Annotated in this window: 101 protein-coding genes and 2 pseudogenes (2 of these 103 only partly in view); 47 read left to right on the top strand and 56 right to left on the bottom strand. The window is 69.7% G+C overall.

Annotation, left to right across the window (positions count from 1 at the left end; genetic code table 11):
- The 4 genes from ACIPSA_RS27475 to ACIPSA_RS27460 form a co-directional block, all read left to right on the top strand.
- On the top strand, positions 1 to 360 hold the 3' portion of the coding sequence (locus ACIPSA_RS27475; protein ID WP_402639015.1) for a PP2C family protein-serine/threonine phosphatase. 882 nt of this gene lie to the left of the window's left edge; 360 of the gene's 1,242 nt are visible here — the last part of the coding sequence; the start codon falls outside the window, past its left edge; the stop codon is at positions 358 to 360.
- Between the two features lie 34 nt (positions 361 to 394).
- Positions 395 to 775: an STAS domain-containing protein gene (locus ACIPSA_RS27470; RefSeq protein ID WP_402639012.1), complete on the top strand. Its 381-nt coding sequence runs from the start codon at positions 395 to 397 to the stop codon at positions 773 to 775.
- A 215-nt stretch (positions 776 to 990) separates the two neighbouring features.
- The gene (locus tag ACIPSA_RS27465; RefSeq protein WP_402639010.1) at positions 991 to 1,434 is read left to right on the top strand and encodes an Lrp/AsnC family transcriptional regulator; all 444 of its coding nucleotides are present in this window, start codon (positions 991 to 993) and stop codon (positions 1,432 to 1,434) included.
- 88 nt (positions 1,435 to 1,522) lie between these two features.
- On the top strand, positions 1,523 to 1,918 hold the full coding sequence (locus ACIPSA_RS27460) for a CPCC family cysteine-rich protein (RefSeq protein ID WP_402639007.1): 396 nt from the start codon (positions 1,523 to 1,525) through the stop codon (positions 1,916 to 1,918).
- A gap of 605 nt (positions 1,919 to 2,523) precedes the next feature.
- Here ACIPSA_RS27460 and ACIPSA_RS27455 read toward each other — a convergent pair.
- The gene (locus ACIPSA_RS27455; RefSeq protein WP_402639004.1) at positions 2,524 to 3,822 is read right to left on the bottom strand and encodes a phosphatase PAP2 family protein; all 1,299 of its coding nucleotides are present in this window, start codon (positions 3,820 to 3,822) and stop codon (positions 2,524 to 2,526) included.
- Positions 3,823 to 4,641: 819 nt separating this feature from the next.
- Positions 4,642 to 5,145: a hypothetical protein gene (locus ACIPSA_RS27450; RefSeq protein WP_402639002.1), complete on the bottom strand. Its 504-nt coding sequence runs from the start codon at positions 5,143 to 5,145 to the stop codon at positions 4,642 to 4,644.
- Positions 5,146 to 5,324: 179 nt separating this feature from the next.
- Here ACIPSA_RS27450 and ACIPSA_RS27445 point away from each other — a divergent pair, with 179 nt between their 5' ends.
- Both ACIPSA_RS27445 and ACIPSA_RS27440 read left to right on the top strand, forming a co-directional pair.
- Complete coding sequence (locus ACIPSA_RS27445) at positions 5,325 to 5,975, top strand: Dabb family protein (protein WP_402639000.1); 651 nt, start codon at positions 5,325 to 5,327, stop codon at positions 5,973 to 5,975.
- Positions 5,976 to 6,036: 61 nt separating this feature from the next.
- Positions 6,037 to 6,213, top strand: coding sequence for a hypothetical protein (locus ACIPSA_RS27440; RefSeq protein WP_402638998.1), 177 nt, complete (start codon positions 6,037 to 6,039; stop codon positions 6,211 to 6,213).
- 168 nt (positions 6,214 to 6,381) lie between these two features.
- On the opposite strand, the pseudogene ACIPSA_RS27435 reads toward ACIPSA_RS27440, so the two are convergent.
- The 5 genes and pseudogenes from ACIPSA_RS27435 to ACIPSA_RS27415 form a co-directional block, all read right to left on the bottom strand.
- Positions 6,382 to 6,540, bottom strand: a pseudogene (locus ACIPSA_RS27435) (thiamine pyrophosphate-binding protein); the annotation flags it as partial.
- Positions 6,541 to 6,692: 152 nt separating this feature from the next.
- The gene (locus ACIPSA_RS27430; RefSeq protein ID WP_402638996.1) at positions 6,693 to 7,970 is read right to left on the bottom strand and encodes a cation:proton antiporter; all 1,278 of its coding nucleotides are present in this window, start codon (positions 7,968 to 7,970) and stop codon (positions 6,693 to 6,695) included.
- Between the two features lie 13 nt (positions 7,971 to 7,983).
- Positions 7,984 to 9,384, bottom strand: coding sequence for a cytochrome P450 (locus ACIPSA_RS27425; protein ID WP_402638994.1), 1,401 nt, complete (start codon positions 9,382 to 9,384; stop codon positions 7,984 to 7,986).
- Positions 9,381 to 10,520 carry an alpha-hydroxy acid oxidase gene (locus ACIPSA_RS27420; RefSeq protein ID WP_402639310.1) on the bottom strand — a complete coding sequence of 380 codons (1,140 nt, stop codon included), beginning with the start codon at positions 10,518 to 10,520 and terminating at the stop codon, positions 9,381 to 9,383. Before ACIPSA_RS27420 ends, ACIPSA_RS27425 begins: the two co-directional genes overlap by 4 nt.
- Positions 10,521 to 10,525: 5 nt before the next feature.
- Positions 10,526 to 12,121 (bottom strand): NAD(P)-binding domain-containing protein, encoded by a 1,596-nt coding sequence (locus ACIPSA_RS27415; RefSeq protein WP_402638992.1) that lies wholly within the window; start codon positions 12,119 to 12,121, stop codon positions 10,526 to 10,528.
- A gap of 590 nt (positions 12,122 to 12,711) precedes the next feature.
- Here ACIPSA_RS27415 and ACIPSA_RS27410 point away from each other — a divergent pair.
- Complete coding sequence (locus ACIPSA_RS27410) at positions 12,712 to 13,539, top strand: SDR family oxidoreductase (protein WP_402638990.1); 828 nt, start codon at positions 12,712 to 12,714, stop codon at positions 13,537 to 13,539.
- Positions 13,540 to 13,647: 108 nt separating this feature from the next.
- Here the strand turns inward: ACIPSA_RS27410 and ACIPSA_RS27405 are convergent, their stop codons facing one another.
- Complete coding sequence (locus ACIPSA_RS27405) at positions 13,648 to 14,409, bottom strand: SDR family oxidoreductase (protein ID WP_402638988.1); 762 nt, start codon at positions 14,407 to 14,409, stop codon at positions 13,648 to 13,650.
- Positions 14,410 to 14,578: 169 nt separating this feature from the next.
- Between ACIPSA_RS27405 and ACIPSA_RS27400 the strand changes: the two genes are divergently transcribed.
- On the top strand, positions 14,579 to 15,415 hold the full coding sequence (locus ACIPSA_RS27400) for a helix-turn-helix transcriptional regulator (protein WP_402638986.1): 837 nt from the start codon (positions 14,579 to 14,581) through the stop codon (positions 15,413 to 15,415).
- Between the two features lie 224 nt (positions 15,416 to 15,639).
- On the opposite strand, the gene ACIPSA_RS27395 is transcribed toward ACIPSA_RS27400, so the two are convergent.
- The 3 genes from ACIPSA_RS27395 to ACIPSA_RS27385 all read right to left on the bottom strand — a co-directional run bounded on the left by ACIPSA_RS27395 (position 15,640) and on the right by ACIPSA_RS27385 (position 18,964).
- Positions 15,640 to 16,305 carry an NAD(P)H-binding protein gene (locus ACIPSA_RS27395; RefSeq protein WP_402638984.1) on the bottom strand — a complete coding sequence of 222 codons (666 nt, stop codon included), beginning with the start codon at positions 16,303 to 16,305 and terminating at the stop codon, positions 15,640 to 15,642.
- Positions 16,306 to 16,861: 556 nt separating this feature from the next.
- Complete coding sequence (locus ACIPSA_RS27390) at positions 16,862 to 18,124, bottom strand: serine hydrolase domain-containing protein (RefSeq protein ID WP_402638982.1); 1,263 nt, start codon at positions 18,122 to 18,124, stop codon at positions 16,862 to 16,864.
- Positions 18,125 to 18,337: 213 nt separating this feature from the next.
- Entirely contained in the window at positions 18,338 to 18,964 is a 627-nt protein-coding gene (locus tag ACIPSA_RS27385; RefSeq protein WP_402638980.1) for an isochorismatase family protein, read from the bottom strand.
- 125 nt (positions 18,965 to 19,089) lie between these two features.
- Here ACIPSA_RS27385 and ACIPSA_RS27380 point away from each other — a divergent pair, with 125 nt between their 5' ends.
- Both ACIPSA_RS27380 and ACIPSA_RS27375 read left to right on the top strand, forming a co-directional pair.
- The gene (locus tag ACIPSA_RS27380) at positions 19,090 to 19,611 is read left to right on the top strand and encodes a MarR family winged helix-turn-helix transcriptional regulator (protein ID WP_402638978.1); all 522 of its coding nucleotides are present in this window, start codon (positions 19,090 to 19,092) and stop codon (positions 19,609 to 19,611) included.
- A gap of 67 nt (positions 19,612 to 19,678) precedes the next feature.
- Complete coding sequence (locus tag ACIPSA_RS27375; RefSeq protein WP_402638976.1) at positions 19,679 to 21,403, top strand: ATP-binding cassette domain-containing protein; 1,725 nt, start codon at positions 19,679 to 19,681, stop codon at positions 21,401 to 21,403.
- 39 nt (positions 21,404 to 21,442) lie between these two features.
- Here the strand turns inward: ACIPSA_RS27375 and ACIPSA_RS27370 are convergent, their stop codons facing one another.
- Positions 21,443 to 22,909, bottom strand: coding sequence for an aminotransferase class V-fold PLP-dependent enzyme (locus ACIPSA_RS27370; protein ID WP_402638974.1), 1,467 nt, complete (start codon positions 22,907 to 22,909; stop codon positions 21,443 to 21,445).
- Positions 22,910 to 23,180: 271 nt separating this feature from the next.
- Here ACIPSA_RS27370 and ACIPSA_RS27365 point away from each other — a divergent pair, with 271 nt between their 5' ends.
- Entirely contained in the window at positions 23,181 to 24,215 is a 1,035-nt protein-coding gene (locus ACIPSA_RS27365) for a sulfotransferase family protein (protein WP_402638972.1), read from the top strand.
- A gap of 104 nt (positions 24,216 to 24,319) precedes the next feature.
- On the opposite strand, the gene ACIPSA_RS27360 is transcribed toward ACIPSA_RS27365, so the two are convergent.
- The 13 genes from ACIPSA_RS27360 to ACIPSA_RS27300 all read right to left on the bottom strand — a co-directional run bounded on the left by ACIPSA_RS27360 (position 24,320) and on the right by ACIPSA_RS27300 (position 38,816).
- Entirely contained in the window at positions 24,320 to 25,303 is a 984-nt protein-coding gene (locus ACIPSA_RS27360; protein WP_402638970.1) for a sugar kinase, read from the bottom strand.
- Positions 25,304 to 25,314: 11 nt separating this feature from the next.
- A complete protein-coding gene (locus ACIPSA_RS27355) occupies positions 25,315 to 26,220 on the bottom strand; it encodes an SMP-30/gluconolactonase/LRE family protein (RefSeq protein ID WP_402638967.1) in 906 nt (301 codons plus the stop codon).
- The gene (locus tag ACIPSA_RS27350) at positions 26,217 to 26,852 is read right to left on the bottom strand and encodes a bifunctional 4-hydroxy-2-oxoglutarate aldolase/2-dehydro-3-deoxy-phosphogluconate aldolase (RefSeq protein ID WP_402638966.1); all 636 of its coding nucleotides are present in this window, start codon (positions 26,850 to 26,852) and stop codon (positions 26,217 to 26,219) included. Before ACIPSA_RS27350 ends, ACIPSA_RS27355 begins: the two co-directional genes overlap by 4 nt.
- Before the next feature lie 26 nt (positions 26,853 to 26,878).
- The gene (locus ACIPSA_RS27345) at positions 26,879 to 27,664 is read right to left on the bottom strand and encodes a hypothetical protein (protein WP_402638964.1); all 786 of its coding nucleotides are present in this window, start codon (positions 27,662 to 27,664) and stop codon (positions 26,879 to 26,881) included.
- A 5-nt stretch (positions 27,665 to 27,669) separates the two neighbouring features.
- Positions 27,670 to 28,815 (bottom strand): galactonate dehydratase, encoded by a 1,146-nt coding sequence (gene dgoD / locus ACIPSA_RS27340; protein WP_402638963.1) that lies wholly within the window; start codon positions 28,813 to 28,815, stop codon positions 27,670 to 27,672.
- Positions 28,812 to 29,573 carry a FadR/GntR family transcriptional regulator gene (locus tag ACIPSA_RS27335; protein ID WP_402638960.1) on the bottom strand — a complete coding sequence of 254 codons (762 nt, stop codon included), beginning with the start codon at positions 29,571 to 29,573 and terminating at the stop codon, positions 28,812 to 28,814. Before ACIPSA_RS27335 ends, dgoD begins: the two co-directional genes overlap by 4 nt.
- A gap of 49 nt (positions 29,574 to 29,622) precedes the next feature.
- Entirely contained in the window at positions 29,623 to 30,381 is a 759-nt protein-coding gene (locus ACIPSA_RS27330) for an SDR family NAD(P)-dependent oxidoreductase (RefSeq protein WP_402638957.1), read from the bottom strand.
- Positions 30,382 to 30,433: 52 nt separating this feature from the next.
- Positions 30,434 to 32,545 (bottom strand): alpha-galactosidase, encoded by a 2,112-nt coding sequence (locus ACIPSA_RS27325; protein ID WP_402638955.1) that lies wholly within the window; start codon positions 32,543 to 32,545, stop codon positions 30,434 to 30,436.
- Positions 32,542 to 33,465 carry a carbohydrate ABC transporter permease gene (locus ACIPSA_RS27320; RefSeq protein ID WP_402638953.1) on the bottom strand — a complete coding sequence of 308 codons (924 nt, stop codon included), beginning with the start codon at positions 33,463 to 33,465 and terminating at the stop codon, positions 32,542 to 32,544. The genes ACIPSA_RS27325 and ACIPSA_RS27320 overlap by 4 nt, the downstream gene beginning before the upstream one ends.
- Complete coding sequence (locus ACIPSA_RS27315; protein WP_402639308.1) at positions 33,465 to 34,361, bottom strand: carbohydrate ABC transporter permease; 897 nt, start codon at positions 34,359 to 34,361, stop codon at positions 33,465 to 33,467. The genes ACIPSA_RS27320 and ACIPSA_RS27315 overlap by 1 nt, the downstream gene beginning before the upstream one ends.
- A gap of 2 nt (positions 34,362 to 34,363) precedes the next feature.
- Positions 34,364 to 35,656, bottom strand: a complete 1,293-nt coding sequence (locus ACIPSA_RS27310; RefSeq protein ID WP_402638951.1) for an ABC transporter substrate-binding protein — start codon at positions 35,654 to 35,656, stop codon at positions 34,364 to 34,366.
- Positions 35,657 to 35,920: 264 nt separating this feature from the next.
- A complete protein-coding gene (locus tag ACIPSA_RS27305; RefSeq protein WP_402638949.1) occupies positions 35,921 to 38,038 on the bottom strand; it encodes a glycoside hydrolase family 27 protein in 2,118 nt (705 codons plus the stop codon).
- A gap of 196 nt (positions 38,039 to 38,234) precedes the next feature.
- The gene (locus tag ACIPSA_RS27300; RefSeq protein WP_402638947.1) at positions 38,235 to 38,816 is read right to left on the bottom strand and encodes a hypothetical protein; all 582 of its coding nucleotides are present in this window, start codon (positions 38,814 to 38,816) and stop codon (positions 38,235 to 38,237) included.
- 272 nt (positions 38,817 to 39,088) lie between these two features.
- Between ACIPSA_RS27300 and ACIPSA_RS27295 the strand changes: the two genes are divergently transcribed.
- The gene (locus tag ACIPSA_RS27295) at positions 39,089 to 41,155 is read left to right on the top strand and encodes a SpoIIE family protein phosphatase (protein WP_402638945.1); all 2,067 of its coding nucleotides are present in this window, start codon (positions 39,089 to 39,091) and stop codon (positions 41,153 to 41,155) included.
- 30 nt (positions 41,156 to 41,185) lie between these two features.
- Here the strand turns inward: ACIPSA_RS27295 and ACIPSA_RS27290 are convergent, their stop codons facing one another.
- Positions 41,186 to 41,911 carry a GNAT family N-acetyltransferase gene (locus tag ACIPSA_RS27290; protein ID WP_402638943.1) on the bottom strand — a complete coding sequence of 242 codons (726 nt, stop codon included), beginning with the start codon at positions 41,909 to 41,911 and terminating at the stop codon, positions 41,186 to 41,188.
- 465 nt (positions 41,912 to 42,376) lie between these two features.
- Here ACIPSA_RS27290 and ACIPSA_RS27285 point away from each other — a divergent pair, with 465 nt between their 5' ends.
- The gene (locus ACIPSA_RS27285; protein ID WP_402638941.1) at positions 42,377 to 43,510 is read left to right on the top strand and encodes an amidohydrolase family protein; all 1,134 of its coding nucleotides are present in this window, start codon (positions 42,377 to 42,379) and stop codon (positions 43,508 to 43,510) included.
- Complete coding sequence (locus ACIPSA_RS27280; protein ID WP_402638939.1) at positions 43,507 to 43,629, top strand: hypothetical protein; 123 nt, start codon at positions 43,507 to 43,509, stop codon at positions 43,627 to 43,629. Before ACIPSA_RS27285 ends, ACIPSA_RS27280 begins: the two co-directional genes overlap by 4 nt.
- 120 nt (positions 43,630 to 43,749) lie before the next feature.
- Here ACIPSA_RS27280 and ACIPSA_RS27275 read toward each other — a convergent pair whose 3' ends face one another.
- Positions 43,750 to 45,822, bottom strand: a complete 2,073-nt coding sequence (locus tag ACIPSA_RS27275; protein WP_402638936.1) for a protein kinase — start codon at positions 45,820 to 45,822, stop codon at positions 43,750 to 43,752.
- Positions 45,823 to 46,126: 304 nt separating this feature from the next.
- Between ACIPSA_RS27275 and ACIPSA_RS27270 the strand changes: the two genes are divergently transcribed.
- Positions 46,127 to 46,603: a hemerythrin domain-containing protein gene (locus ACIPSA_RS27270; protein ID WP_402638933.1), complete on the top strand. Its 477-nt coding sequence runs from the start codon at positions 46,127 to 46,129 to the stop codon at positions 46,601 to 46,603.
- A gap of 43 nt (positions 46,604 to 46,646) precedes the next feature.
- Here the strand turns inward: ACIPSA_RS27270 and ACIPSA_RS27265 are convergent, their stop codons facing one another.
- A complete protein-coding gene (locus ACIPSA_RS27265; RefSeq protein ID WP_402638931.1) occupies positions 46,647 to 47,390 on the bottom strand; it encodes a dienelactone hydrolase family protein in 744 nt (247 codons plus the stop codon).
- Positions 47,391 to 47,560: 170 nt separating this feature from the next.
- The gene (locus tag ACIPSA_RS27260) at positions 47,561 to 48,595 is read right to left on the bottom strand and encodes a helix-turn-helix domain-containing protein (protein ID WP_402638929.1); all 1,035 of its coding nucleotides are present in this window, start codon (positions 48,593 to 48,595) and stop codon (positions 47,561 to 47,563) included.
- A 107-nt stretch (positions 48,596 to 48,702) separates the two neighbouring features.
- Between ACIPSA_RS27260 and ACIPSA_RS27255 the strand changes: the two genes are divergently transcribed.
- Together ACIPSA_RS27255 and ACIPSA_RS27250 are read left to right on the top strand one after the other, a co-directional pair.
- Positions 48,703 to 49,599, top strand: a complete 897-nt coding sequence (locus ACIPSA_RS27255) for an alpha/beta hydrolase (RefSeq protein ID WP_402638927.1) — start codon at positions 48,703 to 48,705, stop codon at positions 49,597 to 49,599.
- A 248-nt stretch (positions 49,600 to 49,847) separates the two neighbouring features.
- A complete protein-coding gene (locus ACIPSA_RS27250) occupies positions 49,848 to 50,972 on the top strand; it encodes a serine hydrolase domain-containing protein (protein ID WP_402639306.1) in 1,125 nt (374 codons plus the stop codon).
- 62 nt (positions 50,973 to 51,034) lie between these two features.
- On the opposite strand, the gene ACIPSA_RS27245 is transcribed toward ACIPSA_RS27250, so the two are convergent.
- Positions 51,035 to 53,236 carry a TIGR03767 family metallophosphoesterase gene (locus ACIPSA_RS27245; RefSeq protein WP_402638925.1) on the bottom strand — a complete coding sequence of 734 codons (2,202 nt, stop codon included), beginning with the start codon at positions 53,234 to 53,236 and terminating at the stop codon, positions 51,035 to 51,037.
- 391 nt (positions 53,237 to 53,627) lie between these two features.
- On the opposite strand from ACIPSA_RS27245, the gene ACIPSA_RS27240 reads away from it, so the two are divergent.
- The 12 genes from ACIPSA_RS27240 to ACIPSA_RS27185 all read left to right on the top strand — a co-directional run bounded on the left by ACIPSA_RS27240 (position 53,628) and on the right by ACIPSA_RS27185 (position 66,232).
- Positions 53,628 to 54,713: a glucose-1-phosphate thymidylyltransferase gene (locus tag ACIPSA_RS27240; protein ID WP_402638922.1), complete on the top strand. Its 1,086-nt coding sequence runs from the start codon at positions 53,628 to 53,630 to the stop codon at positions 54,711 to 54,713.
- Positions 54,714 to 54,900: 187 nt separating this feature from the next.
- Entirely contained in the window at positions 54,901 to 55,500 is a 600-nt protein-coding gene (locus ACIPSA_RS27235; protein WP_402638920.1) for an acyltransferase, read from the top strand.
- Between the two features lie 365 nt (positions 55,501 to 55,865).
- Complete coding sequence (locus ACIPSA_RS27230) at positions 55,866 to 56,939, top strand: hypothetical protein (protein ID WP_402638918.1); 1,074 nt, start codon at positions 55,866 to 55,868, stop codon at positions 56,937 to 56,939.
- Positions 56,936 to 57,706, top strand: a complete 771-nt coding sequence (locus ACIPSA_RS27225; RefSeq protein ID WP_402638916.1) for a WecB/TagA/CpsF family glycosyltransferase — start codon at positions 56,936 to 56,938, stop codon at positions 57,704 to 57,706. The genes ACIPSA_RS27230 and ACIPSA_RS27225 overlap by 4 nt, the downstream gene beginning before the upstream one ends.
- The gene (locus ACIPSA_RS27220; RefSeq protein ID WP_402638915.1) at positions 57,706 to 58,965 is read left to right on the top strand and encodes a nucleotide sugar dehydrogenase; all 1,260 of its coding nucleotides are present in this window, start codon (positions 57,706 to 57,708) and stop codon (positions 58,963 to 58,965) included. Before ACIPSA_RS27225 ends, ACIPSA_RS27220 begins: the two co-directional genes overlap by 1 nt.
- Positions 58,966 to 58,968: 3 nt before the next feature.
- On the top strand, positions 58,969 to 60,138 hold the full coding sequence (gene wecB / locus ACIPSA_RS27215) for a non-hydrolyzing UDP-N-acetylglucosamine 2-epimerase (RefSeq protein WP_402638913.1): 1,170 nt from the start codon (positions 58,969 to 58,971) through the stop codon (positions 60,136 to 60,138).
- Positions 60,139 to 60,189: 51 nt separating this feature from the next.
- Positions 60,190 to 61,050: a chain length determinant protein gene (locus ACIPSA_RS27210; protein WP_402638910.1), complete on the top strand. Its 861-nt coding sequence runs from the start codon at positions 60,190 to 60,192 to the stop codon at positions 61,048 to 61,050.
- Entirely contained in the window at positions 61,013 to 62,605 is a 1,593-nt protein-coding gene (locus ACIPSA_RS27205) for a lipopolysaccharide biosynthesis protein (RefSeq protein ID WP_402638908.1), read from the top strand. Before ACIPSA_RS27210 ends, ACIPSA_RS27205 begins: the two co-directional genes overlap by 38 nt.
- A 242-nt stretch (positions 62,606 to 62,847) precedes the next feature.
- Complete coding sequence (locus ACIPSA_RS27200) at positions 62,848 to 63,717, top strand: hypothetical protein (RefSeq protein WP_402638906.1); 870 nt, start codon at positions 62,848 to 62,850, stop codon at positions 63,715 to 63,717.
- A gap of 8 nt (positions 63,718 to 63,725) precedes the next feature.
- Positions 63,726 to 64,526 (top strand): glycosyltransferase family 2 protein, encoded by an 801-nt coding sequence (locus ACIPSA_RS27195; protein WP_402638903.1) that lies wholly within the window; start codon positions 63,726 to 63,728, stop codon positions 64,524 to 64,526.
- Positions 64,527 to 64,568: 42 nt separating this feature from the next.
- The gene (locus ACIPSA_RS27190; protein ID WP_402638902.1) at positions 64,569 to 65,246 is read left to right on the top strand and encodes a class I SAM-dependent methyltransferase; all 678 of its coding nucleotides are present in this window, start codon (positions 64,569 to 64,571) and stop codon (positions 65,244 to 65,246) included.
- Positions 65,240 to 66,232, top strand: a complete 993-nt coding sequence (locus ACIPSA_RS27185) for a class I SAM-dependent methyltransferase (RefSeq protein ID WP_402638899.1) — start codon at positions 65,240 to 65,242, stop codon at positions 66,230 to 66,232. Before ACIPSA_RS27190 ends, ACIPSA_RS27185 begins: the two co-directional genes overlap by 7 nt.
- A 35-nt stretch (positions 66,233 to 66,267) precedes the next feature.
- Here the strand turns inward: ACIPSA_RS27185 and ACIPSA_RS27180 are convergent, their stop codons facing one another.
- From ACIPSA_RS27180 to ACIPSA_RS27170, 3 genes are read right to left on the bottom strand one after another with little or no spacing between them, the layout of a single operon-like run.
- The gene (locus tag ACIPSA_RS27180) at positions 66,268 to 67,383 is read right to left on the bottom strand and encodes an acyltransferase family protein (protein ID WP_402638897.1); all 1,116 of its coding nucleotides are present in this window, start codon (positions 67,381 to 67,383) and stop codon (positions 66,268 to 66,270) included.
- A 30-nt stretch (positions 67,384 to 67,413) separates the two neighbouring features.
- On the bottom strand, positions 67,414 to 68,319 hold the full coding sequence (locus tag ACIPSA_RS27175; protein WP_402638896.1) for a glycosyltransferase family 2 protein: 906 nt from the start codon (positions 68,317 to 68,319) through the stop codon (positions 67,414 to 67,416).
- Complete coding sequence (locus ACIPSA_RS27170) at positions 68,316 to 70,340, bottom strand: O-antigen ligase family protein (RefSeq protein WP_402638895.1); 2,025 nt, start codon at positions 70,338 to 70,340, stop codon at positions 68,316 to 68,318. The genes ACIPSA_RS27175 and ACIPSA_RS27170 overlap by 4 nt, the downstream gene beginning before the upstream one ends.
- Positions 70,341 to 70,408: 68 nt before the next feature.
- Between ACIPSA_RS27170 and ACIPSA_RS27165 the strand changes: the two genes are divergently transcribed.
- On the top strand, positions 70,409 to 71,089 hold the full coding sequence (locus ACIPSA_RS27165) for a hypothetical protein (protein WP_402638893.1): 681 nt from the start codon (positions 70,409 to 70,411) through the stop codon (positions 71,087 to 71,089).
- A 20-nt stretch (positions 71,090 to 71,109) separates the two neighbouring features.
- Here the strand turns inward: ACIPSA_RS27165 and ACIPSA_RS27160 are convergent, their stop codons facing one another.
- The 8 genes from ACIPSA_RS27160 to ACIPSA_RS27125 form a co-directional block, all read right to left on the bottom strand.
- The gene (locus tag ACIPSA_RS27160) at positions 71,110 to 72,156 is read right to left on the bottom strand and encodes a glycosyltransferase family 2 protein (RefSeq protein WP_402638892.1); all 1,047 of its coding nucleotides are present in this window, start codon (positions 72,154 to 72,156) and stop codon (positions 71,110 to 71,112) included.
- Positions 72,157 to 72,248: 92 nt separating this feature from the next.
- On the bottom strand, positions 72,249 to 75,800 hold the full coding sequence (locus ACIPSA_RS27155; protein ID WP_402638889.1) for a DUF4082 domain-containing protein: 3,552 nt from the start codon (positions 75,798 to 75,800) through the stop codon (positions 72,249 to 72,251).
- 134 nt (positions 75,801 to 75,934) lie between these two features.
- Positions 75,935 to 77,053 carry a DegT/DnrJ/EryC1/StrS family aminotransferase gene (locus ACIPSA_RS27150; protein ID WP_402638886.1) on the bottom strand — a complete coding sequence of 373 codons (1,119 nt, stop codon included), beginning with the start codon at positions 77,051 to 77,053 and terminating at the stop codon, positions 75,935 to 75,937.
- Positions 77,050 to 77,775 (bottom strand): acetyltransferase, encoded by a 726-nt coding sequence (locus ACIPSA_RS27145; RefSeq protein WP_402638884.1) that lies wholly within the window; start codon positions 77,773 to 77,775, stop codon positions 77,050 to 77,052. Before ACIPSA_RS27145 ends, ACIPSA_RS27150 begins: the two co-directional genes overlap by 4 nt.
- Complete coding sequence (locus ACIPSA_RS27140) at positions 77,772 to 78,911, bottom strand: DegT/DnrJ/EryC1/StrS family aminotransferase (protein WP_402638881.1); 1,140 nt, start codon at positions 78,909 to 78,911, stop codon at positions 77,772 to 77,774. The genes ACIPSA_RS27145 and ACIPSA_RS27140 overlap by 4 nt, the downstream gene beginning before the upstream one ends.
- Positions 78,908 to 79,906, bottom strand: coding sequence for an NAD-dependent epimerase/dehydratase family protein (locus ACIPSA_RS27135; protein ID WP_402638878.1), 999 nt, complete (start codon positions 79,904 to 79,906; stop codon positions 78,908 to 78,910). The genes ACIPSA_RS27140 and ACIPSA_RS27135 overlap by 4 nt, the downstream gene beginning before the upstream one ends.
- 30 nt (positions 79,907 to 79,936) lie before the next feature.
- A complete protein-coding gene (locus tag ACIPSA_RS27130; RefSeq protein ID WP_402638877.1) occupies positions 79,937 to 80,992 on the bottom strand; it encodes a Gfo/Idh/MocA family protein in 1,056 nt (351 codons plus the stop codon).
- Between the two features lie 23 nt (positions 80,993 to 81,015).
- The gene (locus tag ACIPSA_RS27125) at positions 81,016 to 82,359 is read right to left on the bottom strand and encodes a sugar transferase (RefSeq protein ID WP_402638874.1); all 1,344 of its coding nucleotides are present in this window, start codon (positions 82,357 to 82,359) and stop codon (positions 81,016 to 81,018) included.
- A 380-nt stretch (positions 82,360 to 82,739) separates the two neighbouring features.
- Here ACIPSA_RS27125 and ACIPSA_RS27120 point away from each other — a divergent pair, with 380 nt between their 5' ends.
- The 3 genes from ACIPSA_RS27120 to ACIPSA_RS27110 are packed head-to-tail and all read left to right on the top strand — an operon-like array spanning position 82,740 to position 85,977.
- Positions 82,740 to 83,588, top strand: a complete 849-nt coding sequence (locus ACIPSA_RS27120; RefSeq protein WP_402638871.1) for a glycosyltransferase — start codon at positions 82,740 to 82,742, stop codon at positions 83,586 to 83,588.
- Positions 83,589 to 83,614: 26 nt separating this feature from the next.
- Entirely contained in the window at positions 83,615 to 84,931 is a 1,317-nt protein-coding gene (locus ACIPSA_RS27115; protein WP_402638869.1) for an MFS transporter, read from the top strand.
- Entirely contained in the window at positions 84,928 to 85,977 is a 1,050-nt protein-coding gene (locus ACIPSA_RS27110) for a TolB-like translocation protein (RefSeq protein ID WP_402638867.1), read from the top strand. Before ACIPSA_RS27115 ends, ACIPSA_RS27110 begins: the two co-directional genes overlap by 4 nt.
- Positions 85,978 to 85,996: 19 nt before the next feature.
- Here ACIPSA_RS27110 and ACIPSA_RS27105 read toward each other — a convergent pair whose 3' ends face one another.
- On the bottom strand, positions 85,997 to 87,019 hold the full coding sequence (locus ACIPSA_RS27105) for a glycoside hydrolase family 3 N-terminal domain-containing protein (protein WP_402638864.1): 1,023 nt from the start codon (positions 87,017 to 87,019) through the stop codon (positions 85,997 to 85,999).
- A 673-nt stretch (positions 87,020 to 87,692) separates the two neighbouring features.
- Between ACIPSA_RS27105 and ACIPSA_RS27100 the strand changes: the two genes are divergently transcribed.
- Positions 87,693 to 88,058, top strand: a complete 366-nt coding sequence (locus ACIPSA_RS27100; RefSeq protein WP_402638861.1) for a DUF6083 domain-containing protein — start codon at positions 87,693 to 87,695, stop codon at positions 88,056 to 88,058.
- A gap of 13 nt (positions 88,059 to 88,071) precedes the next feature.
- On the opposite strand, the gene ACIPSA_RS27095 is transcribed toward ACIPSA_RS27100, so the two are convergent.
- The 3 genes from ACIPSA_RS27095 to ACIPSA_RS27085 all read right to left on the bottom strand — a co-directional run bounded on the left by ACIPSA_RS27095 (position 88,072) and on the right by ACIPSA_RS27085 (position 89,846).
- Positions 88,072 to 88,284, bottom strand: a complete 213-nt coding sequence (locus ACIPSA_RS27095; protein WP_402638858.1) for a hypothetical protein — start codon at positions 88,282 to 88,284, stop codon at positions 88,072 to 88,074.
- A gap of 67 nt (positions 88,285 to 88,351) precedes the next feature.
- Positions 88,352 to 89,152 (bottom strand): thioesterase family protein, encoded by an 801-nt coding sequence (locus ACIPSA_RS27090; RefSeq protein ID WP_402638856.1) that lies wholly within the window; start codon positions 89,150 to 89,152, stop codon positions 88,352 to 88,354.
- A gap of 193 nt (positions 89,153 to 89,345) precedes the next feature.
- Entirely contained in the window at positions 89,346 to 89,846 is a 501-nt protein-coding gene (locus tag ACIPSA_RS27085; protein ID WP_402638853.1) for a MarR family winged helix-turn-helix transcriptional regulator, read from the bottom strand.
- 95 nt (positions 89,847 to 89,941) lie between these two features.
- Here ACIPSA_RS27085 and ACIPSA_RS27080 point away from each other — a divergent pair, with 95 nt between their 5' ends.
- Complete coding sequence (locus ACIPSA_RS27080; RefSeq protein ID WP_402638851.1) at positions 89,942 to 90,412, top strand: SgcJ/EcaC family oxidoreductase; 471 nt, start codon at positions 89,942 to 89,944, stop codon at positions 90,410 to 90,412.
- Between the two features lie 192 nt (positions 90,413 to 90,604).
- Here ACIPSA_RS27080 and ACIPSA_RS27075 read toward each other — a convergent pair whose 3' ends face one another.
- Together ACIPSA_RS27075 and ACIPSA_RS27070 are read right to left on the bottom strand one after the other, a co-directional pair.
- Positions 90,605 to 91,228 (bottom strand): TetR/AcrR family transcriptional regulator, encoded by a 624-nt coding sequence (locus ACIPSA_RS27075; RefSeq protein ID WP_402638849.1) that lies wholly within the window; start codon positions 91,226 to 91,228, stop codon positions 90,605 to 90,607.
- Between the two features lie 351 nt (positions 91,229 to 91,579).
- Positions 91,580 to 91,993, bottom strand: coding sequence for a nuclear transport factor 2 family protein (locus tag ACIPSA_RS27070; protein ID WP_402638847.1), 414 nt, complete (start codon positions 91,991 to 91,993; stop codon positions 91,580 to 91,582).
- Positions 91,994 to 92,276: 283 nt separating this feature from the next.
- Here ACIPSA_RS27070 and ACIPSA_RS27065 point away from each other — a divergent pair, with 283 nt between their 5' ends.
- Positions 92,277 to 93,002, top strand: a complete 726-nt coding sequence (locus tag ACIPSA_RS27065; protein WP_402638844.1) for a hypothetical protein — start codon at positions 92,277 to 92,279, stop codon at positions 93,000 to 93,002.
- Between the two features lie 148 nt (positions 93,003 to 93,150).
- Here the strand turns inward: ACIPSA_RS27065 and ACIPSA_RS27060 are convergent, their stop codons facing one another.
- Entirely contained in the window at positions 93,151 to 93,702 is a 552-nt protein-coding gene (locus tag ACIPSA_RS27060) for a TetR/AcrR family transcriptional regulator (protein WP_402638842.1), read from the bottom strand.
- Between the two features lie 268 nt (positions 93,703 to 93,970).
- Here ACIPSA_RS27060 and ACIPSA_RS27055 point away from each other — a divergent pair, with 268 nt between their 5' ends.
- Entirely contained in the window at positions 93,971 to 94,915 is a 945-nt protein-coding gene (locus ACIPSA_RS27055; RefSeq protein ID WP_402638841.1) for an LLM class F420-dependent oxidoreductase, read from the top strand.
- A gap of 106 nt (positions 94,916 to 95,021) precedes the next feature.
- On the top strand, positions 95,022 to 95,441 hold the full coding sequence (locus ACIPSA_RS27050) for a winged helix-turn-helix transcriptional regulator (protein ID WP_402638838.1): 420 nt from the start codon (positions 95,022 to 95,024) through the stop codon (positions 95,439 to 95,441).
- Between the two features lie 318 nt (positions 95,442 to 95,759).
- On the opposite strand, the gene ACIPSA_RS27045 is transcribed toward ACIPSA_RS27050, so the two are convergent.
- Together ACIPSA_RS27045 and ACIPSA_RS27040 are read right to left on the bottom strand one after the other, a co-directional pair.
- Complete coding sequence (locus ACIPSA_RS27045; protein ID WP_402638837.1) at positions 95,760 to 96,368, bottom strand: TIGR03086 family metal-binding protein; 609 nt, start codon at positions 96,366 to 96,368, stop codon at positions 95,760 to 95,762.
- A gap of 204 nt (positions 96,369 to 96,572) precedes the next feature.
- Positions 96,573 to 97,793: a Cmx/CmrA family chloramphenicol efflux MFS transporter gene (locus ACIPSA_RS27040; protein WP_402638835.1), complete on the bottom strand. Its 1,221-nt coding sequence runs from the start codon at positions 97,791 to 97,793 to the stop codon at positions 96,573 to 96,575.
- 257 nt (positions 97,794 to 98,050) lie between these two features.
- On the opposite strand from ACIPSA_RS27040, the gene ACIPSA_RS27035 reads away from it, so the two are divergent.
- Positions 98,051 to 98,947, top strand: coding sequence for a helix-turn-helix transcriptional regulator (locus tag ACIPSA_RS27035; protein WP_402638834.1), 897 nt, complete (start codon positions 98,051 to 98,053; stop codon positions 98,945 to 98,947).
- Positions 98,948 to 99,049: 102 nt separating this feature from the next.
- Here the strand turns inward: ACIPSA_RS27035 and ACIPSA_RS27030 are convergent, their stop codons facing one another.
- Together ACIPSA_RS27030 and ACIPSA_RS27025 are read right to left on the bottom strand one after the other, a co-directional pair.
- The gene (locus ACIPSA_RS27030) at positions 99,050 to 99,613 is read right to left on the bottom strand and encodes a hypothetical protein (protein ID WP_402638832.1); all 564 of its coding nucleotides are present in this window, start codon (positions 99,611 to 99,613) and stop codon (positions 99,050 to 99,052) included.
- Between the two features lie 605 nt (positions 99,614 to 100,218).
- The gene (locus ACIPSA_RS27025; RefSeq protein ID WP_402638830.1) at positions 100,219 to 100,671 is read right to left on the bottom strand and encodes a YbhB/YbcL family Raf kinase inhibitor-like protein; all 453 of its coding nucleotides are present in this window, start codon (positions 100,669 to 100,671) and stop codon (positions 100,219 to 100,221) included.
- A gap of 123 nt (positions 100,672 to 100,794) precedes the next feature.
- On the opposite strand from ACIPSA_RS27025, the gene ACIPSA_RS27020 reads away from it, so the two are divergent.
- Both ACIPSA_RS27020 and ACIPSA_RS27015 read left to right on the top strand, forming a co-directional pair.
- Positions 100,795 to 101,328, top strand: coding sequence for an NTPase (locus tag ACIPSA_RS27020; protein WP_402638828.1), 534 nt, complete (start codon positions 100,795 to 100,797; stop codon positions 101,326 to 101,328).
- A gap of 302 nt (positions 101,329 to 101,630) precedes the next feature.
- Complete coding sequence (locus tag ACIPSA_RS27015; protein WP_402639304.1) at positions 101,631 to 102,182, top strand: YciI family protein; 552 nt, start codon at positions 101,631 to 101,633, stop codon at positions 102,180 to 102,182.
- 281 nt (positions 102,183 to 102,463) lie between these two features.
- Here ACIPSA_RS27015 and ACIPSA_RS27010 read toward each other — a convergent pair whose 3' ends face one another.
- Together ACIPSA_RS27010 and ACIPSA_RS27005 are read right to left on the bottom strand one after the other, a co-directional pair.
- A complete protein-coding gene (locus ACIPSA_RS27010; RefSeq protein WP_402638826.1) occupies positions 102,464 to 103,087 on the bottom strand; it encodes a nucleotidyltransferase family protein in 624 nt (207 codons plus the stop codon).
- Between the two features lie 71 nt (positions 103,088 to 103,158).
- Positions 103,159 to 104,157, bottom strand: coding sequence for an Acg family FMN-binding oxidoreductase (locus ACIPSA_RS27005; protein ID WP_402638824.1), 999 nt, complete (start codon positions 104,155 to 104,157; stop codon positions 103,159 to 103,161).
- A gap of 415 nt (positions 104,158 to 104,572) precedes the next feature.
- On the opposite strand from ACIPSA_RS27005, the gene ACIPSA_RS27000 reads away from it, so the two are divergent.
- Positions 104,573 to 104,971 (top strand): hypothetical protein, encoded by a 399-nt coding sequence (locus ACIPSA_RS27000; protein WP_402638823.1) that lies wholly within the window; start codon positions 104,573 to 104,575, stop codon positions 104,969 to 104,971.
- A gap of 403 nt (positions 104,972 to 105,374) precedes the next feature.
- Complete coding sequence (adhE, locus tag ACIPSA_RS26995; RefSeq protein ID WP_402638821.1) at positions 105,375 to 108,035, top strand: bifunctional acetaldehyde-CoA/alcohol dehydrogenase; 2,661 nt, start codon at positions 105,375 to 105,377, stop codon at positions 108,033 to 108,035.
- Between the two features lie 147 nt (positions 108,036 to 108,182).
- Here the strand turns inward: adhE and ACIPSA_RS26990 are convergent, their stop codons facing one another.
- Positions 108,183 to 109,085, bottom strand: a complete 903-nt coding sequence (locus ACIPSA_RS26990; RefSeq protein WP_402638819.1) for a universal stress protein — start codon at positions 109,083 to 109,085, stop codon at positions 108,183 to 108,185.
- A 312-nt stretch (positions 109,086 to 109,397) separates the two neighbouring features.
- Here ACIPSA_RS26990 and ACIPSA_RS26985 point away from each other — a divergent pair, with 312 nt between their 5' ends.
- The 4 genes and pseudogenes from ACIPSA_RS26985 to ACIPSA_RS26970 form a co-directional block, all read left to right on the top strand.
- On the top strand, positions 109,398 to 110,126 hold the full coding sequence (locus ACIPSA_RS26985; protein ID WP_402638817.1) for a CBS domain-containing protein: 729 nt from the start codon (positions 109,398 to 109,400) through the stop codon (positions 110,124 to 110,126).
- Positions 110,127 to 110,160: 34 nt separating this feature from the next.
- Positions 110,161 to 110,820 (top strand): DUF4389 domain-containing protein, encoded by a 660-nt coding sequence (locus ACIPSA_RS26980; RefSeq protein WP_402638815.1) that lies wholly within the window; start codon positions 110,161 to 110,163, stop codon positions 110,818 to 110,820.
- Positions 110,821 to 111,210: 390 nt separating this feature from the next.
- On the top strand, positions 111,211 to 111,792 hold the full coding sequence (locus ACIPSA_RS26975) for a hypothetical protein (RefSeq protein ID WP_402638812.1): 582 nt from the start codon (positions 111,211 to 111,213) through the stop codon (positions 111,790 to 111,792).
- A gap of 208 nt (positions 111,793 to 112,000) precedes the next feature.
- Positions 112,001 to 112,108, top strand: a pseudogene (locus tag ACIPSA_RS26970) (hypothetical protein); the annotation flags it as partial.
- 117 nt (positions 112,109 to 112,225) lie between these two features.
- Here the strand turns inward: ACIPSA_RS26970 and ACIPSA_RS26965 are convergent.
- Positions 112,226 to 112,351, bottom strand: partial view of a pyridoxamine 5'-phosphate oxidase family protein gene (locus ACIPSA_RS26965; protein ID WP_402638810.1) — the 3' end only. 750 nt of this gene lie beyond the right edge of the window; 126 of the gene's 876 nt are visible here — the last part of the coding sequence; the start codon falls outside the window, past its right edge; it ends in the stop codon at positions 112,226 to 112,228.

The following is a 112,351-nucleotide window of genomic DNA, read 5'->3' as shown; positions in this document are numbered from 1 at the left end:
CATCACCAGCACATCACCTACAGCAGCGCCGGCCACCCCCCACCGGTCCTGGTCCACCCTGACGGCACCTACGTCCTGCTCGACCAGGCCACCGACCCGCCCCTGGGAACCCGACCGCGTCACGTCCCACGTCCCCAGGCCGCCCTGCCCTACACCCCCGGCGACACCCTCGTCCTCTACACCGACGGGCTCATCGAACGCCGCGACGAAGACATCGACACCGGCCTGGAGCGCCTCACCGAAACCCTCGCCGACAACCCCCGGCTCAGCCCCGACCACCTGGCCGACGTCCTGCTGTCGCGCCTCGGCGTCAGCAGCGGCGGACACGACGACATCGCGCTGATCGTCGCCCGCCTGTAGTCCCTCTCACGGCGGACCGGACCATACTGAGCACATGAGCCACACTGGCGGAAACGGCGAAGTCCCCTCCCAAGCCGGTGGGAACGGACCGCAGCACTCCGAGTTGGTTCAGTACGAGTACAACAACGCCTGGGTCATCCTCGTCTCCGGCGCCTGGGACATGAACTCGATCACCCCACTGGCAGAAGCGATGGAAAGCGCCGCCAGGAAATACGCCGTCCTCGTCATGGACGCCTCCGCCCTCACCTTCGCGGACTCGTCCTTCCTGAACCTGCTGCTGCGCATCCACCACTCCGGCCCGGCCACACTCCGTGTCGCCGGGCCCTCACCGCAACTGCAACGCCTCCTGGAGATCACCGGAGCGGACACCGTTCTGGACGTACGCGCCACCGTGCACGACGCCACCCTCAGCTGACCGCGCGCGGGCCAGGTCCGCGACGGCGCGCAGGTCGGTGATCTGCGAGCGCAGATTGCTCGGCGATTCCACCGGAATCTGGCGGGTCCGCGGGGACAGCGGCGTAGTTGGACTTCTGCCCGAAGACGTGGTGAACAGCAACCTTGGCAGCACACTGTGCGAGTGTGAGGCATAGGATTGTGGCGTTCACGGCAAGAGAGCAATAATCTGCCACCATGGATGACGTGGACCGATCTATTCTGGCCGTGCTCGAGAAGCACGGTCGGATCAGCAACGCCGAGCTCGCCGCCCGGGTCGGCCTCTCGCCATCGCCCTGCCTGCGGCGCGTGCACCGGCTGGAGGAAGCCGGGGTTATCCGCGGTTACCGGGCGCTGATCGATCCCGCCGCGGTCGGCCGAAGCCTGCGGGTGTTCGCCGGAGTCCGGCTGGTACGGCACACCCGCGCGGACGTGGTCGCGTTCGAGAGTGCGGTCACCCGACTGCCCGAGGTGGTACACAGCCACCACGTCACCGGCAACTACGACTATTTGCTCCAGGTCGAGGTCGCCGACCTGCCCGCCTATGAGGACTTCCACGCCAATCAGTTGGCCAGCCTGCCCAGCGTGGCCACGGTGACCAGCTACGTCACCATGAAGACGCTCTCCGCCGACACCACATGACGGTCCCGTCCAACGCCGGTCGGTCTCCACCCGGGTCTCGCTGTCACCCCTCGGAATTCGGTTGGTCCTCACGGTGGAGTCGGACACGATGACGGACGTGATCCTGAAGTACCCCTGCGTGTGCTGCGGCCGTCTGACCATGGACGAGCCGCCCGGCTCGTATCAGATCTGTCCGGTCTGCTTCTGGGAGGACGACGCTGTTCAGCTCCGCTGGCCGCACTACTCGGGTGGGGCAAACCGACCTTCGCTGATCGAGGCCCAGGAGAACTACCAGGCCGTCGGAGCTTGTGAGGAACGGTCCGTGGAGCACGTCCGCCCGCCTCAGGACGACGAACCGATGGACCCGGGCTGGCGCCCCATCGATCCCGAGCGCGATCACTTCGAGCCCAGGGGCATTCAGCTGGCCGCGTGGCCTGACGATTGCACCGTCCTGTACTGGTGGCGCTACCGGAACACGGGCTTCTGGCGTCCCGCCGCCGAATGACGCCGTCACCCGGCCTGTTCGTCGGGTCGGGACCGGAATCCGTCGAAGATCCACTCCCGGGCGACCTGGCCCTTGTACAAGGTCGATGCCCAGCTCGGTGCCGGGTGGGCAGAACTAACACGGCTCGATGTTCGGGTCGTTGAGCGTTGCCCGTGCTTCGTCACCCGGATCCGGTGCGGCGCGTCCTGGATCATCGTGCAGTCGGCCAGGGGGCTGAAGACCGGCCCGGGGCCCACGCGCACTGAGCTTCTGCCGCCCGACGAAGCCGGCCCTCGTGGGTGCCGGTGCGAAGTTGGGCAGTGGGCCGCCGTCCTTGACACGGCGCCTCGCCCGTCCTAGCCGGGCGGCTGCTCGGCGCCGGCAACCGCGACCTGATGCGCTGCTCCCCCACCGGCCTGCCGGTCCCCTCCCCCTCATCACGGCGTCGGCCCCGGCGCGCAACCCCCACGAGCGCGCCCGATCCCCAGACACGCTCCGCCACCATGCCCGCCCTCCCCGCTGGCACATGGGTCAGAAGCTCTGCGGGGACCTACCGGTCGGCGACGACGCAAAGTCACGTCCTCTACGAATCGCGGGCGCTCGGGCGCCTCCTGACGCGACAGTTCTCAAACCGGTTCGGGTAGCGGTTCCGGTTGCCGCACCGGTGCGGACTTCGGCTCCCACTGTTTGGTGGTCCGTACGTAGCCGAAGACCACTGAGATCATCGCCAGAATGAGAAGTGGCCCAAACGCCCACGGGTATTCGGCCATCTCCATCGACAGATAGCGATATGACACCAAGAGCGTGGCGAAGACCGTTGCACCGTAAGCGACCAGCTGGATTCCTGACCGGTCCCAGCCCCGTTCGATCGAGCGCAAAGCTGCCTCGATCGTCACCGTGAACACCACGCCGGCAACAAGATCCGCGCCGTAGTGGTAGCCGAATCCCAGCGTCGCGCCGAGCGTAGCAATCAGCCAGAACACACCTGCGAATCGCAGAGCCCGTGGACCCTTGCGGGAATGCATGAAGATCGCGGTCGCCCACGCGGTGTGCAAACTGGGCATGCAGTTGCGGGGGGTGATCTCGTCGAATGGCACCTGATGCGGGATGTTGATCGGTGGCGGCGTGTCCGGCCACAGGTTGGCCACCGCCCAGTGCACGCCGCCGGTGCCGAAGGCGCCCGGGCCGTAGGCGAAGACCGGTCCGACGACCGGGAAGAGCATGTAGATGCCCGGCCCGAGGAGGCCGATCACCAGAAAGGTGCGCACCAGATGATGGCGCGGGAATCGACGCTCGGCCGCCACGTTACGCAGCTGGTACAGAGCGACGACGACCGCGGCCACCGCAAGCTGAATGTAGACGAAGTCGAGAACGTGGGCGCCGATCGGACCGGTGGCCCTGACCATCTGGCCCACCACCCACGACGGATTGCCCAGCGCATGATCGACGGTTGCCACGTACTGATCGAGCACCATGGGTCGGGTCTTCGACGTGATGAGCAGCCAGGTATCGCCAGTCTTGCGCCCGGCCACCAGCAGCAGTGCCAGCCCGACGCCCTTCAGCAGCAGGACCCGTTCCTGGCCGGTGCGACGCGTGACAGCGATGACCGCACAGCCCAAAACCACCCACAACGCGCCGTTGCCGAAGGGCTGGCCCTCGGTCGCCTTCGCGTCGAGCGCCCACCGCACCAGCAAGAAGGCGACGTCGATACCGATCGCGGCACCAGCCGCGATGAGCCGTTGCCGCCAGGTGAGCACCACCATCATCAACGCCATACCGGCATACAACAGAAAACCGGATTTAGGGGGGAATATCACCTCTCGAATCTGATTGGTGATCGGCCCCGGCAGGCCATAGCGACGCGCGGCGATCTCCAGCGCGATGAAGAATCCGAGGGCCACCACACCCGCCGCGGCCCACAGCATCGCCCGTGGTTGACGCCACGCGGCGAACGTAATTCTGCTGTTTATTCGCGAAAACACCCGCGATGCTCTAGGTATCAACTGTTTGGCCGATTTGTTAGATGTTGGTCAAATAGGTAACTCTTCATGCCGGATAGCACAACTTTCCGGTGAAGGACGGGCGGTGAGGGCGCTCGTCGCGAGTTCGATCATGTTACCGGAGCGGTGCGGATGGATTTCGCTGGGTTACGGTCGATACGAAGGGCAGTCGACACTGGCTCGATGGTCCGGCATCTCGGGAATGACCATGAAACCCGCGGTGCCCCGCGGGCATCGGGGGCGTCACGGGTTACTCAGTGGCTCCAAAACGCATGTGGTAGGCCGTGAACTGGCAGCCTGGACGCGGATGTCGGCATGCCGCCGACGCGCCGGAGTTGACCAACTCTCCGGGGGTGTCGTTTCGCTCCCGGATGCCGTCGGCGGCCCACGTCCGCGGCCGGTTGTGGACGGGTTCCATGACCCGAGCTGCTCGGGCAGATCCATCCGCGGCGTTGCGGTCCGGTACTTGAACGCGATCGTGTCGATCACCGGCCGATGGCCACGCCACCGACCGCCCCGCTTCGGCGTCCGGCTGGGATTCAACGGCTCGATCCGCGCGCACTGTGCATCAGCCAACGACACATCACAGCCAACGATCGAATCATCTGAACGGCACGACCCCCGTCACCCCACGCCGACAGGCCGCCCCGGATCGAACGCAGGTGCAGGATCCAGCACGACTCGGAGCCCGACCAACACCGCGCGATCCAGAGGAAAGGGGAACACGGTGTCCAGCAGCGAGTTTCATGACGCCATGTCGTGCCGGCGCGCGCACCTGTCGTGCTGGAGGTGCAGTCGGCGAAGGTCTTGCAGTGCGGCGACGGGAAAGGGGTGCCGCATCCACTTCGCCAGATAGCCGTCCTCGCCGTGGAGCCGCAATACTGATTGAGCTGCCTCCAGGACGACGTGACCGAGAAGGCCCCGGGACTGCACGGAACTCCAGGAAAGTGTGCCGTCCTCGTCGCGTGCATCGAAGCTCGCGGACATGTCAGGAAACCGGTAGATCGCCATGTCGACGTCCGAGCCCCTACCGCGCAGGACCCACCTCACTTCGGCCGGTTCAAGGTCGAAGGAGAAGCGTTGGAGGGGCATGGGGCCGTAGAGACCCGCCACGCCGTAAAGCAAGTCGGCAAGGGCATCCGTGCAGTAGCTGACGAAGTCCTTCCGCTCCGCGAGGTCGTCACTGATACGGCACGTTGCCCAACCGCTGCCGCTCAGCTCCCAACCGAACTGGAGACCATGTGTCATCCCACCCCTCCCGGTGATCGTCTCCGGAAACGGTACAGCGCAAGGAACTGGTGCAGCATCGCCCCCGACACGACCCGGTTCTGGGATGCCCCCTGAAAGAGTGTTTTGTTCCGGCGAGGGTGTCTGGTGTCGGAGGTGCCGCCATGCGGTTGTGGTCGCTCAGCCGGTTCAATGTGAGCGTGGATGATTCGCCGGGGAGCAGGCAGTCGGTCGAGGCGCGAGCAGAGGCGGGCGGTCCGATCACCAAAGGTCGCGTCGCGGTATCGGCCATCCGGTTCCTCATCGCAAGTGCGGTTTCCATGGTCACATTGACGGGATGCTCGATGGAAAGTAGTGAAGCCTCAGTCGGTGGAGCAAGCGCCTCTACGGCAGCCACTCCAGACCCGACGGAACAGGTCGACAAGGATGCGGCGAAGGCTCTGCGTGAGGAATTGTCGCGCGTTGGCCCCGGGAAATTCACCGCAACAGATTACAAACCGGGCAAGGTTCAGCACATTGTTCTTTTCAAATTCAAACCGGACACGCCTCCAAAGGAACAGACTGAAACAATGAGGCGGTTCCGTTCCCTCATGACGCAGGCAACCCGCGGCGGTAAACCTTACATCGAGTCGCTGGATTCAGGCATCCAAACAAGCGGCGAGGGGGCTGGCAACGGCATGCAGCAAGGGTACGTTTTGACGTTCACCTCCGAAGGTGATCGGAACTACTACGTGGGAAAACCCATCGTCACTGATCCAAAATTCTATGACGCAGCGCACGAGTCATTCAAGAACTTCGTCCGGCCATTCCTTGACGGTGCTATCGTTTTTGATTTCAATGCGAGTAATTAATCGATTGATCACTTGGCGGTCCCGTCCGGGGGGCGTTGGCCAGGCGCCGTAGGCGTTGTGCATGAGTGGCCCGGCTGCGCCGGCCCGGGTCAAGCAGATCATCCGGAAGGCGTACCGCCCTCGCCGCCGCCGTTCGCCCCGGCGACTGAGCGGACCCGCTGCCGACCTCCCCGAACAGGAAGGGGAGTTGGACGAGGTCTCGCCAGGAATCGAGGCCGAGGAAGTCGGCGCCGCCTGAGCGGTCCGTGCACAGCTGCCGTGGCGGTGCCGTCCCCGATGACGGAATGCGGCGAGCGGCCAGTGGCAACCACACCGTCGCCTCATCTCCCTGCTGCTGAACGCAGTGGACCACCCGATCCAGGGTCGGCGGCCTGCGCCGCCCATTTGGCGACCGATCGGTGACCGAGGCCGGAATGCCAACCACCACGGACAGCATCGGGGACGAGCAGGCGTATCCCGCGATCACGGCGGGAAAGGCGCTCAGCATGCCCTGTCCGAGGACCACCAGGCAGACTCCGGGCCGCCCGGCGGTCCGTGCGTACGCCTCCGCGTGGGCCGCACCTCGCTCATGGCGGGCGGCGCTTTACTCGACGGGCCATCCGGCGGCCCTGGCGCGAGCCGGGGCGTCCAGGATGTGGCCGGGCCGACAGCCGGGCATGCCGAAGACGTGGCGGACACCCTCCCGTTCCGGCTGCCCGGCCGACGCCCGCACCCCGCTCAGCTCCGTGTCGCCACCGCCGTCTCACCCTGGTGCGTCTCATCGACCGGGCCCGACCTGGCGTCCCGGCGGTCGAGCCAGCTCAGTACCGGGACGGTCATGACCGTGGTGACCAGGGCGACAAGGACCAGCGCGGCGAACAGCTCGTCGCTGACGATGCCGGCCGCGAGCCCGACGTTGAGCGCGACCAGCTGCATCAGCCCGCGGGCATTCATCAGGGCGCCGACCCGGACGGCCACCGGGCCGGGTTCGCCGCGCAGCCGGGCGGCGGCCCAGCAGCCGCCGAACTTGCCGAGCACCGCCAGGACGACCGCGGCCGCTCCGAACGCCGTCACGGACGGGTCGGCGAACACGTCGAACCGGGTGTTCAGGCCGGAGTAGGTGAAGAACATGGGGACGAACACGACCTGGGTCACGGACTGAGTGGTACGCACCAGTCGTTCGGACGCCTCACCGCGAGGCATGGCCATGCCAACACTGAACGCCCCGAACACGGCGTACAGGTCGATCGTGTCGGTGAACCAGGCTGCGCAGAACAACACGGTGAGCGTGAACAGGAGCCGGGTGTCGTCACCGAGGCCCGGTCGGTTCACGATCCACGCCAGCAGTCGGCGCCCCAGCCAGAACAGCACGGCCAGGAACAGCAGGGAGCCACCGATCGTCGTCATGACGGGCCCGGCCTTTCCTGAGTCCACGCTCAGCACCCCAGCGAGCATGATCCAGGCGACGGCGTCGTCGGTGGCACCGGCCGCCAGGGCCAGAGAGCCGAACCGGCTCCCTGCCAGCCCCTGTTCGGTGATGATGCGGGCCAGCATCGGGAAGGCCGTGATCGCCAGAGCGACGCCGACGAACGCCGCCGTCACCCACACCGAGACCCCGTCGACGAAGATGCCGACGTGACCGTGGGCCACGAGGGTCAGACCCACGCCCAGCGCCAGCGGGATCGCCACCCCGGCCGAGGAGACCACGACCGCGGTGCCGGCCAGCCCTCGCCCGGCGTGCGCCCTGAACTCGTATCCCGCGGCGAACATCAGGGCCACGAGACCGATCTGTCCGGCCACATACAGCACGGGTTTCAGTTCCGGCGGAAAGACCTCGGCGGAGATCCCCGGGGCCAGCAGCCCGAACAGTGATGGTCCGAGCAGCACCCCGGCGATCATCTCGCCGACCACGGGCGGCTGGCCGAACCGGCCTGCCGCAAGTACGACCAGACGGCACGTCAGCAGAATCACGACGACCGCAAGGAAGAAAACGGGAGCGAGCTCCACAGGAGTCATGGTGTCGTCCTTCTCAACGGCCGGCGGCGACGGAGGGGGCGGAGCCACCGGAGGAGGCGGCGAAGTGGTTCCGGCACAGCCCCTGGCGCCGGGCGTCCCACACCATGTAGCTGCCGAGGACGAGCTGGACGAGACTGCGCCAGACGCCCGTCCAGCGGTCGCCCAACCGCATCGCCGTCAGCCGGATCCACCGTCGGGCCGGGCGGCGCGGCGCCGCACCGGTACGCGGGAGCAGCAGACAGGGACCGCGACTGGGCAGCGACCGTGTGTGCTCGGCCGAGGACTCCAGCCCGAAACGCCGCAGCGTCTCCTCGGCCGCGATCCGCATGGTGAGTACGGCGAATCCGCGTGCGGGACAAGGGCGGTTGGCGGTCACCCCGAACGGGATGGAGGCGGCGGGACGGGTGTCCGCGGACAGCCACCGGTCGGGGTCGAACCGCCCGCGGCCAGATCCTTGGTACTCGGGATAGTTGAACAGCAGGACCGAGCCGGCGGGGATGGGATCCCTCCCCGGCCGTGGGATGTCGTCGGACGTGATCCGGTGGGCCACGCCGAAGAGCGGGAAGTGCTGCAGAGTCTCGTTGATGACCCGGTCCAGGAAGTCCGGGTCCTCTTCTCCGGCCAACAGGCGATCCTGCACCGGACGGTGGGTGGCGAGGGCGAGCAGCAGGTGGGCCATCGCCTCCGACATCTGCACCACAGCGGTGTTGAAGAACGTGCCCTGCAGGTAGTAGGCCTGCTCCCGCTGGGTCAGTGAGGAGGGCAGCGGCACGGACGGAGGGTCGTGGGCGAGCCGGTCCCTCAAGTAGGCGGTGAGCCGGGCCCGCCGGTCCATGTGGCGCAGGCGGGTGCACTTCAGGGCACTGACCACGTCGTCGGCGTTGCCCACGATCAGCTCCCGGGCGTGGCGCGGGCACGGTTCGCGGAAGACGACCTCGTAGTAGACCTCGGCCCAGACGGGCGTCATCAGGTCTCGCAGTCTCACGGTGCGCACGCGGGCCGACGGCTCACCGGCGAGTTCGTCGAGCACGCGGCGGGTGCACCGGCCGACCAGCTCGGTCCACTGCTCCCGGGACAGCCCGGCGAGGATCTGACGCGTGCTCCTGGCGACGTCGTCGTAGCGTGGTCCGGGCTCCAGGTGCTCCTGATGCACCTCCGGGCCCGGCGAGAGCCAGTACCAGAACAGGTCGGACAGCGCGGCGCCACGGCTGCGGCCATTGGCCGCCGGATGCCCGTACACCTGCTTGAACTCCTCGGCCGGCACTTCACGGCCGGGCGCCCGGATGCCCTCCTCGCCGCCCACCCAGGCGAAGATGCGTACCCGCAGCGCGATCACCGCTGTGGGCAGCCAGTACGGCAGAGCCGCCACCAGGGCGACGGTCGCGGCGGTGACCAGCCAGCCGGTGGGAGTCATGCGATCACCCCGCCGAATCGGTTGTCCGCCCCGGGAGCCGCCACCGGACCCGGGGCGGGTCCCCACGTGGGCACCCGGACCAGATCAGGCGTCAGATCCCGTAGCCCTGAAGCCCCGCACAGTGCGAGGGTGTCGTCGAGTTCGTCCCGCAGCAGCTCCAGCAGCCGGCGCACGCCCTTCTCGCCGCCCTCGGCCAGCGCCCACATCACGGGGCGGCCTATACCCGCGGCGGAGGCGCCGAGCGCGATCGCCTTGGCCACGTCGGTGCCGCGCCGGACTCCGCCGTCCACAACCACCGGGACACGGCCCGCCACGGCAGCGAGGATCTCGGGCAGCAGTTCCAGCGTGGCGGGCACGGTGTCGAGTTGGCGGCCGCCGTGGTTGGACAGCAGTAGGCCGTCCACGCCGTACCGGACCGCGAGTCGGGCGTCCTCGGGGTGCAGCACGCCCTTGAGCAGGATGGGCAGCGAGGTGGTCCGGCGCAGCCAGTCGACATGGTCCCAGTTCAGCTCCGGGGACATGGCGATCTGGCGTACGTGCCCGCGCTCGCCGTCGCGCAGGTCCACCAGGTTCTCGCAGCGCAGTCCGGGCGGCAGGTCGTGGAAACCATTGCGCCGGTTGCGTTCGCCCGCGCCCAGCACCGGGGAGTCCACGGTGACCACCAAGGCGGAGCATCCGGCGGCGGTGGCCCGCCGTACCAGCGCCTCGGTGATCTCCAGGTCGGGCTGGATGTAGAGCTGGAACCACAGGGGCGGTGCCTGGCCGCCGGCGGCGGCCCGGGCCGCGTCGGCGATCTCGCCCACCGCCACCGTGGACGCCATGGAGACGATCATGATCGCTCCAGCGGCCGCCGCGGCACGCGCCGTCGCCAACTCCCCCTCTGGATCGACCAGCTTGTGGAAGGCCGTCGGCGAGAGCAGGACCGGCAGGCTCGCCCGGCCGCCGAACAGGTCGATGTCCAGGTCCCGTTCGGTGCTCCCCCGCAGCACCCGAGGCATCAGTTGCAGACGTCCGAACGCCGCCTCGTTGGCCCGTACGGTGATCTCGTCCCGTGCCCCGCCGGCGATGAAGTCGGCGTAGACGGGGTCGAGTTTGGCGCGCGCCGCGGTCTCGAAGTCGTGGACGGTGTACTGCACTGCGCTCACCGCCCGGCGGTGCTGGGCCGACGTTCCAGTTCCCGCGCGAAGAACTCGGCGAGCGGAGCGTGGTGTACTTCCGGGTGGTCCCACTCGTTCTCCAGGTTCTCGGCCATGTGATGCTCGCCGAGCAGTTCGCCGCCCCGGAAGTGGCGGATCACCGGGTGCAGATAGGACGCGTCGAACGCGTCGTCGACCGAGTTCTGGGCAGTGCGGCGCACGGTGATGTCGAAGGGGTCGACCTTGTCGTGGTCGGGCCCGTACTCCAGGGTGATGGTGAAGTAGTCGCCGCCTTCGGTGAGTGGACTGCCGTGGGCGTAGGCGACCGGCACCTCCTCGTGGTAGCGGGCCGTTTCGCCGGGCGGCGTGGCCAGCACATCTGCGATGACGCCGAACTGCTGCCACAGCGCCGAGCTGCGGTTGACCCGGGTCACCACCGCGTCCGCGAGCGTGGGCGCGGTGGCGTCCAGCGGCCGGTGCGGCCAGGGCCGGTCGTGGTGGCGCTCGTCGAGGATGCGACTCAGGGCGCGTACGGCATACCGGAATCCGTGGATGAAGCCGCCGGTGGACTTCTTGAAGTCGCGCTGCTGCATTGGGGTGCCGGCGAAATACAGGCCGGACACGTTCACCGACTCGTACGCCGGGGTGAGGGCGGCGAAGCGGTCGTTGATGACCAGTTCGGGCCGGCATTCCGGGGCGAACACCGAGGCGTCGAAACGGAAGCCGGTGCACACGATGACCCGGTCGTAGCGCAGCTCCTTCACCACCTCATCGGCCCGCGAGAAGCTGAAACGGACCCGGTAGCGTCCGTCGTCGTCCCTGTCGATCGACAGGACGTGGCCGTCCAGCAGAGCGTTCTGCGACTTGAGCTGGTAGGTGTCGAGGAAGTTGTTGTTGACCGCGCGCAGGTGCCCGACGTAGTGGCTGTTCCAGGCCATCCGGACGGAGTGCGGGCCGGCCACATGAATCACCGCCGCGGTCTCGATGAGATTGTCCGCGGTCTCCAGGGCGGAGTTGCCCTTGCCGAGGATGAGGACACGCTGGTCGGTGAAGTCCTCGGGGTCCACCGAGACGACCGAGTAGTCCTCGGCGGTCTCGATGCCTGGAATGTCCGGGGTGTTGGGCAGGGTCAGTCCGGTGGCCATCACCAGGCGTCGGGCGCGATGCTCGTGGCCGCGCTGATCGGTGACGGTGAACACGCCGTCCGGGCCGCGCCCGATCCGTACAGCCCGGGTGTCGTAGGCGATGTCCAGCTTGAACGCCTCGGCGAAGTCGGCCAGATAGCGCACCAGGTCGTCGGCGTGCGGGAAGTAGCGCCTGCTGTAGCGGGCGAACAGCAGCTCGGGGTCCGGGGACAGCAGGGAGTTCCAGTCCATCCGGAGGTTCAGCTCGGGGTCGTCGGTGCCGTTGTACACCTTGTTGATGGAGATCAGCTTGCGGTGGCGGGGAAAGGTACGGAAGAACGTTCCCGGCGCCTGGCCGCTCTCCAGGATCCGGTATCCGTGACCTGCCGCCTGGAGTAACTGCCCGAGCTGGAGTCCGGCGGGACCGGCACCGACCACAACGTAATCGAGAGGTTCGCTGTCCATGGTTCGCTGCATCGATCGCTCCTTCTGCTCCAGCGAAGACGTGCTGGAGACTGGTGAGGGGTAAGAGAGAGGCGCGGTGGCACGAAGCGCTGGGGCGCCGTCCCGCACGCCTGACGATCGCGGAAACCGACCACCACGGTGCATGCCCCGGCGGAAGGGAGCGAGGGTCCGGGGACGCAGGCCGGCAGGCGGGCATCGGCCGAAGCGGGTCAACCAGCCGACAGCAACCCGCGTTCCTTACAGGCCGAGAGGGAGTTTCGGAGGGCGGTCGCAGCGACGGCCTCGAGCAGCACAGCAGTACAGTCGGGCAGGGGCATGACAGACCCTTCCGCTGGATTTCCCTTTGAAATCTCAATGAGCACAGTAGTAACCAGCTGCAGTCAGCTGCAACGGGGCGTCGGCGATGACAGGAATTCGACAGGTTCACCGACCGGGCCGCTCCTCACTGGCCCACCCTGGGTTGTGCGGTAGCCCATCAGATGGTCCGCGCCGCGAGCGACCCCCCGACTCACGTCGAAGCGACGCCCCCCGGAGGCTCTGGCTCGACTTCTGCAGCGGTGCCGTGTCCGGTGCCAACCGGGACCGGTCTACCGTGTCGCATCATGACAGTTGTGATCATCGGCGGCAGCGGCTTCCTGGGCACCGAGTTGATCCGGCAGGCGACAACGGCCGGGCACGCAACGGCCGCGACCTACGCGACCAAGCCCGGCAACATCTCCGAGGTCGCTTGGTACCCACTCGACCTGCGGGATACCGGACGCGTGGACGCCGTCATGGCCGAGGTCGGCCCACGTCTCGTCGTCAACGCATCGAGCGGCAATGCCGACTGGGCGGTTACGGCGCAGGGCCCCGTCCGGCTGGCGATGGCGGCGGCGAAGTACGGAAGCCGCCTGGTCCACGTGTCCAGCGACGCGGTGTTCTCCGGTGCCCGAGTCCATTACGACGAGTCCTGCCTGCCTGACCCCGTCACCCCGTACGGAGCGGCGAAGGCGGCGGCGGAGACCGGGGTCCTCCTCGTACACCCGGAGGCCGTCGTCGCCCGCACGTCGCTGATCATCGGCGATGGGCGTTCCGTACATGAGCGCGTCGTGCACGACCTCGCCGCCGGCACCCGCGAAGGCGCCCTGTTCACCGACGACATCCGCTGTCCGGTGCACGTCGCCGACCTGGCCGCCGCCCTTCTGGAATTGGCGTCGTACGACGCGACCGGCGTCCACCATCTCGCGGGATCCGACGCTCTGAGCCGTCACGAGCTCGGCATCCTCATCGCCAGGCGTGACGGCCTCGACGCCTCCCGGCTGCCCACGGGCCTGCGGGCCGACAGCACACTTCCCGGCGCCCTGGACGTGCGCCTCGACTGCCGGGCGACCCAGCGGAATCTACGCACCACGCTGCGCGGTGCTCACCAGTTCTGCAGGGCACCGGCGTGACCGCCCGGCCGGCGCCCGGCCACGGAGCCGGATGCCGGGCCGGCCGCCGACCACCTGCAGACCGTCCTCGAAGACTCTCGCTCCCGGCAGGCCGGACGTCTCTGCGGTCTATGCCTGCCGGGTCGGCAGGATCACCACCTGACGGAGGTTGACCCGGGCCGGGCGGCTGGTGGTGTACGCGATCAGATCGGCGATGTCGTCGGCGGTCAGAGCGTCGATCTCGGTGAACATGCCGTCGAGTTGACGGCTGAGCTCGGTGTTGTCGATGTGGCCGCCCAGTTCGGTACCGGTGAGCCCCGGCTCGATGTTGGTGACGCGGACGTTGCGCGGGCCCAGTTCGGTGCGCAGGGTCGCGGACAGGTGGGTGAGCGCGGCTTTGGTGGCGCCGTAGACGGCGTAGTTGGGGAAGGCGACGTGGGCACCGATGGAGGAGATGTTGATCAGATCGGCGGGGCGGCCATCGGCTGCCGCGGCGATCAGGTCGGGCACGAAGGCGCGGACGATGTGCAGTGCACCGGTGAGGTTGGTGTCGATCATGCGGGTCCACTCGTCATCGCGGCCGTCGGCGATCGGGTTGGGCAGCATGACGCCGGCACCATTGACGACCAGATCGGCCTGCCCATACGCACGGTGAATGCGCTCCGTTGCGCGTGTGATGCTCTCCTGGTCGGTGACGTCCACCTGCACCGCAAGGGCCTGGCCCCCGTCCGCGGTGATCTTCTCTGTCAGTTCGGCCAGCCGGTCGCCGCGACGCGCCAAGAGGGCCACGCGGGCGCCGTGGGCGGCGAGCAGACGGGCCGTGGCCTCGCCCATACCGCTGGCGGCCCCGGTGACGACGGCGGTGCGGCCGGACAGGTTCTTGTAGCTCATCTTCGACGTGCTCCTTGTCGGTGCCTCAGCAGGTGACAGCCGCTGAACGGGACTCATCAGTGACACCGGCAATACTGTGGCGCTCCCCTGCCCTTACCCAGGGCCATGGTTTTCCTGGGTCCGGCAGTACCAGGCTTGGCGCGCGGCCCGTCGCCTAGGCTTGCGTGCCATGAACACTGACCTGGGGGAGTTTCTGCGCTCGCGCCGTGCGCGTATCCAGCCGCACGAGGTCGGGCTGCAGGAGCACGGGCGCCGCCGTGTGCCGGGCCTGCGCCGCGAGGAGGTCGCGCAGCTGGCCGGGGTGAGCGTCGACTACTACATCCGGCTGGAGCAGGGCCGCGGGCCGAGCGTGTCGGACGCGGTCCTCGACTCCATAGCGCGGGTGCTGCGACTCGACGAGGTCGAGCAGGCGCACCTGCGCGACCTGGCCCGCCCGCAGCGGCGGCCGGCACGCCCGCGCGGCAGTCAGCGGCTCCGTCCGGGAGTCCAGCTGCTGTTGGACTCCGTTCATGCTCCCGCCTTCGTCCTCGGCCGCCGTATGAACGTGCTGGCGTGGAACGCACTCGGCGACGCCGTATCGGGTTTCTCCCGCATGCCGGACGGGCGGCGTAACCAGGCCTTGTACGCCTTCCTCGACCCGGCGGCCCAGGACCTCTATCTCGACTGGGACGCCGTGGCCGCCGAGACCGTGGCGTATCTGCGGCTCGATGCCGGGCGGCATCCGCACGACCAGCGCCTGGCCGAGTTGGTCGGCGAACTGTCGCTCGGCAGCGAACCGTTCCGCCGCCTGTGGGCGGACCATCAAGTCAAGGAGAAATCGCACGGCGTCAAACGCATGCGGCACCCCGAGGTGGGCAACCTCGAACTCGGCTACGAGACGTTGGCTCTTCCGGCAGATCCGGACCAGTTGCTGGTCGTCTACACGGCCTCCCCAGGCTCCGAGACCGCCGAGAAGCTCACCGTGCTGGCAAGCTGGACGACACAGTCGGCCACGCCGCGCACCTGACACCAGCGGGGACCACCGCCTACGCCGCACGGTGTCCCCGGTGGGCACCAGAGCCTCGTCGGCCCCGAGCTTCAGCAGCGGCTGAGCTGTTGCGTCCGGTCCAGGACGTTCCATACGGACCTCGCCTGTGGCGGTGGCGAGGGCCGCTTCGACCGGGCCGGCCACGGCGCGATGGATTCGGCGGCGAGGCAGCCGTAACGGTCCGGGTCCTTGAGGGTCCGGACCTATGCCCCAAGGTGTGTGATCTGCGGTGTCCGAAGAATGTGCGGCCCAGCACCCTGCAGTCGGACAACAGAGATCATCGCGCGCCCGAGATGCTCGGTGCTGGTGACATATCGAGGTGCCACACGGCGCAGGAGCGGATAGAGCCAGGACGTGAGCCGGTAGAACAGTCGATACCAGCTCGTGCCGGAGGTTTCCCCATGCACGGGCTGGATCCATCCGGGACGGAAAGCGTATGCGTACATGTCCATGGCCATCAGAGCGTTCTCCGTCCGACCCTTCACACGGGCCCAGGACACGCGCCCTTGTTCCGTACTGTCGGTGCCTTCACCTGATACGTACACGAACGTCAAGTGCGGATTATCGGCAGCCACAACCTGCGCGGCGGCCACGGTATAGATGTATGTGATCTTCTCGTACTCCGACGCGCTGCGCCCAGCCGCGGATACTCCGAGGCAATAGAAGCACGCGTCAGCCCCTGCAAGATCCTCTGCTACCGGGGCGAAGTCCGTGAAGTCCGTGTGAAGCACTTCACGAAGTTTGCGATCATTCCGTCCGAGCGGCCTTCGGACGACAGCGATGACTTCGGTCACCCCCGGATCCTCCAGACATGCGCGGAGCACTCCTTGACCGACCATGCCTGATGCCCCGAAGAGAATCACCTTCATGTCGACACTCCTTCCACATCTATTTAACATGTGTAAAATAGTCGATGTGTGTCAGAAGCGGAAGAGCCGCAGTTCGGAGAGCTGCGCGGCGGGCCAACCCGTGTTTGCCGTGAAGGTCAACTTCCGGTAGCGCATGTTCCAGTCCGCGTCAGGCGGGAGATTCATCACCAGCCTGCGGACGCCGGTGGCCGCCCCGAGGTCCTTCTCGAACCACCGGGGGAAGCGCGTTGTTGGTGCTTTCCCAGTAGGTCCTGGTGTCCCCGTCGACCGCGTCGGAGGGAACGTAGTTCTGGGTGTAGCTGCTGGCCGTCGCCGTCTTGTGCAATGTGGGCCACTGCCAGGGTGCAGCAGGAACAGGCATCCATGTGCTGTTCCAGGTCCAGTCTGCGGCGCAGGTCGCCAGGTTCGGTGGCGGCCTCGATGAGGCACTCGAAGCGCGCGCACGTCTTGCTGCCGTTGCATTCCAGATGTGCGTGCAGGTGTGCCTTCTGAAGCGCCTCGTGGGCCGATGTCTTCAGGGGCCCGATGGCCCGATGAGTGGATGAGCTCGACGGCGTCAGCCCGGAAGGCCGGCGTAGACCTGGTCGAGGACTGTGGGCAGCAGCGCTTGGGCCGTGGTCCGGCCATCGGGCGACAGGGTCAGGTTCGTCCAGATCACAAGCGTGACCTCGTTGTCCGGGTCGTAGCCGATGAAGGAGTTGAAGCCGGGGAGTTCACCGCCGTGGTAGTACATCGAGGCGTTCGGACCGAAGCGCTGGTGGGCGATGCCGTACCCGTACTTCTGCCCGTCAGGCGCGGCCGGGTCCTCGGGCTGCGGGCTGTGGAGCCACCGCTGCTGGAACGCCGGGTTGAGGACCTTGCCCGTCACCAGGGACCGGATCCAGGTGGCCAGGTCGTCGGCGGTGGAGATGACGCCTCCGGCGGCGGTGGCGTAAGAGGGGTTCTGATGTGTGTAGTCCACCGGCAGGAGCTTTCCGGACCGGGCCGCGGCCTGAATGTCGGCGGGGTAGGGCCGGTCGATCAGCGCGTAGGTCGTTCCGCCGTACATGTAGCCGTGTGAATAGGGTGCGGGGAGGGAGAGGTCGTCGGCGCCGGGCAGCGAGGTCCCCGCCAGGCCGAGCGGGGCGAACAGCCGGTCCCGGAACTGCTGGGCCAGCGGGTGACCGCCCACCTTCTCGGCGACGAGGCCCAGCAGGGCGTAGCTGGTGTTGCTGTACTCGTAGGACGCGTCGGGCGCGAAGTTCGGCGGGCGCCGGAACGCGATGGCCAGCAGCTCCTGCGGTGTCATGGCCTTGCCCGGGTCGGCGTCCATGCGGGCCGCGAGTTCCGGGGCGTCGGTGTAGTTGTAGAGCCCGCTGCGCATCTTCAGGAGCTCGGCGATGGTGATGTGTCCGCCGTTGGGCACCCCGGGAACGTAGGCGGACACCGGGTCGTTCAGCCGGAGCTTGCCGTCCTGGGCTAGGAGGAGGATCAGCGCCGAGGTCATGGTCTTGGTGTTGGAGGCGATCCTGAAGTGGTCACCCGTAGTGGGCGGTTCGGCCGTGCCCAGCTCGGTCGTGCCGACGGTCGCACGGAAGGTTGCCTGCGGGGTGCGGAGAAGGACCACCGCGGCGGGAACCATGAGCTTCTTCGCCGCGCGCTCCACGGTGGACCGGAACGCGGCCGGATCGATGGGCTTCAGCGCCGAGGGAATGGGATCGGAAGCACTCGCCGTCGCCGCAGGTGGGGCCGACGCGGTGAAGAGGTCCGCGAAATTCGCCTCGGAGGGCGAGGCGTAACCAGCGATCATCAGGACCGCGCACGACGCCGGCAGAACCACGCGGCGGACGGTGCGCGACGTCCCACAACCGGCTCCCATCCGGCGCGCACGGTCCGGAGCAACGTCGTCAGCTCGGAAATCCCTCATGACCGCGTCACAACCCTCGTGCTCCTACCAAGTAACTGTATTGCTCTTCGGCGCATGTGAGGGGCCGGGCTCCCCAGGCGTACCTGGGTCCACAGGTTCGGCGGAAAACTGTCGGCCGGTGGGTCCCTAGGCCTGGTAGGCCGCGGAGATCTGGCCGACCAGGACGGCGAACGGCATGTCGAGGGCGGCGTAGAGGGCGCCGGACTCGGGGAGGGCGTTGTCGGCCAGGGCCTCGACCATGAGTGTGCCGTAGTCGCTGAGGACGACGCCCGCCTGCTGCATGCGCAGCAGTCCCGCCTCCCGTTTGGTCCGGCTGAAGGTGCCGGAGGCGTCCACGGCGACGTACGCGTCGAATCCCGCGGCCGTCGCGGAGATCGCGGGCAGTGCCGCGCAGACCTCCAGCGACACCCCGGCGAAGATCAGCTTGCGTCGGCCGGTGACCTCGATGGCCTCGCGGACCCGGTCGTCGTGCCAGGCGTTGACCGTACTGCGGTCGATGATCTTCAGTCCCGCCGGCAGCGCCTCGACCAGCTCGGGGGCGGTCGGCCCCCACATACTGTCGGCAGCGGTGGTGGTGACGACCAGCGGGATCCCCAGCACGGTCGCCGCCCGTGCCAGCGCCACCACGTTGTGCTTCAGCTCTTCGAGTGGGATGTCCCGGACACCGGACAGAAGGCCGACCTGGTGGTCGACCAGCACCACGGCGGCGTTCTCCCGGGTGATCGGCTCCAGGAACTTGCTGCGCTCGCTCATCTTCCGCTCCTCTGGGGGTGGAGCCACAGCTTCATTGGTCACTTATCTTGATAGTCAATATCAGTGACTACTTGAAGGGTATACCTCGCGTCTTCCGGCGTGCAACAACTAAAATTGCAGGTCACATGGCTCAGCGGCGGGTGACCGCCGGGACGGGAGAAGCGTTGACCGGGCACCCGACCGAGGAACCGGACCTCGGCGTGCTCGCCGCCCAGGTCCTCCTCTCCGTGCAGCGCGAACTGTTCAACACGCTCGCCGAGCAGGGCTTCGACGACATCCCGCCCCGAGCCGGCGCCGTCCTCGCCCACCTGCGCACCGACGGCATCCGGGCCAGCGAACTCGCCCGCACCTCCGGACAGCACAAACAGGTCATCGGCTCCCTCATCGACGACCTCGAACGCCTCGGCTACGTCGAACGCAGACCCGACCCCGCCGACCGCCGCGCCAAACTGATCCACCCCACCGAACGCGGCCTCCTCCAGATGCAGACCGCCGCCTCCATCATGCGCACCATCGAAGAACGCCACGCGAAAGCACTGGGCACACAGGAGTACGCCGCCTTCAAGACCGCACTCCACCGCGTCGCCGAACTCCAACGCAACACCATCACCACAACCACGGCACCAGGACACGACCACAGCACCTGAGCAACCGAGGCTGATGGAGCCCTCCTTCGAGGCGACGCCGAGAAGACTCCCCTGGCATGCTGCACCCATGTCGACGTCGCCCATGCGCCCAGGCGCCCCCACCGATGTTCCCCTCCCGTCGGTCGACGGCCTGTCCCTACAGGCACGTCGGGTGGGCCGGGACATTCGCGGGGCCGGTCGGGTGCTGCACGACATATCGCTCGACATCGCGCCCGGGCAACTCACCGTGATCGCCGGGAGCAGCGGCGCGGGCAAGACGGTTCTGTTGGAGATTCTGGCGGGACTGGGCGCGCCCACCGAGGGAGAGGTGCTGCACAACGGGGAACAACCAGGGCCTCCGGGGCGGGAGTTCGGATTTGTTCCTCAGGAGGACATCATCCACCGCGAACTGTCGTTGCACCGAACGCTCGTATACGCGGCGGGCCTGCGCATGCCTCCGGGCACGTCGGCCCAAACCGTCACCGTGACCGTCGACCGGGTGTTGGCCACCCTCGGCCTCTCCGAGCGGGCCGGGACGCCCGTGCGTGCGCTGAGCGGCGGTGAACGCAAACGGGCCAGTATCGCGGTCGAGTTGCTGACCCGGCCGAGGGTGCTCTTCCTCGACGAGCCGACGTCCGGGCTCGACCCGGTCACGGGGGCGGACCTGCTGCGGACCCTGCACGCACTCGCCGAGGACGGCACCACCGTCGTCATGACCACCCACGTCCTCGCCGATCTGCTCGGCTGCGACCAGGTCGTGTTCCTCACGTCCGGTGGCAAGGTCGCGTACGCGGGCGAACCGACCGCTCTGTGCGGGGCTTTCGGGGTCGATACCGTCGAGGAGGTGTACCGGGCGGTGGCCGACGGCGTACGCGTCGAGCATGCCGCGCCCGACGACATCCATCGGACCGACGACGTCCATCAGCCTGACATCGTGTCACGAAACCGAAAAACACCGCGTGTTGGTGCCCTGCGCCAGTGGGCACTGCTGACCCGTCGCGGTACGGCGCTGCTGCTGCACAACCGGCTCTCGGTCGCCGTCCTGGCGGGGTCACCGGTGATGATCGTAGCGATGTTCGCGCTGCTGTTCCGCGCGGGCGCGTTCGATCCCGTGGCTCCGGATCCGGGGTCGACAGCGATGATCATGTTCTGGATCGCGTTCGGCGCATTCTTCTTCGGACTGACGTACGGGCTGCTTCAGATCTGCACCGAGCTGCCCGTACTGCGTCGCGAATGGCTCGCGGGCCTGCGCATCGGTCCGTACGTCGCCTCGAAGCTCACGACCATGTTGCCGGTGCTCGCGGTTGCCGACGCGCTGTTGTTGGCCGTGCTGCGCGCTTGGGACCGGCTGCCCGCGGCGGGCTGGGGCACCTACGGGTCGCTGTTCACGTCGAGTGTGCTCGCCTCGGCTGCCGCTCTTTCGCTGGGGCTGCTCGCATCGGCGGCGGTGTCGGAGCCAGGGCAGGCGACGCTGATGCTTCCGTTGCTCTGCTTTCCCCAGGTGCTGTTCTCGGGGGCTTTCGTGCCGGTGCCCCGGATGACAGGGGCCGGAGAGGCGATCAGCTGGGCGATGACCAATCGCTGGGCGTTCGAGGCACTGGGCGGCGGAGTCGGTCTGGAGTCGCTGTGGCGTGAGGGTGGCTCGCCGCTGGGGCCGCCTCTGCTGGCGTCGTACGGCGATTCGTTCGGGCATCCGCCGAGCCGAGGGTGGTTGATCCTGGCGGCCTTCGCGCTGACGTTCCTGGCCTGGACATGGGTGATCCTTGTGCGCAAGTGCAAGCAGGGGGCGGTGAGGAGCCGGGCGGGGCGATGAACCCGCCCCCGCGGACCGACTCCTTGAGCACCTGCCGGCTCAACAACCCACTCGCGGGGCCAGACCCGCCACCTCCGGCACCTGGTCCCGATAGGTCTGCGTCACGAACGACAGGAACGTCTCGATGTCCTTGGGCAGAGACGACACCCCGAGGGAGATTCGGACAGCACCCCCCGAGGGCAGCCGGAGCAGCTCCAAGTAGCCTTCCAGCGACCTGAGTTGCTTGCGGGCCGCCGAGCGCAATCGGCTCAGCGGCAGGGCGAAGGCCGCTTCGCCGGCACCCGGATTGCAGAAGCACCCCGTACGCAGGGATATGCCGCGTGCGGCACTGTCGCGCGTGACGATGCGTTCGTCGATGATCCGGCCGTCCGCCCCGAACAGGTTCAGCGCGACCGTGCCGCCGCGGGCCGCATCGGCACGGCCGGGACCGTACACCCGGACCATCGGAGAACCGTCGCTGTGCCGCAACGTCCGTAAGCCCGCGAGCAGTTGGCCGGTCAGCGCGGTGACATGGGCGTGCACGCGGTCCATCCCGATGCGCTCGATCCAGGCGAGTCCGGCGGTCACATCCGGTATGGACAGGAAGTTGACGGTACCGTCCTCGAAGGCGGCCTCGTCGTCGGCGAGGACGTGCCACTGAGCCTGGGCGCTCACCGCGTAGACCGTGCCGCCCGCGAACCAGGGGCGGCGCAGCTTGGCGAGGGCTGAGCGGCGGGCGATCAGGCTGCCGACGCCGGTGGGATGTCCGAAGACCTTGTACCAGCTGACCACGGTGAAGTCCGGGTGGTACCGGCCCAGGTCCAGAGCGTTGGTCGGTACGAAGGCCGCCGCGTCGAGCAGTACGTCGTAGCCGTGCTCCTGGGCGGTTTCGATCCACTCCAGCGAGTGCTTGACGCCGGTGAAGTTGCTCTGCGCCGGATATGCCAGCAGTCCGCGTGAGTGGCCGCCGTCGCGCCCTCGCGGGAGGCCCGGTCGCCGATCCCGTGTGGATAGAGCGGCCCGCAGTCGCCTCTCGTCCAACTGCAGGTCGGGCCCGCTCACGGGTACGTACACGGTTGCGGCGCCCCGTGACCGCGCGTACTCCCTCAGGCCGTTGACCGAGTTGTGATTGTCGATCGGCATCACGAGCCTGCCGCCGCGCGTGAAGGGATACGCCTCACCGACCAGTCGCAGGGCGCCCGTCGCATTGGGGGTGAAGATCACGGTGTACTCGGCAGGGTCGGCGTTGAAGTGCCGCAGAACCGCCTCGCGGGCCTCGGCGAGCAGAAGCCCGGAGGCGAGGGAGGCCGGGCTTTCCGAGTGCGGGTTCCCGAACAGCCCGCCGGTGATCCGCTGCGCGCTTCCCGTGACAAGGGAGCGCGGGGCCAGTCCGGCACCCGTGTGGTCGAGGTAGGTGTGTCCACCCTCGTCGAGGAAGCCGAATTCGCGTGCCCGCAGCTCTGCGAAGCCGTCGGGACCATCCGCTCCCCCACCACGTATGTGTCCGGTCGTGTCCGCCGTTTCCATGTAAGCCCCTCCGCATAGAGCTTTGACAACGGTATCCGCGTATGCCGGGTCGGCCGCTGCGACACGACACGGAACAGCGCTCGAATGGGCTCCGGCCACGCCAACCTACGTACCCCTTGCGCAGCACGAGATCGCCGGGGACTGTCCGATCACTCGGCGTGCACATCCTGCGGAACCTGCAGCAAAGCCCGTTTGGAGACGTTGCGGTCATGGATAGTGCTCCGGTAGCTGGGGCTCGGTCCCGGGTGTCACGAAGCTGTGGAGGGTGAGCATGCGTTCCTTGACCTTCGTCATCGGTACGGGGCGTAGCGGTTCGACTGCGCTGTCACGCATCCTCAACTCCCACCCTGACGTACTGAGCCTCAACGAGTTCATGGCCTCCGTGGGGGACGCCGCCTTCCCCGAGGGGAAGGTGACCGGTGAAGAGTTCTGGCAGTCGCTCTTCCGGCCCGCCCCGCACTTCGAGCGGATGATCCGCAGCGGGCTGCCGCTGCCGGAGTTCCTCTACACACGCCGCCCCGGAAGGTATACGGCGAAGACCACCGGTATTCCTGCGCTCTCCCTGATGGTGTTGCCCCACCTGAGCGACGACCCGGACGGGCTCCTCGACGAACTTTGCGCAGCGGTGGTGCGGTGGCCCGTACGCACCGCTGCCGAGCACCACCGAGCACTGTTCGGTCTGCTCTGCGCGCGGTTCGGACGGACCGCCGTCGTGGAACGCTCCGGTTACTCGACAGGCTGGGCGCCAAGACTGCGGGCCGCGTTCCCGGACGCGAGGTTCGTGCACCTGTTCCGAGACGGGCCGGACTGCGCCCTGTCCATGAGCCGTCATCCCGGATACCGCACGATCTCTCTGCTGCGCGAGATCAAGGCACGAGCCGGCATCGACAGTTTCGCCGACTTGACCGACGCGCACGCGCGCTCGCTGCCCGCGGATCTGTCGCCGCTCCTCGACGAGCGTTTCGACCCCGCCCTCGTACTCGACCGAGATGTCCCGCTGCGGACGTTCGGTTCCCTGTGGTCCGAACTCGTCACCGAGGGCTCGGAGTTCCTCGGCCGGCTGCCCGCCGACCAGCGCACCACGCTTGCCTATGAGGACCTCCTCGACGATCCCGCCGCAGAGCTGACACGGCTGGCCGCGTTCATCGGCGTTTCCCCGCTCCCCCAGTGGCTGAACATCGCATCCGCGCTGCTCGACCACAGCCGGCGCGGCTCCGCCCGCAAGCTGCCGGCCGCTGAACTCGACGAACTGAGGGACAGCTGTGCCCCGGGCACCCGCGTTCTGCAGGGACGCCCCGGCCAGTGAGAGTCCCATGGACCCGCCCTCGCCCTCGCCCTGCCATGGGCCGACGGCCCTGTGTCGAGCGGGCGGCAGGAACAGGGCCTTCGCTGTTGACCGGTATCGAGTAATCAGTCGATCACGGCGGTCCGCCAGGTCTCCTCGTCGGCGTCCAGGAGTGCCGTGACGAGGGCGGGGTCCGGCAGCGGGCCGTGGTCCGCGGCGACCCTCAGGGCCGAGGCCGCGGTGAGGTGGCCCAGCCGCAGGGCGCGGTGCACGGGGAGTTGCCGCAGGAGGCCGCTGAGGAAACCGGCGGCGAAGGCGTCTCCGGCGCCGACCGGTTCGGTGACGCGCACGGTCAGGGCGGCCACGCTGTGGGCGGTGGCTCCGACGAAGGCGGTGGCGGCGCGGGCCCCGTCCTTCACGACGAGGACGCGTGGGCCGGGCAGGAGTTCGCGGACCCTTTCGGCGTCGGTGATCCCGTCCCCCCACAGGGCCTGGGCCTCGTCGAGGCCGACGAGGACGATGTCGGCCCGGTCGGCGAGCGGCCGCAGGACGTCCGCGGCGGAGCGGCCGGTCCACAGAGCCGGGCGGTGGTTGACGTCGAAGCTGACGGGCCACGGGCGGTCGGGGCGCAGCGCCCGCTCGACGAGGGCGTGGCAGCCGGGCGACAGGGCGGGCGTGATGCCGCTGAGGTGGACGAGCGCGGCGTCCGTCACCGCCGGGTCGTCGAGCACGTCGGGAGTGAGGGCCGAGGCGGCGGATCCGGCACGGTGGTAGTGGACGCGGGTGCCTTGCACGCCCGGGCCCGGATCCTTGAGCAGCAGTCCGGTGGGCCGCCCCGGGTCGGTGCGGACGCCGCTGACATCCACGCCGCCGGCGGCGATCCGGGCGCGGACACGGCGGCCGAAGGGGTCGTCGCCGACCGCGGAGACCCAGCGGGCGGGGATCCCGTGGTCGGCGAGGTAGAGGGCGACGTTCGACTCGGCGCCCGCGATGTCGACGCGCAGCAGGTCGGCGCCGTCCAACGGCCCGAGGGGGTCGGGGGCGAGGGCAGCCATGGTCTCGCCGACGCAGACCACGGGGCCGGGGCGCAGGGGCCGGTGGGTGCTCATAGGTGGGCTTCCTAGGGTGTGTCGGCGCGGTCCGCCGAGGCCGGGACGGCGGGGACCGCCGGGCGGTAGGGGGCGGCCGGAACGCCGGGGACGTCCACCCGGACCGCGAAGACGGCGCCGTCGAGGGGGCTCGGGACGGGCAGGCCGATGTGGGCGCTGGTGACGAGGAGCGTACGGCCGTCGGGGCCGCCGAGGCAGAGCCCCGCGGGCTGCCCGGCGGGCAGGTCGACGATCCGGTCGAGGCTGCCGTCGGGGCGGTACCGGTGGACCTGCCCGGTACCCCAGACGGCCGTCCACAGGCAGCCCTCGATGTCGGTGGTCATGCCGTCGGGGCTACCGGAGCCGAGGGTGACGAAGGGTTCGGGGGTGCCCGGGTCGCCGCCCACGGGGTCGACCGGATATCGCCGGATGATGCCCCGGGCGCTGTCGGCGAGGTACATGACGGTGCCGTCGGCGGTGAAGGCCGGGCCGTTGGGGATCGTGACGTTCCGCAGGACGCGGGTGACGCGGCCCTCGCGGTCCAGGCGGTAGAGGGAACCGGCGTCCTCGGTCGTGTCGTAGGCCATGCTGCCCGCCCAGAACCGGCCGTGCGGATCGGCGACGCCGTCGTTCATCCGCATCGCCACCGGGGCGCCGTCCTCGGGACGGGCGATCCAGTCGACGCCTCCAGCGGGGTCGATGCGGCAGATGCCGGTGCCCGCCGCCGCGATCCAGTGGCCGGGGCTGCCCTCGACCGGCGCGACCGCGCCCAGGGGGCAGGGCAGTCGGGTGATCAGGGCGAGCGGCGCGCCGGGGTCGGCGGGTGCGGCGAGAAGCCGGCCGGTGAGGATGTCGGTCAGGACGGCGCGTCCGTCCGTCCAGCGGATGCCCTCGCCGAGTTCGAGGCGGTCGGCGGCGAGGACCGTGGGCGCGGTCACCGGCGGGCCTCCGTGCGGACGACGTCCAGGAAGGCACGGGCCCGCTCGCGCAGGGCGGTGATGCTGCCGCCCTCGGCGGCGTCGCCGACCAGGGGTGACCCGACGCCCACGGCCGTGGCGCCCGCGCGCAGGTAGGAGGCGGCGGCCGCGGCGTCCACTCCCCCGACGGGCACGAACGGCAGGTCCGGGAAGGGGCCGCGCAGATCCCGCAGGTATCCGGGGCCGCCGGCGCTGCCGGCCGGGAACAGCTTGAGTGCTTCGGCGCCGAGACGCAGCGCCTGGAGGATGTCGGTGGGGGTCATCACGCCTGCGAGCACCGGGAGTCCGAGTTCCCGTCCGGTGGCGATGCCGTCGCTGACGGCGGGGGTGACGAGGAAGGCCGCTCCGGCCTTCTGCGCGGCCCGGGCGTCGTCGGAGGACAGGACGGTTCCGGCGCCGAGCGTCGCGTCGGGGCCGAGCGCGGCGCGGGCCCGGGCGATGACGTCCAGCGCGTCGCGCCCGGAGAGAGAGACCTCGATGAGGGTGACACCCTCTTCGACGAGGGCGAGCACGGTGGTCAGCGCGGCGTCCGGGTCGCTGCCGCGGACGATGGCGAGCAGCCGTCGGGCGCGCAGCGCGGCGAGCAGGTCCATCCGGCATCCCTTCTGGTGATGGGGGTTCAGGGGTGGCGGGTCGCGGTGACGGTGAGCCGCCAGGCGACCTCGCCGGTCGGCGGCACGACGGCGGTGTCGCCGTCCTCCGCCGCGGCGCGGTCGAAGACGCGGCCGAGCATCGGCTCGACACCGATCGAGCGGTATGGCGCGCCTTGGGGGAAGCCGCCGAGGTTGCGCCAGAGGGCGACCGCGACCGGCTGCCCGGCGGCCTCGACGGACAGGTGCAGCGTGTCGGCGCCGTCGTGCACGGACACCCGGGAGGTGAGGACGACCGCCCCGACGGCGCTCCCGTCGTCCGGGCCGAGCCGGTCCAGCGGTACGCCGTCGACGCTGGGCCAGGTGCCGGCGACCCAGCGGTCGCCCTCGTCCGGATAGAGCCGGGTCGCCGCCGGTCCGACGACACCGATCCGGGCGGCGGAGGAGAGGTCCAGCAGGGCGTGGGCGGCCCACACGAAGCGGTAGCCGGGCTCGGCGGCGAGCGTGTAGTCGACGACGACCGCGTCCCCTCCCTCGACGATGCGCCGGGTCAGGCGGAAGTCGGGGCAGTCCGCGACGTCCTCCTCCCCCGCCCTCCGCCAGGGTCGCGACCAGGTGTCCCCGTGGTCGGGCAGCCCGCGCACGGTGGGGACGCACTCCTCCAGCCCGCCGGCATCGGCGAAGGGGTCACCGGGCCGGACCACGCGGCGGCGGGGCTCTTCGCGGTGCCACAGCCACTCGCGACCGCCCGCGGTCAGCGACGTCCAGCGCCCGCCGTGGTCCGGGTCGGTGGTGACGCGGACGGGCAGCCGCACGGCGCTCACCATTCGGCGAAGGAGCCGTCGGCGTGCCGCCAGACGGGGTTGCGCCAGGCGTGTCCGGACCGGTCCGCGGCGCGGACCGCGTCCTCGTCGACGGCGATGCCGAGGCCGGGCAGTCCGGTGCGGTGCGCCTGGCCGTCCACGAAGCGGAAGGGTTCGGTGTCGACCAGGTAGGACAGCAGGTCGGCGTCCTTGTTGTAGTGGATGCCCCGGCTCTGCTCCTGGATGAGGAAGTTGGGGGTGGCGAAGGCGACTTGGAGGCTGGCGGCCAGCGCGATGGGACCGAGCGGGCAGTGCGGTGCCAGGTGGGCTCCGAAGGTCTCGGCGAGCGAGGCGATCCGGGTGACCTCCGATATGCCGCCGGCGTGCGACAGGTCCGGCTGGGCGACGGCGACGCCCGCGGTGAGCACGGGGAGGAAGTCGGGCCGCCCGTAGAGCCGCTCGCCGGTGGCGAGCGGCACGGACGAGGCGGTGACCAGCCCGGGGAGCAGGTGTGCCTGTTCGGGCAGGACGGGTTCCTCGACGAACAGCGGGTGCAGCGGGGCTATCTCGTGGAGCACGCGACGCGCGTTGGCGGCGGTGAACCGGCCGTGGAAGTCGACGGCGACGTCGCGGTACGGGCCCAGGGCCTCGCGGGCGGCGGCGATCCGGTCGACGACGGCGGCGGTATCGGCGGGGCTGCCGATCGGCGGGGTGCGCCCGGCCGCATTCATCTTGACTGCCGTGAAGCCCGCCTCGACCTGGGCGGCGATCTCCTCCTTGAGCCGGTCGGGTTCGTCGCCGCCGACCCAGGCGTAGACCCGGACGGTGTCGCGGACGGGGCCGCCGAGCAGGGTGTGCACCGGCACGCCGAGGGCGCGGCCGGCGATGTCCCACAGGGCCTGGTCGATGCCGGCGACGGCGCTGGAGAGCACGGGCCCGCCCCGGTAGAAACCGCCCTTGCTCAGCACCTGCCAGTGGTCCTGGATGCGCAGGGGGTCCTGGCCCACCAGGTGCTCGGCGAGCACCTCCACGGCGGCCCGCACCACCTCGGCCCGGCCCTCCACCACCGGCTCTCCCCAGCCGACGACGCCGTCGTCGGTCTCGATACGGCAGAACAGCCAGCGGGGCGGGACGAGGAAGGTCTCGACGCGCGCGATCTTCACTGTGACTGGCCGTCCTTCTGCTGGGTGGAGCCCTCCGCGCCCTCGGGCGCGTGCGGGCCACTGACCTTGTCGAGATCGCGCGTCGCCTGGTCGAGCAGGGCGCGCATGGCGTGTTCCGCGGCGTCGGGGTCCCGGTCGCGCACGGCGTCCAGGACGGCACGGTGGCTGGGGACCGGGTCCTCGCTGTGCGGGGCGCTGTGCACGAGCTGATCGCGCTGGGCCAGGCCCGACTCGATGACCATCTCCATGCGTTCCAGCAGTTCGTTGTGGGTGGCCGCGAGCAGTGCCCGGTGGAAGGCGAGGTCGGCCTCGACGGCGTGGCTCGCGCCGCCTTCCTTGCCCATGGCGGCCAGCGCCTTCTCCAGCGCCTCCAGGTCGGCGTCGGTGCGCCGGGCCGCGGCGAGCCGTACGGCGGCGGGTTCGATGATGCCGCGGACCTCGCCGAGGTTGCGCAGCAGCGCGGGGTCGGCACCGGCGCCGCTGCTCTCGGAGAACTGCCAGCGCAGCACGTCGGCGTCGAGCAGGTTCCAGTCGGAGCGGGGCCGGACGAAGGTGCCGCGCTTCTGCCGGGCGTCGACCATGCCCTTGGCCGCGAGCACCTTCAGCGATTCGCGCAGGGCCGTCAGGCTGACGTCCAGCTCGCTCTGCAGGGCCGCCATGTCGAGCGTCGCTCCCTCGGGGATCTCGCCGCTGAGCACCCGGCGGGCGAGTGTCTCCACGGTCTGGCCGTGCACTCCGCGGCGCGCGTATGGCGTCATGTGTTTGCCTTTCTTGCTGGTCGGTCGGTGGCGGGAGCGGTCGTCTCCGTCAGGCGGAGTCCTTGGCGACGCTCCAGCCGCCGTCTACGAGCAGGCTCGATCCGGTGATGTAGGAGGCTTCGTCGGCGGCGAGGAAGGCGACGGCGGCGGCGACCTCCTCGGGGGTGCCGAAGCGGCGGGCCGCGGTCCCGGCGACGCTGATCTCCCGGTCGGCGGGTGGGACTCGGTCCCAGGCGGCGGTCAGGATCGGCCCCGGCAGCACCGCGTTGACGCGGAGGTCCGGTCCGTACTCGACGGCGAGCTGGCCGCACAGCGACAGCAGGGCGCCCTTGCTCGCCGCGTACGCCGGGTGTCCGGGGATGCCCCGGTGGGCGTGGACGGAGGAGACGAGGACGACAGCCCCGTGGTGCTCGCGCAGGTCCGGCAGCGCCGCCTTCACACCCAGGAAGGCGCCGGTGAGGTTGACCGCGAGCTGCCGCTCCCAGGAGGCGAGGCTGGTCTCGTGGACCGGAGCGACCGCCACCGTGTACGCGTTGCTCACCAGGACGCCCACCGGCCCGAAGTCGTGGGCGGTGGTCATCACCCGCCGCCAGTCGTCCTCGCTCGCGACGTCGGCGGCGACGAACCGGGCGCGGGCGCCGTCCTTCCGTAGCCGCTCGGCCGTCTCCTCGCCGCGCTCCGCGGCGATGTCGACGAGGACGACAGCCGCGCCCTCCGCGGCCAGACGTGACGCGCAGGCCGCACCGATGCCCGACGCGGCGCCGGTGACGACCGCGACGCGGTTGGTGAAGCGGGCCGCTGGGTTCATGGGGTGGTTCGTCTCCTGTTCCAAGGGTGGGGTGCAGATTCTGCCGGTGGCGTCATTTTCGGACCAAGACGGTCAACTCCGCGTCGTGTCCGGCGGTCCAGCCGAACGGCAACCCGAAGTGCAGCAGGTGGGCGCCGCTGTAGCGGGTGCCGGTCGCGGTATCGGTGTAGCCGGCGTCCGGCCGCAGGCCGCGCAGCCGCAGCCGGGCGGGCCGGCCGGGCACCAGGGGCGCGCCGTCGAGCGGGCCGGTGTTCCAGGCCGTCACCACCAGGCGGGCGCCGCCCGGTTCCTCGTACTGGATGCCGCAGGTCGGGTCGGCGGGGCTGCCGAGCAGACTCACCTCTCCGCGGTGGACGATGTCGCGGATCTCCTTGTAGCGGGCGATCCACTCGGTCGCCTCGGCGCGCTGCTGCGGCGTCCAGTGGCGTATGTCGGCGCCGACGCCCAGGACTCCGGCGCCGGCGAGGACGAACCGGAAGGCGAGGGAGCGGGGGCGCGGGTCGAAGACGCCGGGGGCGTCGCTGACCCAGGAGCTCATGGTGTGCGGGGCGTGCGCGTGGAGGTAGCCGTACTGGATGCGCAGCCGGTCCATGGGTGCGGTGTTGTCGCTGGGCCACACCACGTCGGTGCGGGCGAGGGTGGCGTGCTCGACGCGGGCGCCGCCGCCGGCGCAGCCCTCGACGGTGACGTGCGGGTGGGCGGTGCGCAGGTGGTCCAGGACGCGCAGGTAGCCGGTGACGTGGGCGGCGTCGAGGTCCTGGTGCTCGGGGTCGGGACCGGCCGGGTGGCCGGGGCGGCCCCGCTCGGTGGGCGGACGGTTCATGTCCCACTTGAGGTAGCTGATGGCGTGGGAGCCGAGCAGCCGGTCGAGGGTGCCGATGACGAATTCCTGGACGTCCTCGCGGCCGAGGTCGAGCAGGAGCTGGTTGCGTACGAGCGTCATGGGCCGGCCCTCGATCCGGTACACCCACTCGGGGTGCTCGGCGTAGAGCTTGGAGCCGGGGCTGATGCCCTCCGGTTCGACCCACAGGCCGACGTCCATGCCGAGGGCGCGGACGTCCTCGACGAACCGGTCGAATCCGCCGGGGAACTCGGCGGGATCCGGGTCCCAGTCGCCGAGGCCGCCGGTGTCGTCGGGGCGTCCGGTGAACCAGCCGTCGTCGACGACGAAGAGTTCGGCGCCCAGATCGGCGGCGGCCTTGGCGAGCTCCAGCTGCCCGGCGGCGTCGACGTCGAAGCCGGTGGCCTCCCAGGGGTTGTAGAGGACCTTGCGGGGCCGGTCGATGCGCTCGCCGGCGAGGTGCCGCTCGTAGCGGTGCCAGACGCGGGCCAGGCCGTCGCGGCCGTCCGGGCTGAAGGCGCAGGCCAGCCGGGGCGTGACGAGGGTGGCGCCGGGGGCGAGACGGACGGCGCCCTCGTGGGGCACGCGGCCGGCACGGACACGCACCGCGCCGCCGGGCTCGGCGTCGGCGGTGATCCGCCAGTTGCCGGACCATTCCAGGGCGATGCCGTAGGTGGGGGTGGCTCCCTCGGCACGGGCGGCGGCGTCCTGGATCGCGAGCCACGGGTGGTACGCGTGCCCGGCCGAGCCCTGGCTGCTCTCCATCTCGAAGCGCCCGCGCTCCAGTTCCACCTCCTTCAGCTGGAACTCCTGGGACCACTGGCCGGCCAGGTAGGTCAGTCGCGCGCCGCCCTGGACGGGCACGTTGACGGCGGCGGAGTCGAAGCGTTCCAGGCGCACCTCGTCCTGGCCGGTGCAGGTCAGCTCCGTCCAACGCAGGACGACGTCGGTACCGGGCACCGTCTCGTAGCACAGCGTGGTGCGCAGCCCCAGGAGGTCGTCGGTGAACTCCAGGCGCAGCGCCCGGTCGGCGTCCGGGGTGGCGCCGGTGAACCGCCACCAGCTGCCGCGGTCGCCGCCGGGTCGGGAGGCGATCAGGTCGGCGCCGGTGAACGGCCGCAGCCCGTACGGGATGTACTCGGCCGGGGCGGCGTCGGCGGGGGTGATGAAGTGGGTACGGCGCGACAGGTCCAGGGGCGACGGCCCGTCCTCGGCGCCGTGCGGCCCCCAGGCGGCGAGTTCGGCCCAGCGGCCGTCGCCGCCGAAGGTGACGGCGTAGGTGGTGGTGTCGGTGCGCAGCAGCCACCGTTCGTGCGCGGTCACTTGACGGCTCCGAGGTTGAGGCCGGCCACGAAGTGGCGCTGGAAACGGAGGAAGACAGCCACGGTCGGGGCGGCGGCGATCACCGAGCCGGCCGCGATGACGTTCCACATGGACACGTACTGGCCCTGCAGTCCGATGAGGGAGGCGGTGATGGGCATCTGGCTGTCGGTGCGCAGCACCGTGATGGCCCACAGCAGGTCGTTGAAGATCCAGGTGAACGACAGGGCGCTCAGCGCGGCCAGCGCCGGGCGGGCCAGCGGCAGGATGATCCGCCAGTAGACCTGCCACGGGTTCGCGCCGTCGATCACGGCGGCCTGCTGGATCTCGCCGGGGATCGCCCGCATGAAGCCGTGCAGCACGAAGACGTAGAAGCCGACGCCGAAGCCGACCTGTACGCCGATCAGGGCGTACAGGTGGTCGTAGATGCCGAGGACTTCGCTGAGCTTGGAGACCGGGATGAGCAGGATCTGCGGGGGCAGCAGGTTGCCGCCGAGCATGAGCAGCAGCAGGACGCGCCGGAACGGCAGGTCGTAGCGGCTGAGCGCGAAGGCGGCCATGGACGCGAGGCCGAGGGAGAGCAGCACGGTGGGGATGGTGACCAGCATGCTGTTGATGAGGGCGCGCTGCTGGCCGCCGTCCACCCACGCCTGGCGGAAGCTGTCGAAGGTGAACGAGTGGGGCCAGCTGCCGACGCCGTGCGCGGCGATGTCGTCGAAGGTCCGGGTGCTGGTGACCAGGACGAGGGCGATCGGCAGCAGCCACAGCGCGGACAGCAGGCCCGCGGTGAGGTGGAAGCCGGTGGTGCGCAGGGCGCGGCCGCGCAGGACGGGCCGGCGGGGCGCCGCGGCGGCGCCCTTGCCGACCTCGCCGTCGCGGCCGGCCGGGTCCTTGACGCGCGCGGTGGCGTGGGTGGCGGTCATCAGTCGGCCTCCCGGAAGGCGCGCACGAGGTAGCTCGCGATGACACCGAAGGCCAGCACGAAGATGACGACGGCGAGTGCGGAGCCGTAACCCAGGCGCAGGGACTGGAACGCGGTCGAGTACATGTAGGTGCTCAGCAGTTCGGAGGAGTGGTACGGGCCGCCGCGGGTGAGCGCCCACACGACGTCGAACGAGCGCAGCGAGTCGATGATGATCACCGAAAGGACGACCGCGTTGACGCTGCGCAGCTGCGGCAGCGTGATGTGCCGGAACTGCTGCCAGCGCGAGGCGCCGTCGACCTTGGCCGCCTCGAACAACGCGGGGTCGATGCCTTTGAGGCCGGCCAGGTACAGCACCATCACATAGCCGACCTGGCGCCACAGCGCGGGCACGATCACGGCGTAGAAGGCGGTGTCCTGATCGGCGAGCCAGGCGTGCTTCCAGCCGTCGAGGCCGACGGCCTCCAGTGTGTTGTTGATCAGGCCGTCCGGCTGGTACATGGCCTGCCACACCAGGGCGGTGGCGACCAGCGAGAAGACCACCGGCAGGAAGAGCGCGGCCCGGTAGAACCCGATGCCGCGCCGCTCCTGCTGGAGCAGCAGCGCGGCACCGAGGCCCAGGGCGGCGGAGAGCCCGCCGAAGAGCAGCAGCCACAGCACGGTGTTGGTCGTGGCGGTGCGGAAGACCGGGTCGTGCAGCATCTCGCTGAAGTTGCCGAGGCCGACGAACTTCGGGGCCGCCAGGCCGTCCCAGGAGGTCAGGGAGAGGTAGAAGCCCTGGAGGGCCGGCCGGAAGACCCAGAACGCCTCGGCGAGCAGCGGGACGAGGACGAAGGCCAGGACCACCGGGGGCACCCGCGTGGCCCTGGACCGTCGTGTGGAGCCGATCAGCGCCATCGTCACTGGCTCCAGATCTTCTGTGCGCTGCGCTGCCACGTGGTGAGGATGGAGCCGATCTGCTTGGGCTTGGCCAGGTAGTGCACCAGCGCGTTGTCGGCGGTGGGCTGGAGGGCGTCGCTGGAGTCGCGGTTGAAGAACTGCGTCAGGTCGGTGGCGCTCTCGATGAGCTTGCGGCCCTTGAGGACCAGCGGGGTGCCGGCGTCCTTGGCGTCGGGGTGGGTCGGCAGCGTGGTGCCGGACGAGCTCTTGAGGTAGAGCTCCTGCGCCTCGGCGGTGGCCAGGTAGCGCAGCAGCTCCTTGACGCCGTCGGCGCGCTTGGTGCGGGCGCTGGCGAAGTAGCCGTCGGTGGGCGCCTCTTCGGCGACCGGGATCTTCGGGTCGATGATCGGGAACTGGAAGAAGTCCAGGTCGCCCAGGGCGTTCTTCGGCGCGGCGTCGGCGAAGAAGGTGCCGATGAGCATCATGCCGGTGCGGCCCTGGAGGAGGGCGGTGGTGGCGTCCTGGAAGGGGATCGCCGTGCCGTTGGGGTCGAAGTACGGGCGGGCCTCGTCCCACTTGTCGAAGACCTTGCGGACCTCGGGGTCGTCGAAGCGGTGCTTGCCCGCGAGGAGTTCGCGGTGGTAGGCGGCGCCGTTGACGCGGATGTTGAGGTAGTCGAACCAGGCGGAGGCCACCCAGGGGGTGTCGCCACCGGCGCCGAGGCCGATCGGGGCGACACCCTTCCTCTTGAGCTTGTCGCACAGGTCGAGGAACTCGTCCCAGTTCTTCGGCTCCTGGACGCCCCACTTTGCGAAGTTGGACTTCCGGTAGAACATGCCCCACCAGTAGTAGCTGGTGGGCACGAAGACCTTCTTGCCGCTGGAGGCCGAGGTGCACAGCTTCTTCAGGGCGGCGGAGTAGCCGGAGAGCTCGGGCTTCTCCCATATGTCGTCGAGGCCGAGGAGCAGGTCCTTCTTGGCGTACGCCTCGGCGACGGAGCCGGGGTACCAGGTGTAGACGTCCGGCGGGTTGGCCGAGGTGAGGTACGTCGGCAGCTGGGTGCGGAAGGTCTCCGACGCGACGGTGTTGAGCTCCGCCCTGGCGTCGCCGCGCTTGTCGAAGGCGGCGACGATCGCCTGCATCGCGGTCTTCGCCTGCGGGGAGGAGAGGTTGGACTGCAGGGTCACCGGTCCGCCGGACTTTCCTCCGGAGGCGGACGGGCTCTGGGTGACGCAGCTGCTGAGCAGTGCGCCGGCGCCGACTGCGCCTGTTCCTACGAGGAATCTGCGGCGGGTGGCGTTGAAGTCGGTCATCTGTGCACTCCCTAAGTGCCCACGGAACGGAGCTGAGGCCCCCTGACGGCCCGGCTCTGGGTGCGGCAGGCACAGCCTGTCGCGGGGGTCCGCATGCCGTCAAGATTAATTACTAATTTATTTTTCGGAGGGTGTGCCCCTGGGCCGAGCAAGGCCCGGAGGCACACCCGTCGGTGCCGGGTGGCACGGGTTGACGCAGGTGAGACAGGGTGGAGCGGGGTGAGGCATGGTGGAGCGGGGTGAGCTGGAACGATCGCGCGGAGCTCAGAGGGAGGTCTGGTGGACGCGTCCGTCCACTCCACGGAAGGCGACGAGCACCCGGCCGTCGGGTCCCGCGACGCCGCCGAGAGAGCCGTCGAAGGCGCCGCTGACGAAGCGGGTCTCCTTGGACCAGCCGGCCCAGCCGCCGTCGGCGGTCCAACTGCGCTGCCAGAGCGTGTAGTCACCGGCGCGGGCGTACAGGTGCACCGTGCCGCCGGAGGCCACCAGGGTCGGGCTGCCACTGACCGTGCCGCCCAGCGCCGTCCAGTCCGACCAGGCGCCGGAGGTGTCGCGGGTCCGAGACCACACCGAGTCGTCAGGGGTGCGTACGGCCACATGCAGCCGTCCGGCGTCGTCCACGACGGCCGACGGACGCCCGTAGAACGCCCGGTCCTGCGGCGCGCCCAGCGAGGTCCACCCTGAGGCGGGGCCGCGCGACCACAGCTTGCCGTCAGCGCCGCGGGCGAAGAGCGTCCAGTCGTCCGGGCCGGCGAAGGCTGCGGTCGGGGCGTCGGTCAGCGTGCCGCCGAGGCTCTGCCAGCGGCCCCAGTGGCCGTTCGCGTAGACGCGCCGGTAGGCGGTGTCGTCGGTGCCGCGGACGAAGACGTCGATCCTGCCGCCGGCGGAGGCGTATGCGGCGGGCTGGCCGAGGATGCGGCCGTAGGTCGGGCCGCCCAGGTCCGTGGTCCGGGCCTTGGACCAGTCACCGCCGCGCGCGGTCTGCGCACGCAGGGACCCGTCCGTGCCGCGAGTGAAAACAGTCACGGTGTCGCCGTCGCGCACCAGCGCCGGGCTCGCCGAGGAGCGGCCGGAAAGCTGCGCGCCCGGGGCGTCGTCGGTGCCGGTGAGCTTGAGGAAGGCGGTGCCGTGCGCGGGGACGCGCACCGTGTACGAACCACTGAAGGTGCCGCGCGAGGTGCGGGCCCGCAGGTCGCGGACGGCGACCTTGCCCGTCAGGCCCGCGTCGGCGAAGGTCACCGTGCGGTCCTGCGCCTGGTCGGAGCGGTTGAGCAGGACGACCGCCCGCTTGCCCGCACCCTTGAGGACCTTGCTGTAGACGTCGCCGACGGAGTCGTTCGCCACGCGGGCGCCCTGGATGCCCAGCGGGTCCTGGTCGACGGCGATGATCTCGGGGTTGCGCAGGGTGTCGATCATCGACTGCGGCAGGGTGCGCGGGTCGCTGCCGAGCATCAGCGGCGAGGCCATCTCGGCCCACATCACGAACTGCGTCGTGGACTCCTCCTCGTTCAGCTCGTAGCCGCCCTCGGCGAGCTTGCGCATCGGGATGAGGTAGTCGGGGTCGTTCCAGTGCCCGGGGCCCTGGGCCTCGGGGTGCCAGGCGTTGGCGTCCATGTTGCGCAGGACGGTCGGCCACTCCCCCGCGGTCGGGTTGCCCCAGGCGATGTCGGTGCCGGTGCGCCAGGAGTCGGCGGTCGTCGGGCCGTAGACGAAGGTGTTGTGCGCGTCCTGCTCGGGAGTGTGCGACATGCCCCAGTCGTCGGTGAGCGGGTTGCACAGGTTGAGCAGCATCTTCCGCCCGGTCTTGGCGACGGCGTCGCTGAACTCCTTGAAGGCGGGGCCCGGGTCGAGCTTGGCGCCGATGCCGCAGAGGAAGTCCACCTTGACGGCATCGAACTTCCACCCGGCGAACTGTTGGGCGTCCTCCTTGTAGTGGCCGCGACTGCCGAGGCCGCACCACTTGCCGCCGTCGTACTCGCCCGCGTCGGTGTAGATGCCCGCCTTGAGGCCGCGCTTGTGAAGGTACGTCACCAACGCCGGGATGCCGGAGGGGAAGCGCGTGGGGTTGGCCACGAGTCGGCCCGTCTGCGGGTCGCGCGGCTGGTCGGCCTGCCAACCGCCGTCCAGCCAGACGATGTTGTAGCCGCTGTCGCGCAGCCCGCTGCTGACGAGGTAGTCGGCGACCTTCTCGACCTGGTCCTCCGTCGGGGCGCCGAGCCCGTAGTAAGTGTTCCATCCCATGTACGGCGTGGGGGCGAGACCGCTGTCGTAGTACTGCGGCGCGCCCTGGTCGACCGCGTCCGCGGCGTGTGCCGCCGGAGCTGCCGACCCGACCAGCACCACGGCACCGAGCGCCGCCGCGGTCCGCCGCGGTCGCGCCATCCCTGCACGATGCGAAGCCACTGATGTCTCCCGAGAGTTGGGGTGTTCCGGGCACAGTGCTCCGGCCGTGCCGGGCGCCGGTGCCACGGCGGAAACTGTGGCCGGGCCCCTCAGGCCTGTCAATATTAATTGCTAATTAACTTAAAAACGGGATCTCACGGTGATGCGGGCACCACTTGATCTTGATGGAGACGATCTACCCTCGCCTCACCCGAGCTCGGTCGAGGCTCCACGAGCCCAGACCCACCAGTACGGCCGCCCCGAGCGCGTATGCCGGCAGCCACAGGGTCGTAGTACTTGACAGGCAGTCAGCAACGGCGTCATGGATCTTGACCTCCTGCGCGCGGGCCAAGGCGAGTCTGTCGCGTCCGACCAGGTGCGCCAGCGCGGCCTCCGCCTGGATGCCCTCGTACCTGCCCAGCTCGGGACATGTGCTTCGGGTGCCCGGCATCGGGAACAACCACGCCGAGCGCTGCAGCACGGGGGCCAGCGTGATCGCTACGCACAGGCCGACGACCAGCGAAAACGCGATCAGATTCCGCACGTACGTGGAGCCGAGGCCGGGTTTCCATGTCGGCAGTCGATAAAAGGAGAAGATCACCGCGAGAAGCGTCACCCCGATGTAGGTGGCGAACCATTGCCAGGAACCCTGCGCGAGTGCGGCCGTCAGCACGGCGGCAAGCGCAATGCCGATGACCCCCGGCTGACCGGAAGCGTCATGGCCGGCGCCAAGGGTTGCCGATCGGCGGGTTTCTTGAAGGTTGGGGCGGTCGTCCATGGCCTCTCCTGCACGGTTCGGAGGCCATCAGCATCCGGGCACGATGCGCCTCGGCATGGCGCCATGCCGGACCGGCCCGGAGACCCCGCCCGGTTGGCCGGGGCTTGCAGACCGGGCGCTGCCGCAGGGGATGGATAGAAATGCGCCGATATATTATCGTTTGGCCATTGCGGACTGTGATCGCTGTTGACTGGCGACCGCCAGACGAGCTGACAACTGGTGACCGCCGGACGAAAGGTTCCGTCCTCCCTTCAGGCCAGTGAGGGCTTTTCATGGTTGACACCGTGGACGAGCAGCAATCGGGTTCCACTGGTGGTGCCGGTGTACACACTCAGCCACTGGTCGGACACCCAGGGGTGTTCCGGGACCTGCTGCCCATGGCGGTATGGGCCAACGATCAGGACGGGCGTTTGTGGCAGTGGGCGCTGGCTGCGGAGGATCTGCTGGGCTGGCGGGCCGACGAGATGCTCGGCCAGGACGGGGTTCCCCTGCTGGTTCCGGAACCCAACAGAGAACTGGCGCACGAGCTGATCGCACGGACCCGTGCCGGAGAGACCGTCGTGGGGGCGTATCCGGTGCGGCACCGGGACGGGCATCTGGTCGAGATGGAGATGTGGATCTCTCCGATCCTCGATCCCCAGGGGCGACCCGGCACGCTGGTGATCGCCGCCGAGACCTCTGCCGTGGTGCGGATGCGGGACTCGCTGGCCGCCCTGGAGGGCCTGTTCAGCCAGTCGCCGATCGGCCTGGCACTCTTTGACCGCAAGCTGCGTTACGTGCGGGTCAACGACGCGCTTGCAGCGATGAACGGCGTGCCCTCGGAAGGGCATGTGGGCAAGCACATCGGCGAGATAGTGCCCGGTATCAATCACGAGGCAGTGGAAGCCTCCATGCGACAGGTCCTCAACACCGGCCGCGCCGTGGTCGACCTCCGGACCGGTCGCACAGCGGCCAATCCGGACCGGGACCGGATCTGGTCGTGTTCCTACGCCGCCTTCACCGACAGCGACGACGAGCCACTGGGCGTGATCGCGTCGGTCATCGACATCACCGAGGGACAGGCCGACCACGTGCGGGCCCAGCGGGCCCGTCAGCGGTTCGCGTTGTTGGCCGAAGCCGGTGAGCGCATAGGTACCACCTTGGACCTTCGACAGGCAGCTCACGGACTGGCACAGTTGCTCGTACCCCAGCTCGCCGACCACGCTGAGGTGCTCCTGCTGGAGGGCGTTCTGGCCCCCGACGACGTCGGTGTATCCACGCACGGCCTGCTGCACTGCCTGGCCGTGGCAGGGCCCGGTTCTGCCGCCCCGACACAGCAGTCCGCACCCGAGGCCACCTATCGTGTCCCTCCGGATTCGGTGTACGCGACGTCTCTCGCCGATGGGCGTCCCCGCACGGTCCCGCTGCCGCTGCCGGCGCTCAGGGCCGTGCCGGCCGACCCGGGATGCGGCCTGTTCGCCTCCGGGGCGCCGGGCTGGGCGCGCGTCGTCCCACTGGATGCCCGGGGAAGGGTGCTGGGCCTCGTGATCGCCACCCGCACCCGCAGTGAACCGTTCGACGAACAGGACACCGTCCTCATCGACGAACTGGTGGCACGGGCCGCATTGAACATCGACAACGCCCGTCTGTACGCCAGCCGCCGCGAAGCGGCCCTCACCTTGCAACGCAGTCTCATCAGGCCGCTGCCCACCGTGCCGGGGCTTGAGCTGGCCAGCGGCTACCTGCCCGCCAGCAGCGACAACGAAGTCGGCGGCGACTGGTTCGACGTACTCATGCTTCCCGGCGGCAGGACCGGCCTGATCATCGGCGACGTCATGGGCCACGGCATCAGAGCCGCAGCGGTCATGGGCCAACTGCGTGTCATGGCACGCACGCTGGCCTGCCACAACGTGCCACCGGGCCATCTGCTGCGGCACCTGAACAGCACCATCGCCGACCTCGGCGACTGCGAACTGGCAACATGCGCCTACGCCGTGTACGACCCCACCACGTCCAGCTGCCTGATCGCCAGAGCAGGCCACCCTCCACCCGCCCTCGCCGACCCGCACGGCATGGTCAGGTTCCTCGACACCCCCTGCGGTACCCCACTCGGCGTCTGCGTGGACGATCCCTTCGACACCGAGCACGTCCCTCTGCCGACGGGCACCCTGCTCGCCCTCTACACCGACGGACTGATCGAAAAGCACAACACCGACCTGGAGCACGGCCTCGATCAGCTGGCCCGAGCACTACGCACACCGAACCCGACGCTGGAGGAGACCCGCGACCATCTCCTCACTCACCTGCTCCCCACCCCCTCACAGGACGACGTCGCCGTCCTCCTCGCCCGGCCCCGCTGACGGGGTGGAGATCCACATAGGTGTCCTCCCCTAATACCCCTCGGCATCCGAGCCCTCCGCGCGTTCGTGTGTCATCACCGGTCCGGCGCCGCGGCAGCGGGAAGTCGGCCCCGTGGCCGTGTGCCGCAGCCAGAGGGAGTCGATCTCTCGGCCGTCCGCCAGGGTGTGGCGTGGCGGCCCGTCGCCCGCGACGAAACCGGCGGCGGCCAGCGCCCGAGCGGACGCGGTGTTCGTCGTCTCGTGACCTGCCCGCACCGTCTCCAGCCCCAGGTGGGCGTGGCCGAGGAGCGCGGCGGCCCCGAACAGCTCCGCCCCGAGTCCCTGGCCGCGTGAATGGGGAGCCAGCCATCCGCCGATCTCCCCGGTGCCGGGATGCAGTTCCGTGGTCCCGGCGTATCTGCCGTCGCTCAGGCGTACGCCGACCAGTGTCTCTGCCAGGTCGGCGCGCGGTTCGACGGGACGAACCAGCAGGCTTCGGGCGAACGGGGACGAACGGAGGGCGTCGGTGTCGCCCGGGCGCAGTTGCAACAAGGTCTCGCGAGCCTGTGCGTCAGTCAGGATGTTCTTGTCCCACCCGAGCCACCGCTGAGCCTCCGGGTCCGCGGCGGCGGCCAGGGCAGCCGCGAGGTCCAGCCATGTCTCCGGGGTGTAGAGCAGGAGGCGCTCCGTGCGCAGCGTGTGCCGCCGATGCCCGCACACGCCAGGCAGCGGCAGTTTGGACTTGGCCCGCCCGCGACGCAAACGTGACCAGACCACATGTCCCCCTGGAGAACCCCACGGCCGACTGGGCCGGGCTCGGCGCTGGCCGGAGTCTAACGCCACCGGCACGGCATCGCCCCGGGGCCTGCCCTCAAGAGACAGCTGGTCTCCGGTGAGTTCGCGGGATGGTTTGCCGGCCAAAACGCCATCCGATCACTGACGCCCCGGCCTGGCTGGGCGATCGCCTTCGTGCCGAGCCGAGCGGTGGCCGAGATCCTGCGGCCAGTATCGTCGAGCATTTGACGCATGATCTGCATACTAAGGCGCCTCTTTGACGTGTTTCCAGCACTGAGCGCCGCCGAATGTACATGGATCAGCTGAGGGACCGTACAACGTTCTGTGCCAGCGGACGTGGTGAACCACCGGTCCGGCCGGGCACGGACCCAGCTCGGCCACCCGCGACCCCTGACCCGATCCGATCCGAACCGAACCACAACGTCGAGATGGCGATGGGAGAAGACGATGACCGATCACGGAGCCGATCTGCTGATCCGGGCCGCCGCGGTGCACACCCTGGTGCCCGGCCAGGCCCCGCAGCAGGCGCTGGCTGTGCGGGGGGACCGTATCGCGGCCCTGCCACCCGACCCGAACGGCCTTGACCACGTGGTGAGTTCGCGCACCGCGGTCCACGACCTGCCCGGTGCGACTGTGCTGCCCACCTTCGACGACACCCATACCCACCTGATCTTCGCCGCGCTCGGCGCGCACGACGTTCCCGTCCACCAGGCGCGCACCATCCCCGAGTTCCTGGACCTGATCCGACAGCGGGCCAGGACCACCCCCGAGGGTGAGTGGATCCGCACCACCACCAACTGGCAGGAACTCAATCTGGCCGAGCGGCGCATGCCCACCGCGGCCGAACTCGACCAGGCCACCGACCGGCACCCGGTCCTGGTCAAGCGCGGCGGCCACAACGACGTCGTCAACACGTACGCGCTGCGCCTGGCGGGCATCACCGAGGACACCCCCGTACCGCCGGGCGGTGTCATCGGCCGCGACGCCGACGGCCGGCTCGACGGCCGGCTGATCGACAACGCCCTGGGCCTGGTGGAGCACCTGGTCCCGGCCCCGGACCGGACCCGGCGCATCGACGGACTGCGCCTGGCCACCAGCCAGTACGCCGCCACCGGCATCGGCACCGTGCGCGACTGCGCGGTCACCCCCGAGGACTACGCGGTGCTTCTGGCCGCCCGAGAGGCGGGGGCGCTGAGCACCCGGGTGCGGGCGCTGATCTCGGCGCTCGGCCTGACCGGCGCGGCCCAGGTGGAGGACCTGCCAGTTCGGATGCCACCAGCCATCCCGCCGTCAGCGCGCTCATCGACATCGTCCGCGAGCTGCGCGACGCCGGAGCCTTCCCCCGCCGTCCGAAGTCCCACACAAACCCGACGAGTTGCACCACAGCGGCACCGCCGACGGCACGAGGCCGGACTGACCCACATGGCCACCTGGGCGTGTCCGGTCCCTGCCGAAGAAGGAAGCGGCAGGCCTCGCGGTGGGCCAGGGGCTTCTTCGGCGCCGGCCATGTGTCCCGGGTCCTCGCCGCCCTCCCCCCGACGTGCGTCCGGATCGGCGGCGTCCTGGAACGGCACCGGGTGAACGGCCGCCCGGGCGCGATCTTCCGCGACCGGGACGGCAAGGTCATCAACACCTGGACGCTCGACACCCTCGACGGGAAGACCCGGACGATCCGCACGATGAACAACCGGAAGAGCTGACTCCGCGCCCCGGCACTGTGGCGCCGGATGCAGCGGGCGGGCCGGGGAAGCCCACCGATCACCATTGCGGCAACGTCCAGGACCGCCTCGCCGCAGTCAACCGCTCCGAGTCGATACGGCTCAGCGCCAGGAGGGGTGGCCCTCCGGGATGCTGCCGGTGGTGAGCCTGCGTGCGCCCGTACCGTCCGCGCGGATGGCCCAGATGGCCGGTTTGTCGAAGGGTCCCCGGACGAAGGCCACCCACTTGCCGTCCGGTGACCAGACCGGGTCCATCTCCTGGGCGGCGGTCTCCACCAGTGTCCTGTCGCCTGTGCCGTCAGTCCTGACGATGTGAATGTCTCCCCCTGTCCCTACGCCGGGTGCCCCGGCGGTGTACGCGAAGTACTTGCCGTCCGGGGACCAGACGGGGTCCAGCGCCCGCCGGGACTGGTGGGTCACCTGCCGGGGTTCGCCGCCCGGGTGCGACGGATCGACGAGGTGAATCTGCCAGCCCGACGTCTTCTGCAGGCAGATGGCTATGTACTTGCCGTCGGGGGACCATGCCGGGTCCTCCACCTTCCCAATGCCGGTGGTCAGTTGCTGTGCGGAACCGTCCGAGACATGCACGACGAACAGCTGCTGCACGCCGCCCTTCAGGCGCAGGACGGCGAGCTGCCTGCCGTCCGGGGACCAGGACACCCGGCCGCCCGAGATGGCGGCGATCCGGCGGACGCCGCTGCCGTCCGCGTTCGCTGTCCAGACGGCCGATCCCTGCGAGGTGTTGCGTGTGAACGCGACCGACTTGTGGTCGGGGGACCACTGCGGGAGGACGTCGCAGGTGCCGTCGATCAGCTGTTTCGGGTTGTCCGTGGTGGAATCGCGGCGGCCGATCACGCTGTGGCATGTCGACGATCCGGAGTCCGTGTCCATCCGGACCAGCAGCGGGGCGTCGGGAAACGCGGCGGGGGTCGATTGCCGGGCCGACGGCGAAGCGCCCTTGGCATGGACGCCGGTCTCGCCGGACCCGGCCCAGGGCTGCCACACGAGCAGGCCCGCGGTGGCCGCCGCGACCAGCAGCGCTGCCACGGCGACCGTCCCGCGACGACCTCGTCGCGACCCGGTGCCGCCCACCGGTCCGGGGCCGTCGGGCGGGACGGTGCCGCCGGACCGCGGTGCGGGGTCGGGTCCGACGTCCGGCGCGGGCCCGAAGGCGGGGCCGGGCGGCGGCTGGACGGTCAGGGGGTGGGAGGCCACGACCGCTCCCTCGGCAACCGTCGGCGGGGCGGAGATGGCCATGCGTGGGTCGGTGGGCGCGGGTGCCGGGCGATCCGGCGGTGCGAAGTACGCCGCCGGGTCCTGGCTCCGTACGACCGCGGCGGCCTCGGCGGGCAGCCAGCTGCCGTCCGGCGGATGGTGGACCGTGAGGAGATTGAGGAACTCCGACGGACCGGGGCGGTCCCGCGGGTCCTTGGCCAGGCAGGCCGCGACCGGCCCGCGCAGCTCGTCAGGGACACCCGTGAGGTCCGGCTGTTCGTGGACGACGCGGTAGTGCCGGGCCGCCGACGCCCCGTCGCCGAAGGGAGCGCCGCCCGCAGCCTGACTGAGCACCACGCCCAGGGCGAACATGTCCACCGCGGGAGTGAGCGTGCCCCCGGTGAGCTGCTCCGGCGCGAGAAAGCCGGGGGTGCCGATCTGGAACCCGGTCTGTGTGAGGGCCGTACCGTCGAGGGCCCGCGCGATGCCGAAGTCGATGACCCGGGGGCCGTCCTCCGCGACGATGATGTTGGCGGGCTTCAGGTCGCGGTGGATGACCCCGGCCTGGTGTATGGCCGCCAGCGCTTCGGCGAGGCCGGCGGCCAGCACGGTGAGGGTGTCCACGGGAAGGGGGCCCAGCCGGTCGAGCACGGCCTGCAGAGTGGGGCCGGGCACGTAGGCCGTCACCAGCCAGGCCGGCTCGCCCTCCGGGTCGGCGTCCACGACCGGCGCGGTGTGGAAGCCGCTGACTCGGCGGGCCGCGGCCACTTCGTCGGCGAACCTGCGCCGGAAGCCCGGTTCCGTGCTCAGCTCCGGCCGTACGACCTTGACGGCCACCGCCCGGCCCGACCGCGACCGGCCGAAGTAGACGACGCCCATTCCGCCCTGGCCGAGCCGTCCGACCAGCCGGTACCTGCCCTCCCCGACGGAGGCGGGATCACCCGCTTCGAGCGGTTTCATGACTCCCCCATCTCGCTCCTGCGGCGTGGCTACGGGGAACCCCTTACCCCGCTCCCCGACCCCGTCGAGCGGCCGCCATCAGCCGCAAAGTTCCCCAATCCGACCATCAGTCTAGAATGGCCCGCTCACGGCGTTATCGAGTCGGAACGGTTGACCGTCTGCTCGTTGGCAGGACGTGATCGAGGGGGCGGGCAGCCGTGTGCTTGCTGTTCCGTCGCGTCGCGTGATCGGATGGCGGGAGCATCGCGTGCCGGTGACGGTCTGCGTCAGGCATGGAGGTGCGGAACCGAAAGGGCCGCCATCCGTGGCATCCCGTTACGGCGACCGTGCGGTCGCCTTGAGCCAGCAGCTTGCGCAAGCGCATCTCGAACTGCGTCGCCAGTTCAGCGAGATCAGAACGAGTATCGGACACCGCCGGTTGGGCGACGACGTACTTCTCACCCATTGCCTGGCCTTCTGTGCCGCGTTGACCTCGCACCACCAGGGTGAGGACGACGGGATGTTCTCCGCATTGCTGCGGGAACGCCCGGATCTCGCTGTGACGATCGCGAATCTTGTCGAGGACCACGGAATGATCGCCTCGATCCTGTCCCGGGTGAGCGAACTCGCTGACAGGGCTGCCCAATCACGTGGTGCCGCCCTGGAGGCGATCGGGCGTGAGCTCGACGGACTGGCGGCCATCATGGAATCCCACTTCAGCTACGAAGAGCGGGCGATCGGCAAGGCGCTCGACGGTGAAACGGCGTCGACCGCGTCGGCGACGGTCTCCGTCACGCGCTGATCGGGTGGGGGACCCGGTCAGCGCGTCGCGGACGACAGGGGTGTCAGCTCAGGTGCCGGGTGAAGAACCGCATCGAGCTGTCCAGCTCGAAGGCCGGTACCCCGCCGTGACTGCCGGGGTTGGCGTGCAGGGTCTTCTCGGCCGAGCCGAGGGTGTCGAACAGGGCCAGGGACGCCGCCCGCGGCACCATCTCGTCGTCCCACTGCACCAGGAACTCCACCGGTACCGTGATCCGCGCGGCGGCTTCGGCCGAGGTCTCCGCGCCGTTCAGGCCCAGCACCGCCGCCCGGACGCGGGGCTCGGCGGCGACGAACGGAACGCCGAGCCCGCAGCCCAGCGACAGCCCCCAGTACCCCACCGGGCCGGCACCGACGTGGTCGAGTTCCTGGACCGCGTCCACGACCGCCCGCCACTCCGGGACGCTCTGGCCGGCGATGAGGGCGTGGACTTCGGCCAGCACCGGAGCCACGTCCCCGCCGCTCCGCATACGGCTGCGCATCTCGCCGATGAGCCGGTCGTGTTCCTCGGATCGCGGCCGGTCGCCATGGGCGGGCGCGTCGACGGCCGCCACCGCGAAGCCGCACTCGGCCGCGAAGCGGCGGGCACGCGCCACGATGCCGGGGGCCCTCCTGTGCTGGCCGCCGCCGTGTCCCATCAGGATCAGAGGGCGGGTACCGGTGGCACCGTCCGGAGTCCACAGCACGCCGGGGATCTCACCAAAGGTGAAGGGGAGGGTGAAGAGCTGTTCGGTGACGCCTTCGGACGACGACCGGGAGGTGAAGCGCATGTGCGTTTCGAGCCTTTCGGGATGCCTTCTGCGGGCGCTCCCTCAGCCCGTGCAAAGGAGGGAGCCCCGACCTGTCACAGCGTTGATCGGTCTCACCTCCTCGGTTCGCAGCGGCACTTGGCGTCGCAGAACGTACCACGACCAGCGTCTCGCCAGGGCGAACATCTTCTTCAGTCGTGGAGCAGCCGCCATGCGGTCAGGGCGAGCCTGGCACGTGTCAGTCCGGTGGGTTCGGTGAGTTCGATGTCCAGGGTCTTCGCAATCTGTTCGAGTCGGCGGGCGACGCTGCTGTGGTGCAGGTGGAGGAGGTCGGCGGCCCGGCGCAGGGAGCCGGTGGCGCAGTAGGTGTCCAGCGTCTCCATGTCTTCCGGGTGGCCGGCGATTCGGGCGATGGCGGCCACGTCGACGTTGTCGCGTGAGATGTCCCGGGGTATCTCGGCCAGGAGCGCCAGCGCGCCCAGGTCGGTATAGCGGATGACGGGTTCGCGCGGGGTGGTGAAGCGGAGGGCGGTGCGGGCTTGCGGCCAGGATCGGTCGGGGCTGCCGGCGGCGCCGATGCCCGCGCGCACGCCTGCCGGAAACCGGGTCGGGTCCATGGTGGTGGCCAGGATGACGCCCATGTCGGCGAGCGGTGCCGCCTTCACCGGGCGGGCCGGGCAGATCAGGCCGCCGATCTGGTCGAGCGGGAGCTGTGAGCGTACCGCGGCGACGTGGACCGGCAGGTCGGCGGCGAAACCCAGGAGCCGTAACGCCCGTGCTCTGGCTGCCTCGTCGCTGTCGGAGCTGATCGCCAGTTCGACGAGGGCGGGGTCGGCCATGGTGGTGCGGGCCGGGCCGTATCTCTCGACGGCCGCTGCGACGGCGATGGCGAGCCGGTCGAGGAGGACTTCGTCGAGCGCGTTGGGCGGGCCGGGGCGTTCCAGCCACACCGTGCCGATCTCCTCTTCGTCGAGGGTGATCAGCGCCGTGGTGGACGCGGGTGACCGCGGGGTGGACGCCTCCGTGCCGTGGGGCGAGACGCGGATTGCCCGCCCCGTGCCGTGGAGTCGTATGCCGGCGACGCACTCGGCCAGGCCCGCCGAGGCCCGGGCGAGTGCCGGGAGATCCACTCGCCGGCGCATCAGTGTGTCGTAGAACGTGACGATGCGGATCGCGCCGTCGACGTACGGATCCAGTCCCGACAGCCGTACGGCCAGTGCCTCCATGGCAGAAGGATAGAAGGACCGGGGCGCGCCGAACGGCGCGTGATCGGGGTGCGATGCGCGACGGACGGCGGGTGACCCCTCGGGGGGCGACGATGAGGATGGTCGTCATGGATCCCGAACTCGAAGCATTCATCCCGTTGTTCCCGCGCACCGACCTGACCGACCCGTTCACCGCACGGCAGAGGTTCGCCGAGCTGGCCGCCGCGGTGCCGGCACCGGACACGGCGGATGTGGAGGTCGAGGACCGCACGGTGCCCGGGGACCCGGACGTGGCAGTGCGGATCTATCGCCCGCACCAGGCGCAGGGTGCCGTCGTCTGGCTGCACGGCGGCGGGTTCGTCATGGGGAACCTGGACACCGAGCACCCGTGGGCCACCCGGATCGCACAGGGATCCGGAGCGGTGGTGATCTCGGTGGGCTACCGCCTGGCCCCCGAGCATCGGTTCCCGGCCGCCTTGGACGACGCCTACGCCGTGCTGAACTGGACGGCCGGGCACGCGGCCGAACTGGGCGTCGACCCGGCACGGATCGCCGTCGGAGGCCACAGTGCCGGCGGTGGGCTCGCGGCCGCGGTGGCGTTGCGGGCGCGTGACGAGAAGGGGCCGGCGATCCGCTTCCAACTGCTCAACCAGCCGGGACTCGACGACCGGCAGGAGACGTGGTCGGCGCGGAACTTCACCGATACGCCCTGGTTCGATCGCGACAAGGCCACCGCGGCGTGGCGTCACTACCTGGGCTCGCAGCCCGCCACACCGTACGCCGCCCCCGCGCGGGCCGCCGATCTGTCCGGCCTGCCACCCGCCTACGTCGCCACCGCGGAGCTCTGTCCGAACCGCGACGAGGACATCGCCTACGCACTGCGCCTGCTCCAGGCGGGCGTGTCGGTCGAGTTGCACCAGTGGCCCGGCACCTTCCACGGGTCGCAGGCGATCCTCTCCGCCGAGGTCTCGCAGCGGCAGAACGCAGAGCTCGGCACCGTTCTGCGCCGTGTTCTCGCCGAGTGAGCGGTGGCTGTGGCTGTGGCTGTGGCTGTGGCTGTGGACCAGCACGGGGAGAGTCCCCCGTCGCACTCATCGATCATGAAAGGACGGACGTCTTGAAGATCCGACCGGCGTTGTTCGCAAGCGTGGCCGCGCTGAGTGTCTGCGCAGGCACGGTGGCGGCAGTTCCTGCGCCCGACGGGACAAGGGCCTCACCGGCCGGCGGCCCGAGCCAGTCGAACGGTTTCGACCCTGCGGAGCTGAAGTCCGCCATGGACGGTGTCCACCGCGCGGGGATGCCGGGGGTGTACGCCGAGGTGCGCGATGGCGGCCGGACATGGCGCGGCGCTTCCGGGGTCGCCGATGCCAGAACCGGCCGTCCGGTCAGGCCCGACATGCGGCAGCGCGTCGGCAGCATCACCAAGGCCTTCACGGCCGCCGCCATCATGCAGCAGGTCGAGCAGGGGCGGATCCGGCTCGATGCGCCGATCGGCGACTATCTGCCGCGGCTGGTGCCGGGAGAGCGCGGCCGGAAGATCACGGTTCGGATGCTGCTCAACCACACCAGCGGCATTCCCGATTACATCCCCTATGCGTTCCCGTCCCTCCAGAAGTTGCCTTCTCCTCGGGCGGCCGAGAGCCTGGACGACAACCGGTTCAGGCGGTTCCGCCCGGCCGAGCTGATCGAGATGGGGCTCACGGCACCTCCCGCCGGTGCACCCGGAGGCCCGACGGGGGTGTACTCCAACACCAATTACCTGCTCCTCGGCCAACTCCTGGAGCAGGTGACCGGCACGACGGCCGAGGAGTACATCACCCGGAACGTCATCGAGCGTGCCGGGCTCCGGCACACCGGGTTTCCGGCCGGGCCGCGCATCAAGGGACCGCACTCGCGGATGTACGAGTCTCTGCACGGCTTGATCGACCCGCCGCGCGACTACAGCGTCTACGACATGTCCTGGGTGGGGCCGGCGGCCTCGCTGGTATCGACGACGGAGGATCTCAACCGTTTCTACGGCAAACTGCTTGACGGCAAGATCGTCAACCAGTCGTCGCTGGCGCAGATGCAGCGCACGGTCCCGGTCCGCGCCCTGGACGGGACGACGATCGACTACGGCCTCGGCCTGCAGAAGGTCGGCATCCCGGGTTGCGGCACCTTCTGGGGCAACGACGGCACCGTGTGGGGGGCCGGCACGATGTCCCTGACCCGGGCCGACGGCAAGCGCCAGATGTCCGTCGCCATCAACCTCATCAGGTGGAACAAGCTGGACTCCGCGGGGAAGCCGGAGCACCACCCCATCGACGACGCGCTGGCGACGCTGTACGAGCAAGCGCTGTGCGGTGACGTCAACGTCCAGGCCATGAAGGCCTCGCAGGCCCCGGCGTTCGTTCCGTAGCCGTAGTGCCGCACGCTCGCCCCGGCTCGGGCCGGTACCGGTCGGTGCAGCACCTGCCGACGTCAGGGCGCCAGGAGAGCCTGCCAGGTGGACGAGGCCACGACGCCGTCGGCCGTGAGCCCTCGGCTGGTCTGGAACGACCGCAGGGCAGAGGCGGTGAGGGAGCCGAAGATGCCGTCCACGGTCAGGGCCGCACCGTATGCTCTCAGCCGGCTCTGCGTCGCCGACACCGCCTGGCCGGTACTGCCCTGTTGCACCGTCACGACGAGCGCCTGCCAGGTCGGCGCTGTAGCGATGCCGTCGGCCGGCAGGGCGATCCGGGTCTGGAAGGACCGCAGGGCAGAGGCCGTGGCGGGGCCGAAGACGCCGTCCACGGTCAGGGCCGTACCGCGAGCGTTCAGCAGGTACTGCAGGGTCCTGACCCTCTCACCGCTCTGCCCCTGCTGGACCTGGGGCCAGCCGACGCCGGGGAGCGGCGTGCCGGCGCCGGGCGGGATGGTGAAGGGCGCCGGAACGAGCAGCTGGGTGTTGCGCACGTCGGGGGTGCCGCGGCGCTTGTCGATGCCCCGGCCCACTTCCTGCGGGTCGTTGGCGGAGAGCTCCCGTGCCAGGGAGGCCAGCGCCGCTGGGGTGCTGGTGTCCCCGTTGGCCGACAGCGGCGCGTCGGCGTCGACCATGGTGGTGAAGATGGACAGCAGGCCGCCGCCCTCGGCGATCTCCAGGACACGGCTCTGGATGGGCCAGTCGATGTGCGAGGCCGTGTTCACCTCCCAGAAGCCGTTCCCGAGGGTGGACGGGAAGGCGGGACGGTGGGCCGTGATGTTGTTGGCGTGGGTGTGGCCGTCGACCATCAGGACCACGTTCGGGAAGCGCAGCAGCAGGTCGCGCAGGTCCGCGCCGCTGTACGGGTGGTCGCTGTCCGTGTTGTCCATCGAGTCGATCGTGTGGTGGCAGAAGACGACGAACAGCTTGTCCGTGACACCGGACCGGTTGACGACCGTCCGGGGCCTGGTGCCGTCGGAGTCGTCGAGCTCGTAGCGGGAACTGTTGGCCTTCAGCCGGCTCTGGAGCCAGTTCCACTGGTCCTGACCGAGTGCTCCGTCGGCGCCCCCGCTGCCGTTGGTGGTGTCCAGGACGAGGAACTCGACGAGATCGTTCGTGCCTGACGGTATCGCGTAGTACGCCTTGTCGCTGCCCGAAGTGAACCCGTGCCCGGCCGGAAGCCCGGTGGTGTCGAAGTGCTCGGAGATGAACTCCTGCCGCGAGAGCAGCCGGCGCCCCGGGTCGGCGGTCACCGTGGCGGTCTTCAGGGTGAAGTCGCCGGTGATGATGTCCTTGAGGAACTCGATGTAGTACGAGGGGTCGGAGTAGTCGAAGACGTCCGGAACCCCGGTGACCTGCGTCAGCTTGGTCGACCCGGTGGCGATGCTCTTCAGTGGGTCGAAAGGCAGCACGTCGGGCGGGACGTTGCCCTGCACCATCGCGTCGTGGTTGCCGTAGGCGGCGTACCACGGCATGCCGAGCCCGGTGGCGGTGTACGGCCTGCGGGCGGCCGTCAACAGGCCGGGGAGGACCGGGAAGCCGTTGAGATCGTTGTTGTCCGGAGGGTTCTGGTGCGCCTCGGGGTGCCAGTAGTCGGCATCGGGCCCGAAGACGCCGCTCGACACGCTCTCGTCCTTGGCGAGGTCGCCGGAGTCGGGGCGGACGGTGCTGCCGTCGAGCAGGCTGATGTACCAACGGGTCTCGTTGTACTGGCAGTTGTCGACCGCGTCGCCGGTGACCACGGTGAAGGCCGGCGGGGTGCCGGTGCGCGGGCCCCGGCCGACGGCCCTGAGGGCCCGGCACATGGCGTCGGTGGAGTGCGTCGTGAGGAACTCGTGGGCCCGATAGGCGGATGCGGTCGGGTAGGAGTTGTAGTGCGGGGGCCCGAAGTCCGCGAGCCGGTCAAGGCACTCCACGCGCAGCGGCGACTGGTCGTCCACGATGTGCAGGTCCGACATCTGGGCGAAGGCGGCCAGCGAGCGGGCGGTCTGGGGAGCGGTGACGTCGACAAGGTCCCGGCGGACGATGTGCGGCTCGCCGGGAGCCGCGACGATGCCGTGGTAGCCCTCACCCAGGTCGGGACCGCGCTGGACGGTCACGTCCACAGTGGTGAGGCCGAAGGCGGAGCCGGTGGTCGCGGCCGTCCGGGTCGCGGCGTTGGCGGTGGTTCGCAGTCCGCCGACTTCGACGGCCGCCGCCACCACGCTCGCTGCGGCTGCCACGAGGACTCTTCGCCGGGAGAATTCCATGTCGCGTCCTGTTCGATCGGGAATCGGCCGTAGGGCCTCCTGGGCACGCCGCCGCTGGGAGAAGCGGGCGCTGCCGACCGTGGGACAGGCCGATACGACACTGAGCTCCCCCTGGTGATGCGGAAGTGAGTGTCCGTCACCTACGTGTCCAGGCCGGGTCAACCGCGGAAGGCCTCGCCAAGAGTGGGGCACGGAGACCCGGTGCCGCAAGAGCTGGGACAGTGACTCATCCACTGAGCCATTCGGCCGCCCTCTTGCGTCGCAAGGGACTTGACGCACGGAAGAGTTTGCGAAGGTCGAACACGGCGCCGTACGTACGCGGAATCCCTTCGTCCACGAGTCGGGCGTAAGTAGGGTGATCCCCGTGAAGGCGCTCTTGTTGTCCGGCGGCTCAGGTACCCGTTTACGTCCCATAACTCATACATCGGCGAAACAACTTGTACCGGTCGCGAACAAGCCGGTGCTGTTCTACGGTCTCGAGGCGATCGCCGGGGCGGGCATCACACAGGTCGGGATCGTCGTCGGGGACACCGCCGAGGAGATCCGGGAGGCGGTCGGCGACGGTTCCGCGTTCGGACTCGACGTCACCTACATCCCGCAGGCGGCGCCGCTGGGGCTGGCCCATGCGGTGCTGATCGCCCGCGAGTTCCTGGGCGAGGACGACTTCGTGATGTACCTGGGCGACAACTTCATCGTCGGTGGCATCACGGATCTGGTGGACGCCTTTCGCGCCAAGCGGCCGGGGGCGCAGATCCTGTTGACAAGGGTGGCAAACCCGACCGCGTTCGGGGTGGCCCAACTGAACGCGGCGGGCCAGGTGATCGGCCTGGAGGAGAAGCCCAGGCATCCCAAGAGCGAGCTGGCGCTGGTGGGCGTCTATCTGTTCACCCCGGCGATCCATCAGGCCGTACGCGCGATCAAGCCGTCCGGGCGGGGCGAGTTGGAGATCACGGACGCCATCCAGTGGCTGATCGACGCCGGACGTGATGTGCGTTCCACGACCATCTCCGGATACTGGAAGGACACCGGAAACGTCACCGACATGCTTGAGGTCAACCGCTCGGTGCTGGAGACCCTCGAGCGCCGGATCGACGGCACGGTCGACGACGGCAGCGAGATCATCGGCCGCGTGCGCATCGAGTCCGGGGCGAAGGTGACGGGCAGCCGGATCGTGGGCCCGGTCGTCGTGGGTGCGAACACCGTGATCACCGGCTCCTATGTGGGCCCCTTCACCTCGTTGGCCGGCGACTGCCGGATCGAGGACAGCGAGATCGAGTACTCGATCGTCCTGCGCGGCTCCTCGGTGAGCGGCGTCCGGCGGGTGCAAGGCTCCCTCATCGGCCGCAACGTCGAGGTCACTCCCGCGCCCCGCAAGCCCGCCGCCCACCGTTTCGTCCTCGGCGACCACAGCAAGGTGCAGATCTCATCATGGCGGCCAGGATTCCGATGACGGGCAGTGCCGGTTTCACATGACGAGGTGGTCCGCTTCGGCGCCGAGTCGCACACGGCGAGCGGGTAACCAAGACCACCACCTGGCAGATCCCCGGGGCTACCGGGATAGAACCCAGCCGTCTCCGGCGCGAGGCGCTCGCGACGGCGTTTCCGGCTCTGCTCGACGAGAAGAAAGGTTCAGCCCGGTGAGCTTCAGGATCCAGCCGACCGCCCAGGTCGACGAGACGGCAACGATCGGTGACGGAACGACGGTCTGGGATCTGGCCCAGATACGGGAGGACGCCCGCCTCGGCAGCGGATGCATCGTCGGCCGGGGGGCATATGTCGGCCCGGGGGTGCGGATCGGCGACAACGTGAAGCTCCAGAACTACGCCTTGGTCTACGAACCCGCGGTGCTCGGCGACGGGGTGTTCGTCGGCCCCGCGGCGGTGCTCACCAACGACTACTTCCCCCGTTCGGTGGACCCGCAGGGCCGGCTGAAGCGCGGCTGCGACTGGGAGGCCGTGGCAGTGGTGGTGGCCGAGGGGGCGTCGCTGGGGGCCCGTTCGGTGTGTGTGGCACCGGTACGCGTAGGCCGTTGGGCGCTGGTCGCGGCAGGCGCCGTGGTGACCCGGGACGTGCCGGACTTCGCGCTCGTGGCGGGCGTTCCGGCGCGGCGGATCGGCTGGGTCGGCAGGGCCGGCGTTCGACTGGTCGAGCGGGAAGGAGAGCCAGGGGGATGGGAGTGTCCCGAGACGGGTGCGCTGCACGAGGAGAAGGACGGCGAACTCGTCGAGCACGCATGACTCCCTGATTTCTCGCAAAACGCCAATCCTCGAACATCCGCATGCATAACATGTGTGCGAACTGTGCAGACCTAGCACAGTGAGCACGCAAACCGGTCGTGCCCAGGGGGGGTGCCGGGTGGTTATACCTGTGCCTGAAGCGAGGAGTGACATCCGCTCCGACGCCTGACGTCTGACGTCTGCCTTCCGCCGCGTGACCGTGCACGACGCGGCGATCACGAGTGTGTTCACAAGAGGACCCACAGGGGGGTTGGTGTGCCCAAACGATGACCATCACACGTCTGGCGGCGCTCGGTCGTGAGGAACCACCGCTATTCACGCTTGCCCAACGCCTTCTCTCAGTAGCCGAGTTGGGACTCCCGCCCATGCTGCTCCCCGGCGGAGAGGCCTTAGCCTTCACCCTGGCCGGGCGGAGGGCACCCGACGGTTCCTGGGCCTTGGAGCGGCGCGGGACCAGCACCCGCTACGCGGCCATCACCGCGCTGGGTGCCCAGTTCCTCCCCGAGGACCGCCAGCGCGCGGCGCTCGGGGGGCGAACGGCACAGGAGTTCACGAGCCTGCTCGTCGAATCGCTGCCCGCGGTGACCAACCTCGGTGACGCGGCGCTCATCGCCTGGGCCGCGGCCGAGACCGGACACCCCAAACTCTCCGACGCCGTCGCGCGGGTGGAGGCCCTGGACGAGGAGGGCCGGCCCCAGTACACCGTCGAGGCGGCATGGGTGCTGTCCGCCTTGGCGGCGGCTCGACGCACGGTCGATGTGGAGAGACGTTTCACCGCAGCCCGCGACCGCTTGCTGCGGGCCCGCATCGGGGACAGCCCGCTGTTCCCGCACGCCACCGGGCCCGGCATGGTGCCCTGGTACCGGACGCACGTGAGCTGCTTCGCCGACCAGACGTACCCGCTGCAGGCCCTGGCCCGCGCACACGCCAGCGGTGACGGAGACGGCGATCCGGAGGCGCTGGCCGCGTCCGAGGCGTGCGCTGCGCGCATCTGCGAACTGCAGGGCGACGGCGGGCAGTGGTGGTGGCACTACGACGCGCGCACCGGCGGTGTCGTGGAGGGCTACCCGGTCTACAGCGTCCATCAGCACGCGATGGCGCCGACCGCTCTGTTCGATCTTGCCGACGTCGGCGGCACCGACTTCGGCGCGTCGATCCGCAAGGGTCTGCGCTGGATGACGGAGGTGCCCGAACTGGCCGTCCGCCCCGAGAGTCAGGAGCCGTTGATCCTCGACGAGCTCGGCGTCACCTGGCGCAAGGTCTACCGGGGCGACCCGAAGAAGGCCGTACGCGCCGCCCGAGGGCTCGGCTCCCGAGTCGCTCCGAACCTCCGGCTGAAGTCCCTGGACCGGTTGTACCGCCCCGTCTCCGTGGACCGCGAATGCCGGCCGTACGAATTCGGCTGGATGCTCTACGCCTGGCAGGGGGGCCGCATATGACCGAGCGTCAGCCGCTGTTCGGGATCGAGCTGGACCCCCTGACCATGGACGAGACCATACAGCGCTGCCTCGATGCGGTCCGGGACGGCAGACAGCTGGAGATCGGGGTGGTCAACGCCGCGAAGCTGGTGAACATGCGGCGGGACCCCCGGCTCGCCCAGGCCGTGGCCGGCTGCGATCTCGTCCTCGCCGACGGACAGGCCGTGGTCTGGGCCGGCCGGATACTGCGGGCCCCGCTGCCGGAACGGGTGGCCGGTATCGACCTGTTCCTGCGGCTGCTGGCCGAGGCGGAATCGGCGGGCGTGTCCGTGTACTTCCTCGGCGCCAAGCAGGATGTGCTGGAGCAGATGCTGCGCCGGGTGGCCGACCGCTTCCCCCGCTTGAGGGTGGCCGGCAGCCGCAACGGCTACTTCGACGATTCCCAGCAGGAGGCGATAGCCGACGGGATCGCCGACAGCGGCGCCCAGATGCTGTTCCTTGGCATGACCTCGCCGAAAAAGGAGATCTTCACCGCCGCCTACGGCGAACGCACCGGCGCCCGCGTCGTACACGGAGTCGGCGGCTCCTTCGACATCCTGGCCGGAGTCACCAAGCGGGCCCCCGGGGCCTGGCAACGGTGGGGCATGGAATGGCTCTACCGCGTACTGCAGGAGCCGCGCCGCCTGGGCCGGCGCTATCTCACCACCAATGCTGCCTTCCTCCTCATGACGGCGCGAGAGCTCATCCGGCTCACCCCGTCGCCCGCTTCCGCGAACAGGAGTCACTGATGCGCGTCGTCGTGGTCGGACAGGGATACGTCGGCCTGCCACTGGCCATCCGCGCCGCGGAGGTCGGACACGAGGTGATCGGCTACGACGTCGACTCCCGGCGGGTCAAGAGCCTTGCCGCCGGTGAGTCCTTCGTCGAGGACGTCTCCTCCGAGCGGATCCGGGCGGCACTGGACCAGGGCACCTACCGCCCGAGCGAAGCGGCCCGCGACTGCGGCGGATTCGACGTCGCCGTCGTGACCGTCCCGACCCCGCTGCACGAAGGCACTCCCGACCTCCGTTACATCCAGGAATCGGCGGTCACCCTTGCCCGCTACCTGCGCCCCGGAGCCACCGTCGTCCTCGAGTCGACCACCTATCCCGGCACCACCCAGGAACTGTTCGCCCCGATCCTGGAGGACGGCTCGGGCCTGACCGCGGGCACCGACTTCCACCTGGGCTACAGCCCGGAGCGGATCGACCCCGGAAACGCCGTCTGGGGCTTCGAGCAGACCCCGAAGGTCGTATCCGGCGTCACTGAAGCCTCCCTGAAAGCCGTTCAGGACTTCTACGCACAGCTCGTCGACACCACCGTGCCGGTGAGCTCGCCCAAGGAGGCCGAGCTCGCCAAGCTCCTGGAGAACACCTTCCGCCATGTGAACATCGCGCTGGTCAACGAGATCGCGATGTTCGCCCACCACCTGGACATCGACGTCTGGCAGGCCATCGACGCCGCCTCCACCAAGCCCTTCGGCTTCATGAAGTTCACGCCCGGACCGGGCGTCGGCGGTCACTGCCTGCCGATCGACCCCTCGTACCTGTCCTGGCGGGTGCAGCGCGAACTCGGCCAGAGCTTCCGCTTCGTGGAGCTGGCCAACGACATCAACAGCCACATGCCCGAGTACGTGACGCGCCGCATCAGCGACCTGTTCAACGAAAGACGTCGTTCCGTGAACGGCTCGCGCATCCTGCTGCTCGGCCTGGCGTACAAGAAGAACACCGGCGACGCCCGGGAGTCGCCCGCCCTGCGCATCTCCCAACTGCTGCTCGACATGGGGGCCCAGGTCAGGGCGGCGGATCCGCACGTGGTCGAAACCCTGCCGGTGGACACCCGGCTGGTGCGGGTCGAACCGGAACCGGACGAGCTGGCGGCCGCCGATGTGGTGGTCCTGCTCACCGACCACGACAGTTTTGACTACGAACTCGTCGCCGAACACGCCCCCTTCGTCCTCGACTGCCGCCGACGGCTGCCGTCCGGACCCACGATCGAGGTGCTCTGAGCCATGCCGCGCATCGTCTGCGTCGCCGGGGCGCGACCCAACTACATGAAGATCAAACCGGTCATGGACGCCCTGGAACGCCGGGGCGCCGAGGTGGTCCTCGTCCACACCGGCCAGCACTACGACCCGGCCATGAACGACGTGTTCTTCGCCGATCTCGGCATCCGTCGGCCCGACCGCTTCCTCGGGGTCGGATCCGGCACCCACGCCGAGCAGACCGGACGCGTGATGACCGCGTTCGAGCCGCTCCTCGACGAGGTGTCACCGAACATCGTCGTCGTGGTCGGGGACATCAACTCCACGCTGGCCTGCGCCCTGGTCACCGCCAAGGCCGGACCGCTGCTGGCCCACGTCGAGGCCGGACTGCGCAGCCGCGACTGGAGCATGCCGGAGGAGGTCAACCGCGTCGCCACCGACCGCGTCAGCGACTACCTGCTGGCCCCCTCCCCCGACGCCGCCGAGAACCTGCGCACGGAAGGGTACCGGGACGACCAGATCCACCTCGTCGGCAACGTCATGATCGACACGCTGCTGGCCAACCTGGAACGGGCCCAGGCCTCGGACATCCTTGATCGATACGCCCTGTCCAGAGGCGAGTTCGGCCTGGTCACCCTGCACCGGCCCGCCAACGTGGACGACCCGGAGGTCCTCACCGGGCTGCTGAAGGCCCTGGGTGAGATCGCCGGCCGCTGCCCGCTCGTCCTGCCCGTGCACCCGCGCGCGGCCGGACGGCTGGCCGAGATCGGCGTGCCCGGAGGCATTCGGCTCGTACCGCCCGCCGGATACCTGGACTTCATCGCCCTGCAGGACTCCGCCCGCGTCGTACTCACCGACTCCGGCGGTGTGCAGGAGGAGACCACCGCGCTGGGCGTGCCGTGTGTGACCCTGCGGGACAACACCGAGCGGCCCGTCACCGTCGAGCAAGGCACGAACGTGCTGGCCGGGCGGGATCCTGTGCGGATCGTGGCCACTGTCAACCAGGTGCTGAACAGTCCGCCCGCGCCGCGCCGGCCCGACCTGTGGGACGGCCGCGCGAGCGACCGTATCGCCGACGTGCTGCTGGCGGGAGGCACCGCGGGCACCCGGCCGAGACCGACCGACCAGCCCGGAACGACCGGCCTTTCGAGCTTCGTCGACCAGCCGAGACCCACGGACCGAACCTTCCCCATATGATCCGCTTGCAACATATGCTCGTCGAACGTCTGGTCGCGAGGGGGGACCGTCATGGATCTCGCTGAGATCTTCCGGGTCATGCGCAGGCGCTGGTACGTCCTGCTGCCGGGACTGCTGCTGACCGCCGGCCTGATCGTCGGTGTGACGATGCTGGTCCCGGTCACGTACCAGTCGCAGAGCACGGTGGTTCTGCTGAACTCCCAGAAGGCCACGCGGGCTTACGACGGCAATCCTTTCCTCAGCAGCCAGACCTCGCTCACCGGCATGGCCGACAGCCTGGCCCGCAACCTGAACTCCGACGACTCGCTGCGGGATCTCAAGGCCCGTGGTGCCAAGGGCGTGTTCGAGGCCAAGCTCGCCGACAACGCGCAGGGGCCGCTGATGTGGCTCACCATCACCGGCACCGACAAGGCCTCCGTCCTGGCCTCGGACAAGATCCTGACCGCGTACGCCAAGGAACGGCTGGACCAGTTCCAGAAGAATCAGTCGGTCGCCCCGAAGGCCATGATCCGTATGACGACGATCGTGCCGCCGCAGAACCCGGTGGCGCAGACCAAGACGCGGCTCGAGTACATGGTCATGGCCGGGGCCCTGGGCCTGGTGCTCACCCTGGTCGCCGCCTTCTACGTCGAGGCGCGCAGGAGGTCATCGCGCACGTCCGAGCCGGAGGCCGGGCCCACGGACCCGGAGGAGGAGACGACCGCCCCCGTCCGCTCGACCGGGGAACCGGTCGTGGAGGAGACGCTCGCCATCCGGCAGCCGCCGAGCTGGTCGCAGTCCGCCGTGGACGGTCCGGCCGCCGCAGAGACCGACGCGCCACGGCCTGCCATGGCCGTGGCGTCCGCCGCCGAGCCGCTCGACGAGGAGTCGTCTCATGGACATCGCCCGCGCACCGGACAGCGAGACCGGTGAGACGAGCGACGCGCCCGCTCCTCCCGACCCGGTGGTACCTCCCGCCGACCAGGTAGTACCCCCCGCTGCTCCCTCCCTCGGCCGCAAGGTCCGTTCGGCGGCGCGGTGGAGTCTGATCAACACCGTCGTCCTGCGCCTGGGCAACTTCGCGACCGGCATCGTGCTGGCGCGTTTCGCCCTTGGCCCCGCGGAATGGGGCGTGTACGGCATCGCCCAGACCGTGTTGCTGGTCCTGCTGTCCGCGAACGAGCTGGGCGTGGGCCTGGCCATCGTGCGCTGGGAGGGGGACGCACGACGGTTCGCGCCGACCGTGCTGACCCTCAGCACCCTCTCCAGCGGCCTGCTGTACGTGGCACTGTTCGCGGCGGCCCCGACGGTGGCCGGCCTGCTCGGCTCGCCGGACGCCGCGGGCGTCCTGCGGGTGATGTGCCTGTGCGTGGTGATCGACGGGGTGGCGCAGGTGCCCGGCGGCTTCCTCACCCGTGAGTTCGCCCAGGGCAGGCGGATGATCATCGACGGGCTCAACTTCGTGCTCGGCACCGCGGTGACGCTGCTGCTGGCCTTCGCGGGCTGGGGCGCGATGAGCTTCGCCTGGGGCGCCGTGGTCGGGAACGTCGTCACGCTGATCGGCTGCGCGCTGGCGGCACCTGGCACCCTGAAATACGGCTGGGACCCCGGGCAGGCCCGGGCACTGCTGAGATTCGGCCTCCCGCTGGCCGGGGCGAGCATGCTGGCCCTGGCGGTGGTCAACGTCGACACGATGGTGGTGGGCGCGACGCTGGGCAACGTGTCGCTGGGGTTCTACGTGCTCGCCTTCAACATCTCCGGCTGGCCGGTGCGGATCATCTCCGAGGCCGCCCGCCGGGTCTCCTTCGCCGGGTTCTCACGCCTGGCCGGCTCTCCGCAGGCGCTCGCCCAGGGCTTCAGCCGTGCCCTCGGCGTGCTGATCACCGGCACCGTCCCGCTGTGCGTACTGCTGGCCGGCCTCGCGGAGCCGGTCATCGGGCTGGTCTACGGGAGCCGGTGGACGCCCGCCGCCGCGGCACTGCCCTGGCTGATGGCCCTCGGCCTGATCCGTATCGGCGGCGAACTCGCCTACGACTGTCTGGTCGCGATCGGACAGCGCCGTTCGCTCTTCCTGGTGCAGGGCCTGTGGCTGGTGGCCCTGATCCCGGTGCTTCTCGTCGCCGCCCACCTGAACGGCATCCTCGGTGTGGCCCAGGGCCATGTCCTGGTCGCCGGCGGTCTGGTGGTGCCCGTCTTCCTGATCGCCCTCCACCATGGCGGCATCGGCCTCGGCCGTATCGCCAGGGCCTGCGCGTGGCCCTTCCTCGGCGGGGCAGTGATGGCGGTGATCATCCTCGGCCTGGAGCGCCTGTTCGGCGACGGTCGGCTCGCGCTCCTCGCCATCGGAACCACCTCCCTGGCCGGCTACACGGTGTGCGTACTGCCCAGCCGCGACTTCCTGAGAGGCCTCGGCCCGGCCGACCGGCCCCACCACGGCCGGCACCGGGCGTCCGCTCCGGTTCGGTCCACCCAACAGGACATGAGGTGAGCCGGATGTCACGGCGTATCAGCCGGAGCTCGCTCGCGAGGTTACTGCTCGCCGCCTTGCTGGCGGTCATGGGGACGGCCTGCTCGGGATCGGACAAGTCCGCGTCGCCGGGCTGCCCGCATCACGCACCGGCCTGCCCCACGAGCGGGTCCTCGGCGACGCCGAGCGCCGATCCGTCGACCACGGCCGGCGAGACGACAGGAAGCCCCACCACTTCACCGTCCCCGACGGGGAAGCCCACCGTGACGGCCGGCACGAGCGATGCTTCAGGGCAACCCGCGGCCAAGGCGGCGTGCGCCTCGCCCGGCGCCTGCGGCTTCCCGGACGCCCGCACCACCGGCCCCCGCATCCCCCTCAGGCCCCACAGGACCGGCTACATGGCCGTCCGTACCAACGGAATGGTCATCCGGGGCTGGGACATCACCGGTTCGCTCGACATCTACGCGAACGACGTCACCGTCATCGACACCAGGATCACCTCGGACAACTGGTGGGGCATCAACCTGCGCGCCGGTTACCACGGCCTGCGGGTTCTGCACTCCACCATCACCGCCGTGGCCGGCAAGGGACCGGACAACGGCGGCGTGGACTACGCGGTGTCGAACATGGGGACCAGCTCCATCGAGGTCGGCTGGTGCGACGTCTCCGTGTTCGGCGACGCCCTGGCCATGGGCCAGGGCGACATCCACGACAACTACGTCCACGACATCGCCCCGTTCATCAACAAGGGCGGCGAGTGGCAGCACACCAACGCCGTGATCAGCAGTGGCGGCAACACCGGTCACCTGACCATCCGCCACAACACCCTGCTCAACCCGACGAGCCTCAAGCAGGGGGCCTCGGGAAGCATCGGCCTGTTCGCGGACAGCGGGGTGGTCCGCAACGTCACCGTCGACGACAACTGGATCGCCGGCGGCGCCTATGCCCTCTACGGCGGTGACACGGGCGCCACCGGTATCACGGTCACGAACAACGTCTTCTCGACGGAGTACCACCCCGCCTCCGGCGGCTACGGCACGGTCGCCCACTGGAACGCGGACGGTACCGGAAACCTGTGGCGGAACAACCGGATGTCCGACGGCCGCCCGGTCCGGCCGGAGCCCGCCTCGTGAGCGGCGGCATGACGCGCCGTGTCGCGCGGGCGCCCTGGACGCTGCTCAAGGCGTTGTTCGGCTGGCTGGTGCTCTTCGAGGCCAGGAACAAGGTCCTGCTGGCCCCCACCGCGGTGCGGCTGCGCCGGATCGAGGACGCCGAGACCCGACGGCTGGCCGCCGGCCTGCCGTCGCCGCCCTCGGCGCTGGTGGCCACGGTGATCGCCACCCACCGACGCCCCGAGGCGCTGTGTGCCGCGGTGCGCTCGGCCCTGGACCAGACCGTGCGCGACCAGGTCGTCATCGTGGTCGACGACGGCGCCGGGCTGCCCGGACTCCCCGACGACCCACGGCTGTTCGCCGTCTCGCTGACCCGCAACACCGGCGTGGCGGGCGTCGTGCGCAACGTGGGCATCCGCCTCACCCGCTCGCGGTACGTGGCGTTCCTGGACGACGACAACCTGTGGGAGCCCGACCATCTGGAACGCACGTTGGCGGTCCTGGAGTCCCCCGGCGGCCCCGACGGCGTCTACACGGCACTGCGCCGCGTCCTGCCCGACGGCAGCGAGCAGGACGTCCTCTCGGTCCCCTACGACCGGCGCCGGGCCGCCCGCGAGGCCTTCCTGGACACCAACGCCTTCGTCGCCCGCCGCAACCGCTCCCTGCACTTCAGCCGCCTGCGCCGGACACCGGAGGTGCTGCCCCGGGAGGACTGGGAGCTGATCCGCCGCTACGGCCGCAGGTACCGGGTGCTGCATGTGCCGCGCCCCACCGTCCGGTACCTGATGAATCCGGCCAGCTTCTACACGCAATGGCGACAGCCCAGTTGAGACCCGTTCCCCTTCCGCTCCGACCAACAGGTGGTTGATCCCGTGCCACGATCCCGCGCCCTCAGGAACAGATTCGTCGACGCGCCCGGCTCGCTGGGCGAACGGCTCCGCATCGCCCGCTGGGAGCGGTTCCGGCGCTGCTTCCCCGGCATCGAGAACATGAGCGTGGTGGACCTGGGCGGTACGGCCGAGATGTGGCTGCGCGCACCGGTGCGCGCCAAACACGTCCACCTGATCAACCTTGAGGCACACCCCGCCGAACTGCCCGACTGGATCACCGCGGAGAACGCCGACGTCACCGACCCCTCGGTCGCCGCCGAACTGAGCGGCGAGGGCGGCTACGACCTGGTGTTCTCCAACTCGACCATCGAGCACGTGGGCGGCCACAGCCAGCGGCAGAAGTTCGTGTCCGCCGTCGAGCAACTGGCGCCACTGCACTGGGTCCAGACGCCGTACCGCTATTTCCCCGTCGAACCGCACTTCGTGGCGCCCGGCTTCCAGTTCCTGCCACTGACGGCCAGGGCACGCCTGGTGAGGCACTGGCCGCTCGTCCACAGCCGCCCCGACAGCCCGGAGTCGGCGATGAACGCCGTGATCAACATCGAGCTGCTGACGCGCGCCGAGATGCGCTACCTGTTCCCCCGGTCGGCACTCCTCAGCGAGCGGGTGCTCGGTGTCCCGAAGTCGCTCATAGCCGTGAGAACGGAGCCCGCATGCTGAACAACCTGGTCAACAGACATGACGCGGACCGGCTGCTGCGCAAGGTGCGGAAGCTGGACCTCGACCCGGTGCTGGCCAAGCTCCGGGTGCGCGGCGGCGCCCGGGTGGTCCAGCACTGGTCCCAGGTCGATCCGTCGCTGACCGAGTGGTGGGCGATACCGGCGGTGATCAAGCGGTGGAACCTGCTGATGACCGGCGACGCGGACACGTCGTTCCCTCAGTTCGTGGCCGCCAAGCACTTCGCACCGCGCACCGATCTGCGGGGCCTGTCGCTGGGGTGCGGCACCGGCGGGAACGAGCTGCTCTGGGCGAGGACCGGTGCGTTCTCCCTCCTCGATGGCGTGGACGTGGCGCAGCAGCGGATCGACTTCGCCACCCGCGCCGCCGCCGAGAACGGTCTCGCCGACGTCCTGCGCTTCCGGGTCGCCGACGTCAACCAGATGACCGCCGACGGGGAACGTTTCGACGTGCTGCTGGGCCTGCAGTCGCTGCACCACTTCGACAACCTCGCCGAGACCCTCCCGCGCCTCGCCCAACTGATCGAGCCCGGCGGGACGTTCGTGATCGACGAGTTCGTCGGCCCCACGAGGTTCCAGTGGACCGACGGCCAACTGGACGCGGCGAACGCGCTGCTGGCCCGGCTTCCCGAGGAGCGGCGGCGGCTGGCCGACGGCCGGATCAAGCGCCGTGTCGTGCGGCCCAGCAGGCTGTCGATGGTGCTGGACGACCCCTCGGAGGCGGTCGACGCGGCGGCGCTGCTGCCGGGCCTGCGGCGCCATTTCGACGTCGTCGAGGAACGGCCGTACGGGGGCACGGTGCTGCACATCGCGTTCTCCGGGATCGCGCACAACTTCCGTGACCAGGAGCCGGAGACACTGGCGCTGCTGGAGCGGTGCTTCGCCGCGGAGGACGCGGCTCTGCCGGAAGTGGGGCACGACTTCATCGCGATGGTGTGCCGGCCGCGGAGTGCGGGTCAAAACAGCTAGTCCGTTTCGTGCGGCTGTCGACGGGCCACCCCCGCTCATGCGGGGTGGCGCGTTCTCCGGCGTCCGAACCGCCGCATCGCAGGCACCTCGACGAACCGGTGCATGAGCCCCGCGAGCGCGACCGAGAGAGCGAGCGCTCCGACGGTGAGCGTCCATGCCTTTGCCGACGCCGAACCCTGAGCGTCGAGCCCCCGCATCAGATCCACGATCACCGACTGATGGATCAGGTAGAAGGCGAAGGAGATCTCGCCCAGCCACACCGCGGACCGGCTCCGCCACACGCTCCGCTTCCCCTCGACGTCGGCGACAGCCACGGCAGGAATGAGCAACGCGAACGGGATCACGGTGACGGCCGACGTTTCCGCGTCCGGCGGGAAGTACGGCGTCACGGCATACGCGCCGACGACAAGTACTGCGACGGACCACACAGGAATTCGCGGCCAGTGCCCGCTCTTCACGACGAGCGCCATCAGAATCCCGAGCAGGAACTCCAGCAGGCGGACCGGCGGGAAGATGTAGACGAACCAGTAGTGCCGCTCGGCAGGCAGGAGCCTCACCACCACGGGCACCGCGAACACGGCCACCACGCACGCCGCGGCGCACGCCCACAGCCTCTCCGGACGGATGCGGCTCAACACGGGCAGCAGCGCCGGGAAGAGGGCGTAGAAGAACGCCTCGCACGCGAGCGACCAACTGACGGAGTTCGCACCGAAGTAGACGCCCGGATCCGGCCACCATGCCTGGACGAGCCCCAGGTTCGCCGCTCCGACGAGGACCCCGACGGTGTGTCCGGCCGCGTACAGCCCGACGACGGAGATGACGAAGGCCACGACGTAGTTCGGGTAGATCTTCGCCGCTCGACGCCGCCAGAAGGCGCGGGCGGTGTCTCCCGGCCGGGCCGACCACGTCAGGACGAAGCCACTGAGGACGAAGAAGAACGAGACGCCCACAGCGCCCGCACCCGCCGTGCGGGCGAACGCGTGCTGCGCCGACGACGGAGCCAACAGCCCCGATATCGAGATGTGGAAGCAGAAGACGAGGAACGCGGCCACGAACCGGAGCCCCGTCAGCGAGGGGAGCCTCGATCCGTCGGCCCGCGTTCCAGCGGGGGCGGGCCTGTCTGATCTGTCGGTGGCCTCAACTGCACTCATGAACGCGCCCTCCCAAGGGCTGGTCGAAACTCAGGCCCACGGCCCCGGCGCCTTGCGCAAGGCGCCCGGGCGGGCCAGGGCGGCCGCGGCCGCTCGGCTCGCCGGGCGGCCGAGCACGGCGCGTGACGTTTCCCGGAGCAGGACGGCGGCGCGGAAGGCAGCCGTGGCGAGGGGGCCATGCCGACGTCGGTACAGGCGGACCCGGTTGACGGTGAGCAGAGTCCACAGGCGGGGCGATACCTGGGAGTCGCCCCCCAGGTGAACGGCGTCGGCCCTCGGCTCCAGTTGGGTGGCGTATCCCCGGTCCCGCGCGCGCAGGCAGTACTCGGTCTCCTCCGAGTAGAGGAAGAAGGACTCGTCCCACGGGCCGCACGCGGCCAGGCAGTCGGCCGAGATGGCCATCAGCGCGCCGGTCGCCCAGTCCACGCGGGTGGGCCGCTGATACGCGGCGGGGTCGGTGACCAGTTCACTCAGGGCCGGGAAGCGCCCGGCCCGGGTGTTGCCGATGAGGGCCTCGCCGAGCGCCCGGAGCACGCTCGACTCGCGGCGCAGCGACCGATGGGGCGTGTCCCGGCCTTCCTCGTACAGGAGGGGTACGGCGATCCCGACCCCGTCGCCGAGGATGTCGACCAGACGTTTGGCGCAGCCCTGCCGCATCCGGACGTCCGGATTGCAGATGAGAGCGGCCTCGTACGCGCCGGCCGCGCCCAGCGCCGCGTTGATCCCGGCCGCGTACCCGGCGTTACGGCCGGTCTGGACGACCGTGGCGTCCGGGGCCAGCGTCCGCAGCACCTCGACGGTGTCGTCGGCGGAGTCGTTGTCCGCGACGACCAGCCGCCAGTCGAGGCCGGCCATGCCGTCGGGAAGCGCGGCCAGGAACCCGGGGAGCACCGAGGCGCTGTTCCAGGTGACGACGATGACGGCGACGGGGCTCATCGGGACTCCACGAGTTGGGGCAACCTGGCTTCGGATGCCTTGCGAGCGGCGGGGACCGTGGCGGCAGCCGCCTCACGGCGGATGAAGCCGAGGTAGCTGCCGCCGGCGCCCAGGGTCAGGAAGAACATCCCGGCGTACATGGGGAAGCTGAGCGCGTCGAAGGTGGCGCTGATGACCAGGGCGACCAGCGCCGAGGCGAGGAAGGCCTGCCCGAGCTCCCGGTCCGACTCGGTGCGGGCGAGTCGGCGGATGGCACCGCCTTGGTGGATCCCGGTGACGAACAGGACGAGCAGCGCGACCAGCCCCACGACGCCCGTTTCGGCCAGGGTCAGCATGTACTGGTTGTCGGTGAAGAAGTACAGGTCGGGCGTGAAGGTGCCGAATCCCCTTCCGGACCAGGGGCGTTCGCTGAGGTAGGGGACGATCGCGCTGTACTTCACGGTGCGCGCCTGGGTGCTGCTGTCGGAGTTGGACAGGAAGGTGGCGAACAGGTTGGTGATGGTTCCGATCAGCCCCGGGATGATCACCTTGAAGCCGGCCACCGAGCCCAGGACGATTCCGATCGCGGTCCAGCGCCGCTGCGGCTTCCAGCGGGGCACCATCACCAGGATCACGATGAAGGCTCCGATGATGGAGGTCCGGGACACCGTCAGCGGAAGCGCGCCCGCCATGATCGCCACCGGCCCCCAGCGGCGCAGCGCGCCGGCGTGCCGGCGTACCGGGTCGAAGGCCTGGTGGACGGCGAAGGGGACCAGGATGGCGAGCATCCCGCCGAACTCCAGCGGATGGGCGGTGGTGGAGCGCGGCCGGGTGAACGAGCCGCGGTCCATCGCGCTGAGCCCCGCGGTGCTGGAATGCATGCCGGGGATGTGGATGGAGTCGGCGATGTTGGTCGCAGCGAAGAAGTCGTAGTAACCGATCAGGGCGACCACCGTGCCCAGGACGACGAGCCGGCGCATCAGGGTCTCCAGCCGGCTGCGCTCCTGGATGCCGGCCGAGGCCAGCACCACCAGCGCCACCCACACCCCGAGCCCGATGAGCCCCCGGTCGGCCCCCAGGACCTCCTCGTGTGAGCTCTCGCGGGTCGCGGCCGCGAGGTACGACAGCAGCACCGCCGCGGCGAGCACGCACATCACCACGCGCGGCAGCCTGGTGCCCTTCGCCGGCAGGATGCGGCCGCCGAGCCAGGTCGCGAGGTACCAGAGAAGTCCCAGCAGGGCGAAGACGTTGGCCGGGGTGCCGACACCGCCCAGTGCGGGCAGGGTGAGGTTCGACGGGACGAAGAAGGCCAGCACCAGATAGCCGGTGAGGATCGTCGTGGCGTCGAGCCTGCGCACCAGCAGGCCCTTGGGCCGCTCAGGGGGCTGGGCCCGATGCCGCCGGGGAACGTATCCGGCCAGGGCACGTCCCCGGCGGCGGACCACCGCGATGCCCTCGGCCAGGATGGACAGCAGGAACGCGCTGACCATCCCGACTATGAGGACCGCCGCGATGCCCTGGTACCGGCCCTTCGACTGCGAGACCGGCGTCTGCGGCAGGACGACCGGCGCGGTCTGCACCGCGTACACCTTCGGCACCTTGGAGGCGGCCTGCAGGGCCTTCAGCTGCTCCCCGGTGAAGTTGGTGAGGGTGGTGGTCTCCCGCAGCACCTTCGCCCGGTCGGTTCCGGTGACGCTCAGGGTGAGCAGCGGGCTGTCCGCCTGCGGCGCGAAACCGACCGTGTACTGGTCCGTGACGCCGCGGGAGCTCAACTCCTTGGCCGAGTCGCTCGACTGGAGCGTTCTGATCAGCACGTCGGCCGTGACGACCAGCGAACCGCCCGCGTTCGACAGGGGGTTGCCGTAGGTCGGCGCCAGCTCAGCGATCGCCGTGGAGTCGAGGAGCGTGACGGAGCTCTGCGACTCGTAGGACACCGGGATGGTTCGGTACAGATACCCGCCCGCGAGCAGACTGAGCAGGGTGAGGGGCACCATGAAGTACCAACGCCTGCGCATGATCGCCAAGATGTCGGCAAGGCTCATGAGAACTCCCTTTTGGTGGCGGTTCGCCCCGGCGCCTGCGAGGATCGGTGGCGACGGAAGGAATCCCTGTGTCGCCTCGTGACGTCGCCGAAGCGCTGCTCCGCCGCTGGTACGTGCTGCTGCTCGCGCTCGCGCTGACGGCCGCCGGAGCCTACAAGGTGCTGCACCCCGCCCCGCAGTACCTGAGCTCGGCGGTGGTGGTCCTCAAGCCGCCCGTGACGGGAAACCAGCCGAACCAGCTGACGAATCTCCAGCCGCCGCTCGCCACCCTCTCGTACGGGGTCATCCAGCAGCTCGAATCGCCCGTCGGGCGCAGGGAACTGGACGCCGCCGGCGTGCACGGGTCGTACCAGCTGATCCCGCGCAACAGCGGCACCAGCGCCACGCCGCGCTATCTGATCCCGTCGGTGCAGGTGCAGGCGCAGCGGGCCGGCGCCGTCGAGGCCGACACGGCGGTCAGCCGGGTCATCGAGGTCTACACCGAGCACGTGAAGGACCTGCAGGACGCCCAGGGGATCGCCCCCGCGTCCCGGATCAGCGCGTCCGTCCTGGTCGCCCCGAGCGCCGCCCCGGTGCAGGGCACCAGGAGCCGCGCCCTGGCTGGTACGGCGCTGCTGGGCGGCCTCGCCGGGATCCTGGGCGCGCTGTGGTCCGACGAGTACGCGCTGCGCCGCAGAAGGAGGAAGGACCCCCTGGCCGGCCTCCCGGACCCGGTCCGCCACGCCGACGGGATCGCGGTGGCGGGCTGAACGACTGAACTGATCACGCATCAGATACCGCGGCGCTTCCAGGACTCCCACCACAGCCACTCCCGCCCGCGCTCGGCCACGGCCGACCACACGAGCGGTTGCAGATACGGCATCGCCTTCGGCCCGATCCGTCTGCGCAGCCGCAGCGCGCGGTATTCGGGCAGCGCCGCGTATCCGGGCAGGCACTCCTCGGCGAACGCCACGCATTCGTCGACCGGTACGACGCCGGTACGGCCTCGGTCGTAGGCCCGGTAGGCCCGGCGCAGGGCGTAGCGGGCGAGGCGGGCGTGGACCTGGTCGGCCAGGCGGTCGGCGTCGGGCAGCCGGTCGGCGCACTTGGCGAGCGCGGAGTCGTAGGCGACCAGGCGCTGGCGCAGGTCGTCGAGCTGACCGCCGAAGTCGACGGTGGACATGTTCTTGCCGTGGACGCGGTAGAAGGCCTGGTCGGCGCCGCGGACGTAGCCGACGTCGGCGTGGGCGGCGAGCCGCATCCACATCTCGATGTCGCCGGCGTGGGGCAGGGCGGGGTCGTAGCCGCCGACCTTCCGCTGGAGACCGGTGCGGACGACGACCTCCGGCGAGGTGATGCAGCCGGTGCCCTCACGAAAGCGCCGCTCCAGCCACCACTGGCCGGGATAGACGACCGAACCGGTGCTCTGCGTACGGGCCTTGGGCAGCGGACCGCCGTGCTGGAAGCGCAGGGGGCGACCATAGGCGAACCCGGCCTCCGGGTGGGCGTCCAGGAGGGCGGCCGCCCGGACCAGCGCGCCCGGGACCAGCCGGTCGTCGGCGGACAGGAGGGCCACGTAGTCGCCGTCGGCCCATTCCAGCAGGCCTTCGTTGTAGGTGGCGATGTGGCCCTTGTTGGTCTCGTGGACGAGGACCTCGATCCGCGGGTCGGAGGCGGCCAGCTTGAGAGCGGCCTCCCCCGAGTCGTCGGGCGAGGCATCGTCGATGATGAGGACCCGGACGTCAACGCCGTCCTGCTCGTCCAGGACGCTGCTCACGCAGTCGGCGAGGAAATGGCCGTACTTGTAGCAGGGGATCACAACACTGACGCTGCTCATCGGTGGGGAAGCCAATCCCCGCCGGTGGTCCGCGCCCGGCTGGGCGCGGACCACCGACGGTGTGTGGGACGGGTCAGTTCTCTTTCTCGGTGTCAGTTCTTTTTCTTCTTGAAGACCGTCTTGCTGGTCAGGGTCCAGCTGTCGGACTCCACCGTGTGGTGGTGCTTGTCCTTGGCCGTGATCGTGACCTCGAACCGGGTGCCGTCGGGCAACGGGGCGGACAGGTGGACGGTCGCCTTGTGGGTCGACCGGTCGTAGGAGACGACGGCCGTGATGTGGAGCTTCCTGGCGGCGGCCGCGTCAGGGCCCGACAGGACGGTCACGTTCGCGTCGACGGACGACACCGGCGCCTCGGCCGGTACGGACAGGACGAGGGCGCTCGCCGCGTCGGCGGTGTGCGCCACCGTGGACGCGGTCACCTCCGAGGCGGCGACCGACGCCGCCAGGGACGCGTTCGGGTTGTCGGCGGTGAAGACGGGGCCGACCCAGTAGTTCGCGGATCCGTAGGAACCACTGGGGAAGACCGAGTCGCTGCCGTACTTGTAGAGCCCGTTGTGGTGCGTGGTGGTGTCGACCGTGGCCGTCAGCGGATAGGACTTGTGGGCCGCCGCGAAGTAGCCGCCGTCCACCGCGTAGTTGCCGTTCGGCGCGTGGTAGGAGACGACGTACGAGGTGTCGGCGGTGATCGCCACCGGAGTGGCGAAGGTCAGCGTCTGCCAGCCGGAGGCCGTCTCGTTGGTGAAGGTGCCGCTGGCGAGCAGCGTGCCGTTGTCGGTCCACAGGCTGCCGGTGTGGGTGCCCGTGTTGCCGGTGCCCTTGTAGAAGGTGACACCGGTGACCCAGCCGGCCGCCGAGGACGTGAACCGGGTGCCCAGCTCGACCGAGTTGGGGTCGGCCGTCATGTCGGTGTTGGCCGGCACGGCGGAGGAACTCCACAGCGTGCAGGGGCAGGTGACCGAGGGCGGCGTGGAACTGGTGGTGAACGACCAGGTCACCGGGTCCGTCATGGTGTTGCCCCACACGTCGGAGGCCTGGACGGACGCGGTGTACTTGGTGTTCAGCTCCAGCTCCGTCGACGGCGTGAAGGTCGCTTTGTTCGACGCGGGGTAGGTGACCGCCCCCGGCACGGTGTTGCCGTCCGGGTCCTTCAGGGTGAACGTCACGCCGTCGGTGTCGACGGCCGAGCTGAAGGTGGCCGACACCGGTGCCGTGATCGACGTGCTGGTTGCCCCGGACGTCGGGGAGGTCGAGGTGACGGTGGGCGCGATCGTGCTGGCCGTCGAGGTGTCCAGCACCACGTCGACCCAGTAGTTGCTGCCCGAGGACGCCGAGGACGGGAAGGCGCTGGCCGAGCCGTAGTGATAGACGCCGTTGCCGCCGTCGGTGCCGGTCTTCAGGGCCGTCAGCGGGGCCAGGCCGGCATCGCTGTTGGCGAAGGTGGTGTCGTAGGAGTATCCGCCGTTGGGGGCGAAGTACGAGGCGACATAGGTGGTGTTGGCCTTGACGGTCACCGGGGTTGCGAAGTTCAGCTGCTGCCAACCGGAGGCCGTCTCGTTGGTGAAGGTGCCGGTGGCCAGGCGGGTGCCGGAGGCCGTCCACAGGCTGCCGATGTGGGTGCCGGTGTTGACGGGCGACTTGTAGAAGCGGACGGCGGTGACGGAACCGGCCACGGTGGTACGGAACTTGACGCCGAGCTCCACCGAGCCGCCGTCGCCGGCGTTGACGGTGCCGGGCACGGCCGAGGCCGGCCAGATGGTGCAGGGGCAGGTCTGGGGGCCGACTGTCAGCGGGACGGTGGTGACGGCGCCGATGTTGACGCTGTCGTCGACCGCGCGGACCTTGATGGACGCGGAACCCGGTGTCGTGGGTGTCCAGCTGTAGCTCCAGGACGAAAGACCCGTGGCGGCCTTCCAGGTCGATCCGCCGTCGGTGGACACCTCCACACGGGCCACCACTCCCCCACCGGAGTCGCCGACGGTACCGGCGATGGTGACCGGCTTCAGCGCCGGGACGGTGGCCCCGGAGGCCGGGCTGGTCACGGTGACGGTCGGACCGGTGGTGTCGGTGGAGGCGGTGGCGGCGACGAGGTTGCTCTGCAGGGACTTCGGCTGGGCCCCCATGTCGGCCAGGATGTTCACCGTCGCCTGCTGCATCCGGGAGTCCTCGGTGACCACCGTGTCATCGGGATTGTAGGTGGGCACGTTGGTCAGGCCCCACGACCACTGCACGGTCCCGGTCCCGAACACCAGGGCCCCGGAGTTCTGGTCGCGGAACTCGACGAGATTGTGCGTCGCCGTACCGTTGCCGTACAGGTTGCCCCAGTCCAGACGGTACGTGCCGTCGGTGATGTCCACCGTCGTGGACGACACGTCGATCTCCCCGGCGGGTCGGGTGCTGTTGTCGAGGTCGCTGTCCCACTCGTAACCGAGCGTGCCGGTCGGGAAGGTCGCGGTCTGGCTGGAGGTGAGGTTGGCGATGGATGTGCCGCGCCAGATCCGGTTCTTGCCGTACGAGCCGGGCACGGTGATCGCGTCACTGCGGTAGCCGTTCGCCTGGAACATGGAGCCGGTGAGGATGTTCGGCGGCTGGTAGGTCTGGCCGTAGTTGGTGCTGGTCGGATCCATCCAGGTGCCGGTCCAGGTGCCGCTGGGGTCGGCGATGCCGTTGTTGAACGCCATCTTGGTCATCTTGTAGCAGACCAGGGTGCGGTCGGCCGTGTTCGTGCCGTCGATGCTGGGAGTGAACCTGGTCTTCCAGAAGACCTCGTTGCCGCTGAAGAAGCCCTCCCGGACGCCGGCCTTCCTGGCCGCCAGGACGTTGGAGTACTGGCTCTGTGTCCAGTACTCGTCATGGCCGGACGACATGTACACCTTGTGCTTCTCCAACAGGGTCGCGCCGTTGGTCGACGACACGTCCACGCCGGACAGATAGCTGACGTCGTAGCCGTTGCGCTCCAGCCAGGACAGCATCATGAACTCGGAGCCGTAGATGCCGTTGTCGCCGCCGATGTCCAGCGGCCGGTTGTAGCTGACCTCGTAGGCGCGGCCGTCGGGCGCGGGCCCGGTGCCGCCGTACAGGTCCTGGCCGCCGTAGTCGTTGTAGGCCTGCCAGGTCTGGTCACTGGTCTGTATGACGATGTCGGAGGTGCTGGAGTCGTTGCGGACGACGAAGGGGTACGGCATCATGCCGTCGCCGTTGGTCTGCGTGAGGTTCGCGATGTACAGGCCGGACACGGCGTCGCTGGGCACGCTCCAGGTCGCGGTCACCGGCCAGTTGCCGCAGTCGACCAGGCCGGTGCCGCTCTTGGTGGTGCAACTGGCTGGAGCGGACGTGTAGTTCGCCGGATAGGTCACCGCCGCCTGGGCCGCGGTCGACATCTGGCGCGCGCCGTCACCGCCGTACCAGCCCAGCCGGTAGATCTGGACGTTGTACGGGGACTTCGACTGGACCTTGAACTGGACGGTGTCCCCGGCCTGGACGCTCTCCTTGGTGGTGAAACCCTTGATGTCACCGTAGGCGTTGGGCGAGAACCAGTCGGACTTCGGGCTGCCCGTCTTGGAGTTCTCGCAGACGATGGGGTTCGAGCCCGACCCGCACGGATCGGACGCCGCCGAGGCGGACCCGGCCAGCGGAAGCACCGCCATTATCAAGGCTGCTACGACGGCGAGGCGCCCGCCCCGGATCCGTCTGCTCCATCTTTTCATGTGTACCTCTCAGCGGTGCTGTGCAGGACCGACCCGTGGGATCGGAGGTAGAGCATGAAAACTCTGGGGACCGGTCAGCTGCCGAGCGCGTCGGCGAACGCGTCCACGACGCGCTGCTGCTGGTCGGGGGTGATCTGCGGGTACAGCGGCAGCGACAGGATCCGGTCCGCCGCCTTCTCGGCGTTCGGGAAGTTGCCCCGGCCGTGGCCGAGATGGCGGTACGCCGGTGTCAGGTGTACCGGTGCGGGATAGTGCACCCCGGCGCCGATGCCCTCGGCGTTGAGCTTGCCGACGATGTCGTCGCGGTCGGCGCCGACGACCTGGACGACGTACAGGTGCCAGACGTGGACGTTGCCGGGTGCCGTGGTCGGGAGGACGACCCGGCCGGCGGCCGCGAGGTCGGCGAGCAGCGCGTCGTAGCGGGCCGCGGCCGCCCGGCGGGCCGCGTTGCCGTCCGCCAGCCGCGTCAGCTTCGCCCGCAGGACGACGGCCTGCAACCCGTCCAGACGGCTGTTGAAGCCGGGCACGTCGTGGCGGTACTTGGCGACTCCGCCGTGGTTGGCGATCGCGCGCACCTGTCCGGCGAGTTCCTCGTCGTCGGTGAGCACCGCGCCCGCGTCGCCGTAGGCACCCAGGTTCTTTCCCGGGTAGAAGCTGGTGGCCGCGAGCCCGCCGCTGCCCGGCGAGCGACCGAGGCGGGTGGCGCCCTGGCACTGCGCGGCGTCCTCGACGACCCGTACGCGGTCGGGAAGCCGGCCGGTCAGTTCCGTCACGTCGGCCAACTGCCCGTAGAGGTGCACGGGTACGACGGCGCGGGTGGCCGGGCCGACGGCGTCCAGCGCGGCCTGGGGGTCGAGCAGGTAGCTGTCGGGCCGGCAGTCCGCCAGGACCGGGCGCGCGCCGGTCCTGGCCACCGCGCCGGCGGTCGCGATGAAGGTGTTGGCGGGCACCACGACCTCGTCGCCGGGGCCGACCCCGCTTGCCCGCAGGGCGAGTTCGACGGCATCGGTGCCGTTGGCGACGCCCACGCAGTGCGCGACGCCGCCGAAGTCCGCGTACTCGCGCTCGAACCGGCGGACCTCGTCCCCTCCGATGAACGCCGTATGGGCCAGGACCCGTTCGAATCCGGCCCGCACGTCGTCGGCGACTTCCTCATGGGCCGCCTTGAGGTCCACCAGCGGAATCTGGTTCACGTGATCGGTCCCCCCATTGTTCGCGTCGCAAGTTCTGTTCGCGTCACACGTTCCGTACGCGTCGCAAGTTCGCCAAGCGCGGGCGCGTCCGCCGCGCGCAGCCGCCGGGCCGGGCTCCCCACCCAGACCTCGCCCGGCGGTACATCGCCGAGCACGGCGCTCCCCATCCCGACCAGCGACCAGGCGCCGACCGTCGTGCTCTCCCGGACCAGGGCGCCGGAGCCCACATAGGCTCCCCGCTCCAGCCGCGCTCCCCCGCCCAGCCGGACGCCGGACGCGATCGTGACGTAGTCCTCGACCACGTCGTCATGGGTGAGGACGACATGGGGCATCACCGCCACATGCGCGCCCACCCGCACCGCGGCGGTCAGCACGCAGTGCGCGAGCAGGACCGAGCCGGGGCCGATCTCGGACGACTCCGACACCGACGCCGTCGGGTGGATCACGGTCGCGTAGCGGTCCGCGGGCAGAGCAACCCTGCGGGCCAGTCGGGCGCGCGCCGCGTAGTCCCTGGGGTTGCCCACGCAGATCACCACCCGGGCGCCGGGCAGATCGTGGACCAGGTCGCAGCCGCCGAGGACAGGCACGCCGTCCACCTCGGTGCCGTGCACGGCCGGGTTGTCGTCCAGGTGCCCGAGCACCTTGAACTCGCCCGCGTCCTCTACGGCCTGTACGGTCTCCCGGGCGAAGCCGCCCGCGCCGATGATCACAAGTTCGTTCATCTTCGGGCCTGTTCGCGCAGTGCTGTCACGACGCGGTCCTGCTGCGCCTCGGTCATGGTGTGGAACAGCGGCAGGATCAGCGAGTCGCGGGTGATCCGCTCGGTGACCGGCAGCGGTGCGCGGGGGTGGTCCGCGTAGGCGGGTTCGAGGTGCGCGGCCATGATCCCGCGCCGGGCGGAGACGCCGGCCTCGGCGAGGGCGGTGAGCAGGTCGTCCCGGCCGACGGGGAAGTCCTCGTCCAACAGCACCCAGTAGGACTGGAAGTTGCTCTGCCCGTGCGCGGGGTCGCGTACGGGGGTGAGGCCGGGGACGTCCTGCAGCAACGCGTCGTAGCGGGCCGCCAGTTCACGGCGGCGGGCGATCATCGCGTCGAGCTTGCCGAGCTGGACGAGGCCGATCGCGGCCTGGACGTCCGTCATCCGGTAGTTGAAGCCGACTTCCAAGTAGCTTTCCAGGACCGGCTTGTTGCTCGCATGACGTTCCGCGGCCGAGGCGTTCATGCCGTGCTCGCGCAGTCGGCGCAGGCGTGCCGCCCACTGGGCGTCGTCGGTGGTGACCATGCCGCCCTCGCCGGTGGTGACGAGCTTGCGGGGGTGGAAGGACCAGGCGGCGATCAGGGCGCCGTGCCCCACGGGTTTGCCGCCGACGGTCGAGCCGATGGCGCAGGCCGCGTCCTCGACCAGGCGAAGGTCCCAGTCGGCGCAGGCGGCGCGCAGGGTGTGCACGTCGGCCGGTACGCCGCCCTGGTGGACGGCGAGGACGACCTTGGTACGGGGGGTGCGGACCGCGTCGACGGTGACCGTGGTCAGGTTGCCGGTGGCGGGGTCGACGTCGGCGAACACCGGCTCGGCTCCGACGTAGCGCACGGCGTTGGCGGTGGCGATGAACGACAGCGACGGCACCACGACCTCGTCTCCGGGCCCCAGCCCGAGCGCGACGAGCGACAGGTGCAGGGCGGTGGTGCACGAGCTGACCGCGACGGCGTGCTCGGCGCCCACCCACTCCGCGAAGGCCCGCTCGAAGGCGGCGACCCGGGGGCCCTGTGCGACCCACCCGGACAGCACCGCCTCGGAGGCGGCCCGGGCCTCCTCCTCGCCGAGCCAGGGGATCATCACCGGGATGCGGTCGGCACTCATCGCGAGGCCTCCTCGTTGGCCCCGGCGTCGGCGGCGCGCTCCGCACGCCACCACTCCACCAGGTCCCGCAGCCCCGTGCTCAGGTCGATCCGGGCCGTGAAGCCGAGCCGCTCGGCGGCCTGCGTGGTGTCCGCGAGCCGCCGGGTCACCCCGTTCACCGCGCGGGCGGGCCCGTGCACCGGCGCCAGGTCCGACGCCCCCATCGCCTCCAGCAGGCCCCGGGCGAGCTCCTTCAGCGAAGTCTCCGTGCCGCTGGCGATGTTGAACACCTCGTCGGTGAGATCCGACTCGGCGGCCAGCACGTTGGCCCTGGCGATGTCCCTGACGTCGACGAAGTCCATGGTCTGCGTGCCGTCGCCGAGGATCAGCGGCGGCTCGCCCGCCTCGATGCGCTCCATCCAGCGGATGAGCACCTCGGTGTAGAGGCCGTGGATGTCCATCCGGGGGCCGTAGACGTTGAAGTAGCGCAGCGCCACGTAGTCCAGTCCGTACATGGCGTGGAAGCTGCGCAGCATGGCCTCGTTGAAGGCCTTCGCCGCGCCGTAGAAGGTGTCGTTGTTGTACGGGTGATGGCGCTCGGTCGTAGGAAAGGTCTCGGCCATGCCGTAGACGGACGCCGAGGACGAGGCGATCACCTTGGCCACCCCGGCCTCGGCCGCCGCCTCCAGGACGTTGAAGGTGCCGTCGACCAGGACCTCGTTGGCCAGCCGGGGCTCCTCCGCGCACTGGGTGATGCGTATCGCGGCCAGGTGGAACACCAGGTCGGCGCCCTCGGTGGCCTTCCGTACGGTGGCGGCGTCCCGGATGTCGCCCTCGACCACCTCCACGACGCCGCTGGGCAGGGCCTGGGCGAGGTTGGCCCTCCGCCCGCGCACGAAGTTGTCCAGCACCACGATCTCGCGGGCGCCGCCCTCGGCCAGGAGGTCGACGAGGTTGGAGCCGATGGTGCCCGCTCCCCCGGTGACCAGGATCTTCTTGCCTCGTACGCTGCTCAACTGCCTTGCCCTCTCAGTGAGATGAAACCGTCAACGCCCGGCGCGCAGGCCGACGACCGCGCCGCGGAATTCGAGGCTCCGGGAGGCCGCCTCAAGAACGTCCAGCACCCGCAGGCCCGCTCGGCCGTCGGTCAGTGGGGCTCTGCGCTCCCTGATCGCGTCGCCGAACTCGTCGACCATGCTGCGCAGCGCTTCCTTCTCGCCGATGGCGGGCGCGACCATGTCTCCGGACCGGTACGAGATGAGCATGTCCCGGCGCTCGTCGGCGCCGATCTCCTGGGGCGAGGCCAGGTCCACGCCCCGGTCGAAGATCGCCACGCGCTGGGCGGGGTTGAGGTCGTCCCAGATCAGGGTGCGTTTGGCGCCGCCCACCATGGTGGTCCGTACCTTGGTCGGCGACAGCCAGTTGACGTGCACGTGGGCGATGGCCCCCGTATTGAGCTGGAGCGTCAGATAGGCCACGCAGGCCTGTCCCGCGCCGATCGGGTCGGCCCCGTGAGCGGCGACGGCGACCGGCTCGACGGTGTCGGGGAGGATGAAGTCCAGGATCGACAGATCGTGCGGGGCCAGGTCCCACAGGACGTCGATGTCCTTCTGGACGAGCCCGAGGTTGATCCGGACCGAGTCGACGAAGTGGATCTCCCCGAGTTCGCCGGAGCGGACCAGTTCCCGGATGCGGCCCACGGCGGGCGTGTAGCAGTAGGTGTGATCGCACATCAGGGTGAGCCCGCGCTCTTCCGCCTCGGTGACCAGGCGCATCCCGTCGGCGTACGTCGCCGCGAGCGGCTTCTCCACGAGGACGTGCTTGCCGGCGCGCAGGGCGGCCAGGGCGATGTCGAGGTGGGTTCCGGCGGGCGTGGCCACGGCGACGGCGGCCACGGAGGGGTCGGCCAGGACGGCCGCGTAGTCGGAGGTGGCCTGTACCGTCGAGTAGCTGCCGAGGACCCGCTGGGCCCGGTCCACGTCGAGGTCGCACAGCCAGCGCAGCCGGAACTGCTCGCCGGCCTGGAAGTTGCGTACGAGGTTGGGGCCCCAGTAGCCGGCCCCGACGACCGCGACCCCCAACGGCTCCGTGGTCTGCGTCACTTGTTTCCTCTTCCCTCGGTCCATCAGTAGGCCCCCGTTCCTCGCACCACCGCAGACCCGGTGCGCAGCAGGATCGACAGGTCCAGGCCCATCGACCAGTTGTCCACATATCCGAGATCGAGCCGGACCGCCTCGTCCCAGGGCAGATCGGAGCGGCCGCTGACCTGCCACAGCCCGGTGAGGCCGGGCTTCACGAGCAACCGGCGCTTGATGTCCGACGTGTACTCCTCCACCTCCTCGGGCAGCGGCGGGCGGGGACCGACGAGCGACATGTGGCCCCTGACCACATTGATCAGCTGGGGCAGTTCGTCCAGCGAGCTGCGGCGCAGCAGCGACCCGACCCGGGTGATCCGCGGGTCTTTCTTCACCTTGAACAGCAGACCGTCGCTGTTCTGGTTGAGGTGCTCCAGTTCCGCCCGGAGAGCCTCCGAGTCCCGTCGCATCGTGCGGAACTTCAGCATGCTGAAGTGGTCGCCGTACCGGCCCACGCGCTGCTGCCTGAACAGCGCCGGCCCGGAGCTGTCCAGCCGGACGATCAGGGCGATCAGCAGCATGGGCAGCGCGAGCAGGACCAGGAGCGCCGCCGCGAAGGAACGATCCAGCAGTTCCTTGGGCAGCCGCGAGATCCGGGAGAGGTTCGGCGCCTGTATCCGCACCAACGGCACCCCGTTGGTGGGCCGTACCGCCAGCCGGGCCGCGGACACGTCGGCCAGCATGGGGGCCAGCAGGAAGTCGACGCCCTGCACGGCTGCCGTCCAGGACATCCGGCGCAGGACGGAGGCGTCGGACTCGGGGGCCGGCAGCGCCACCACGGTGCTGATGCCCAGGGCCCGGACGACGACATTCATGTCGCCGACGCCGCCGAGGAAGGGGAGCCCCAACTTGCGGATCTCCGTGGCGTTTTCCGGATCGCTCAGGCACACTCCGGCGACCTGCAGTTCCTGTACGCCCCCGCGCCGCAGCACGGCGATCAGCTCCATGATGCGTTCCGACGGCCCGACCAGGAGCGTCGCGCTCCGGTCCCGGCCCCGCGCCCACCGTCTGTGCAGCCGGCGGCGCAGCGCGTACCGGACCGGCAGGGCGATCGCGGCGGCCGGCACTGCTGCCATGATCATGTCATGAAGAAGTCCGGAATCACGAGTGAACAGGCAGTACGCACCCGCGGCCAGCGCCGGCAGTGCGACGGCACCGCGAAGCACCCGTCGGTACTCCTCGGTCCCTAAGCCCAGGGCGCTGCGATCGTAGGAGCGGTGGGCGAGCATGGCCACGATCCATGTCGGGGGCAGCACCAGGGCCACCGCCCAGCGGCCGTAAGCCGCGTGGATCAGGAAGGCTGCGGCAGCGGCCGCCAACCCGTCCGCGATCAACAGGACGAGACGGTACTTCCGTTCCCAATGTCTTCGGCGCGCTTCCGGACTTCTGTGTTCCACAACCAGTTGCTCATGCGTGACCTCAATGGTCATGCTCCCCCCACCACATGCGCGGCTACCCCTGACCGAAGTGCCCATCACGCAGCGGCACCGGAAAGCGAAGGAGCTTCAGCGGTCCCCAACCGCCTCATGCCCCCAGCATGCTGGTCACTGACCGTTCAAATCCGTTCAAAGAGCCGTGCCGTGACATGCAGTCAAGAACAAAAGCCCCACCCAAACCGGCCCGGCGGACCTCAATCTAGACCACTGGACGCAGTCACGGGAACAGTTGGACGAAACACACATCGCATTAGAGACACCGGCGGCATACTGCCCAGGTGACGAGCATCGTGATCCCGGCTCACAACGAGGCGCGAGTCATCGGCCGGCTCCTCGATTCGCTGCTGGCCGATTCCTCCGAGGACGACACCGACATCGTGGTCGTATGCAACGGCTGTACGGATGACACCGCGCGGATCGCGGCCGCCCGCGGCCCGCGCGTGCGGGTGGTCGAGACCCCCGTCCCCTCCAAGCACGCCGCCCTGCGGACGGGTGACGATCACGCGCGCGGCTTCCCCCGCGTCTACGTGGACGCCGACGTCGTGATCGCGGGAGCCGACGTGCGGACGCTCACCGCGCCCCTGAACGACGACACCTCGGGCATCCTCGCCACCGCCCCCGAGCGACAGATCCCGCTGGACGCCTGCGCATGGCGGGTGCGTGCCTACTACCAGGTGTGGCAGCGTCTGCCCGCCGTACGCGAGGGGCTGTTCGGCCGAGGGGTGATCGCGGTCTCCAAGGCCGGGCACGCCCGGATCGCCGCGCTGCCGCCGCTCATGGCGGACGACCTGGCCGCATCCCTGGCCTTCACTCCGAAGGAACGGCTCGTGGTCGGCGCGGCCCGCGTCGTGGTCCACCCGCCGCGCACATGGCCGGATCTGATCAAACGGCGGGTCCGGGCATCGGTGTCCACCGCCCAGGTCGAACAGCATCAGGGACCGGAAGAGGCCTCGGCACGCACGAGCACGGCAGATCTCAAAGCGCTGCTCCGCAGGGAGCCGAAGCTCTTCGCGGCCGTCGTGGTCTTCGCCGCGGCGGCGGTCGTCGCCCGGCGGCGGGCCGGAAAAGCCATCCGGGCACAGGACTTCGGCACCTGGCTACGGGACGAGAGCAGCCGGCAGAACTGATCGCACCGCATCTGGAGCCCTTGATCATGTATCTCACCGACCGCTCCACGCCGGCGGCGGCCGACACCGAGCCGGATCGAAGACGCGGCCTGGGGCCCAAGATCGCCCCGGTTGTGCTCGTGCTGGGCACGGTCAGCCTGATCACCGACATCTCCTCGGAGATGGTCACCGCCGTCCTGCCGCTCTACCTCGTCACCAAGGTCGGCTTCAGCCCGCTGGGATTCGGCACCCTGGACGGCGTCTACAACGGCGTCAGCGCCCTGGTCCAGCTGACCGGCGGTCACCTCGCCGACCGGGTGCGCAACCACAAGCTGATGGCCGGGCTCGGCTACGGTCTGTCCGCTCTGTGCAAGCCGCTGCTCCTGCTCGCGGGCAGTCTCGGCACGCTCGGCACGGTGCTCGCCCTGGACCGGACCGGCAAGGGCCTGCGCACCGCCCCGCGCGACGCGATGATCTCCCTGTCCACACCGCCCGAGAACCAGGGCCGGTCCTTCGGCGTACACCGCGCGATGGACACCACCGGCGCGATGCTCGGCCCACTGGCGGCCTTCCTCATCCTGCGTGCGGCGGCCGACGGCTACGACGCCGTGTTCGGCGTGAGCGCGTGCGTCGCCGCGCTCGGCGTGCTCGTGCTGGTGCTGTTCGTACCCGGCAGACGGCAGGACGCGCAGACGGACGAAGCAGGCACGCCGGAGGACAGACAACCCGCGCGTGTAACGGACGAAGCAGGCACTCCGGAGAGCACACAGCCCGTCCGCGTACGCGAAGCGCTGGCGCTGCTGCGTCTGCCGCGCCTGCGGGCGCTCGCCGGCTGTGCCGCGCTGCTCGGCCTGACCACGGTCAGCGACGCCTTCGTCTACCTGCTCCTGCAACGGCGCGTGGGCATCGGCGAGGAGTGGTTCCCGCTGCTGCCGCTGGGCACCGCCGCAGTGTTCCTGCTGCTGGCCGTGCCCGTCGGGGCGCTCGCCGACCGGGTCGGGCGGCACACTGTGTTCCTCGCCGGGCATGCGGGTCTGCTCACCGGCTACGCCCTCCTGCTGTGGGCCCCGGCCACGCCTGCTCTTCCCTGTCTCGTACTCGCCCTGCACGGCACCTTCTACGCGGCCACCGACGGCGTTCTCCCCGCCGCCCTCGCCGGCATCGTGCCCGAGCAGCTGCGCGCCAGCGGCCTCGCCATCGTCGGCACCAGCCAGGCGCTGGCCCGGTTCTGCTGCTCGCTGGGCTTCGGCGCCGCCTGGACGGCTTGGGGAGACGGTCCGGCGCTGGCCGGCGCGGCGGTCGGCCTGCTGTGCTGCGCGACCGTCGCGGGCATGGTGCTGCGGCCGACGGGAGGGACCCGATGACCACCACAGACACAAGGATCCGGATGACACCGCTGCGCCGCCGCCTTCTCATACTCGTCACGGCGGTGCTGCTCCTCGCGGGGCTGGGGACCGGCGTGGTCCTGCACGCCGCCGCCCGCGCGGATCGGGCGAACCAGCCGCAGCCGGGCGGCCCCGCCATCAGCGCGGGCAAGTTGACGCTCGGCCAGAGAGGCCGCCTGGCCTTCCTCAACACGGCCGCGGGCCCGCACCGCACCGCGGTCGCCTCGGTCCCGGCCACCGACCCCAGGGGTGGACGGATCGCCTCGGGGCTGAAGTGCGCGCGCTTCTACGCGGCGGCCGGCACGGGCGTCTGCCTCCAGTCCGTCACCGGCGTCCTCAGACAGAGCAACCGTGCCCTGCTCCTGGACGCCAACCTCCGCACCCTGCACACGTTTCCGCTCGCGGGCACCCCCAGCCGGGCCCGGGTCTCGCCCAGCGGTCGCTTCGTCGCCTGGACCGTCTTCGTCTCCGGCGAGTCCTACTCGTCAGCCTTCTTCTCCACCCGGACCTCGATCCTGGACACCCGCACCATGAAGCTGACTCCCAGCCTGGAGACGTATTCCATCATCATGGACGGCAAGCCCTACCACGCCTCGGACATCAACTTCTGGGGCGTCACCTTCGCCTCCGACGACGACACTTTCTACGCCACCCTCAACACGGCCAACCGCACCTATCTGGTCCGCGGTTCACTCTCCCGGCATACGGTCACCACGCTGATCCAGAACGTGGAGTGTCCGTCGCTCTCCCCCGACGAGACCCGCGTCGCCTTCAAGAAGCGGGTCCTGTCCGGTACCGCCCTCTGGCACGAGTACGTCCTGGACCTGAGCACTCTCAAAGAGACGGCGCTCGCCGAACGCCACAGCGTCGACGACCAGGCCACCTGGCTCGACGACCACACCATCGCCTATGCCCTGCCCACCAATGGCAAGGTCGGCAGCAGCGACCTGTGGAGCGTGCCCGCGGACGGCACGGGCGCCGCCCGCCCACTGATCGCCGGTGCTTCGTCCCCGGCGCCGTTGTAGGCCGCCGCCGTCGTCGGGGTCAGCCGCAGGACAGCAAGCCCGCCTGCTGCTTGGCGGACAGGATGCGATGGACGCTCTGGTCGACCTTCGTACGGAAGGCCGAGTTCTGCGCCATCCTGGTCTGCACAGCCTTGGCCATCGCCGGGACCAGGTTCGGTTCGACGGTCAGGACCAGGTCTCCGCCGGCCGACAGGAAGTTCAGGGCCCGGTTGGCCGGGGACACGGCCTTCACCGCCACCGCGTTCCCGAGGTCGTCCGAGATCACCACGCCCTTGAACCCGAGTGTGTTGCGGAGCAGTCCCTGGATCACCGTGGACGAGAACACGGCCTGATGCTTCGGGTCGATCTTGCTGTACGTGGCCAGAGAGACCATGACGAAGGGTGCGCCCGCTTTGATTCCCGAGCTGAACGGGATGATGCTCGAGCTCTTGCTCGTCGTCACCGAGTCCACCACGTTCGCCGTGGTGTCGGTGTTGCCGCGGACGTAGCCGAGTCCTGGAAAGTGCTTGAGCGTGGCCAGTACCCCGGACTGCGCGAAGCCCGCGGCGAAGGCATTGCTGTGAGAGGTCACCGTCGCGGCTGTATGGCCGAACTCGCGGTCGTACCGCCCGATCGGGCCGTTGTTCCGGCCCAGACTGGCCGGGACGACATCGGCGACGGGCGCAAGGTTCAGATTCACACCGGCCGCCTTGAGCTGGTTCGCCCACGTGGCGGCCTGAGTACGGAGCTTCGAGGTCGACCAGCTTCCCTGCACCAGTGCGCTGGGTATGGTCGAGAACCCGGGACCGGACAGGACTTGCACCTGGCCGCCCTCCTGGTCGGTGGACACCAGCAGGCCTACCCGGTGCCCCGACACGGTGTCGGCCTTCGCCTGAAGACTGTCGGCCAGGGTCTTGGTCGCCTTCGTACCCGCCGTACTCCGTCCGGCCAGGAAGACCGACCCGACATGGTATTGACGCAGAACCTGGATCCGCGTCTGGTCCGGCTTCCCGGCGGCGACGCCGCCCATGAAGAGCTGACCGACTCGTTGCGGCCCCGTCATGGCCCCGAAGACCTTGTCGACACAGGTCGCGGTGGTGCTCCCGGTCGCCGAAGCGGGTGCTTCCGAGACGCCCGCAGCCTGCGAGGTGTAAGCGCCGCCCAGGCCTGCGGCCGTCAGCGAAAGCGTCAGTAGCGGGACGGGCCAGACTGCCCGTCTCCCCCTCGAACCATGGGATGGTGCCTGCCGCGATGTCATGCGGAGCCCCTTCCGGTACGCCGACCACGGACCGGGCGCCCCTCGCTCGGCCGTCGAGGGCCGTCACGCAGCCAATACCACATCCAAACGTACATCCATCCGACGGAGCTCGCCTCTGCGGCCACGGACCAGTCGGTGCTGACAGGCATCGGTGTCAGTGTCGGCGGCCGTGGCCGGCAAGTCCAAGGCGTCGCCGTGGAACCGGCGTTCGGCGTCACGGCACGGGGCGGCGAAGGTGCCCGCACCCGATACGCCGGGGACCGCCCGGCACGGTGCGTACGAGGGGGCGACGCGGTTGATCAGAGCTTGGACAACGATCGACACATGATCGCCAAATGAGGCCAAATCGCCACCTTCTGAGAACTGGTCAGATTCGCGCACACTCGAACACATGGGGGGATTAGGGGATCAAGGGCAGTTATGCCATCGCTGCGGGAGGGCGAGTCCGACCGTGTGCGATCGCGGACGGATCGAACTCATGGCGAAACTCTGCGAGTCGTGCTGGAACAGCCTCGCGAACGAGATGGCCGAAGCCGACGGAGCCACGGCGGCCCCCAGGCCCGAACCCCACCCCGACGACGTCTCATGGTTCGAGCCGCCGACGTGCCCCGAGTGCGGAGCCTTGATCCGTGTGTACCCGACCAACTACGACCGGTGGGTCAGTCTCGACATGGTGGAACTGCCCGCCAAAGACGTCCCCGAGCGCTTCCGCTGGCGCTTGACGAAGCTGACAGGCCGATCCCATATCGTCACCGAGATCGTGGCTGTACGGGTCCGTGGAATCGATCCGCTGCCCGGCGATCCCGTGGTACCGGCTCATCGCATGATGTGCGTCCCCGACTGACGGGAGCCATCGATCACAGCGCACGAGCAGTTCGATGAGGCACGCGACGACGACGAGACCTGCAGCCCGAGAGCACCGGATCGCGATGGTCGTCCGCGAACTCGAAGCCGTACCCGCGCTGGATGCGCGCGAACTCGGCGTCCGACAGCCCCGGCTCGAACTCATGGAGTCCGGTCTGGGCCAGGCGACGTTTTTGCGGCTGCCGCGCCCAGTCCTGCCCCCTCATCGCTGATCACTGCCACACGCTGACGTCAACCGGCACCCGCCGTCGCGGCTTGCTCTGGTAGACGGGGTCAGCCGCGCGCGGCCACGTACAGGCTTTGGATACTGCGGCCGAGCGGGCCCTTCTCGTCATGCAGGGCGGACTCGGCCAGGCCTATGCCGGCGCCGTCCACCATCGTCCGGGCATCCAGGCAGACCCATTCGCCCTCGGGGTGGCGGTGCAGGCTGACGGTGAGGTCGGCGTTGACGAAGACGTAGCGGTGGAAGTCCAGCGCGGCACTGACACCGTTGCCCGAGTCGGCAGCCGCCAGCACCCGGCTGAGCGGCGTGATCTCCTCTCCGGCGACCAGCGGTACCCTCATCCGCATCCACGCCGTGGCCGGACCGGGCTCCAGGAACGAACCGGCGGCGAAGCGAATGTCCATGGCGGTGTGGTAGCCCTGGTCCCAGGGGATCGGGAAGAAAGCCTTCGGGGTTACGGCCCCAGGGTCGGGCACCTGCCGACCCGGCGAGACCTGCGGTACCGAGTCCGGCGCGGTCCTCATCAGCAAAGCCGTCGCCCGCATCACTTCCTGGCCGCCGTCGGGTGCCAGAGCCGCTTCCACAAGCTCGACGCTGCGCCCGGCACGCAGCACACGCGTGGCAACTGTCAGCGGCCGTATCGGGACCGGACGCATGATCTCGTACGTCAGCCGGGCGACCCGCATGTCCGGTCGTCCGCCCGGCCGTTCCCCGACGGCCAGAGCAAGCAGTGCGGCAGGCGGGCCGGCGTGCTGGGAGCCGGCATCCCAGGGTCCCCGGGTGTAGCCGGTGGGAAGGAACCGGCCGTCGGCCACCCGCTCATAGAAGGCCTCGGCCTGTGACATCGCCATGACTGTCCCTTCCTGACATACGGACCACCCACCAAGCATGCTACTAAGCGCTTGCTCACTCCGCAGGCGGCGCAGCTCGGTCCGGCCCCGGGCTCCTGCCGCCTGAACCGAGGCCACCGTGCAATCACCGGTCTTCCGGGGGACCTTCTTGCCGTCGGCCGCTACGCCCCGCCGCGTTCCGGCACATCCAGGGTCAGTCGCCGCCCTGGGGACGTGCGGTCCTTCTACGCCTCGGAGCCATCGTCTTGCGGATCTCCTCGGTGGCCGCACGGAACGCCGGCGCGGCGTGCTCGAAGTAGTCGAAGAGAAGCTCTCGCTGCTCCGGGGTGTAGCGGGCCAGCACCCCCGCGATGTGGCGGCGGGCGGGACCTACGACCTCCTCGATACGGGCGAGCGCGTCGGGGATCGACTCGACGATCACACGTCTGCGGTCCCCGGGGTCCGCGATGCGCCGCGCATACCCGGCCCGCTCAAGGCGGTCGATCAGGCGCGTGGTGGCACCGGTGGTGAGCCCGGTCCTGGTGGCGAGCTCGCCCGGGGTGAGGCCGCCTTCCAGGGCGATCAGGCTGAGCGCGTACCACTCCGACGTGTGCAGTCCAGCGGCTTCCGCGCCGGCCAGGCCCTGGAGACCTACCGCGTCCAGGTACTGACGGAAGATCACATGCTCGTCCCCGCCGTCCGAGGGGGTTGCCATTGCCGGAGGTCCTCTCTTAGAGTTATCTGCACACATGCAGATACTGCTTACATTCAGAATCTGCTTCAGTCTAGCCAGAAGAGGAGTCCTCCGCCATGCCGACAACCACCCACGACGTCACCGCAGTCACCTCCGTGCTGAACGAGCTTGCCGTCGCCTGGGAGCAGCACGACGCCGACGCCTACGGAGAGCTGTTCACCGAGGACGCCACCTACGTCACCTACGTCGGCACCTTCTACCAGGGGCGCCAGGACATCGCGGACAGCCACCGCACCCTGTTCACAACCTTCCTCAAGGGCACCAAGCTCGCGGACGAGGTCCTCGACATCCGCTTCCACGGACACGACGTAGCCGTGGTGAACGGGCGCGGCGACACCTTCACCGGCAAGCGGCCGCGCAAGCTCACCAAGATCCAGACCTACACCCTGGTCCGACAGAGCGACGGTAAGTGGCGCATCGTGGCCTTCCACAACACGAAGCGCAAGCCTCTGATGGAGTCGATCTCCTACAGGTTCGCCCCGGGCCTTGCCCCAGCCGCCGAGAGGCGAACCTCGGCGGCACGGTAGCCACTGTTCGGCCGGCAGCGCATGCCGACCGCGGCCAAGACGTCGGTGATACCACGGGTGCGGGCCGCCTTGATGCCGTACGCCGAACCGGCCCGAGCGGGCGCGACCCACGCAGGCTCCTGAAGGGTTCGGCGGGATCCTGGCCGTTCAGAAACGGGCCGAATAACCCACCGAGCAGGCTCGATTGAAACGTTAAATGACGAGGTGAGGTGGGTTCGCCCTGGGGATCAGAGCCAGCGCGGATCGCACCGTCTGCTCAAGGATCGCACCGTCGACATCCGCCTTGGCGATGGAATCGATGCCCCTGATGACGCTCAGCAGCACATATCCCAGAGCCGAGGAGTCGACGTGGTCGGCCACTTCCCCCGCGTCCTGGGCGTCACGGATGGTGGCCGCGAAGACGCCTGCGAGATCGTCGAACGCAAGTCGGGCCGTCTGCGCCACCTTCTCGTCCTCGCCTGCGCGGTCCGCGGTGACCTTGGCGAGGAAGCACCCGCGGTGGGGCGACTCGTCGGCGAAGGTGTTGGCGAGTGCGACGAAGTAGCGCTCGAGTCGCGCCATCGGCGAGGGGAGCACCGCCTCCTGGCTGCCCTGCAACTGCTCGCGGGCCTGGGCCAGGAGGTCCCGGCAGTAGTCCGAGAAGACACGCACATACAGGTCGTGCTTGTTGCCGAACGCCTTGTAGATGCTGCCCTTGCCCAGCCCGGTCGCTTCCATGAGGTCATAAGTGGACGTGCCGGCAAATCCGGTCGTCCAGAACTGGTCGCGCACGACATTCAGCACAGTGGCCTCGTCGAAGCCTCGCTTTCTTCCCATTCCCCCAGGGTACGCGGTTGTGGTCCGCCTGGACCACAACGATTGGCCGTCCGGCCGGGCCACGCCCGACAAGGCGCCTCGACCGCGCGTCGCCGGGTCCTGCACACCGCACCGATGCCACCCCGCGGTGCTCAGGATCCGCCGAGCGGCCGACACCGGCGAGAGCGGCCGCGGACTCCTGCTGATCGCCGCTCCCGACGAGCGCCCAGACTCTGAACCGCGCGTGCCGACATCCCGCCGATCCGCTCCCGCGGGGACAACACCCGGCCAAGGCCCACGCCGACAAGAGCGCCTTCCGCCGGGCACCGCCCGGCGGAGTGCACGCCCCAGCCCCGCGTCGCCAGGTCAGGCCTACCGAACGGCCGGGTCGGCCTGCGGGTTCGTGAACATGGAATTGCCCGCCACGGTGTCCTGCGCGGCCACCTCGTCCTGCAGGACGTCCCAGTGCTCCACCACCAGGCCGTCTTCGAAGCGGAAGATGTCGACCCCGAGGAGGGGCGCGTCGGACGCGCCGGAGTACCGGCCGTGGACCATGACCAGGTCCCCCTCGGCGATGATCGCTCCCGGCTCGTAGCGGGTGACGGCGGGCAGTCCGGCGATGAACGCGCGCAGCCCGGCCTTGGCGGGCGGGATGAACGGGTTGTGCTGGATGTAGTTCGGGTGCAGGTACCGGTCCAGCGCGGTGAAGTCCTTGGAGCTGAACGAGGTCGTCAGAAGCTCGATGATGACGGCCTTGTTGTTCCGTTCCGTCTGACTCTGGTGCATCGGAATCCTCCACAAAGTTTGTTGACTACCTGGACCACTATGGGAGCATAATGTGGTCCAACCGGTCAACAAAAGTTCGTAGCGCACAGGCCCGCCCGAGCCCGGCCCATCGCCAGGCATGACGGGACAGCCCAACGGCATCCCCGACCAGGGGCGAAACGTCGGTGATACGCCGACGCCGGGCGACGCCTCCCGCGATACGCTTTTGTGGTCCAGTTGGACCACAAAAGAGGCCGACCCTCCCCCCTGCCCGGAAATAACCCCACGAAAGCGAGCTCACGCCATGACCGACCTGCTGAACCTTGCCCTGGAGGCCCACGGCGGCCTTGCCCGATGGCGCCAGGCCAGGACGATCCACGCGACGGGAGCGATCGGCGGACTGCTGTGGGAATCACGGGGCCAGAAGGGGATCTTCGCCCAGGCCGACATCACCGCCGACGTGCAGCGTCAGCGACTGGTCTACACCGACTTCACCGGCCCCGGCCTGCGAGGGATCTTCACCCCCGACCGCATCGCCATCGAGGATCAGGACGGGCACGTGCTTGAGGAGCGCCACGCACCTCGGGACGCCTTCGCCGACCACGATCACACCACCGCGTGGGACCACCTGCATGCCCTGTACTTCGGGGGCTACGCCGTATGGAACTACCTGACGGCCCCTTACCTGCTCACTCTCCCCGGTGTACACGCGGAGGAAGTGGAGCCCTGGCATGAAGCCGGCACCGGCGAGCAATGGCGCCGCCTCAGGGTGACCTTCCCACGCGGCATCGCCACCCACAACACGGAGCAGGTCTTCTTCTACGACCCTTCCGGGCTGTTGCGCCGCCACGACTACCGGGCGCAGGTCCTCGGGGCCCCTCCGGCCGCCCACTACAGCAATGCGCACCTGACCGTGTCCGGTCTGGTCTTTCCCACCCGACGGTTCGTAGTGCCCGTCCAGGAGGACGGCCGCTCACTGCCGGACCCGAAGCTGGTCACCATCGACTTCACCGACATCACCGTCGACTGACACACATCCTCAGCCGTCCGCCGTTCGGCCGGTCCGCGCCGGGAGCAGCGGTAGGGGGAACCGGTCGGCCGCCGCCACCTGCCGGTGACCGAACACCCGCGAGTGGACCTGACGGCCGACAGGTTTCCCCGTTCCCGAGAGCCGGGGATCAGGTGGCGCGGTCGCAGAGTTCGTCGACGTACGTGCGCGCATCCACCTCTGGCAGCGTCCAGGGCAGGAAAATGGCCCGGTAGATGATGGGGGCCACCACCCGGTCGATGACGTCGTCGCCACTGAAGGTGCTGCCGGGCCGAGCAGCGAAGCCGGCCGCTTCCGCCCGCCGGTCGCGCAGGCAGTCCGACTCGCTCTCACCGGCCGCGGCGGCCCCGCCCCGCAGAAGCGCGGCGTTCACCGGGACGCTGTAGTGGCCGATCAGCTCCTGGGCCCACGCGGTCAGGTCGGCACGCAGGTCTCCGCTGTCGGGAAGGCCGCGGGCCGGGTCGAGCCGATAGGTCGCCAGGTCATTGATCATGGTCCGCGCATCTCCCCACCGCCGGTAGATGCTCGAGTGATTCACTCCCGCACGCTCCGCGACCATGGGAATGGTGATCGCGTCACTGCCCCGCTCGGAGATCAGTTCCTCGACGGCCTTCCTGATGGACGTCAGCACCACGGCGCTACGACCGCCGGTGCGCCGCCGCGGGGACGATTCTGCAACCATGCCCCCACTGTAACGCACATCGCTTGGCAATAAACCTCCCCCAGGTCTACGCTGAAATTTCCGCCTTCCGCGGCATTCGCCGGGTCGGCCGCCGCCTTCGCGGCGCTCCATGCGGCCGCAGGCGCACCCACTCCGCTCCTGGCCGTCTTCGAATACCCCGCCCCCTGCCCTGCCACGGGGCCCCGGGCCGGGCCCAGGAAGATCCGCGCGCGGGGACGCACGGGAATCACAGCATGAGTAGGCCGGTCCACCCAGCAAGGAGCAGACGATGCACACCTCACAGGCCACAGCACCGAAGCCCGTCGTAGGCCGATTCGGAATCTTCAGCCATGAGCTGCGCTCCGAAGACCCCGCGCTGCAAGATCAGTTGCGTGACGCGGCGGCAGAACTTGAGGCACTCGGTTTTGGCACGGTGTGGCTCGGTGGCAATAGCAGCGTGCGCCACGCGGCGCATCTGGCCGACTCGACCCAGCACATCCTGCTGGCCACCGGCATCCTCAACATCTGGTACGAGGCCGCCGACACGGTGGCCCCGCAACGGGCTGCACTGGAGCGTGCCCACCCCAACCGGTTCCTTCTGGGCCTGGGCGCGAGCCACGCACAGCTGGCCCAGAACTACCAGCGGCCCTACTCCACGATGGTGGAGTACCTCGACGCTCTGGACGCAGCCACCACGCCTGTGCCGGCACAGCGCCGGATCCTTGCGGCACTCGGACCGAAGATGCTGCGCCTCGCCCGCGACCGGGCCGCCGGCGCCCACCCCTATCTGGTCACTCCCGAATACACCGAGCAAGCCCGAGGTGTTCTGGGCGACGGACCGCTCCTGGCTCCCGAGATCACCGTGGTCCTGGAAAGCGAACCCGCCAAGGCCCGCGACATCGCACGCGGCTTCCTCGGCTACTACCTCCAACTGCCCAACTACGCCGTCAACCTCAAGCGCCTGGGCTTCACCGACGACGACCTCATCGGCGGCGGCAGCGACCGGCTGGTCGACGCCCTCGTGGCCTGGGGCACCGACGACGCGATCAGCACCCGCCTGGCCGAGTTCCACACCGCCGGCGCCGACCACCTGGCCCTGCAAATCATCACCGGAGAGGGAGGCGCGACCCCGCCCCGCGCACAGTGGCGCCGCCTCGCCGACATCACCGGCCTCACCGCGAAGACCGCACAGCAGCCGCACGGCCGCACGCCTGACGACGCCGGCAGGGACTGAGGCGGTCCGCCGCCGGGAGGGCGGATACGCCCATGCGCCCTCCATCAGAGACCATGACTCGAAATGATTAATGATCTCTATTTAAGGCAAGGTATAGAATATTGTCATGGCTGCAGAAGTGCGCTCAGCGAGCATCGACCCGAACCGACCGATGAACATTCTCGACGCGCTCTGCCCAAGTCGTGACGTGTTCGTGGACCTGGCGGACAAGTGGGTTCTGCTCATGCTGGTGAGTCTTCGTGAACTCGGCGTCCAGCGTTACTCCGAGCTGCAGCGATCCCTTGGCGGTATAAGCCGCAAGATGTTGTCCCAGACCCTGCGGACATTGGAACGGGACGGCCTTGTCCTGCGTACCGTCGATCCCAAGATGGCTCCGCCCCTGGTGCTGTACCAGCTGACCGAGCTCGGTCGTGAGGTCGCCGAGGAGACTCGGGCCCTGTGCATGTGGACCGAGAAGCGGGCCGCCACGGTACACGAAGCCCGCACCGCCTACGACCGCCGCCAGGCCGTCGACCAGGAAGACTGAGTCTGCGGCACGTCGAGTTGCGCGAGTCGGCATCCCATGCCGCGGGCCGCGTGGCATTGTCACGGATCCGTCCGCCCTGCGTCGAGATCCCGCTGAGGTCCACCGCGATTCCCGGCGGCACCGTCAGCCGCGCACTTCCGCTCTGCGTCGAGATTCGGAGCGTGTTCTGACCGCCCTCCGGCAGCCGCACCACGGTACGGTCCGGCCGATCCCAGCCGCCATGCACATCGCGCTCGATGATGCGCCGCACCGTCCATGCGTCGCACTCGGCGGCCCGCCACCCAACAGCCGTGTGAACAACCCTGCGGGGCTATACGCCTAGTTCGTGGGTGGGCTCCATCGAGGGTTCCTGCCGCTGAGCGCCAGTGCGCGGTCGAGCAGGGGCGCGTTGGCGTCCTGCGGCACCTCGTCGGCGAGAAGGCCCAGGCCCCGCATGCGGGGTGCCTCACGCGTGTAGGTGTCAAATGTGGCCTTGGCCAAGGACGTGGGAATGTTGATGGGCTGACCGGTGGCTACTGCCGTGTCCCACGCGTGGACGGTGAATTCGGCGATGAGGATCCCACCCAGCGAAGTGGCGGCCATGGGCGGTCCGCCGAGTCCCGCCTCTCCTTCCCACGCTGCCGACTCAGACCAGGCCCTCGCAGCCGGCTCCGCAATCTCGGCCAGCAGAAGCGCCCAGTCGGACTCCGGCCGTCCGGCGAGCAAAGGCACCGGGTTGGCGGTCAGCAGGCTGGGGTCCGATGCCGTACGGGTGCCCACATCCCTTGTCATCAGAAGCATCATGGCGATGTGATTGATGAGGTCTTTCACTGTGAAATCGAAACACGGGGTCGGATTGTGATACTGGTCCACCGGCACACCTTTGGCGGCGTCCACGACCAGATCGATGCTCTGCGCCAGCTGTTCCGCCCTATTGGGTGACATCATGCGGCGTCCTTTCTTCTCGTGCCCCAATTCGGGGCGAACGGTCCTGACTGGATGGCCTGTCGGGCGCTGTCCATCTGGGGATCGCTCGGTGGTTTGTGAATGAGGCGGTGGACCTGGGATTGCCGGACGGCTTGTCGCAGATCACCAAGTCGCTGCCACGGTCCTGCACCAACTCGTCGCCTGGCGGGATCGCTCCGTGGGGCGCTAGTGGGCGACGGCGACGCGCTCCCGCTCGGGGACGGGCGTGAACAGTCCCGCTCCCTGCGTGACCGCCTGATGGCGTCGGGTGAGCCGGCGGTCCAGCAGAGTGGTGCCCATGGCGGCTACCGCGAAGGCCGCGCCGATCCAAGCCGTACCCGCCAACCCCAGCCGGGTGTCGATGACGAGGCCGGACACCATGGGGGCGGCGGCGATGCCGACGTTGAAGGCCGCGATGTTCACGGCGCCACCCAGCGTCCTGGTCTCCCCCAGGATCGTGAACACCCTCGCGTTGACTGCGGGGGTGACGGAGAACTCGGCCGCTCCCAGCAGCATGACGAGCGGAATCGCCGCCCATGCGCTGCTCCCGGTCACCGCGAGTGCGACCGCGACCACGGCGAACGAGCTCATGCCGACGAGCAGGACGGCGAAGGGGGCGCGGTCCGCGGTCCGCCCTCCGACGGTCAGACCGGCCAGCGCGCCGACCCCGTAGAGTCCCAGCACGAGGGGTACCAGGCCCTCGCTGATACCCGTGACGTCTTCCAGGAGCGCACCGAGGTAGGCGAAGATCGCGAAGTTGGCGGCTACGGTCAGTGCGGTGGTGCCATAGGCGACCCACAGCCGCGGCACGCTGAGCGAGCGCAGTTCTGTGCCCAGGCGGGTCTGTGCTGCCGAGGCGTCACGGCCGCCGGGCAGGACGACCAGCAGCGCGACCGCCGAGAGCGCGGTGATCGTGGCCACGGCCCAGAAGGCGGCCTGCCATCCGGCATGCTGAGCCAGCAGGGTACCGGCCGGGACACCGATGATGGTCGCGAAACTCAGGCCTGAGACGACCACCGACATGGCCCGGCCGCGCCTGGCGGGATCCACCAGCGAGACGGCCGCGACCGAGGCCACGGCCCAGAACCCGGCATACGCCATGGCCGACACCACACGCATGACCAGCAGGAACCCGAAGTGTGGGACAAGGGCGGCTGCCACATGGGCGGCGATGAAGACGAGCTGGAAGCCGATCAGCGCGGCGCGGCGCGGCATCTTCAGGGTGCCGAGGCCCAGCAGCGGGGCTCCGACGAGCATGCCGACGGCGAAGGCGGACACCAGCAGCCCGGCGCAGGAGAGGGGGATGTCGAGATCTTGGGCCACGGAGGGCAGCAGCCCGGAGAGCATGAACTCCGAGGTGCCCTGAGCGAAGATGCCCAGCCCCAGGACGTAGATGACGAACGGCATGATTCACCTGATCCATAGGAGGGTGGAAGGAGGGAACCAGGTGCTCTTGCTCTGCTGTCCACGGCCACCACACGCGGGTGAGGGCCCCGCTTCCAGTCGTAGAGCACTGACGAGGCGACGCTGCCATCCTTGGTTCACATCCAGCGTCGCGTCCTTCATGCCCGTGCGGACCCGGTGCGTGCGCCTTGCTGAACCTAGGTCCGGGTGGTCCACCTTCGGCGAGCCCGTCAGGGCGCTGCGGTGGTAACACTGGATGCATGGACCAGAACGGCGAACTGGGTGATTTCCTGCGCTCGCGGCGGGCCCGTCTGCGCCCCGAGGACGCGGGGGTGGCTTTCAGCGGCGGCGCGCGCCGGGTGCCGGGGCTGCGCCGCGAGGAGGTCGCACACTTGGCCGGGGTGAGTACGGACTACTACGCCCGCCTCGAACAAGGGCGACACCCCCACGTCTCGGAGACGGTGCTGGAGGCCGTGGCTCGCGCTCTGCGCCTGGACGACACCGAACGCGGCTACCTCTTCGAACTCGCCCGGCCCAGGACACCCGGCCCAGGCCGGCGGCGTCCAGCCCGCGCGCCGCGGGTGCGGGCGGCGGTCCACCGCATGCTGGACGTTCTGGACGACGTCTCTCCGGCCCTCGTCATCAACCACCGCAGCGACGTCCTGGCGGCCAACCACCTCGCCAAGGCGCTGCTCACCGACTTCGACGCGCTGCCGTACCGCGAGCGCAACTTCGCCCGCTTCGTCCTGCTCGACCCTGCCGCCCGGGATCTGTACACGGACTGGGAGAAAGCCGCCGAGAGGTTCGTCGCCAGCCTGCACCTGGCGGCCGGCCGCCACCCCGACGACCCCCAGCTGAACGAGCTGGTCGGGGAGCTGTCCATCAAGGTGCCCGAGTTTCACACGTGGTGGGCCAGCCACCGCGTGACCCAGTGTGCCCACGGCACCCAGCGTCTTCATCACCCCGTGGTCGGCGAGCTCACGCTTTCCTACGAAACGCTGGCCCTTCCCTCCGATGCCGATCAGACCGTCTGCCTCTACACCGCCGAACCCGGCTCCGCCTCCGCGGAGACGCTCCGGTTGCTCGCCAGCTGGAGCGCCCCGGCGGGCGCTGAAGCGGCCTCCCCTTCCAGGCACGGCACGGCGCATCGGAGCTGACCGCCCTGGTCTGCTCAGCGCGGCCTTCCTCCCGGTAAACGACGTGCCTTCGGCGCGGGCCGCGCATGGTCAGGAACGGGCGCTCGCCCGGCGGACTCTTCCTCAGCCCGTCGTGGCGGAGCTCTTGCCGGACGGGGTGACGGCGTACCACAGCTTGTCCTTGGCCTGCCCGTTCATCTGTCCAGCCTGCGTGTCGCCCACGTACCGGTACAGCGGCCAGCCGCCGAGGGTCAGCTGTTTCATGCCGTTCCGGTGGACCGTGCCGAGAAGGTTCTTCTCAACTCCCACGGTCTGTACGGAGTCCTGGACTATCACCGGCAGCCACGTCTTCGTACACGCGCCGGAGCACGTCCACTTGGACGGAGTCGCCTGGTCCTTGTTGTAGCGGTAGAGGGTCATCCCCTTGTCGTCGGTCACCACGCTGCCCACACCCTCGACCGCCTTGGCCGTCAGTGCGGTGGTCGTGGCCAGGTGCCCATTGCCGGTGTCACCGCTCTCGGCCGGCGCGGAGGTCACGGATTCCGAGGGGGCCGTGGCAACCGGAGCGGCGCTGCCGGGGCTCGTCGTACCGGAGGAGGTCTGGTCCGTGGAGCTGCCGCACGCCGCCAGGAGGAGTGCCGAGGCGAGTCCTGCCGCTGAGAGGAGGACGGTGCGTCGCTGGATCACGGAGTTTCCCTTCGCCGGGCCTTGTGCCTACTCCCGCAGTACGTTGGGCGACTCCCGCCCGCTCAGCCGCCGGTGTCACATGGCGAAGCCTTGACCGACGGCGGCGGTGAATCGGTGAGCGAGTGGCAGGCGGTCAGGGCGCTTCTCGGCCCGCCGTACGACGGGGGCGGCGCGGCGCAGCCTGCGCGAGCGATCGCGCGCCGCCAAGGTCTGGCCCGGTTCGGTGAGGGTGGCCGCGCATCGCGGACCGATCGGCAGCCGTCGGCAGCGCCTTCCCGGCTGCATACGCGAGGCCGTGGACCTCCTGACCGCGCTCGCGCCCGGCCTCGCCGACGTGGACGCGGGCCACGGGCCACGGACTGCCTGGCTCGCGTCACAGGAGGTCACCGACGCTCCCGTCGCCGACGCCACCGACGGCGACACCCTGACGGGCGACGGTGACGGCAGTGACGGTGACGCCACCGGTCCCGGCGATTACGGAAGCGAGTCGGCGAGTCCATCCAGCCCGCACGGCACCCATGTCGCAGGCATCGTGACCTCGGCCGGCTCCTCCCGCGGGCGCCACGGGTCTGCGGCCGTCCGGCTGACGATACAACGCGCGGCAGTCAGCGTCGGTACGTGCCCACGAGCGCGCCGCTCGCCAGCTCCCTGCCCTTCACGGCACGATGCACGGCATCGGCTGTCGGCCGGCCGGGCAGGGGGAGCGACTCCGACAGGGCCCACAGGCGGAAGAAGTAACGGTGCGCCCCATGCCCTGGTGGAGGCATCGGACCGCCCCAGCCCATCCGGGCGAAACCGTTGGGCCACTCCTGGCCGCCGGGAGGTCGCTCCCCTTCCCTCGCACCGGTGCTCTCCGGATCGATGCCGGTGACCAGCCAGTGCAGGAAGGTCCCGCCCGGGGCGTCGGGGTCCTCGCAGAGCAGGACCAACTCCGACGTACCGTCCGGCACCGCCGACCACGTCAACGGTGGCGAGACGTCTTCGCCCTCCCCGCTGTGACGTCGAGGGATCGCCGCATGATCGGCGAACGCCTCGCTCCTGAGCTCAATTCGGGTCATACCCGCGGCCCTACCCGCAACAGCGCGGCCGCCACCGGCCCGGACGAGTCAAACACCCCCTTGGCCGAGTTCCCCGAGCACCGAACCGGGAACCCGTAAGTCGGGCCTGATGTGGAGCACAAGATGCCGACGAGAATCCTGCTGGAGGGACGCCCAGGCGTGGGCAAGACGACCCTTGTCCGCCGTCTGGCCACGCTCCTGCGCAACCGTAGGGCTGTCGGCTTCACCACGGAGGAGATCCGGCACGGCGGAGCCCGCAGCGGTTTCGCGCTGGAAACACTGGAGGGCGGTCATCGAGCCGTGCTCGCCCATGTCGATTTCCCGGGTCCACCACGGGTCGGCAGGTACGGCGTCGATCTGAGCGTCATGGAACAACTCGCGTTGCCGCCGCTCCGGTCGACCGTAGCGGATCCCGCACCTGGCGATCTTGTGCTGATCGACGAGCTCGGGCGTATGGAGCTGGCATGCACCGCGTTCCAGGACACGGTCCGGTGCCTGTTCGAGTCCGGTATCGACATCGTCGCCACGGTCCACGCGCACAGTGACCCGTTCACCGACGCCCTCAAGCGGCGCCCTGACATCACACTCCTCCAAGTGACCCGGACCAACCGGGACGCCCTCCCCGAGGAGCTGGCCACCAGGCTCGAAGGGCCATGACAGACCCGTAACGGCACCGTCGGACAACGGAACCGTCCGAATTCCTCAGCCGATGAGAAACGTCGGTCCTGAACGTCGGCTGACGTCAGCGGCGTGGACGCCCCGGTCTCCGGCGGGGCTCGCTGCCATTGGACGGCAACGGCGATCTCGATACAGGGGGCGCGGGCGAGATTGTCCTGATGGTATGCGGGCCGCGCGCCGCCCGCGCGGAGTCGGCACACGTGGATCTGGACAAGGCTGCCGAGCGGCCGTCACGGTGAAAACCGCTCGACCCGGTCACCTCCTTGCAGAGATCCTTGAGTATGGAGTTCCTCTGCTACCACCGCGACCGGCCCGGTTCTCTGCCGCTGCGCGACGAGCTGCTGGAAGAGCATTGGTCATATATGGACCGGTACGCGAAGGAGATGATCGCCCGGGGCCCGACCCTCGCCGACGACGGCGACACGCCCACCGGAAGCGTGCACGTCGTCGACCTGCCCGATCCCACCGCTGCCCGCGCCTTCGCCTTCGACGAGCCGAACTACCAGGCCGGCGTCTACCGGGACGTGCTGCTGCGACGGTGGCGCAACATGCTGGGACGCACCATGTGGGACTTCCCCGGCGGCCGGACCGGCGGCAACCGGTACCTGGTGCTCGGCCTCGGCGCGGGGCAGGCCGCTGATCTCGCGGTGCCGCCCGACCGGGACGAACTGATCGCCTACGGGCCGCTGTTGTCGGACGACGGCGCCACCTGGCTGGGCACGGCGGCATTGGTCCGGGCGCCCGACCCGGACACGGCACGCGCGATTCTGACCCCGGACCGGTACGTCGGGATCGAGGTGCACAACTGGCAGTTCGGCGGTCGGCCGTCGTAACCGAGGACGCCTCGCCACCAGCCGCCGTACTCACCGTGAATGCCGGATGACCGGCGACCGTGTCCGTCACCGTCGGTCGGCAGGCCACTTCGTGCGCTCGGCGGCGGGCACCTCTGTCCGTGTCCGCCTCGGCGATGTCCGCGTGGTCTGCCGATCCGGTGGCCGAACTGACACTTCGGCAAGTCGCGGTTCGCCGCAGCCACGCCGTCCTCGCCCGAACGGAATCGCCGTCGAACGGCAGCGGGCTGCTGCCGGAGAGGGGGCCGCCCAAGCGGTCGGGATCAGCCGCCGCAGCGGCTCGTGACGCTCCTGGAGGGCCACTCCAGCACGGTCAGCTCGGGCCACTGCTGCTGCCATCGCGCGGTCTTCGCCTCATAGACCGACCGCGGAGCAAGTACCGGATTCGGACGAACGACGAGGTTGAACACGTCCGACAATCCATGCGGCGCATACACACGCCACCGGCCGTCCGCCTCCACCCGTACTCCCAGACAGCACGTCGTCGCGGCAAAGCTGTCGATCGCCGCTTCGGTGGACTCGTACGGCGGACACGCCACGCCGAACTTTCCCTCGTACCAGAGGTGAACCCGTGCCTCATTGCGGATCTCGACCTCTGCGGGCAGATCGGCGAAGACCCTCCGCCCGGCCTCGATCGCGGCGTCCTCCGCTTCCCAGGACAGATCGCCGCTGTCGAAGTAGAAGACGTCGTAGTCCTTGATGCCGCTGGTCGGCAGCCTGTCCGTGACCACGTTCCATACGGTCTGGAACAGACACCCGGCCGTCACATACCACCCGGGCAGGTCCAACGTCGCAGTCCGCTCCAGCACCTCCGTCAGCACGTCGTTACGCGACAGCACCGCGCGCAGGGACTCAAGTTGCTGATCGAGAGGAAGTCGGCTGATCACCAGCTCTGCCTACCACAACTCCCACAGCGACAGGCCAGGCGTGAGTCGTCCGGCACGGCGTAATGGTGCGGCTAGACGATGTCGAGGACGTCACGGACCGGACGGCGAGGTGTGCTGGGCCCCTGCGGCCCGTAGCCCAGGCGCAGCACCATCTGGACCTGGCCCGTACCCGCCACCGGGTCACGGGCCATCAGACGCAGATCCCGGCTCTCCAGGGCATGGGAGGTGAGGGAGGTGGCAAGTCCGGCCAAGGTCGCCTCCAGCAGAACGCGCTCCAGTGCCTGGCCCGCGCGCAGCCAGTCGGCGGTGGCGTCGCCCGGTGTGCTCAGCAGCGCCAGATGAGGGTTCTTCTCGAAGGCGGTGGTACCACGGTCGGCCACCTGCCGACGGCCGGCGAAGTCACGCAGTGGGGCCCTTCCGTCCCTCATCCGAGGACCGAACGCGTACTCGGGAACGCCGTCGGTGGCGATGTCCGCGTCCGGACCGAGCCGGGTCCAGTGGCGCAGCTCATCCATGCCCTCGGGATCCAGGGCGTCACGGCTCTCCGCGTCACGGACCAGTTCCAGCACGGTTTCCATGTGCCAGGCTCCGGGGAACTCCAGCTCGGCGCCCTCCCGGTCGGCCGCTGTCCGCAATGCGGCCCGCACATGCTCCGGGATGTCCTTGTCCTCGAAGGGGTATCGGCTGGTGTGTCGCTGGTGGATGGCGGGGCTCAGGCGCGCAAGGTCGTCGTCCTCGTGCGGCACGGTGCCGTGCGCTCCGCCCAGCTCGACACGGGCGAGCAGCAGCGGCTCCAGGGGCTCGGGAAGCAGGCGGACCACTGTGGCGAACCCCGCATGCGCTGCGGCGACGCGCAAGTTGAACAGCGCCGCCCCGCAGCCGATGTGCAGTGCCCGGTTTCCGGGGTCGGAACGAGGCATGGCACGGTCGAGATCGGCGAGCAGGAGCAGGCAGTGGTCGCTCGGCACGTAGCGGAACCGCCACGGCTGCGCATTGTGCATGGACGGCGCGGCCACGGCCTCGGCGACAAGCGCCGTCACCGCTTTCGCATCCAAAGGCCGTGTGTTCATCGCACCCACCTCACAGACCACGCGGTCCCGGACTCGTCTGCCCGGGTTCCAGTATCCGCCCGTCGGCCGCGGTCACCGCGACGTTCCTCGTGTACAGGCTGCGCATGATTCGCCGCTCTGGGCAAGCAGACCCACGGGAGCCCGACCGCCGCGCACGCGCACGGCCGAGTCGGCAAGGGCCGGCCGGGACTTTCGGTCGTCCGTGGCAGGCCGCCCGTGCGACGGATCTGCCACGGACGACCGTACCGCCCTCAAGGCGCTCTGAGGGCCGGTCACACCGTCACTGCCGGACAGAAGTCCCTCTGTCCCCGGGGTGAAGGCCCGACGGCCCCGGCCCATGGGCCGGTCAGCCCTGGACCGGAGACGGTGCTCGCAGAAGTCTGGATCTGCCCAACGATCAGAAGGAGCGGATCTCATGACTACCAGGGACATCGACACGCACGTCAGCGCCACCGGCGAGGTACGGGTGCGGACGCAGGGCGATGTGGGCGAGGAAGAACTCGCGTACGTGCGGACCAAGGTCGACGCGGTCCTCGACCGGCCCGGGGTTCCCGCCGTCAGCGGTGGCGTGAGGATCGTCAAGTCGGCAGCGCACCACGCCGAACAGCCCTGGTCCGCCGGAGCGGAGCTCGTGGTGGGGAACTCCCTCGTGGTCGTGCACGCGCGGGAGGCCACGGCGCACGAACTCGCGGACCGCCTGGCGGATCGGCTGCGCAGCCGGATGAACCGGGCCCTGCACCGCAAGGAGGAGGCCCGCAGGACCGCCACCCCGCCGCCGTGGCGCGGCGGCCGAGCCGACAGCGGACCGGAATAGGACCTCCCGGTCCTTCGGCGGTGGTCGGATCGGACCCCCTCCTTGCTCATACCGGTGCTGCGCTGCGACGGAGTCGGTGCGGGACGAAGTCACCGCGGAGGCAAGGAGGTCAGGGAGCCCCGGGGCAGGAGAGCTGCCCGGGTGAGCGGACCGGCCGACGCCCTCGGCCCGCCACCGGCCCCGGCCGTGTTCTCCGTCAGGGACGGCACGGCCATGCGGTAGGCGCGGCCCGAGCCGGACACCGTGCCGGTCAGTCCCCGGAAGGGACCATCGGCACCTGGGAACGCGGGGCTCGACCGAACGAGAGTTGAAACGTACGAGCGGCACCGGTCCTCACGGTGCCGCTCCCGTCTGTACACCGCCGGACAACCCCGGCGGCACTTGTCAACGGAGGCGCACCCCCATGACCAGTCACGACGCCGGGACCGAGGCCACGGCCACCGACGGGACGCCGGCCGACACCGCCATCGCCGTGGACCAGTTGGTCTCCAACGGGCTCAAGGCGCTGGCCGACTACGAGACACTCACGCAGGAACAGGTCGACCGCATCGTCAAGAAGGCGTCGGTCGCCGCCCTGGACCGGCACACCGCGCTCGCGCGGCTCGCGGTGGAGGAGACCGGACGCGGCGTCTTCGAGGACAAGGCCGCCAAGAACATGTTCGCCTGCGAGCACGTCACGCACAGCATGGGCCCCATGAAGACCGTCGGCGTGATCGCCCGCGACGACATCGAGGACCTGATCGAGGTGGCCGAGCCCGTCGGTGTGGTCTGCGCGATCACGCCCGTCACCAACCCGACCTCCACCACGATCTTCAAGGCGTTGATGGCGCTGAAGACCCGCAATCCCGTCGTCTTCGCCTTCCATCCCTCCGCCCAGCGGTGCAGCACGGAGGCGGCCCGCGTCGTACGTGACGCCGCCGTCGCCGCCGGCGCTCCGGAACACTGCGTCCAATGGATCGAGACCCCGTCCGTCGAGGCCACAGGCACCCTGATGCGTCACCCCGGCATCTCGCTGATCCTCGCCACCGGCGGGAACGCCATGGTCAAGGCCGCCTACTCGGCCGGCAAGCCCGCCCTGGGCGTCGGCGCCGGCAACGTCCCCGCATACGTCCACAAGAGCGCCAAGCTGCGCCGGGCCGTCAACGACCTGGTCCTGTCCAAGTCCTTCGACAACGGCATGATCTGCGCCTCCGAACAGGCCGTCATCCTGGACGACGAGATCTACGACGCGGCCGTGGCCGAGTTCCGCACCCTGCACGCGCATCTGGCAACCGTCGAGGAGAAGGCCAAGCTGGAGGCCTTCCTGTTCCCGACCGGCAAGACGGCGGGCGCAGGCTGCGAGCCGAAGGTCAACGCCGCGGCCGTCGGCCAGAGCCCGGCCTGGATCGCCGAACACGCAGGCTTCACCGTGCCGGCCGACACCTCACTCATCCTGGTCGAAGCCGAACACGTCGGCCCTGACGAGCCGTTGACCCGCGAGAAGCTCTGCCCGGTGCTGGCCGTGCTGCGCGCCGGCTCGACGGAGCAGGGTTTCGACCTCGCCGCCGACATGGTCGCCTTCCACGGGCAGGGCCACAGCGCCGTCATCCACACCGAGGATTCCGCGCTGATGGAGGCGTACGGCAGGCGCATGAAGACCGTGCGGATCATCGTCAACTCGCCGTCCTCGCAAGGCGCCATCGGCGGCATCTACAACAGTCTGCTGCCCTCGCTCACCCTGGGCTGCGGGTCCTGGGGCAGCACCTCTGTCTCCAACAACGTCTCCGCCGCCCAGCTGCTGAACGTCAAGAGGGTCTCCGTGCGCCGCAACAACCTGCAGTGGTTCAAGGTCCCCCCGAAGATCTACTTCGAGCCGCAGGCCATCCGCTATCTCGGCTCCATGCCGGACGTGCACCGTGTCACCGTTGTCACCGACGCCACCATGACCCGGCTCGGCTTCGTCGACCGCATCACCCGTGTCCTGCAGCGGCGCCACGAGCCGGTGACCGTCCAGATCATCGACAACGTCGAACCCGAGCCGAGCATGGACTCCGTGCGGCGCGGCGCCGGCCTGATGCGCGACTTCCGCCCGGACACCATCATCGCCCTCGGCGGCGGCTCCCCGATGGACGCGGCCAAGGTGATGTGGCTGCTCTACGAACACCCGGACGTCGACTTCGCCGACATGCGGCACAAGTTCTCCGACATCCGCAAGCGCGCCTTCCGCTTCCCCGTCCTCGGCACACTCGCCCGGCTGGTGTGCATCCCCACCACCTCCGGCACCGGCGCCGAAGTCACCCCCTTCGCCGTCATCTCCGACCCCGCCACCGGCAAGAAGTACCCCCTCGCCGACTACGCGCTGACCCCCAGTGTCGCCATCGTCGACCCCCTGCTCACCACCGAACTGCCCGCGGCCCTGGCCGCCGACAGCGGCTTCGACGCCCTCACCCACGCCATCGAGGCATATGTGTCCGTCTACGCCAACGACTTCACCGACGGCCTCGCCCTGCACGCCATCCGGCTCATCTTCGACAACATCGAAGCAGCCGTGAACAACCGCGCCGAACGCCCCGACGCGCAGGAGAAGATGCACAACGCCGGCACCATCGCGGGCATGGCCTTCGGCAACGCCTTCCTCGGCATCGTCCACGCCATGTCCCACACCCTCGGCGCCAGCTTCCACATCGCACACGGCCGCACCAACGCCGTCCTGCTGCCACACGTCATCCGCTACAACGGCACCACACCCACCAAACTCACCGGCTGGCCCAAGTACGAGAGCTACCGGGCCCCCGAACGCTTCCAGGACATCGCCCGCTCCCTCGCGCTCCCCGCCGCCACCCCGGCCGAAGGCGTCCAGTCCCTCGCCTCGGCTGTGGAACGCCTGCGTGACGCCGTAGGCATCGAGCCCACGTTCCAAGCCCTCGGCGTCAACGAGCGTGCCTTCCTCGACGCCCTGCCCCAACAGGCCCTGAACGCCTATGAGGACCAGTGCGCACCGGCCAACCCGCGCATGCCCATGCTCGACGACATGGAGAACCTCATGCGCACCGCCTACTACGGATCACGACCGCCGACACGCTGATCACGGCCGCAGGAATCCGTGAACAGCGCAAGATCGGGGCCGTCCGCACCCTGTCGGACGGCCCCGACCGCTATGAACGGCGGCAGGCCGGCGCCGCCTCCGTCGCCCCCTGTGCTCCTCCCGCCGATGATGTCGCCCCTGGCTCCGTCATCCGTGGGGGACGACGGCCACGGGGCAGCCGACGTGATGGATCGCGGCATGCGTGGTGGGCCCGGTGCGCGGCCCGACGGACCGCTGGGCGAGACGGTGGCCCACGACGAGCAGGCTCGCCCCGGTCGCGGCACGCACCAGCACGTTCGAGGGCTTGTCCTGCACGACGGTCTCCAGGACCTCTACCTCCGGGTACTTGTCGTGCCACACCCGCAGCACGGCCTTGAGGAAGCCGAGCCACTCGTCCGCCTGCCGGGGTTCGTCCACCAGGGCGATGTCCCCGGGTCCGAGGCCGAGCGGGCCGGGCGCGTGCCAGGCGTGCACAGCCCGCAGCCGGGCGTGCCGGAGCCGGGCCGCCTCGAAGGCGAACTCGATGACCTCGTCGCACGGCTCGCCGACGTCCACGCCGAGCACCACGTCCCGGTAACCGGTGCGGATCGAAGCAGCCCCGTCGTCCGCCGGTAGATGCTCGTCCGCCGCCTCCTCCCCCGCCCGCACCAGGACGACGGGCCGTGACGCCCCCGCGACCACACCGAGGGCGACCGAACCGACGAGGAACCCGGTGAAGCCGCTCAGCCCACGCGATCCCAGAACCAGCAGATCGGCCTCGTCGGCCGCCTTCACCAGAGCCCCGATCGCCGGGCCCTCGACCTGCTCGGCGGAGACCTGGACACCGGGATACTCGGCACGCACCCGATCCTCCGCCTCCCGCAGGACACGCCTGGCGAGGTGTCGCTGGGCCGCGTTGTCGATCCCACTTTCCTGGCGGCTCGGATGCCAGTTCCAAGCGTGCAGCAGACGCAGCGGCCGCTCACGGCGTACGGCCTCGCGGGCCGCCCACTGCGCGGCGGCGAGGCTCTCGGCTGATCCGTCCACTCCGACGACGACAAGCGGAAGCATGATGACACCTCCAGGTGTTGGGGGGCTTCCCGCTACCAGCCTCGTCTCGTGGCCACCGGGTGGGGAGGGGCCGCCAGGGTCTCCGCGGGGACCGTTCGGCCCACCATCTCGGGCCGTGCGCGGCGGACTTGGCGGACCCGGGAGCCACCTTGAGGACCACTGGGTCCGCTCCTGTGCCCGCTCAGCCCATACCCGCTCGACGGCCGGCACCGGAGGCTGAGGACGAAGCCCCCGAAGGGAGTTCACGATGACCGTCGTCCGGCATGCGGCGACACGCACTCCCTGGGCACGACCGCTGAAGGAGACCCAGACATGAAGCCCACCAAGATCGACGCTCTCATGGTCGCCGACGTCGTCACCGCGGTGCACGGCACGCCCTTCAAGGAAGTGGTACGCCTGCTCGGTGAACACCGCATCAGCGGGCTCCCGGTGATCGACGACGACCGCAAGGTCATCGGCGTGATCTCCGAGACCGACCTCATGCTCCACCAGACACGCCCGCCCGAGTCCCGCGGCTCGTTCGCCGCCCTGACGCACTGGCTGAACCGCACCGTACGGGAACGCGCCGCCAAGAGCCGGGCACGGACGGCCGGCGGGGTGATGTCCACACCCGCCGTCACCGTGCGCGCCGACGCCACCGTCACCGAGGCCGCACGGCTCATGGCCGAGCACCGCATCGAACGGCTGCCCGTCGTCGACGAGGAGGACCGGCTCGTCGGCATCGTCACACGCGGCGACCTGCTTCAGGTCTTCCTGCGCAGCGACCAGGAGATCAAGCAGAACGTGCAACAGGAGGTCTTCGTCAACACGCTCTGGCTCGCCCCGCAAACCATCGAGGCCACCGTCGAGAACGGCGTGGTCACCCTCACGGGCCGGATGGAACGGCGCAGCGAAATTCCCATCGCGGTCGGCATGACCCGCCGCCTGGACGGCGTCGTGGACGTCGTCGACCACCTGTCCTACCGCCTCGACGACAAGCGTCTCCAGCCCGCCGAACAGGCCCTGCACGGCGTGGCCGACGACTGGCTGCGCAGGCTGTGAACCGGGGCCCCGGATTCCAGCAGAGGTGATCATCATGTCTGCCGTTCACCCCGCCCGCCTGACCGCGAGGCTGGACACCCCGCTGTCACGCTGGCTGTGGCTGGTCAAGTGGCTGCTGGCTCTCCCCCACTTCGTCATCCTCGCCCTCCTGTGGGTGGCGTTCACGTGCGTGAGCGCGGTGGCGTTCTTCGCGGTGCTGTTCACCGGCCGCTACCCACGCCCGTTGTTCGAGTTCAACACCGGTGTGCTGCGCTGGAACTGGCGGGTGGCCTACTACACGTACGGCGTGCTGGGCACCGACCGCTACCCACCCTTCACGCTCGCCGACGTTCCCGACTACCCGGCGCACTGGGAACTGCCGTACCCCGAACACCTCTCCCGCCGCCTGGTCCTGGTGAAATGGTGGCTCCTGGCCCTTCCGCACTATCTGATCCTCGCGTTCCTCCTCGGCGGCGTCCGGGTTCCCTGGGCGGCGGGCGGACTCATCGGACTGCTCGCGCTGTTCGCCGGAGTGGCACTCGCCGCGAAGGGTCGCTACCCGCAGGGCATCTTCGACCTCCTGACCGGGCTCAACCGCTGGGTGCTTCGCGTGGTCGCCTACGCGGCGCTGCTCACCGACGTGTATCCGCCCTTCCGGCTCGACCTCGGCGGCAACGAACCGGACGACCCGGATGAACCGGGGTCCACGGCATGACCACCGCGCTCGTCTCGGCCCTTCTGTTCCTCCTCGGCCTCGTCCACCTGCCGGTCCGGGCCGGCAGGTCCGGGCCGTTCGGCCTGTGGTGCTCCTGGCTACTCGCGGCGGCCGGGCTGCCCGGCACCCGTACCACGGACAGGTCCACGGTCGCCTTCGCCACCGCCTCCGACACGCTGTACGTCATCGGCCTGCGGGGCGTCACGGAAAGCGCGCCGCGAGTGGGGTGCGGACGGACCCATGCCACGCGTGGGTGGCTGAACGTCCCTTGCGGGTCGTGGAGTTCGACCCCGAGTGGCCCTGCGTCGCCGCCCTGTCGGCCCATCCTGGGCGACGTTCCCGTCTGTCACCTTCTGAGTGTGACCACGTCAACGAAGGAGGTGCTGGCGGATGCGCGGCGGCAGGAGCGTGCGAAGGCGGCTGTGGCGATGGCGGAGCAACCCGCTGCGGCGGCACGACGACATCGTCGAGGCCCGGATCGTACTGACGGTATGGCTGATCATCCTGGTGGGCGGCGCCGTGGCGGGCCTGGTGACGGCCCACGCCGCCGGTGAGTCCTTCGCACAGCAGCGTGCCGAGCGGCATTCCGTCCGTGCGGTGCTCGTCACCGGCGTCCCGCGGATCGTCAAGGAGACGTGGGGAACGGGCGACCGGGTTCGGGCGACGGTGCGCTGGACGGCACCCGACGGCACGGCCCGTACCGGCCGGACCTTGGTGGAGGCCGGCAAGAAGGCCGGCACGGAGGTCGTGGTCTGGCAGGACGACAAGGGCCGGCTCACGCTCAGCCCGACGGGTCCCACCGAGGCGACCGTCGAATCGGCTCTGCTCGGCCTTTTGGCTGCGGGCGCCCTCGCCGGGCTGTCGGCCGGCGCCGGAGCCGTCGCACGGTCACGGCTCGACCGGAGGCGCCTGGCCGGGTGGGGGCGGGAATGGGAGCTGATCGGCCCGCAGTGGGGGCACAAGACAGGCTGACCGAGGCGGACCGGCCGAGCCCCGTGGGCCGCTTCGACGCGCTGCGGGCCTCGGCCGAGCGGCATGGGCGGCCAGGGGAGCGGCTGATCGAGTCGCTGGGCCCACCTCGCCGCGGTGCCGTACCTCCCGCCCGGTGAACACCCCGACGACGACCGTCCACTTGTCCCGGGTCACCGGACGGCGCTGGGCCCACTACCACCCCGGCAGCATGACCCGGCACAGAGGCAACCTCACCCTCGATCCGGTCGACCACCTCGATCTCCACCCCGACGACGCCGTCCGTCACGGGGTGCGGGACGGCTCGCCGGTGGCCCTGGAGAGCCGACACGGACAGGCCCGTCCGGTCGCCCGCGTCAGCGAACAGACCGCCCCGGGCCCCGGCCCTGTCCTACCAGCTTGGCCCCGGGAACATCCGGCACCGCGCCGCGGTGACTCACAGACCGGGTGGAGCGATACGGCGGCCCGTGAGCCTCGTCGGCTGGATCGACACCCACATGTCGCGTCGGCCGCCTGCCCATGGAGCGGTGTGGGCTCCCTCGCTCAGTCTCCGTACGGTGTC

Source organism: Streptomyces sp. NPDC086549, from assembly GCF_044746205.1.
Classification (GTDB): Bacteria; Actinomycetota; Actinomycetes; order Streptomycetales; family Streptomycetaceae; genus Streptomyces.
The sequence above is the reverse complement of the archived record's forward strand: the minus strand, read 5'-3'. Positions and strand labels throughout refer to the sequence as shown.

Bases quoted from the DNA above. Each gene is read 5' to 3' on its own strand.
- ACIPSA_RS27470 (WP_402639012.1), top strand. From the start codon at position 395: ATGAGCCACACTGGCGGAAACGGCGAAGTCCCCTCCCAAGCCGGTGGG.
- ACIPSA_RS27465 (WP_402639010.1), top strand. From the start codon at position 991: ATGGATGACGTGGACCGATCTATTCTGGCCGTGCTCGAGAAGCACGGT.
- ACIPSA_RS27460 (WP_402639007.1), top strand. From the start codon at position 1,523: ATGACGGACGTGATCCTGAAGTACCCCTGCGTGTGCTGCGGCCGTCTG.
- ACIPSA_RS27455 (WP_402639004.1), bottom strand. From the start codon at position 3,822: ATGCTGTGGGCCGCGGCGGGTGTGGTGGCCCTCGGATTCTTCATCGCG.
- ACIPSA_RS27450 (WP_402639002.1), bottom strand. From the start codon at position 5,145: ATGACACATGGTCTCCAGTTCGGTTGGGAGCTGAGCGGCAGCGGTTGG.
- ACIPSA_RS27440 (WP_402638998.1), top strand. From the start codon at position 6,037: ATGAGTGGCCCGGCTGCGCCGGCCCGGGTCAAGCAGATCATCCGGAAG.
- ACIPSA_RS27430 (WP_402638996.1), bottom strand. From the start codon at position 7,970: ATGACTCCTGTGGAGCTCGCTCCCGTTTTCTTCCTTGCGGTCGTCGTG.
- ACIPSA_RS27425 (WP_402638994.1), bottom strand. From the start codon at position 9,384: ATGACTCCCACCGGCTGGCTGGTCACCGCCGCGACCGTCGCCCTGGTG.
- ACIPSA_RS27415 (WP_402638992.1), bottom strand. From the start codon at position 12,121: ATGCAGCGAACCATGGACAGCGAACCTCTCGATTACGTTGTGGTCGGT.
- ACIPSA_RS27410 (WP_402638990.1), top strand. From the start codon at position 12,712: ATGACAGTTGTGATCATCGGCGGCAGCGGCTTCCTGGGCACCGAGTTG.
- ACIPSA_RS27405 (WP_402638988.1), bottom strand. From the start codon at position 14,409: ATGAGCTACAAGAACCTGTCCGGCCGCACCGCCGTCGTCACCGGGGCC.
- ACIPSA_RS27400 (WP_402638986.1), top strand. From the start codon at position 14,579: ATGAACACTGACCTGGGGGAGTTTCTGCGCTCGCGCCGTGCGCGTATC.
- ACIPSA_RS27395 (WP_402638984.1), bottom strand. From the start codon at position 16,305: ATGAAGGTGATTCTCTTCGGGGCATCAGGCATGGTCGGTCAAGGAGTG.
- ACIPSA_RS27385 (WP_402638980.1), bottom strand. From the start codon at position 18,964: ATGAGCGAGCGCAGCAAGTTCCTGGAGCCGATCACCCGGGAGAACGCC.
- ACIPSA_RS27380 (WP_402638978.1), top strand. From the start codon at position 19,090: ATGGCTCAGCGGCGGGTGACCGCCGGGACGGGAGAAGCGTTGACCGGG.
- ACIPSA_RS27375 (WP_402638976.1), top strand. From the start codon at position 19,679: ATGTCGACGTCGCCCATGCGCCCAGGCGCCCCCACCGATGTTCCCCTC.
- ACIPSA_RS27370 (WP_402638974.1), bottom strand. From the start codon at position 22,909: ATGGAAACGGCGGACACGACCGGACACATACGTGGTGGGGGAGCGGAT.
- ACIPSA_RS27365 (WP_402638972.1), top strand. From the start codon at position 23,181: ATGCGTTCCTTGACCTTCGTCATCGGTACGGGGCGTAGCGGTTCGACT.
- ACIPSA_RS27360 (WP_402638970.1), bottom strand. From the start codon at position 25,303: ATGAGCACCCACCGGCCCCTGCGCCCCGGCCCCGTGGTCTGCGTCGGC.
- ACIPSA_RS27350 (WP_402638966.1), bottom strand. From the start codon at position 26,852: ATGGACCTGCTCGCCGCGCTGCGCGCCCGACGGCTGCTCGCCATCGTC.
- ACIPSA_RS27335 (WP_402638960.1), bottom strand. From the start codon at position 29,573: ATGACGCCATACGCGCGCCGCGGAGTGCACGGCCAGACCGTGGAGACA.
- ACIPSA_RS27330 (WP_402638957.1), bottom strand. From the start codon at position 30,381: ATGAACCCAGCGGCCCGCTTCACCAACCGCGTCGCGGTCGTCACCGGC.
- ACIPSA_RS27320 (WP_402638953.1), bottom strand. From the start codon at position 33,465: ATGACCGCCACCCACGCCACCGCGCGCGTCAAGGACCCGGCCGGCCGC.
- ACIPSA_RS27315 (WP_402639308.1), bottom strand. From the start codon at position 34,361: ATGGCGCTGATCGGCTCCACACGACGGTCCAGGGCCACGCGGGTGCCC.
- ACIPSA_RS27310 (WP_402638951.1), bottom strand. From the start codon at position 35,656: ATGACCGACTTCAACGCCACCCGCCGCAGATTCCTCGTAGGAACAGGC.
- ACIPSA_RS27305 (WP_402638949.1), bottom strand. From the start codon at position 38,038: ATGGCGCGACCGCGGCGGACCGCGGCGGCGCTCGGTGCCGTGGTGCTG.
- ACIPSA_RS27300 (WP_402638947.1), bottom strand. From the start codon at position 38,816: ATGGACGACCGCCCCAACCTTCAAGAAACCCGCCGATCGGCAACCCTT.
- ACIPSA_RS27295 (WP_402638945.1), top strand. From the start codon at position 39,089: ATGGTTGACACCGTGGACGAGCAGCAATCGGGTTCCACTGGTGGTGCC.
- ACIPSA_RS27285 (WP_402638941.1), top strand. From the start codon at position 42,377: ATGACCGATCACGGAGCCGATCTGCTGATCCGGGCCGCCGCGGTGCAC.
- ACIPSA_RS27275 (WP_402638936.1), bottom strand. From the start codon at position 45,822: ATGAAACCGCTCGAAGCGGGTGATCCCGCCTCCGTCGGGGAGGGCAGG.
- ACIPSA_RS27265 (WP_402638931.1), bottom strand. From the start codon at position 47,390: ATGCGCTTCACCTCCCGGTCGTCGTCCGAAGGCGTCACCGAACAGCTC.
- ACIPSA_RS27260 (WP_402638929.1), bottom strand. From the start codon at position 48,595: ATGGAGGCACTGGCCGTACGGCTGTCGGGACTGGATCCGTACGTCGAC.
- ACIPSA_RS27255 (WP_402638927.1), top strand. From the start codon at position 48,703: ATGGATCCCGAACTCGAAGCATTCATCCCGTTGTTCCCGCGCACCGAC.
- ACIPSA_RS27250 (WP_402639306.1), top strand. From the start codon at position 49,848: ATGGACGGTGTCCACCGCGCGGGGATGCCGGGGGTGTACGCCGAGGTG.
- ACIPSA_RS27230 (WP_402638918.1), top strand. From the start codon at position 55,866: ATGCTGCTCCCCGGCGGAGAGGCCTTAGCCTTCACCCTGGCCGGGCGG.
- ACIPSA_RS27225 (WP_402638916.1), top strand. From the start codon at position 56,936: ATGACCGAGCGTCAGCCGCTGTTCGGGATCGAGCTGGACCCCCTGACC.
- ACIPSA_RS27220 (WP_402638915.1), top strand. From the start codon at position 57,706: ATGCGCGTCGTCGTGGTCGGACAGGGATACGTCGGCCTGCCACTGGCC.
- wecB (WP_402638913.1), top strand. From the start codon at position 58,969: ATGCCGCGCATCGTCTGCGTCGCCGGGGCGCGACCCAACTACATGAAG.
- ACIPSA_RS27210 (WP_402638910.1), top strand. From the start codon at position 60,190: ATGGATCTCGCTGAGATCTTCCGGGTCATGCGCAGGCGCTGGTACGTC.
- ACIPSA_RS27205 (WP_402638908.1), top strand. From the start codon at position 61,013: ATGGACATCGCCCGCGCACCGGACAGCGAGACCGGTGAGACGAGCGAC.
- ACIPSA_RS27195 (WP_402638903.1), top strand. From the start codon at position 63,726: ATGACGCGCCGTGTCGCGCGGGCGCCCTGGACGCTGCTCAAGGCGTTG.
- ACIPSA_RS27185 (WP_402638899.1), top strand. From the start codon at position 65,240: ATGCTGAACAACCTGGTCAACAGACATGACGCGGACCGGCTGCTGCGC.
- ACIPSA_RS27180 (WP_402638897.1), bottom strand. From the start codon at position 67,383: ATGAGTGCAGTTGAGGCCACCGACAGATCAGACAGGCCCGCCCCCGCT.
- ACIPSA_RS27175 (WP_402638896.1), bottom strand. From the start codon at position 68,319: ATGAGCCCCGTCGCCGTCATCGTCGTCACCTGGAACAGCGCCTCGGTG.
- ACIPSA_RS27170 (WP_402638895.1), bottom strand. From the start codon at position 70,340: ATGAGCCTTGCCGACATCTTGGCGATCATGCGCAGGCGTTGGTACTTC.
- ACIPSA_RS27160 (WP_402638892.1), bottom strand. From the start codon at position 72,156: ATGAGCAGCGTCAGTGTTGTGATCCCCTGCTACAAGTACGGCCATTTC.
- ACIPSA_RS27155 (WP_402638889.1), bottom strand. From the start codon at position 75,800: ATGGCGGTGCTTCCGCTGGCCGGGTCCGCCTCGGCGGCGTCCGATCCG.
- ACIPSA_RS27145 (WP_402638884.1), bottom strand. From the start codon at position 77,775: ATGAACGAACTTGTGATCATCGGCGCGGGCGGCTTCGCCCGGGAGACC.
- ACIPSA_RS27140 (WP_402638881.1), bottom strand. From the start codon at position 78,911: ATGAGTGCCGACCGCATCCCGGTGATGATCCCCTGGCTCGGCGAGGAG.
- ACIPSA_RS27115 (WP_402638869.1), top strand. From the start codon at position 83,615: ATGTATCTCACCGACCGCTCCACGCCGGCGGCGGCCGACACCGAGCCG.
- ACIPSA_RS27110 (WP_402638867.1), top strand. From the start codon at position 84,928: ATGACCACCACAGACACAAGGATCCGGATGACACCGCTGCGCCGCCGC.
- ACIPSA_RS27105 (WP_402638864.1), bottom strand. From the start codon at position 87,019: ATGACGGGGCCGCAACGAGTCGGTCAGCTCTTCATGGGCGGCGTCGCC.
- ACIPSA_RS27100 (WP_402638861.1), top strand. From the start codon at position 87,693: ATGGCGAAACTCTGCGAGTCGTGCTGGAACAGCCTCGCGAACGAGATG.
- ACIPSA_RS27095 (WP_402638858.1), bottom strand. From the start codon at position 88,284: ATGAGGGGGCAGGACTGGGCGCGGCAGCCGCAAAAACGTCGCCTGGCC.
- ACIPSA_RS27090 (WP_402638856.1), bottom strand. From the start codon at position 89,152: ATGGCGATGTCACAGGCCGAGGCCTTCTATGAGCGGGTGGCCGACGGC.
- ACIPSA_RS27085 (WP_402638853.1), bottom strand. From the start codon at position 89,846: ATGGCAACCCCCTCGGACGGCGGGGACGAGCATGTGATCTTCCGTCAG.
- ACIPSA_RS27080 (WP_402638851.1), top strand. From the start codon at position 89,942: ATGCCGACAACCACCCACGACGTCACCGCAGTCACCTCCGTGCTGAAC.
- ACIPSA_RS27075 (WP_402638849.1), bottom strand. From the start codon at position 91,228: ATGGGAAGAAAGCGAGGCTTCGACGAGGCCACTGTGCTGAATGTCGTG.
- ACIPSA_RS27070 (WP_402638847.1), bottom strand. From the start codon at position 91,993: ATGCACCAGAGTCAGACGGAACGGAACAACAAGGCCGTCATCATCGAG.
- ACIPSA_RS27065 (WP_402638844.1), top strand. From the start codon at position 92,277: ATGACCGACCTGCTGAACCTTGCCCTGGAGGCCCACGGCGGCCTTGCC.
- ACIPSA_RS27060 (WP_402638842.1), bottom strand. From the start codon at position 93,702: ATGGTTGCAGAATCGTCCCCGCGGCGGCGCACCGGCGGTCGTAGCGCC.
- ACIPSA_RS27055 (WP_402638841.1), top strand. From the start codon at position 93,971: ATGCACACCTCACAGGCCACAGCACCGAAGCCCGTCGTAGGCCGATTC.
- ACIPSA_RS27050 (WP_402638838.1), top strand. From the start codon at position 95,022: ATGGCTGCAGAAGTGCGCTCAGCGAGCATCGACCCGAACCGACCGATG.
- ACIPSA_RS27045 (WP_402638837.1), bottom strand. From the start codon at position 96,368: ATGATGTCACCCAATAGGGCGGAACAGCTGGCGCAGAGCATCGATCTG.
- ACIPSA_RS27040 (WP_402638835.1), bottom strand. From the start codon at position 97,793: ATGCCGTTCGTCATCTACGTCCTGGGGCTGGGCATCTTCGCTCAGGGC.
- ACIPSA_RS27035 (WP_402638834.1), top strand. From the start codon at position 98,051: ATGGACCAGAACGGCGAACTGGGTGATTTCCTGCGCTCGCGGCGGGCC.
- ACIPSA_RS27025 (WP_402638830.1), bottom strand. From the start codon at position 100,671: ATGACCCGAATTGAGCTCAGGAGCGAGGCGTTCGCCGATCATGCGGCG.
- ACIPSA_RS27020 (WP_402638828.1), top strand. From the start codon at position 100,795: ATGCCGACGAGAATCCTGCTGGAGGGACGCCCAGGCGTGGGCAAGACG.
- ACIPSA_RS27015 (WP_402639304.1), top strand. From the start codon at position 101,631: ATGGAGTTCCTCTGCTACCACCGCGACCGGCCCGGTTCTCTGCCGCTG.
- ACIPSA_RS27005 (WP_402638824.1), bottom strand. From the start codon at position 104,157: ATGAACACACGGCCTTTGGATGCGAAAGCGGTGACGGCGCTTGTCGCC.
- ACIPSA_RS27000 (WP_402638823.1), top strand. From the start codon at position 104,573: ATGACTACCAGGGACATCGACACGCACGTCAGCGCCACCGGCGAGGTA.
- adhE (WP_402638821.1), top strand. From the start codon at position 105,375: ATGACCAGTCACGACGCCGGGACCGAGGCCACGGCCACCGACGGGACG.
- ACIPSA_RS26990 (WP_402638819.1), bottom strand. From the start codon at position 109,085: ATGCTTCCGCTTGTCGTCGTCGGAGTGGACGGATCAGCCGAGAGCCTC.
- ACIPSA_RS26985 (WP_402638817.1), top strand. From the start codon at position 109,398: ATGAAGCCCACCAAGATCGACGCTCTCATGGTCGCCGACGTCGTCACC.
- ACIPSA_RS26980 (WP_402638815.1), top strand. From the start codon at position 110,161: ATGTCTGCCGTTCACCCCGCCCGCCTGACCGCGAGGCTGGACACCCCG.
- ACIPSA_RS26975 (WP_402638812.1), top strand. From the start codon at position 111,211: ATGCGCGGCGGCAGGAGCGTGCGAAGGCGGCTGTGGCGATGGCGGAGC.